Consider the following 110228-nt stretch of genomic DNA (forward strand, 5'->3'; position numbering starts at 1 on the left):
TGTCTGTGTGTTCTTGCGCGGGGGGTGGGGCGGCCTGTTTTTTGCTTTCGGCACTCCTGCGGGGGGGGTTGGCCGCCCCACACACCCCCCCCCCCCCCACCGCCCCACCCCGGAAATGCGACCGACCCCTCGACGGTCGCTGGAAAATGGTCATTGGATTGCGATGCGTTGTATTTCGCCGCGCAGGTCGGCAAGAAATGCGCGGGCATCGCTGTCGGATAAAGCCATTCGGGTCAGCGCCGCCCAGTGGCGGCGATGCACCTCGACGAGTTCGGGACCGCGGGTCACCATGCTGCCCGGAATGGGCTCACTGGAGGCGATCGCGTGGTCCTCGTTCTCATAGATGACGAAACCGTGCGGGATCGTCGCGGTGGCCTCCACATCCTGTGGAATCACCGCGACGCTCACCGTATCGAGGGTCTCGACCGAGATGATGCGGTCCAGCTGCGCGAGCAGCACCCGATGCGGTCCGGGCCGAAACCGCAGGGCCGCTTCGGTTACCAGGAATTCGAAACGCTTGGCGGGGTCGTACAGCACGCGCTGGCGCTCCAGGCGCGCGGAGAGCGCTGCCGTCAGAGCATCCGGCGGGTACGGCGGATCGAAGGTGCAGAACACCCGGCGGGCGTAGTCGGCGGTCTGGAGTAGTCCGGGCACCAGCGCGGGCTGGAAATTGCGCACCAGGTGGGCATCGTCCTCGAACGCCCGCACATCGTCCTGCAAATGCGGACGCTCGGCGAGCGAAGCCGCCCAGTCGCCGACCTCGGGTGCGTGCGCCGCCTCGGTGAGGCCGCGCAGCGACTGCTGGCAATCGGCATCCGCCCCAACCGCTCTGGCCCACTCGAGCACCTGCGGCAGCGGCGGCACCACCTGCCCTGATTCGATCCGGGACAGCGTCGACTGACTGATACCGACCTGTTTCGCCAATTCGCGCCCGCTGATTCCGGACAGATCCCGCAATCGCCGCAGCTCGATCGCCAATTGCTGGCGCGGCTGCGGCTGGCGCACAACGGAATTCGCGGCGTCACTCGCCGCGTCCTGCGCGCCCTCTGCGGGTCGATTCATTGGAACCATGATGATTCAGATCGAATCATCTTGATTCACCGCCGTCAAGCCGAAGCGGGTCACAACCTGAATCAAGCCCGGAATCTCCTGTCTGCCAACGGGAAGCCGCGAGTTTGCCCACTGCGTTCGACGTCACCGGGACCAGCGCTGATGACACCGCCGAGGTGAAAGCTGCTGCCCTGGGCCACAAGTGGCGACCGTCACAGTAAATTCGCCGCCCGATGATCAGGTGCGCAGGTACACCGCGATGTAGGGACCGACCATCGGTGCGGCGACGATGTCGAGTTGACCGGTGCCGCGTAGGTCGATGAGTTCGGTGGATTCGAGGGTGAACGGGGACGGGTACCACGCGCTCCGCGCAAATCCGCCATGCCCGTCACCGCGCCAGAGGGTCACATGCCCGGTGACGGAATCCGCGGTGACCAAATCCGCTGTGCCGTCGCCGTCGAGGTCGGCGAGCGCCAATCCCGCCGTGCCGGGACTGGCATAGGAATACCGCGACGCCAGCAGCGCGCCGTGCCCGTCGTTCAACCACACATTCAGCCCACCGAGGCTGGTCACCCCCACTACGTCCGGATGCCCGTCCCCGTTCACGTCCGCGCTGCGAATGGCTTCCTGCACCAGATCCGGCCCCAGCAGCGTCTGATTCCGCCCGAACCCGCCGCGACCGTCTCCGTACAGCGCGTTCAAGACGACCGGCACCCCCGATGCCACCACCAGATCCAGATTGCCGTCGCCATCGAGGTCAGCGGTTTCCAGCCCCACCGACGCGAACCCGGCTCCCACACTGTGCCCGGTGAATCCGCGCTCCCCGTCGGCGAGAAACACCGTCGACGGTGTCGCCGCGACCGCGAAATCCATCCGCCCGTCATGGTCGAAATCACCGGCCCGAATCGCCCCGGGAGCCAACCCCTGCGAGAGATACCTGCGCTGATCGGGAAAGCTCCCGCTTCCATCGCCATACAGAATCACGATGTCGCCCAGGGCATTCGACACGATCAGATCGAGTTTCCCGTCGGCATCGAGGTCGACCGCGCTCACCGCGTCGGGCGCGACACCGGTGGGAAGGTAGCGCGGGTCGTCGAATGCACCGTCCCCGTGCCCGCGCAGCAGCTGGATCCCGAACCCGCACTCGTCGGTGACCACGAGATCGACGCGACCGTCACCGTCGAAATCCCCGTGGGCGATCGCCTCCGCGGTCGGCGACACTCCGCACAGCGTCACCGGAATCAATCGTGCGGGCGCGAAGCCGGTTCCCGAGTTCGTCGCGGACCCCGTCTCCGGATCGGCCCGGGAGATGCCTGGCAGCAGTGAAAGCAGCAGTGCGACAGCGACTGTCACTGTTCGGAGCGAAGCTAACGTCACCTTCGGACTGTAAGGGCTGGTCAGCGGCCGACCGATTGCTCTGAGCTGCCATGTCATTGGCCGATCGCGACATGGCGTACCGGACGGGTCCGCCGACCGAGGTGGCGGCCGCGTCAGTTCCGCGCGTAGGTCTCCGATGCGAGGACCTGTAGTGCCGCCGAGGTCGCGGTGGCGGGGTCCGGGCTGAAGGTGACCAGTCTCTGCCTCAGGTCGCCGGGTAATTCGAGGTTTTCGTAGTTCAGCGTCAGTATTCCGATCGCGGGGTGGCGGAAACTCTTCGAGCCGTGGGTTCGGACCGCTACCTCGCCCGTCTGCCATAGCTCATCGAATTCCACACTGCCGGTGCTCAATTCGTTGATCAGGACGGTGAGGTCGCGGTCGTGGGGATGCGTCGCGGCAGTCACCCGTAGCGCCGCCACCGTCGCGGCCGCGACCTCGTCCCACTCCACGTAGAACTCTCGGGCGGCCGGGTCGAGAAACAGGGTGCGGGCGAGATTCCCATTGCCCTGTGCGACCTTCGAGATCGGATCGAAGAGGCGCTCGGCGAGCACGTTCGCGGCGAGAACGTCGAAACTGTCGGTGATCACCAGTGCGGGCACCCGGTCCACCAGTTCGAGCATATGCCGCAATTGTGGGCGCACTTCAGTGGATACATTCTGCGCCAGCCGATTTCGGGGCGGATCAGCCAGCCGGAGCAGGTAGGCGCGCTCGGTATCGTCGAGCCGGAGCACTTCGGCGAGCGAGTCCAGTACCTCCCGGGACGGACGGTTGGCCCGCCCCTGCTCGAGTCGCTGGTAGTACTCGACGCTGATGCCCGCCAGTTGCGCCAATTCCTCCCGCCGCAGTCCGGCGACCCGCCGCCGCGTCCGCCCGGACGCACCCGCACGCAATCCCGCTTGTTCGGGACTGATTCTGGCCCGCCGGGTTTGCAGGAATTCCCCGAGTGGATTGCGTACCGCCATCCGGCCAGTGTGCCCGAATTCCGCCAACCTGGCCCTCGCAGTACCCGGAACAACGGAGCTCTGGGCCGACGCGCGCGAGCCGGGCAATCTGATTCCCATGACCGACCGCTACGCACTGGGCCTGGCCCGCCTGGCCGAACTCGGCGGACCCACCCCGGCCCGCCATCGCGTCTACGACGCGCTCGCCGATATCGCCCCCGACCTGACCCGCTACGCCGTCGAATTCGCGTACGGCGATATCAATTCCCGTCCCGGCCTGGATGCCGGCCGCCGTGAGCTGGTCATCCTCGGCGTACTCATCGGGCTGGGCGCAACCGATCCGCAACTCGAGGCTCATCTGACCACCGCGCTGAACGTCGGCGTCTCCCCTCAGGAATTGGTGGAGGCCGTCATCCAGGCTCTGCCCTATGCGGGCTTTCCGCGCGTATTGGCCGCCATGACCATCGCCCGCCAAGTATTCGATACCCGAAACATCCTTCCCCTCAACTAATCTCGAAGGAGAACACCATGACTTCGCACCAGGATCGCGCCGACGTGATCGACGCCGCCACCACCATGATGTGGCATATCGACACCCGCAATTGGGTCGATTTCCCGACCGTCTTCGCCGACTCCGTCCGCCTCGACTACACCGCGATCTGGGGCGGCGACCCAGCCCACACCACGCCCGCCCACATCCAAGCCGACTGGTCCCGCCTGCTCGGCGCTTTCGACGCCACCCAGCACCTCCTCGGCAACCATCTGGTCGAGGTCGACGGCGACACCGCCGTCCTGACCGCGGTCTTCCAGGCAACCCACCTGCTGGCCAACCCGTTCGGCTCGCCCCGCTGGACCTTGGGCGGCACCTACCGCATCGGCCTGGAACGCGGGGAAACCGGTTGGCGTATCAACGAACTGGTCATGACACCGACCTGGGCAGACGGCAACAAGGAAATCCTCACCCTCGCCTCCGGAGGCGTCCGCCCCGAGGCGGCCTGACAGTCAGACAGCGCCTCATCCCGAGAGGTTCGCGAAATAGGTAAGGCAACTTGATCAGCCTGCTGATGAAATCCGATAGCGGGCGTTAGGTTGTACGACATGGGTAAGCGCGCGTCCAGCGACCCGGATCGAGTTGGCGTCGAGTTGCGGCTGCTCGTAGGCCAGCTCTTCCGGGAGTTGCGCAATGATATGACCGTCAGCGGCCTCAGCGTTCCGGAGTTGTCGGTGCTGGGGCGGCTGGATCGTGAGGGTTCGGTCACCGCGGTGGAATTGGCCGCCGCCGAACAGGTTACGCCGCAGGCGATAGCCCTGACGGTCGCGAGCCTGTTCGAGCGCGGACTGATCTCCAAGACGAAGGATCAGCGCGATAAGCGCAGACTGCTGCTCGAGCCGACGCCCGCCGGCCGAACCGCGATGAACGCCATGCGCACCGGGGGAGCGGATCGGGTGGTGAAGGCACTCGAGATGGAGTTCACCGCCGCCGAGGTGGATAAGATCGCCGATGTGCTGCCACTGCTCGGACGTCTGCGGGATCGGTTGTAGGGCAAACTGTTTCGATCCAGATTCGGATCAGCGCTGCGCCGACACCGATTTGCCATCGACCAGCGGGTGCTCGCGCAGGAATGGCGTCTTCCCGGTACTCGGAGTGCTCATGACAATCCGCCTCGGTCGTTTTCGCGTGAGATCGCCTCGGATACTCGGGATCCGTTCCGCCGCAGTGCGGTTCGCAGCACCGATGACAGGGGAGTCGTATCGCGGCCGATGAGCCGGTGTAGATCACCAGTGCGCATTTCGAACCATCCCGCGGCGATGCCGATTTCATTGTCTGCCGCCTCCGCGGCCACGCTGCGTGGCAGTCCCGATTCGACCAATGCCTCCGCGTACGCATCGGGTTCGAGCATGCGATAGGCGACCGGCCGCTGTGCCGCGGCCGCGATGGATTCGGCGATCTGGTGGCCGGACAATGCGTAGTCGCCGCCGAGTTCATAGATCACTCCGGCGTGACCGTCCGTGGTGAGCGCCGTCGCCGCGGCGGCCGCGTAATCGGCGATTGCCGCGCCGGATACCCGCCCCGTACCCGCCGCGCCTAGCAACTCTCCATGCGTGATCACCGCATCGAGACCGGCGGTGTAGTTCTCCCAATACCAATCGTGCCGCAGCATGGTCCACGGTATGGGTGAGGCGCGCAGCATGCCTTCGGTGCTGCGATGCGCTTCGGCAAGCATCGTCGGATTGCCCTGCGCGCGAACAATACTGGTGTATGCAATGGACAAGACGCCGTTGCGCACCGCGGCATCGATCACATTGCGATGGTGGCGGACTCGCCGCTGCCGATCGCTGCTCGAGATCAGTAAAAGCCGATCCACCCCCGCCAGCGCGCCGGTCAGGGTGTCCCGCCAGTCGTAATCGCCGTATTCGACCCGAATCCCTCGGTCCGACAGTTCGGTCAATTCGTGCGGATTTCGCGCGATTGCGACGATCTGATCCGCTCGAACGCCCCGCGAAAGCAAATCCTCGATAGTGGCCCTGCCCAGGCGTCCGCTGGCTCCTGTGACACCGATGATCATAGTGCGCCTCCTGCATCCCCGACCGGTTGACGAAACCCGAAAATGATCAAGTAGACTTAATCAAGCTAACTTGATGAATATGGTGCGTCAAGAGATGCCGCATGATGGTTGCTCAGGCATGCGCCCGCCGGTATTTCGACAACTGTCACGGCGCATAGCTACAGGGTGGCGAGATGCCGCTTGGGTTCGCCCGCCGTCGGTTTCGGCTGTTGATCTCCGGTGATAGCCTGTCGGCGGTCACCGGATTCGGGGGCTGTGGAGTGTCCGACTGATAGCTGTGAATGTTCCTGTTCGCCGATACGGCCGAACATGCCGGCCGCGGACGACATGACGCTAGGCGGTTGGGCATGGGTGGTACGCGATCGGGTGAGCGGCTGGGCCGGGTGATCCCGTTTCCCGTATCGGCGGAGCGGTCGATGGCGACGAATCGACTGGTCCGGGAAGCGAAGCTGGCCAAACTCCCGATCGCCTACGTGGGGCGGCGCATGGCCGGGCGCGGGCGGCGAATACTGGGTGGCTCGCCCGGCGACATCGAACGAGACATTCAATTGCGCACTGCCGAGCACGTTTTCGAGGTTCTCGGTGATCTGAAGGGCTGTGCGGCCAAGGTCGGTCAGATGACGGCGGTCTATCGTTCGCTGCTGCCGTTCGACGCGGCCGGACCCGAATGGGCGGAACTGGCCGAGGCCGTGGGGGAGGCGATGGGCCGACTACAGGATTCGGTGCCGCCGATGCTCCCCGCACTGGTGCACCAGGTGATGGCGGCAAACTTCGGACCCGAATGGCGAAGCCGATTCCGTGTATTCGAGGATCGCCCGGCCGCGGCCGCCTCCCTCGGACAGGTGCATCGCGGCGTCTGGCGCGACGGCCGCGAGGTGGCGGTCAAGGTCATGTATCCGGGAGCGCGGATAGCGGTCGAGTCCGACCTGAACATGCTGCGCGGGGTGACGGGCATCATCGGAGCGGTCATGCCCGGTGCGGACGTGCGGGCCATCGTGAACATGGTGTGCGCCATCGTGGGTGACGAGCTGGACTATCGGCGCGAAGCCGCCCATCAGCAGGTCTTTGCGGACGTCTATGCCGGGAACGAGAGATTCTCGGTGCCGAATGTTGTCGAATGCGCCGATGAAGTGCTGATCAGCGAGTGGATCGAGGGCGTTCCGCTCGGTCACCTGATCGCCTCCGGAACTCCGGACGACCGCAGCCGCGCGGGACTCGCGATTCTCGAATTCGTCGAATCCGGTAAGGAGCGCTGCGGATTGCTCTACAGCGATATCCATCCCGGCAACTTCCTGCTGCTTCAGGATGGCCGAATGGGCGTCGTCGACTTCGGCGCGTGTGCCCGAGTTCCAGAGAACTTCCGGCGGATCGTCTTCGAGATCGGCGACGCCCTCTACAACGGTTCCCACGAGGACCTCGAAATGGCGCTTCGCACACACGGTTTCGTACGTCCGGGCCAGGAATTCGACGTCCGGGAACTAGCCGAGATCGTGTCCCCGTTCCTTGATGTGCTGTTGCGCAAGGACTTCCGGCTCTCCCCGGAATGGATGCGCGAACAAGTCGCGGCGATCGCGAAAATCCGTCTCTCCAACGTCTTTCGGCAGATGACATTGCCGCCCGAACTCACCGTGGTGAGTCGCGCCGCCCTGACCTGCATGGGCGTGCTGTGCCAACTGCGCACTGAGGGGCCGATCCGCGAGGAATTCCTGAACTGGTGGCCCGAGCTCGCCGAGGTGATCCGCCGCTACGAGGCGCGCGATACGGCCCCGGGTGTCAGGCGGATTCCGCCGATGCGCGCGGGTGGCGGTCGGCCGGGGCAATGAGACCGGTGAACTTCTCGATAACCCGCTGGTGATAGAGCGCGAGCATATCGCCCACGAGCGCGTATTCGGCCTCGTGTGGCGGCTCGGGTCGATCGAGCGCGTTCACCAGGGCACGCCAAATCAGCACATGCGCCGACGGGTCCGACGCGTAGTACGCATCGACCGCCTGGGGGACCTGGAGAATCACCCCGGACAGCGAATTGAGCAGGGCCACGGTGGCGGATTGGCCGATCGTGAGCGCTATTTCGCGTAGGAGGCCGAACTCGGCCAGGAGAAATCCGGTGTGGTTTATCTGAGGTCGCCGAGCGGATACCTCCATTGCGTCCACGAGCGCGGTCAGCTTTCCGTGTGCGGGGCGCGGGGAGAGCTGGAAATAGTCGCCGAGCAGATCGATGATCAGATCCCGGCCCAGATTCACGATATCGGTGAAGATGGCGACGGCGTGCGGTGGATCGGCCATCGACAGGCGGAATACGGTGCCGTACACATCGAATCCGCCGCACCGCCGCACATCCTGAACGACGAATCCGCGTCCGCGTTCGGCGATCACGAAGCGCGAGGCCTCGAGTCGGCTGAGCGCCACCTGGGCGGTGGATTTGCTGATCCCGAACTCGTCGGCGAGCTTGCGTACCGACGGCAGCAGCGTGCCCGGCCGATAGTGCCCCGTGACGACGCGGGTGCCCAACTCGTCGGTCACCTCGGACGCTCCGGTTTGGCTGCCCACCGCTGTCCCCTCTTGGCAATGCTGGCCTCAACTGTCTAGGACAGCGTACTGTACCTGGTGTGCAGCGTTGCGTGATGAGGGCTCGATCGTGAGCTCGCACAACGAGACTCGATGGTCGCGGAAACTCGGTTTCACCCGCGCCGAACTGCCCGGGGCTCGCAATATGCAGTTGGCCGCGCTGCCCGCCGCGTTCGCCGGGCGGCATACCGCGGGGGTGGGTAAACGCCTGCTCGGCACACCCAAACAAACGGTGCGGGACGAGATTCGCGAACGCACCGCCCAGCATGTCTTCGAGGTGCTGGGGAGCCTGCGCGGATGTGCGGCCAAACTCGGGCAGATTCTGGCCCTGTATCCCGGTGGAGTGCCGGAGGAGATCGCCGGTCCGTACCGCGAGGCGTTGGCGCGCTTGCAATATGCCGCGCCGCCAATGCTTCCCGCCGCGGTGGACGCCGCGCTGACCGAATACCTGGGCCCGGACTGGCGGGCGGACTTTCGGGAATTCGACGACCGCCACGCCACGGCGGCCTCGATCGGCCAGGTGCATCGCGCGATCTGGCGAGATGGAACCCCGGTGGCGGTGAAGATCAGATACCCCGGGGTGACCGAATCGATCGAGTCCGATTTGCGGCAGCTGCGCCGGGTTGCCCACCTCGTCGCGGTGCTGTTGCCCGGCATGGATATCGAGGCGCTGGCCGATGAGGTCTGCGCGGGGATCCGGTGCGAACTGGACTACCGCTGCGAGGCGGACAATCAACGCGCCTTCGCCGAAAATTATCGGGACGACCCTGAATTCGTGATTCCGCGGGTGATCGATCAGCACGCGGGTGTGCTCATCACCGAATGGCTCGAGGGTGAACCGCTCACGACGCTGCTCGGTCGTGGTGAGCCTTCGGCGTCGCGAGATCGCCTGGGAACAGCGATTATTCGGTTCTGCGTTGGCAGTGTTCAGCGTGTGGGCCTTATCTATTGCGATCCGCATCCCGGAAACTTCTTGGTGCTGGCTAACGGGCGAGTGGGCGTGGTCGACTTCGGCGCCTGCCCGCCACCCCCGAGCGGGATCGACGACCTACTCGCCGCCATGCTCGACGCCGGCCTCAGCGGTGACCCAGCCGGTCTCGACGCGATGCTGCGCCGGTATGAATTCCTGCGGGGGGATGGGGAATTCGACGCCGCCGAGTTCCTCCGGGTCCTGGAGCCATTCCGTCGCATCGCGGTGGACCCCACGACCACGTTCACCTCGACCTGGCTGCGGGCCCGGATGAGCGAGGGCTTGAATCTGCGCCTGACCAATGTGCACCGCCGCCTGGCCATGCCGCCCGAGCTATCGGGATACTGCCGAATGTTGCTGACTTTGGTGGCGGTACTGGCGCAGCTGGAGGCGACGGTCGCGGTCGGCGATATCGTCGCCGACCATCTGCCCGAGTTCGCCGCGATCCGCACCGCCCTGCACCCAATGACTGTCCGGGACAATTAGGACTCGACTCGCTGACACGCGCGGCGGCGAATTCCTATGCGTTGCGTACGGACTCGGGCAACTGGTCCCAGCGCTCGGTGATCGAGGCCCGAATGGAGTCCGCCAGCCGCGCCGCCCCGTGCCCGATCACCGGGGCCAGGGTGGGCGCGAGTCGGCCCATCCACCACAGCACGCGGCCGTAGCCGGGCTGAATAACTATGGCGCGGTTGCGCTGCACGGCACGCAATACCTTGCGGCCATGCACCACCGGATCTTGCAGAATGAAATCCGGTAGATAGTGCCCGAGGTAGCCGAAACGGCGGTAAAGCGCTGCGAGATAACCGAGTTCGGGCGCATTGCCATCGAGTCCGGCATTGGCTCCGGCGACGATATCGGTGTGCACCGCGATCGGGCAGACTGCGGTGACATGGATGCCGTGCGCAGCCGCCTCGCCGCGCAACGACAGCGTCATCCCCACGACCGCGAACTTCGCGGTGTTATACGGCCCGAGATAGGAGAACGGCGTGAACCCCGCCATCGACGCGGTATTGACGATGCCGCCGAAACCCTGGTCCACCATGATCTTGTAGGCGGCGTCCACCCCGTACGCGACACCGGCGATCATCACGTCGATTGCCTTGCGCCAGTGCGTGACCGTGAGTTCCTCCACCGGCCCGCCGATGAACAACCCGGCATTGTTGAACATCAGATCCAGACGGCCGAACCGGTCCTTGACCCCGTGCACCGCCGCGGCCACCGCATTCGGGTCGGTGACATCGAGCAGCGCCGCCTCGGCCCGGCCCGGACCGCGAACGGTCAATCGCTCGGCGACCTGCTTCGCGCCGACCTCGTTGATATCGGTGACGAGCACGAAGTAACCCTGCTCGACAAGTGCTGTGGCATAACCCATTCCGATGCCTGATGCGGCACCGGTGACAATCGCCGTCTTCATTTCGATCCCGCTCCGGCCAGATCGGCCTCGACTGTGGTGCCCGCGAGCACGGTGGAAGGTAATGCGTGGAATGTGAAGTCCCGCGTGCGCAGGAACCGCGCCGCGCGCCACTGGCTCAGTACCGTGGTGGGCCGAATCGCCAGTTCGTTCTGATAGTTCACGTAGTAGGTGTTCGAACCCGCGCACGGCGCGGCCATCCACATCGAACCCTCGGCGCGTTCGACGCACATGCGCGCGAAGTCGTCGAACGGCTGCTGTTTGACCTCGACCCGGGTGGCCCCGCGACGGCGAGCCGCGGCTATCGCGCGACTGGTCAGGATGGCGTTGTTCTCGGCCGTGGTCAGAATCGAGGACGGCACAATGGTATTGGGGCCGCAGCAGACCAGGAACAGATTGGGCCAGCCGGGCACCGTCACCCCTTCGTACGCGTGGTAGTGGTTCTCATGCCAGTAGTCCCCGAGTTCGCGGTCGCCCATCCCGTGTATCGGCATGCCGGGCGCGAAGCCGCGCTCGCAGACCCGGAATCCGGTGGCGCACACCAGTACGTCCAGTTCATGCGAGGTGCCGTCCGCTGTGATCACCGCGCTATCGGTGATCTCGGACATCTTCTCGGTGACGAGTGCGACCCGGTCTTTACGCTTGAAGGTCCGGAAGTACTCGTTGGACATCGACGGTCGTTTGCAGCCGGGCGCGTAGCTGGGGACGAGCTTGTCCGCTAATTCCTTGTCGCGCAGCCATATCCGCGTCGCACCCTGCGCCGCCCGGGTGACATACGGGATGGCGGCGGGAGTCGCGCCGAGGGCGCGCACGCCGACGACCAGTGCCGCGTCGAGTGCTGTCGCGATGGTGTACCGGACGGCTTTGCGCAGCACCGCGCCCTTCAGCGCCCGGTCCAAACCCCAGTCGATGCGGATATCGGGTTTGGGGGCGAGCCAGATCGGGGTGCGCTGGAAAACCGTGAGATGGCTTGCGATCTTCGCCATTTCGGGAATGATCTGCAAGCCGCTGGCCCCGGTGCCGATCACCCCGATGCGCTTGCCCGTGTAGTCGTAGTCATGATCCCACTGCGACGAGTGCACGATCTTGCCCGCGAACTTCTCGATGCCGGGAATCTCGGGCAACTTGGCCTGTTCCAGAATGCCCAGTGCGGGAACGAGATACCGGCAGGTGAGCTGCGATCCGTCGGCGAAATCCAGGTGCCACAGATGGGTGTTCTCATCCCATCGCGCGCCGGTGAAGGTGACGCCGAGGCGGATGCGGTCGCGCAGGCCGTACTTGTCGACGATGTGTTCGGCGTACGCCTGCACCTCGTGGCCGGGTGGGAACAGTCTGCTCGACCGGAACGGCTCGTAGGAGAAGCTGTAGTAGATGGCCGGAATATCCACCGCGATCCCCGGATAGGTGTTGGCCCACCAGGTTCCGCCGATGCCATGGTGTTTCTCCAGCAGTACGAAGTCCTCGATACCCTGCCGGCGCAGCTCCACTCCGGTGGCGATTCCGCCGAAGCCCGCTCCGATGACGACTACCTCATGGTCTGGGGCTGACATCGCCACCCCTTTCTTGTTGGTGCCACTGCGTTTTCGGTCCTGCGACCGTTCGCCAAGCCTGTTCCGACTGTCTAGGACAGTTGGTGCCAATGTCAAGGGTCTTCGGCATTTGCCCAGATAACATTCCCATATTGTCTGAGACAATCTATGATTCAAGGCGTCGCGCCGACGATCGGCAGGCTGTCTCCAACGAGGAAGGCATCTGATGCTTCGGGGTATTCGAGATCCGCGCCTGGTGTTCATCACCGGTGCGGGCAGTGGAATCGGACGCGCCACCGCGCTGCGCTTCGCAGGTATGGGAGCGGCGGTGATCGCCACCGATATCGACCCGGCCACCGCGGCCGCCACCGCCGAGCTGATCATGAACTCCGGTGGTAAGGCTGGTGCGCACCAGCTCGACGTCGCGGACGAGGCGGCATGGTTCCGGGTGGCCGATCTGGTCTTCGAGCGGTACGGCGTCCCGGACGTGCTGGTCAACAATGCCGGATACGGTCTGATCGCACCGTTCCTGGAACAGACCCGGACGATGTGGGACCGTCAGCTCGCGGTGAATCTCGGTGGGGTGGTGCACGGTTGCCGCGCCATCGCGCCGCTCATGGTCGCCGAAGGCCGTGGCCATATCGTGAATGTCGCATCGGTGGCGTCCTGGATGCCCGCGCCTTTCTGGCCGTCGTACGCCACCTCGAAGGTGGCGGTGCGCATGTTCTCCGAGAGCCTGCGCGGTGAGCTCGCGGCGCACCGGGTCGGGGTCAGCTGCGTCTGCCCGGGTGCGGTCGCCACCAATATCGTGGCCAATACCGAGGTCGTGATCAGCGCGTTCGGTGATGACACCGAACGCAAAGATGCTGCGACGCAATCGATTCAGACGTTGGTACACACCCTCGGGCCGAGACTGGGTTTCGGTCCCGATGTCATCGCGCGCGGCATCGTGCGGGCCACGCGCTACAACATCGGTGTCCTGCCGGTGCGACCCGAGGCCTTGCTGATCGAAACCTGCTACCGGCTCTCGCCCGCCCTGACCGGACGCGTGCTGGCCCAGGCGACCCCTGCCCGGCTGAACCGGCTGGCCGCGACCATTGCCCCGCTGCTGTCCCGCGAGAGCCGTACCGATGTGGCGAGCTTATGAAAGCGGCTGTGCCTCAACCGACTCTGGTAGTGGTCACCGGCGCGGGCAGCGGCATCGGCCGGTCCACCGCGCGGCTGTTCGCCGAGGGTGGTGCGCACGTCATCGCCACCGACATCGATCCGGACAGCGCGCGGGAGACCGCGGAGCTGATCACCGACTCGGGCGGTCGCGCCACGGACTACCGCCTCGACGTCACCGCCGATGCGGACTGGGTGCGGTTGCTCACCGATGTGCAAGCCGCCCAAGGGATTCCGGATGTACTGATCAACAACGCGGGAATCGGCCTGGCCGGCGGATTCCTGGAGCAACCCGAACCGGCCTGGGATAAACAGCTGGCGGTGAATATCGACGGCGTGGTCACCGGCTGCCGTCATGTCGCGCCGCTCATGGTGGCGGCGCGGCGTGGGCACATCGTCAATATCTCCTCCGGTATGGCATTCGCGCCTGTTCCGCTGACCGCCGGGTACAACACCTCGAAAGCCGCGGTGCTCATGTTCTCCCAATGCCTGCGCGGCGAACTGGCTCCGCACGGGGTGGGAGTGTCGGCGGTATGCCCGGGCGTGGCGGCCACCCATCTCATCGATGGCGAGCTGACCACCGATATCGGTATGGACGCGGACACCTTCACCAGGATTCAGCGCCTGATCACCGCGTTCGTCATCGAGCACGGTCCGAGACTGGGATTCGGCCCGGAAGTCATCGCCGCTGGCGTCGTGCGGGCGGTACGCGGCAATCGGGCGGTACTGCCGGTGCGACCGGAATCCTGGCTGGCGTATGGGCTCTCGCGGCTGGCACCCGGCACCGTGCGCTGGATCACCGGGCAGATACGTCCGGATCGGCTGGTGGCCGCCTCGCGGATCGCCGCCCGGCTCATCCCCGAGCGGACCGCACGCGCCCTCGAGCATGCGCTGACCTCCGAACCGCCCACAATCGCCGCTGCGGCAACCGAATTCGGCCGTGCGATGCGCGCCCGGACCATCTGACCGGCTCGGGAGAACAACCATGACGATTGCCGCGTCGAGCGTGACGGTCGAGCTCGCCAATGACGCCGACTGGCGCACCAGGCTCGTGTACAACGCGGGCCGTCGCAGCGCCCATCCGCTGCTCGGCGCACTGGGCAGGCTGGGGATCAATGTCGTTCGCACCAAACAGGTTTTCGCCATCACCAGCTATACCGATGCACCCGCCGCCGTGCTGGTGCCGCCGCACGGCACTCGCCGCCGGTCGGTCGCGTTCGAGCAGTTCGGCGCGGAATGGCTGTGGGACAGAAGCGTTCCCGACCCGATCGCGCAGCAGCGCGGTGCCATCCTGTACTTCCACGGTGGCGGCTTCATCGTATGCCGGTTACGCACCCATCGGCGACTGGTGGCCCGCATCGCCAAGGGGAGTGGGCTGCCCGCCCTCAGTGTCGACTTCCGGCAACTGCCGAGGGCGAGCTACACCGACATCATCGATGACGCGGTGGAGTCCTACCGCTATCTGCTCGGCCTCGGATTCCCAGCGCACAAAATCATCCTGGCGGGCGATTCCGCCGGTGGGGGAGTCGCTTTCCGGCTCGCCATCGCCACCAGGGAACGCGGCCTGCCGACCCCCGGAGCCATCGCCGCGATCGCCCCGTGGGCGGACTTGGACTGGACCTATCGCAACGCCCACCCCAACGGTCCCTTCGATCCGCTTATCCCGCCGATCGGATACGAGGCGGTAGCCCGAATGGGCTTCGCGCGCAACGGAATCGTGGACCCGGCGCTATCCGCGGTGAACCACGATTTCACCGGAATGCCGCCGGCCCTGATTCAGACCGGCTCCAAGGAATGCGTCCTGGCCGATGCCGAGCAACTGGCGCGCCGATACGCCGACGCGAATATCCCACTGACCCTGCAACTTTGGGACCGCGCCATCCACATTCACCAGGCGGGCGCCGACCTGTTGCCCGATGCCCGCCGCGCCATCGCCGATATCGCGGCATTCAATCGCCGCGTCATCGACGCTCGATGAGGAGAAATCACATGGCCAAACCACAGTTCCGGCAGCGCATCACCGCATGGATGAATCGCAGGCCACTTCCGATTCCGCAGGTGTGGCGGGTGGTCGACGGGCTGCACCACACCGCCGACGGGGCGCTGACGATGGTCGAGAAGCTGCATTTCGGCGTACGCGACCGCCTCGTGCTGCCGACCGCATCCGGTCTCGGTGTTCCCGAATCGACCATCGAAACCTTCCGTGACCGCCACACCCGGGTATTCGGCACGCTCTACCGCGGTCTGCGCAGCGCGCACTGGTACGTCTGAGTCTTGCGAGCTCGATGGCGAGTCCACCACCGGTGCCGGAAATACTGGCCGGAATTGTCGGCTCGGTGTCCGCCGCGGTCGTGGAACCGGCACCCGCTGTCGCGCAGACTTCACTGCGAGGCGCGGCGGTGCCGCGAGACCTTTGTTCACTGGAGAGCGGAGAACTCGAATGTCACGCACCTGCACAACCGAAACTCTCGCGGCGCGATTGCGTTGTGGAGTAAGCGTTTTGGGGACCGGGTTACTGGCGGCGGTGCTGCCCTTCGCGGTCCCGGCGATCCAAGCCACAGCCGAGACGCCCGGATGCGCTTTCGCCTCCACCACGACCTTGATGTCATGGTCCGCCCCGGGGAGGGATTGGGTGGAGAACATCGGTTACGATCGATGGGGAAACCTTTGGGTCACACATCTTTTCACGGGCAATGTCGAGCGTTACTCCCCATCGGGCGAATTGACCGCCACGGTATGGATTCCATTCCCCGCCGGAATCCGCCAGGGGCCGGACGGCCTGCTCTACATCAACTACGGTGACGCCCCCACCAGCCCCATCCCCGGATGGGGGTTCAGCGGCGTCGCGCGCCTGGACCCCGCGGCCGCATCCCCCGCGCCGGAGTTGTTCGCCACCGGTGCGAGCATGTCCAACGGATCCGTATTCGACAGCAGCGGCAACCTCTACATCACCGACACCCTCGCGGGCATCACCCGCATCCGCCCCGACGGCGTCATCGACCGCGACTGGTCGGACCGAGCACGCCTATTCGGAGCGAACGGCCTATCCATCATCGGCGACACCCTGTACGTCAGCGCCACAATGAGTTTGGGTGGCCAACTCTGGCGGATGAGCGTCGCCGATCCGGCCCGGCGGAGCATCGTCACTCAATTGAATCCCGATCAGCTGCCCGCCCTGCCGGACGGTCTCGAAGCCGCCCCGGACGGAATGCTCTACGCCGCAACAGCACTCGGCCGCCTCGTGCAGGTGAACCCGACCACCGGTGCTACCTGCGATGCTTACCACGGCGAGCCCCTGACGTCGGTGACGGTCGCCCCCGACGGCAGACTCGTACTGGGCACCGACATGGGCAACGTACTGCGCCTGAATCCGGAGCTATAGGCCGTCGATAATTCGCCGGGGGTTCGGCCGGAAGTTCTCCTCGTCGAACAGGACCCACTCGGTCACCGCGATCTCGTACAGCCTTGACGCGGCGTCCGGCATCGCCTGCAGGACACCCGACGCGTTCGGCCATCGCGCGGCGAAATCTCTTGCCAGCTCGTCTATTCCGGCGCCAGGAAGTTCGCGAGCCACTCCGGTGAAGGACACTCCCCGAGCGACCTGGCCGAGCTCGACGATCGGGATATCGATGATCGCACCGGCGACCGCAGGATTGCGGCTGATGTTCCGGGAGTGCTCTCGGTCCGTGCGTGAGATGAAATGCAATCTGTCGGGACCGAATCGCGGCAGGTACCAGACACTGCACACCCGAGGTGAGCCGTCCTCGGCAATCGTCGACAGCTGCATCAGCTTGCCGCCGGAGACGTAGTCCTCCAAGAGCCCGCGTTCATCCATGGTTTTCCCTTCGCGACGCCCGAATGACACCGATGAGTTCAGCGCTGGGTCAGCGGACTGAGGTTCTCGTAATACGCTGCCATACCGGGAAAATAGTCGGCGAAGTCGGGCGGGGGTGTACCCAGTCGCGCCGCGCCGAGCATGTCGAGGTAGTACTCCCAACCGGGGCCGACGTGGCTGACCTGGGCGATTTCGGCCTCGGTGAGCAGATGGTGGACGAAGCGCAGTTCGGTGCCGCCGTCGATCTCGATGAGTTCGAGTTCCAGTCGCCATGCGCCCGAGTCGTCAACCGCGGAAATGCCGAGTAGGCGGGGCGGGTCGCAGGTGTCGATGGTCATGTCCATCCACGGCTGCTCGTCCTCGAAAGCCATCTGTACCTGGATGATTCGGCCGGGACCGGGTTCGCCGGTCCACGGGCCGAACCACCGGGCGGTGCGGTCGGATTCGGTCACGCTGGCCCACACGTCATCGGCGGGGGCGCGGTAGGTGCGGGTCAGGACCAGGTCGCGGCCCTGCTCGGCGGCCAATAGGCGGCCGGTGGGTGTCGGGGTCATGCGGTGTCCTCTCGATGTGTGTCGTCGGCGGTGGCGCGACGCTCACGGCGGGTGCGATACACCTCGGTTTCCAGTGCATCGAGCCGCTGCGCCCAGGCGGGCTGGGTCGCGAAACTCGTTATCCAGTCGGAGATTTGCGCGAGCGGTTCGGTGTCGAGCAGGTAGTAGCGCTGTCTGCCGATCAACTCGTCGTGGACCAGGCCGCTTTCCCGCAGCACTCGCAAATGCCGGCTGACGGCGGGACGGCTGATATCGAACTGTTCCGCGATAGCACCGGCGGTCAACCGGCGATCCCGCAACAGCTCGAGGATTCGCCGCCGTACCGGATCCGCGATCGCGGCTGCCACCTCGTCCACGGCCAAAGCGTAACCGATCAGTTACGCTTTGTCGAGATCAACGCTCAGTGCCTCCACACACCATGCGGCGCTTACTCAGATCATTTGGCGGTAGTGGGGATGTCGGTCATGCGGGCGTCGTAGCCGGTCTCCGGGTTGACGACTCGGCCTGCGGCCCACCAGTTCTCGCGCGCTGTTTCGACGACCATGATCGCGATGTCCTCCTCCGGGACGTCGGCAAGCTCCCGCAGGTTTGTGACGATCTCGCGGAAGAGTTCGTTCTTCTGCTCCGCGGTGCGGTGGTTGAAGGCCAGGTGGATGAACATCGTTCGGTCGGTGCGCGGTAGTCCGAATACGACTTTCTGCATATGGAAGTTGTCGGGGGTGACCTCCACGAAGACATGGAATTGATCGTCCTCGGGGATTTTCAAGACGTTGACCATGGCCTTGTGGAGCGCAGTGGAGACCTTGCGGCGATATTCGGGCGAGGTTCCCTGGCGGAGATAAATGGTGATCAGCGGCATGAGTCTCACGGTAGGCAGCACCCCTACATTCGGAAAGCGAATGGTTGGCATACTGGATATGCTGATTGCTCATGGACGTCACGATGGTCGGGCTGCGGGTACTGCGCGAGGTGGCCGAGCGCGGCACGTTCACGGCCGCGGCGCAGGCGCTCGGATATACGCAATCGGCGGTCTCACGGCAGGTGGCGGCACTCGAACAGGCCACCGGGGTGCGACTGTTCGATCGCTATCCCGGTGGTGTGCGGTTGACCGCCGCGGGTCTGGCTTTGCTGCGCCACGCCGTGACCGCGCTGGACGCTTTGGATGCGGCCGACCGCGAGCTGCACGGTACCGACGTCGACACCGGTTCGGTGCGGCTCGGCTACATCCCGGCCGCCGGAGCGGTGCTGGTGGCTCACGCCCTCGCGGTGCTGCGTGGACAGCGGCCCGGCGTCAAGGTCGCCACGCGCGAGGGCACCACCCCATCGCTGGTGCGGGCACTGCGCGCCGGTCGTCTCGACCTCGCCGTCCTGTCCTCGCGTCCACCGCATCGCTCACCCGACACCGACAAACCGGCCCTGCATGTCGAGCCGCTACTGGAAGATGCTCTGGCCGTTGCGGTTTCGTCGACCGGTCGGTTCGCTGATCGCGCCGGCCTCACCACCGAGGATCTCCTCGACGAAACATGGATCGCCACTCCTACCACCGCCGACGAACCGCTACTCGGCGTCTGGCCGGGTCTGCCCGGCCGTCCGCGCATTCATCACACCGCCCGCGACTGGCTCACCAAATTGCACCTCGTCGCCGCCGGAGCCGGAATCACCACCGTGCCAACGACACTGGCGTCCGCCATCCCGCCCGGCATTCGACTGCTCGGCATCGACGACCTCCCCGAGGAACGTCGGCGCATCAGCGTGGTCCGCCTCCCGGGCCCCACCGCGGAGCCGGTCAGGACACTCGTCCAAGCCCTGCATCACCACGCCGCCGAGATCGCCGGATAACCTCGCTGTCGACGGCGAACTCACACCCGCATCGGGAGGTCGCGCATGACCGAGATCAGCACATCGAAGGAAGCCGCCGGTCAGCCCACCGCGCGGGGCGACAGGATCGCCGTCGTTATCGGCAGCACCCGGCCCACGCGGATCTGCCCGGATATCGCGTCCTGGATTCGCGAGGTCGCCCAAGCGGGCAGTCCGCTGACCTACGAACTGCTCGACCTGGCCGAAATCGGATTGCCACTGCTGGACGAACCCCTCAAAGCGGCGCTGCAGCAGTACCACCGCGAGCACACCCGCCGCTGGAGCCGCATCATCGAGTCCTACGACGGATTCATTTTCGTTTTCCCGCAATACAACTGGGGCTACCCGGCAGCCCTGAAGAACGCCCTCGACTACCTCTACTACGAATGGCGCGACAAACCGGCCACGGTCGCCACCTACGGCACCCGCGGCGGCGGCAAGGCCGCCACCCAACTACTCACCGTCCTGCAGGGCCTGCACATGCGCGCCCTCGACAACCACCTCGAACTCGCCATCGGCGACAACGACGTCGACGACACCTGGCAGATCATCGACGTCGAAGCCACCCTGCACGCGTACCGAGAACAAGTCCGCGCCATCGATGAACAGTTGATCGAAGCCCTGAAAGACGACCAGCAGTAGAGCGCTAGTCGAGGCTGCTGGGTGCAATGCGCAAGCCCATTGCAGAGGTGTCGGGCTCCTCCCTACGATAGTTACTCTGCGCTTTCAGCGAAAGATGTTGTGGCGCAGCGATTCCGAGGACGTCGCGAAGCGCCGATACCGTCGCCTGGGCGACCTCCCGAATTTGCGCTTCGGTCGCATGCGGATCCATCAGCATCTCCCAGTTGGCGTTGTCGTATCCCCAATAGCTCTTGCTGGGCATGCGCCATCCCAGTCGTGTCAGTTCTGCCTTGTGCTGATCCGATAGCGGCTGGCCGTTGTCCAGGATGTCACCGGCGAGGATCTCGCACAGCAATTCATCGTCACCGTCAGTACAGAATTGGGCACCGTTACCTGAGGCGGTGCTCACCACCATCCATTCGCTCTCGCGCAGCCTGGGCAGGGTCACCACCAAGCGGTCGGCGAAACTCTCCCAATTCGTCACCGCTGCATTGCCATCGGGCACGAGCTCGCGCGCGGGCCGACCGTGGAGCCGAGGGTATTCGATACAGCCTCGGTAGACTGTAATTCGGTTCTTCCACTCCGATTCATCGGCAAACCGCATGCGGCCCAAGCAGATCGAACCATCGGCGTCCGCAGTCGATGAGTCCGCCTTCTCGGCCAGCCAGCAGAACAGCGGCCAGAGCTGTTCGATCTCGGAAGCGTCCGGCTCCTGCCACGCCGTCAACAGCCAGCCCCCGTCTTCGTGTGGGGACAGCTCAACAGCCAGATCGGGGTCGTCGCGGCGAAACCCGGGCCCCTGCTCGAAGAGGTTCACACCATCGGTGACCTGAAGCGGACCGTGGAGTCGGGGCCCCAGACCCAAATGCCAACGCAGCTCATCGATCTCGTTCCGAGTCAACTCGGCGGAAAGCCTGATCGAGAGCTGCATGTGGTAGTACGCGTTCGTCACGATGGCTACCGTAGCGACCGGCACCGACGCCCCGCCCTGCTGTGGCGTGCGATGTGAACGGTGTTCTCCACCCGGGTACAGGCTTACCGTGGATGTATGACGATGAATGTTGGCCCCGGCGGATGGGTGCCGGATTCGTGCACTCTTCCGACCGCAGCCCAGCCGGTGCGGGTCGCGGAGTTCGATCGGTTCTTCATCGATGCGGTACGGCGTGTCGACCGGCCCGGCCACACCCGCCTGGATCTGTTCATCGACGGCGACTCCGAACACCTCGGCAGGGATCTGGCCGCGCGGGAAACGAGTTGTTGTTCGTTCTTCACCTTCACTTTCGAACCGGCGGACGATGGCGTGGCCATGCACATCGACGTTCCCGTCGCACACGCGGCGGTGCTCGATGCCCTGCAGATCCGCGCCGAAGGGGCCGCACGGTGAGGATCGGATCGCCCTCGTCCTGACAGGACCAACGGGCGAGCCTCTTTCGCCTTGGCAGGCCGTTTCGTGTCCCCGGCGCGGTAACCAGGATTGGCGGTGTCGAAATTTCCGGCGGCCGGCCGGTCGCGCCGATCCGAGGGACTTGATATGGCTACTGCGGTAGGAATCGATCTGGGAACCACGAACTCTGTCATCGCGAGCTGGCAGGGCGGCGAACCGGTCAGATGAGCGGCCTGACGGATTCGGGTCGCCAGGTCGCCATGATCGGAGGGCCGGGAGACGGAGGTGTGGAGGTCGCGCATCCTCAGAGAGTAGGGAGCGGCACACGCGGCCGGATACCCACCGCCGGTTCATCTTTCGAAATGTGATGACTGCCTGAGCCCTCACGCGTACCGGTCGACGTGCCCGACGGTGGCGAATCCGAGGCGTTCGTAGATTCGTTCTCCGACGGGCGAAGCGGTGAGTACGACACGATCTGTGCCGGAATCGAGGGCCAGTTCGAGGGCTCGCCTGGTGAGGGCGGTGCCGATCCCTCGCCCGCGGTGCTCGGTCCGCGTGACGATGTGCTCGATCGATGCGCCCGCGGGGCTGGTTACGACGGCGGCGCAGCCGAGAACTTCGCCGTGATCACGCCACAGCAGGTAGTGAGTCGTCGCGAGATCCAGGCCCTGGCGCAGGCCCGCCACCAACGCATCCGTATCGGTGGTATCGGACCAGAGGGCCGCCCACTGCGCCAGGCCGAGGTCGTCGGTGACTTGCTCGATTCGCGCGAGCTCGTGTTGCCCGAGGTCGTGATGTGCTGATTCGCTCGCACCCGTGAACAGCATGAGCGGCTCGGTTTCGAACAGCGCGAGACCGGATTGCGTTAGCAGCGAAGGGATTTCGGGTGAGTCGATGTCTCGCCAGAAATGCCAGGACGCAGGAATGCCGTCGAACAGGTCCCGCAATCGTTCGATCTCGGTGGGAAGATCACCGCCCAGTCGCAATACCGCGTTCAGTTCGTCGCTGGGAGCGCCCGTGCGAAACCAGCTGGAGCCCTCGCCGCCACCGGACTCATATGCCCGCACCAAATGAGTTGCGACATAAATGGTTACAGCGTCGACATGGAGTTGTCGGTTGCCCGGTGCGGTCATCGTTGTTCCTTACTTGGCGCGCGATACAGGCAGGCCGACCGACAACCATCCCATGCTCACCGCATCGCTCGAGATCGCCTTCCCTTCCGGCGAAGATCAGGCATACGATTTTCGCAGGTGGCAGTGCATGCCGCCGCCGTCGTCGAAGAACGGAAGATCGACATGGACGTCGTCATCCTGGTGATCTGCATCGTCCTGGCCGCCCTGTCGATCCAGCTGATCTGGATCCCCATCGTGATCCACTTCCGGCGCAAGAACGCTCTGCTGGACAAGGAGCTGACCGCGAGCATGGCCGGGGAATCCATCATTCGGCCCATGGAACGCGGTATCTATCGAGGCTCCACCGTCCCGGGCGTCTCCAACGTCAGCAACAACGGTCAGATCGGTCTCACCGCGCGTCGCTTGGTCTTCCGAACTGCGACCTCCAAACTGATCGAGATCCCCATCCACGCCATCACCGGCGCTCGCGAATCCAAGGTTTTCAAAGGAGCGGTCCGTGGCGGCAGCACTCATCTGGTTGTCTCCACCCAGGCCGGCGACTACGGCTTCATTCTTCCGAATACTTCGGAATGGATAGCGACCATCGATGGTCTGGTTGAGCACTCACACTGAGCTAGTCGTCGGGCGAGGCACGGCGATTACGTTTGGTGATCCCGCGCCGCTTCTTCTCCGCGATGCGGCGTTCCTTGGCTCCGCGTGAGGGTTTCGTGGCGCGTCGCACCGGCGGCGGTGCGGCAGCGGCCTCCCGCAGCAGGGCGGCCAAGCGTTCGCGGGCGGCCTCACGGTTCTGCAACTGTGCACGGTGCTCGGAGGCCGCGATCGTAATCACCCCGTTGACCAGACGGGTGCCCAGGCGCTCGATCATCCTGGCGCGCAACGACTCCGGCACCGAAGGCGAGTTGGCGAGGTTGAACGACAGCTCCACTCGGCTGTCGGTGGTGTTGACGTGCTGCCCGCCCGGCCCGGACGATCGCGAAAACCGTTCGCGCAACTCGGATACCGGTATCACCAGCGCCCGAGTCACCGTCAGGTCCTCCGCCATGATCCGCCGCCGCTCTTTCCGATCCGCCTAGCGCGTGGGGTTCCAGGCTTTGTGCACGAACTCTAAGCGGTTGCCATCGAAGTCGGCGACATTGGCCGCGTAATAACCCGCGGAGAAATACATCCGATCCGCAGGCGCACCTTCATCGATGCCACCCGCATTGATCGCCGCCCGGTAGGCCTCGTCAACAGCGTCGTTGCTATCGCAGACGATGCCGATGTACAGGCCGGTCTCGCCGTGCTGCCGCTGCCGCAGCCAGATACTCGAGCCGACCCCGGTCCCCGAGACGTAGATATCATCGCCGAGCCCGAACAGATCCGGAACATTGTCCGGCCCGGACGCCGAGTCGTACTTCCCGAATTCGCGCCACCCGAGGGGTTTCAACGCCTCGAGGTAAAAGGCCAGCGACTTCTGAATGTCCGTGACCGAGATGTAGACATGATCGATCATTGCGACGCGTCCTTCCCGACTGCATCGTTCCAACGGCGACTTCGTCGAACGTGGGTCACGGTACCCGGTGGTCCGCTCCGCACTGTGTGTCGGTGTGGCGCGGTAGCGTGCGCCCCGTCAGTTGGAGAGTTTGGGGAGTTCGCGATGGGGTTTACGTCGAATTGGTTGTTGTTCCGCGGGGTTGCGCCGGAGGCGGTGTATCACGCGCTCAACGTGCAGCCGAGTGGGATTCGCTCGGATTGGCCGCAGGAGCCGCTGGCCGGAGCCGCGTTCGCGGACGGTTCGTTTCTCGTGGTCGAGGGCTCGTCCGAGGAAAGCCCCGAGGGCACTTGGGATTTGGCGAGGCTGTCGACCGATTGCGAGATCATCGCCGCCGGAGAGATCGACGGGGCCGGGCACAGCGAGGTGGCGATGTGGCGGCACGGCCGGAAGATCTGGGGCGTGACGTCGCCGTATGACGAAGGCTTTCCGGAGCTGGTCGGCGAGGTGCCCGCGGATGTCGTCGCGGGATTGGAATACGTTCGCACGCAGGCGATGTCGGATGAGGACTGGGACGCAGACGAGGGCATCGACTACTTCAACCCGATCCTGAATCTGGCCGAGCATCTGACGGGCTACGTCTGCGGAAACGGCGCGCAGATTACGGGATTGGCGCACTTCGAGGTCCTCGAATCGACCGGTGAGGCACACATCGCGGCGGCATTCCCGGTCGCGGTGACGAAAGCACTGGCCGACAGAGGTTTTCGGCTGGAACATCCGGCGCAGGACCGCAACACGGGCTACGTCGTTGATGTCTATACCGCGGAAAGCTCGCTCGCCGGGCTGACAACCTCCGTGGAGATCACCCTGAAGCGTGGCCGATACGGTGGCATCGTAGTCGGTGGTTCGGTGTCGATCCGGTCGAGATCGGCGGCCGAGTTCAACGCGGGACTGCCGCAGGAGGCCCTCGCAACGGGCTGGGACTCGGCCGACCGCGGTGAGATCGAAACCTCACCCTTCGACAGGTCCCCACACCCCGCCTATTGGGACACCTACTGCATGCGAGATGCCGACGATATCGAACGCGGAGTGCAGTGGGTTCTGAAGTACCTGAACGGCCCGATGGCAGCCTGGTTCGCCCAGCGCGACAGCATCGAGAAACTCACCATCCTTGCGAGGCAACCGCATTGGGCAAGCAAACGCCTCCACCCGGTGGGGTTCCGCGCCAGCGCCGCCTTCCTCGCGGCGCACGGTCACCACGAGCACGCGGCCGAACTCGTCGCGTGGTACCTGACACGCGACGAGTACAACTCCGATTCCTTCGAGCGCGCAACGGCTTTCGATGCGGCGCTGCGCGCCCGCTTCCCCGAGTACGCGTCGGCGCGGACAGACTAGCCGCTCCGCAACGCCGAGTGCGTAATCGGCAGTGGTGCAGAAGTATTCCCTGTCAGGCGCCGATATCCGCGGTGTCGATCGCCTGGTCGGGGGAGTCGGAGCGCAGTTGGTGCACGGATCGCCAATCGATGTCCCGAGGGGCTGATTGCAACACCGTTGAGAGCAGGCCCAGGCGTGCGGCGCGGAGGGCGGGGTCGTCGCTCATGACCAGGATGTCGTCGAAGAACTGTCGCAACGCTTCGGTCAACGGGGCGGCGGAGGACACCCAGTCCGCGAGGGGTTGGTCCCGCGCGTCGGTGAGGGCGGTGGCGACGTTCACGAGGTGCTGCTCGGCGGTTTCGGTGAGCAGCGTGGAGTCGTAATCGGCTGGGGTGTCCGGCGGCAGGATTCGCATGATGCGCTGAAGTCCCTCGACCAGCTCGGCGAATTGCTGCCCGTGTGCGATGCGGGCCTGATCGATCTCGCGCCGCAGGTGGTCCGCGCGCCACGGACGGGACGCGACGGCGCGGGTCGCCTCGATGAGGGCGATGGGGGTGCCCTCGTCCCGGAGTCGCTGTTCGTAGCGGGTGTGGAGCAATTCCACTGCGGTGTCGAGGATTTCGTCGTCGACGGTGATGCCTTGCGCGCGCAACGTGCGCGCGGCGGCGTCGAGGCCGACGCGATAGTCGATGAGCTCGAGGCCGGGTTGGGCGCGCAGGATTCGGACTATGCCGAGAGCCGCTCGGCGCAGGCCGTAGGGATCGGAGGTGCCGGTGAGCTTCGCGCCGACCGCGAGCATCGCGACCAGCAGATCGAAACGGTCAGCCAGAGCGAGCAGTGCGCCGGGCACGGTCGCCGGGAGACGGTCGTTGTGGTGGCGGGGAAGCTCGGTTTCGAACAGCGCTTCCGCGACCCCCTCGGGTTCGCCGGCCTTGCGGGCGTATTCGCGCGCGATGGTGCCCGCGAGCGAGGTCATCTCGACGACCATCTGAGTCGCGAGGTCGAACTTTGCCAGCGCTCCGGCACGCGCCAGGGTCTCGGAGCCGTTGGGGGACAAGCCGATAGCGGTACCCAGTTCGTGGGCCACGGCAGCGATGCGGTCCGCGCGATCGGCCACCGAGCCGAGCCGATGTTCGAAGGTCAATCCCGAGAGCCGGGCGCGGAATTCCTCGGGTGCGGTGTGCAGGTCGGTATTCCAGAAGAACGCGGCGTCCTCGAAACGCGCGCGCAGCACCTTCTCATTGCCCGCACGCACCACATCGAGATCACACGCACCGTTCGCGAGGGTGACGAACAGCGGCAGCAATTCGCCACCGGCGGCGCGAACGGGCAAGTAGCGCTGATGTTTACGCATGACGGTGGTCAGGATCTGCTCGGGCAGTTCGAGATACCGCGACTCGAAATGGCCCAGTACGCCGACGGGCGTCTCGACCAGGTTGGTGATCTCATCGATCAGATCGGATTCGCCATCGGTATCGATCGTGCCCCCGTGCGCGACGGCAAGTGCTTCCGCCGCCCCCACGACGGCGCTGCGGCGTTCGCTGTAATCGATGAGAATGCCATCGGCGCGCAGCACCGCGGCGTACTCTGCCGCCGCGCCGACGCTGATTTCGGGATGATCGGCATTGCGATGCACGCGGGTAATGCGATCGGCGCGCAGCGCGCCCGAAATAACCGGCAGCACAGCGTCATTCAGTAGTGCCAACAGCCAGCGTATCGGCCTGCTGAAACTCAGCACGGGATCGTTCCAGCGCATGTTCTTATCGGCCCGCAACTCCGCCACCAGCTCCGAAAGCACGGTGGTCAGCACCTGAGCGGCGGTGCGTCCGGAGCGCAAACTCTCGACCGCGACGTGTTCCACACCGTTGACCTCGACGCGAGTCAGCTCGTCCACGCCGACCCGCTGCGAACTCAGGAACCCTTGCAGCGCACGGGTGGGCTCACCGTCGCCGGAATACGCGGCGGCGACCTTCGGCCCGCGCCGAACCTGCACGCTATCGGGCTCACGATCGGCGATCGCCTCGATCCGCAGGATGATTCGTCGCGGCGTGGCATCCACCCGGATCGCGCCGTGGTCGAGCGCGGTCTCGGCCAACCGGCGGCCCACCTCGTCACGGACCGCGATCGCGGTGGCGTCGACCACGTGCGGCGGCAGCTCCTCGGTACCGATCTCGAATACCAAAAGCCCGCCATGCGAAGGCAATTCGGTCTCCGGTGCGGCGGCGATCGGCAGCGGATCGGTCACCCCGCGCGGATGACCCGCCTCGGCACGCAGCTCGGTCCACAGCTCGGCGACCGCCCGCGATTGCGTGCGCATGGTCTGAAACCATTTGGCCCGCTCGGTCGTGGAGATCGCCCCGCGCGCATCGAGCACATTGAACGCGTGCGAACTCTTGAGCACGAAACTGTGCGCGGGAATGGGCAGCCGCCGCTCGATGAGCCGCCCGGCTTCGCGCGAGTAGATATCGAGCAGCGCCCGCGTGGCGGCGATATCGGCGTCATCGAGGTAGTAGCGCGACATCTCGTACTCGGACTGCCCGAGGAACTCCCCGTAGGTGACCCCGGGCGCGTACAGCAGATCCTTGAAATGATCGACCTTCTGCACCGCCATGAGAATGCGTTCGAGCCCGTAGGTGATCTCCACCGGAATCGGATCGAGCGTATGTCCGCCCACCTGCTGGAAGTAGGTGAACTGGGTGATCTCCATACCGTCGAGCCACACCTCCCACCCCAAACCCCAAGCGCCGATGGCGGGTTGAGCCCAGTTGTCCTCGACGAACCGCACATCGTGCGCGTGCAGATCGATGCCCAGCGCACTCAGCGATCCGAGATACAGCTCCTGCGGATTCCCGGGTTCGGGCTTGAGGATGACCTGGAATTGGGTATGGGTCTGCAACCGGTTGGGGTTCTCGCCGTAGCGACTGTCATCGGGTCGCACCGACGGTTCCACATACGCGACCCGCCACGGCTCGGGTCCGAGCACGCTGAGCAGCGTCGCCGGATTCATCGTTCCCGCACCGACTTCGGTATTGAACGGCTGCGCGATCAGGCAACCGTGACCGGACCAGTAGTCCTGAAGACGAAGGATCGCTTCTTGCATGGACAGGGTCGCCTGCGACCCCGCGCGGAAGGATTCGTCTGCCATCGCGCGATCCTACCCAGCCGTCCCATCAGCTCCGCGAGGTGGTGAACCTGATCGGCGACGGGAGTTCACGTCCGGGCACGGCGGGCAGCAGACTCATCGCCCGTTCGGCCATGGCCGCGATGGTGAGGCTCGGATTCACACCGACATTCGCCGGGATCGCCGCCCCATCGCACACCAGCAGATTCCGGTATCCGAACACTCGATGTCGTGCATCGACCACACCGGTGGCGGCGGACTCGCCGATCACCGCGCCGCCGAGAATGTGTGCGGTGGTGGGTATCGAGGCGATGGCCTCGGGCACCGCCGCCCGAACCACCCCGCCGATCTTGTCCGCGATGGCTGCCGCGGCCGCGTAGGCGGCCGGAATGAACCGGGGGATAGGGTGATTCGGATCCTGTTCGGTGGTGAGCACCGGATATCCGGTGGGCAGCCGGAAGCGCACCCGCAGCGAGATCGAATTGTCCACCGACTCCATGGTGGTCAGCAGGACGGTGCGTCGGGAGGCATGCCGAATGCGTGAGGCGCGCGCGAACCGCATCGGATGGCGCAGCACCGTGCCCGCGTAGTACAGCGGCCGAGTGCGCCGGGTGCCGCGAGAAGTGGCGAGCGTGGTCAGCAGCGACATGAAATCGCCTCCCGCACCGTAGGTTACGGGCTGAATGTGCGTGCTCGAGCTCGGATACACCCCCGAGGTCAGGGCTAATCCACGTGCGAAATCATTACTGTCATCGGGTGCGGTGACCGCGAGAATCGATTCACTGTTGGTGCGCACCAGCGTCCCGAGCCGATCCGACAATCCCGGCAGCGATCCGGATAGCTTGCAGCGCAACAGCAATCGATTCGTTCCGAGCGCGCCACCCGCCACCACGACACCGCGCGCGGTATGCACCCGCCGGTCACGACGGAACCACTGTCCGGTCGCCACCGTGGTCACCGCGTATCCGTCAGCGCCGTCGGCCGCGCCGAGTGGGCGGATATCGATCACGGTGCGCTGCGGCAGAATCGTCGCACCGCGCTGTTCGGCGAACCACAGGTAGTTCTTGTCCAGGGTGTTCTTGGCATTGTGCCGGCACCCCAGCAGGCAGCTGCCGCAGCGCACACAGCCCGTGCGATCGGGGCCGTCGCCGTCGAAATACGGGTCCGGCACGGTCTTTCCCGGCTCACCCAGGAACACCCCGACCCGGCTGCGCGCATAGGTGTCACCGAATCCATGCTCGCTCGCGTACTCGCGCAGCAGGGTATCGGCGGGTCCATCGACGTCATAGTCGACGACGCCGAGCATGTGTTCGGCCACCTCGTAATGCGGCGCGAGTTCGTTCGCCCAGTCGCCCAGCCGTGACCACTGCGGATTGGCGGCGAACTCGGGCCGACTGCGGTACAGCGTATTCGCGTAGGTCAGCGATCCGCCGCCCACTCCCGCACCGGTCACCACGAACACGTCCTTGAACAGCGTCGGCCGGAAAATCCCGCGCATCTTCAACCCGGGCAGGAAGTAGTACCGCCCGACCTGCGAAGCACGTTCGGCGAAATCGTCATCGGCGAACCGCCTTCCGGCTTCCAGGACCCCGACCCGATAGCCCTTCTCGCTGAGCCGCAGCGCCGACACACTGCCCCCGAAGCCGGAACCGATGACCAGCCAGTCGAAATCGTGATGCATCGCGAAACCGTCATTTCCGTGGGAGCGGCCGACGACCGCAGTGCCGTCACCCCTGCGACGCTGCCAAACTCGCCCCGGCCCCGGCAATGACGACAGCCGACCAACGGTTGACCTGTTCGGCCACGAATCGGGCAGCCATGTGATTTGGGCGGATTCGACCGGGTATGCGGCGTATGCAGCCCCCTCGATCAGCGCGAAGAAGGAATCATGCCTGACACCAATTCCGCCCAGGCCCCCTCCACCCGCTCACCGTCGGCGTCCTCGGACAACTCGTCGTCCACCCTGGGCCGGATTGCCCAGAACAGCGTCTTCGAGCGATTCGCCCGCACGGGTTTTGTCATGAGCGGCATCGTGCACCTGCTCATCGGCTACATCGCCATCCGCATCGCGTTCGGCGGGGCGGGCGGCGCCGCCGACCAATCCGGCGCGATGGCCGAGTTGGCGGCCAAACCCGGTGGCACCATCGCTCTTTGGATAGCCGCGGTCGGGTTTTTCGTGATGGCGCTGTGGCGGGTCGCCGAAGCCGCACTGGGCAGCGCGTCCAAACCCGAGGCCGACAGCACGATGTCCAAGGCCGTCGATCGTTTCAAGGCGTTCGCCGTCGCCGTGGTCTACTTCGCATTCGCCTTCTCCGCGTTGGGATTCGCGCGCGGACACGGCAAATCCAGCGGCGGTGAGAACGCCGGGCTCACCGCGCGCGTCATGCAGCACACCGCGGGCACGGTTGCCCTGGTCATCGCCGGGCTGATCATCATCGGAGTCGGTGGCTACCACGTCTACAAGGGCGCGACCAAGAACTTCCTGGAGGATCTCGAAGGTTCCACCGGTGCGTTCGTGCGCAGGCTCGGCATGATCGGATACATCGCGAAGGGCCTGGCCATCGGGGCAGCCGGAGCGCTGGTCATCCTCGCCGCTGTCCAATCGAAACCCGATAAGGCGACTGGGCTCGATGGCGCGTTCAAAACCCTTGGGGCGCAGCCTTACGGCATGGTTCTGCTTGTCGTGGCAGGGCTGGGCATCATCACCTACGGGCTGTACAGCTTCGTCATGGCGCGATACGTGAAGATGTAGCGGTCACGAGTCTCACTGTGCGAGCGGTGAATCGGTTCGGAAGTGCGGCGAGAACGAAGCGAACGTGGCCGCCGCCGACGCGGCGGCGCACAGCACTACCGCCCACAGCAGCGACCGCGTCGATGCTGTCCCGCCGAATGCGAGGAGCACACCGGTGGTGAGCGCGATACAGAAGGTTGCCGAAAGACGCTGTGTCAGTTGCAGAAATGACGCGCCGACCCCGTGCAGCGATGGCGGCGAAAATGCCAGGGTGACCACGCGCAGCGGCGGTTCCACCACGCCACCGGATAACCCGGAGCCGATCTGGATGGTCGAAAGGATAAGGAACAGCGCCCATCCGTCACAGCTCAGTGCCGCTGCCGCGCTGGCCGCCAAACAGGCGGTCTGAACCACCAGTCCGTAGGTGACCAGTGCCGGGCCGTGGGTCACGAAAAGCCGTTGCCCCCAGCGTGCCGCCACCATCCGCGCGAGAGCCGTCGGGATGAGCGCCAGCGCGATGGCGAGTGCGGGAATATCGCACACCTGTAGGAAGTAGACGGTCTTGATCGTGCCGAACGCCAGTACCGACCCGAACCACAGCGCCGCCACCACATTTCCGGTCACATAACCGCGCGACCGCATCAGCGCGGGTGCGAACAGTGACAGCTTGCCCCGGCGTGCGTACCGTCGCTCCCACCACACCAGAGCGGTGAGCAGCAGTGCGCACCCGGCGATCACCCCCGCGATGGTGTGTGCGGGAAGACCGGGGTCGATGACCGGGATCGTCACCAGGACCACCAATAGGCCCAGCGCGGCGATACCGGGCACATCGAGATCGATCGTGCGTCGCACCCGAGGGGAGCGGGGTAGCCCCCGGAAGCCGAACACGATGGTCGCGATCGTGAATGGCACGGGTAGTAGAAGTATTATCCGCCAGGCGAATTCGGGCGGAATGAGCCATAGCGCCAGCCCGGCGGCCATCGGTCCGACGATGGCGGCGGCCGCTCCAGCGGCCGTGTATCCGGCCAGTGCGCGTAGCCGGGCCGGACCGGTGAAGGTGTCCTGGATGACCGCGAGCACCTGGGCGCTGATGACCCCGGCGCCGAACCCCTGTACGAGCCGCCCGCCGATCACCGACCAGGCACCAGTGGCGGTCGCGGAGGCGATGCCACCGACCAGGAACAGCGCGAGCCCCGCGATGAACAATCCGCGTCGTCCGTAGGCGTCGCCCAGCCGCCCGGCGGGTGCGAGCCCGAGTCCGAACATCAGCGAGAACGAGGCCAGGAACCACTGGATATCGGAATCCGCCAGCGCGAGTGAGGATTGCACCGCGGGGGCGGTGAACGCGGCCACGGCGCTGTCGAGCAGTGTCGCGAAACCGGCACCGAGACAAGACCACAACGCCGAACGTTCATCCCAGCGGGTAGCCGAGTCGGCCGGTTCCGCGATATCCGCGTACCCGCCCGGGGTCGTCGCCGTCGTTTCGGTCATCGCGGCATGGTCCCGGCCGACTGCGCACAATTCATCCGATGATGTTGTACCCGATCATGTATTCACAACAGGTTTACGCTCGGGCTGATCGCTGCACCGGGTACCGCGTTCGGCGAATCACCGCGTCCGCCGATAGCCGTTGTGTGGCAACGGCTATTGGCGTCCGCCGGTCAGTAGTAGACCGGCCCGGGAACCCCGCCGCCCGCCGCGATGGCATCGCCGGTGATCGCGACACTGCGCGGCGACGCCAGAAACGTCACCACGGCAGCGACTTCCGAGGCATCGATCACCCGGCGCAGCGAATTGCGCGCCGCCGCCTGCTCGAGTTCGGCGATCGGGGTGCCATTCTCCTGCGATTCCGCGGTGAGCCGCGTGGTCAGTCGCTCGGTCCGGGTCAGCCCCGGATGCACCACGGTCACATTGATCCCGTGCGGCCCGAGCTCATCGGCGAGGTTCTTCGTCAACGCCGACACCCCGACATTGCGAATGGTCTGCGCGATCGAATTGGCTTGGCGCGCACCGAGTCCGCTGATATTGATGATGCGCCCCCAGCCCTGCTCGACCAGGTGCGGCGCGACCGCCCGCGCGGTGCGCAGATAGCCGAGCACCTTGATCTCCACCTCGCGGCGCACCACCTCATCCGAGGTCGCGGCGAGATCGGCCCCCGCGCCCGCGCTCCACGGTGTCGCCGCCGAATTCACCAGAATGTCGACCCCGCCCAATTCCCGCACGGTGCGCTCGACCAAGCGCCGCACCTGCTCATCGTCGCCGGTGTCGGTCGGCACCGCGATCACGCGCGTGCCGGTCGCCTCCGACACCGCACGCGCGGCAGCCTCGAGCGCTTCGGGCTCGCGGGCCGCGATCACCACATCAACGCCCTCTTCCGCGAGTGCCCGCACCACGGCCAACCCGATACCGCGGCTGCCGCCGGTGACAATCGCGCGCTTACCAACCAGTTCCAGATCCATCCGGCGAACGCTAACAACACATTCGACCCCGGTGACCGGTCCTGCTCGTCCTGATCCGAACCCGCGGGGCGGCGCGCATCGAACCCGATCATGGGACGAGCCGTTCTACCGGATATGGCTCTCACGTTTCCCGCCCGCTTCAACGGGCCGCCCGACAGTGCCAACGGCGGTTACGCATCCGGTGCGCTGGCTCAGCTCGCGCCGGGTGACACCGTGGAGGTGACGCTGCGCCGTCCGCCACCGTTGAATGTGCTGCTGCGGGTCGAATCCGAGGACACTCGGTACACGCTCACCGATCAGCAAGGCCAGACCGTCGCAGTCGCCGAGCCGGTCATCGAGAAGTTCGACGATCTCGAGCCCGCCGTGGCCGGTTTCGAATTCGACGCCCCGCCCGTCTTCACCGACCGCGAGCACCCGTTCCGAACCTGCTTCACCTGCGGACCCGATCGCGCGCCGGGGGACGGCCTGCGAATCTTCAGCCGGCGGGTGCCCGGTCGCGAGGTGCTCGCCGATCGCTGGACCCCGGACGCATCACTGACCGGCATCGACGGTCTCGTACACCCCGAATTCGTCTGGGCCGCACTCGATTGCCCGAGTGGCTGGGCGGCATACGACCGCCTCACGCCCGGTGAGATCGCCGTCCTCGGCCGCATGACCGCGACCATCCATCGGCGACCGGCCGCGCAGGAGCCCTGCCAGATCGTCAGCTGGGCTCGCGAACGCGACGGCCGCAAGGTCAAAGCCGGTGCCGCGCTGTACACCTCCGACGGCGAGCTCATGGCCGCCGCGCGCACCGTCTGGATTTCGCTGTGACCGCCCGCCGCCTCGGTGTCGCACTCACACCGATGGAGACCCGTCGCGAGATCATCGTCGCGACGGCATTGCGCGCCGAGGAACTCGGCTACGAAGTGTTCTCGCTCGCCGAAGGATGGGCCCACGACGCCACCTTGCTACTGACCGAGATCGCCACGCGCACCTCACGCATCTCCCTGGTCGCGGGCGTGCTGTCGGTATGGAGCCGCACCCCCGCCGCGCTCGCGATGAGCGCCGCCACCCTGAACGAAATCAGCGGCGGCAGAGCAATTCTCGGTCTCGGAGCCAGTAGCCGAGCCCTGACCGAGGGCCTGCACGACATCGCGTTCGATCGACCGGCACACCAGCTGCGCGAGGTGGCGAGCGAAGTGCGAAGCATCCTCGCGGGCAACCGCGTCGGCATCGATCCCACCAGACAGGCGCGCGCCCTGCGCCTGGGACTGGCCCCCGCGCCGGACCTGCCGATCTGGATCGCGGCCACCGGTGACCTCACCACCCGGATCGTCGCCGACTATGCCGACGGGTGGTACCCCCTGTTCCTCACCCTCGAGCGCATGCGCGAACGAGCTGACGAACTGCGCCGACTACGTTCGGGCCGCCCACCGCTCACCATCACCGCCGGAGCCTTCGCGGCAGCCGCCGCCGACCGCCGCTCGGCCCGCGATATCGTCGCCAGCTGCCTGGCCTGGTACATCTGCGCAATGGGCGACGGCTACGCCGACCTCATCGCGAACCAGGGGTACAAGGATGCCGTGGAAGCCATCCGAGCCGCCAACCCACGCCCCACCCCGACCAGCTCGGTCGTACCGCCGGAAGCGGACCCCGCACTGGACGCCCTCACCGCCTATGGCACACCCGCGGAACTCCGCGCGAAACTGGATATCTGGGCATCCGGGGCCGACATCCAGATGGTGGTCCTCCCTCCCGGAATAGCCTGGGAGACAATCGAAACAACCCTGGAGGCCGCCGCCGGGAAGTGAGAGGCGTCGATCAGACGATCTTCAACGCGTAGTGGGCGTGCACCCAGAAGCCGCCCGGCTGGTATTCGTCGCCGAAGGATAGGACGTGGTCGCCGGGCGGGAGATCGTCGATGCCGCACCATAGGCCCCAGGGCTGACATATCTCCCATTTCCAGCACCGGTTCGCCGAACACTCGGAGACACCTGCTCGAAGATCATCGACACTGGAGAGGTGCGCTACGTTTGCCGGGTTCCCGGCCCGCCGCTCGATGAGTACATCGACGATATCTACTGTCTGTCGGGGGTGCCGCGCCATCGTCGCGTGCTGGTACCGCCGATGCCCTCGGCGCACCTGTTCATCAATCTCGGCGGCCCCGTCCGGATGTGGGACGGCGATGGTTCGGCGGAGCCGGCGACGCTGGTCGACGGGTGGTTCATGGGTTTATGGACCAAACGCTTCCTGCTGGAGTATCCGGCTCGGGTGCGACTGGTCGGAGTGCATTTCAAGCCCTGGGGGCTCTCGGCGTTCACCGACATTCCGGCATCGGAGCTACGAGATCGATGCGTGCCCGTCGACGCGGTCTGGCAGCGCGCGCTGGACCGTCTGCGTAATCAGCTCGGTGAGGTCACCACCTCGGCTGACGCGCTCGGATTCGTGGAGCGCGAGCTACGAGCTCGCCTCGCCGAAACACCCTCGCGCACTCTTGATTTGGTGAGTTTCGCCGGTGCGCGGCTGGAGCGGTCGAATGGCGCGGTCCCGGTCACCGCACTGGCCGATGACGCCGGGGTGGGCGGCAATCACCTTGCCGCACAGTTCAAATCGCATGTCGGTCTCACGCCCAAGCGGGTGGCGCGAATCTACCGCTTCGCCCGCCTGATCCTGTCCGTCGATGCGCGCGGACCCGTCGACTGGTCCGAATTCGCGCACTCCGCGGGCTATTTCGACCAGGCGCACGCCAGCCGCGAATTCAAGGACTTCACCGGCCACACCCCCACCGAATACCTCCGGCTGCGGCGCAGATTTCCCGCCGCGGCCGGATTCCCGCCGGACGCCGGACCGATGCCCGCCGAGTGATTTTTTACAAGCCAGGACACCCCGCGGTGGAACAGAATCGCACAGGCCATTGCAGGAGCGACCCGAGGAGAACCAATGAGTACGGTGATCATGCACAACGTGATGTCGGTGGACGGCTTCATCGCCGATAAGAACGACGATGTCGGCCCACTTCACGAGTGGTACTTCAGCGGTGACACCCCGATCGCCGAGCCTGCGCGCGAAGAAGGCTTCGACCACTCCAGCACCGGCAGCGGATTCCGCGTCTCGCGCGCCTCGGCGGCCTACGTCCGGGACACGTGGGCGTCGATCGGGACGATTGTCATGGGCCGCACCCTGTTCGACCTGGTGAACGGCTGGGAGGGAGAGCCGCCCGCCGGTGACCACGTGGTCGTGGTCTCGCACCGTCCCAAACCGGAGGGCTGGCACCCCGAGGCGTCCTATCACTTCGTCAGCGACATCACGGCCGCGATAGCCAAGGCGCGCGAGCTCGCCGGTGACCGCAACGTCGCGGTGAACGCCGGACAGGTCGGCAGCCAGATCCTCGCGGCCGGTCTGATCGATGAGGTCGCGATAGACGTGGTCCCGGTGATCTTCGGATCCGGCAAACGCTACTTCGGCGACATCGATGGCCAGCACCTCCTGGAAGATCCCCACGTCGTCATCCAAGGCGAGCGGGTACTGCACCTGAAATACAAGGTCAGGCGCTGAGAGTATGTCGGTGGGCCGGCCTACGCTCGCAGCGTGCATCTGGAGCTCATCGCGATCATCGTCGAGGAGTATGACCCCGCCATCGAATTCTTCGTCGGCGCCCTCGGTTTCGATCTCGTCGAAGACTCGCCCGCACGGACCAACGATGGTCGACCCAAGCGATGGGTTGTGGTTCGCCCACCCGGTGCGACCACCGCAATCCTGCTCGCGCGAGCGGATGGGGACAGGCAACACCGTGCGATCGGGGAGCAGGCCGCCGGGAGAGTCGGCTTCTTTCTCCGGGTCACCGACTTCGCCGAGGCATATCGCAGCATGCGCGATGCCGGCGTGAAGTTCGTGACCGATCCGCGGACCGAGCCCTACGGACAGGTGGCAGTCTTCCTCGACATCTCAGGGAACCGGTGGGATCTACTCGGGCCACCGGCCCCTGAAATACTCTAGCCCGCAACCGCTTTCACGCCGATCAGTCGCAGCGCATAATGCCCACCGACCCGTCGAGACTGGTGTGGAAAAGCACGCACACCAGATGGTTCAGCGTCTGATACGCGGACCCACTGCGCGGCCCGAGAATCCCCGACTGCGACGAGGCCGACCCCGAGAGCAACCCCCCATCGACCGACTGCACCCCGTCAACGGGTGCCGCCTGCGCGGTCCCCGCCAAGGGCGCACAAAGCGCCGCCGCCACGGCAAAAGCCCCAACAATCTTCTTCGAATTCATAACTACCCCAAAACGTCTCGAACCTGGCGCGAGCCAGTATTCAACCCCCACCCCACCCCCCAACAGCCCCGACACTCGATGCCCCTGATCTTCGGGGGCTCTTGCGCCAGGCATGTCGTAGTCGACGAGTAGATTTCTCTCGGTATGGATGCGAAGGGGTGCAATGAAATTCGACGATGCCCGACACGCGTGGGCGGCGGTAGCTCGGTGTATAGCACCAACCCGCACCGTTGTGGCCCAAGCGATCCTGAGCGGCGGGGACGATCCGTACGACGACCTGCGATCAAGTTTGAACGACACCGGCCTGAGCACCTACGTAGATTGGCGGTCGGACCCCGATGACATTCGTAGCGATCTCAGCGAATTGCGCGCCTTCCCCACCGCGTTCAGCTGGGGCTGGTACGCCGATTTCGTCGGCGACACCACTCTGGACTGGGACGCCACCAACGATACGATGTCGCTGCTCGAAGAGATCGGCGAGCACTGCCTCGAAATCGGCTTCGCCCTAATATCTTTGGAGCTCGACGCTGATGGTTACGACCTGACCGTGATCGACTGCGCTCGGCTCGAAGAGCTGCTGGATCTGACGGCGCAAGCCGGCAGACCGTTCCGGGTACTGCGCAGACAGGCTTCGGCGAAGAGCGCGCCGAAGCCAACCCCGCAGGCCAGGGCGACCGGTGCCGCGCGATTGCTGGACCTGGTGCGCGACAGTCTGACCGAGGCCATGTCGCAGGCGGGTTATTCGGTGTCAACGCCTTTGAACGGGCAGCCGGTCGAATCGTTCAAGGGCCGACAGCTCCGATCCCGCAGATTGTGGTTCGCGGCCCCGGAAGGGGAGGTCGTCGGAATGACCCCGGTCATCGAGGCTTGGATCCATCGCGGAAGCGGACAGTTGGCTATCCGAGGAACGGCGTGGCTGGCGTCGTCCGCGGCGGGTGAAATGGCGCGATCGGTTTCCCAGCAAGGCCTGCTGGGCGATGACGAGGTCGAGTCGGTCCCGTTCGGATATTTTGACAATCGGAGCGATCCCAGCCGAGCGATCTACCTCAGCACTGAGACCGACTTGGACTGGTGTGTCGGCAATTTCATGAACTACGTCCGCGGCCCGGTAGCCCTATGGCAGGACGCGCGGGATTCGATGGACAAACTCTTCGCCCTCGCGCCAACCGGAAATCCGCTAATCGCCCGCGACCCGGTGAATCCGGATTGGACGCGCCTGCGTGCGGTCGCGGTCCTGGGCATCGAGAACGGTCGCCCACAGGCCAGCGCTGAACTGCTGCAATGGTATTCGAAGCGCCCCAAGTTCGCCCCGCCGGATTCGGCCGAATTGGTGGCCGTATTCGATGCCGCATTGGCGCGACGCTATCCGGACTACGCCCGGCACCGGTAAGCGGGCGAAGGTCTCACGAGGACCGAGCCTGCCGGAACCAATACTTCGCCTCGCCGCGTTCGCCGCGTTCCTTGCGCAGGCGGCCGAGGGCATTCATGGCACCGGTATTGCCGCGAGCCGCGGCCTCGCGGAACCAGGACTCGGCCTCGCTCAGCTCACCCCGCTTGTACAGCAGGACACCGAGATTGTGCATTGCGTCGTCCCGGTTGCAGGCTGCGGCCTTGCGGAACCAAGGCTCTGCCTCGTTCAGTTCCTCCCGGCCTGCCAACAGCACCCCGAGGTTGTACATTGCCGCGGGGTTGTCATGGGCCGCGGCCTTGCGGGTCCAGGACTCGGCCTCGTCGGGCTCGCCTCGCTGAAGCAGCAGTCCCGCGAGGGCGTTCATCGCCTCGGGGTGCTCGAGTTCGGCTGCGCGGCGGAGCCATGATTGCGCTTCATTCACCTCGCCGCGGTCGAATAGCAGACCCCCGAGGCTGCGCATCGAATCGGCGTTGCCGCGTGCGGCGGCCTTGTCGAGCCACGACTTTCCTTCGCTTACTTCACCGTTCTCGTAGAGCAGGCACCCGAGGTTGTACATCGCACCGGTGTGGTCGCGCCCTGCGGCTTTGCGGAACCAGGACTCGGCCTCGCGTAACCGACCTCGTCGAGCCAGCGAGTCCCCGAGCTCGTTCATCGCTTCGGTATCCCCGTGCGCCGCCGCGCGGTCTTGCGCCCCAGCCTCTTTCGGTTCCTCGGACAGGCGCTCGAGATTGCGTTTCGAGCCGGGGCTACCGCGTTCGGCCGCAGCGCGGAACCACGACATGGCCTCGCGGGCATCACCCTGCTGCAGTAGCAGCACCCCGAGATTGTGCATGGCATACATGTCATTCAGGGCCGCGGCCTCGCGGAACCACGATTCGGCCTCGCTCACCGCGCCCCGTCCATTCAACAGGTTCGCGAGGCTGGTCATGGCATCCCTGTTCGCGAGGTCAGCGGCCCGCCGAAGCCACGACTCCGCCTCATCGGCCGCGCCTTGCGCTTGCAGCACGCTCGCGAGTCGAGCCATTGCATCGGTGTCACCGCGGCCCGCGGCCCGTTTGATTCGCCAAATCTGGCCTATACCAACGATATACGGCACCTGGACCCCCTCCTCCGGCCGCATGCGCCCCGCCCGAAGCCGCACACCCGGGCTCGGGCTCATGCACCGCATATCGAATATATGGTGTTCGCCGGGTGTCGGTGGGTAGTTTGTTCGGGTATGGAGCATGAGGGACCCAGTCGGACGGCGCTCACGACCGCCTACGCCCGTGCCTATCATCAAATCGCCGACCGGCCAACGATTCTCACCGATCCGCTCGCGGCGCGGTTGCTGGGCATCACCGTCGATGAGTTGATCGAAGTGGGTAAGCCCGGACCCGATCGGCCCGGTGGTGATGCGGGTCTGGGGGTCCTGCGAATAGGGGTCAGTGATCGGTCACGCCGCCTGTTCTTCGCCGCGCGTAGCCGGTTCGCCGAAGATCGGGTCGCCGATGCGGTTGCCGCGGGTGTGCGGCAGGCCGTGATACTGGGCGCGGGCCTGGATACCTTCGCATATCGCAACCCGCATCCCGGCCTGCGGGTATTCGAGGTCGACCATCCCGCGACCCAGACCTGGAAGCGGCAACGCCTCGCCAGATCGAGTATCGACATACCCGAGCGATTGACATTCGTGCCGGTCGATTTCGAAACCGATTCGCTGGCAACCCAATTGGAGACCGCCGGATTCAGCCGGTCGGCTCCGGCGGTATTCCTGTGGCTCGGCGTCGTGTTCTATTTGACCCCGGAGGCTGCCCGCTCCACCCTCGAATACATCGCCGGTCAACCCGCACCGGCCGAGGTGATCTTCGACTACCTGCGGTCGGCGGACACCGATGAGGATCGCGCGCGGCTACAGGAGCGCTCGGATCGGGCAAGGGCTGTCGGTGAACCCTGGTTCAGCTATTTCACACAGGAGGGCATCGCCGCCGAGTTGCGCGCGCTCGGCTTCACCGATACCGACGACCGCGCCGCAACGGATCTCATCGCGGGGTATCTCGATGGCTCCACAGAATTCAGCGGTAAACCACCCCAGGCCCTGCGCCCGGTTCGCATACTGCGCGCGAGCCGCTGAAGACGGCGCTAAGGGGCCCTCTTCAACTCGACGATCTTATTCGCATACTCCGAGGCATTGAGCCCGCGCGTCTGTTGCAGCTGTACCTCGAGGTCCAGACTCTGACCGGCCGCGAAGAACGCGGGATCGGACTGGTTCTTCGAATCCCCTCCGAGGAACCGAATATCGTTGCTGGGCACCACCGCGGCAATCGTATGGGGTTGCGAATCGCACTCGGTATCACCCTCGAACGAACCCCCGACATTGCCGCGCTGATACACCCAGATCCGATTGAATTCCCGGTCCCGATCGCACGAGTAGGTGATCGATACCGTCGCCTCGGAGTTGTGGTCATCCGCTGCGACAATGGCATCGCCGATGCTGATCGAAGCCGCCGCATGGCCGATGCCGGTAACCGGCAGCATTGCCAGGATGATTCCGATGGCGAAGAGGGCGACGCGGCGGGCGAATGCGGTGCGATGCAATGCAAACCTCCGTGTTCCATCCGATACGACGGGCACACTCCGGAATCGTGGAACCACCGTATCCGCACCACCCGTCGATCAGCCGATATCCGCTATGACGACACGTGCCAATTTCCGCTGGTCATGAGGTCGGCAGGTTGTCATCGGGGCCGGGTTGCACCAGCCGGAAGTGTGAGTTCGCCCGTTCCATGACGCGGCTGCGGTACAGCCCTTCGATGCTGTGGTTGTCGATGGTGCCGGTTAGGACCAGGGTGTCGCCGTCTAATCGGTATCGAATGTTGGTCGGTGTGTCGGAGAGCCGCTGACGGATGGCCAGCGTGCCGTCGCTGATTTCCAGCGCCCACAGGGTGGTCGCGCCCTGGGGAGTCTGGCTGACGAAACTCGTGTAGTCGGTGCGATCGGTGATCGCCACATTCGCCCAGGGGCCCGGCTCCTGACCCGTCAGTGCCGCGGGCACACCGTCGACGGTGAACGATATCGCCTCCCATTGACCGTCCAGGGGTGAGCGAGGGGAGTGCATATCGATGATTGCCGGGACGGCGATAGCTGCTATGAGCGCCGTATGTGCCAGCACGACAAAGTATCCGAGCGATGCCGCCCCGATGCGAACCGATCTGGTGCCCGGCGCGGGCCACAGTCGCCGCGGGGGTAGAGGCGTCATGTTCGTGAGAACTCTTGCCACGTTCGGCCAGTGGGGGAGTGTGAGGGCGATCGCGGTCGCCAGCAGCGTTCCCGAAACGATTTTGACCGGCACGTCATAGCAAAGGTTGAGCAGAAAGACCTGCGCCATGGCCACAATGGCCAGCAGGCCGCCCGCGAGCCACGTTCGCCTCCACAGCAGCAGCATTCCCGCCGTGATCTCGGCCAGCCCCGTGGCGATCGAATACGCATCCGATGCCCCCATGAAGGTCCACAACGTGTCCTTCAATCCCAGATCACCAACCAGCGGAAGTTGATGCGCGGGCTGGGTCATATAACCCATTTGGATGGGAATCGCCTTCGCCAGCCCATAGGCGATCAACTCGACCACGAGACCGATACGGGCGACCTCGAACAGCGCTCGCGCCGCGCTCCGGTAGTTGTCGCGCCTGCGATCGAGCGCACTCCACAGGATCGCCGCCGCTATCCCGGCGAGCAGACATCCGGCCAGCGCACACCAATCCCCAAGCGTGTCACCGCTGTTCGAGGTATCCACGACGACGCGATTCCCGCGCACGAGCACACTGCCGACCTGTGCCAGCGCCGATTTGAGCGGCATGATCAGCAAATTCAGGCCGATGACATTGCCGTACGCGAATACGACGAGTGCGGACCCGCCGACGGCGAACAGCAACCTGAATGCCATTCTCCCCAATGGGGTCCACGCGTGCTCGGTCGGAACATCCGGTCGCACAGCAGAATTCGAGTCGAGCGCCGAAGGGGGCATAGGCCGAACGCTAACAGTGCCGAATGCGCTCCCGATATCGCTCGCAGTGCTCATTTCGCGTCATTCCTGCGGCGTATTGCTCCGGCGGAGGACTAGGCCCGAGGGCTCGCGTCGGTACGGGTTCTCCCTGGCTATAGATATCAATACTGAAATATGCGCATCTATTTATGAAAAGTCGACATGGGGTCGTCCGCCCACTGCGGCAAAAGAACAGCCAGGACAGGGGGGCCTGCCTACGGCGGTGGTGGTTGCCCGAATGCGGAACCGCATAGGGTCGATCCAGGCGACACTATGACTTGTTCAACCCATGCTCGAAGCCCGTACCTGCGCAGTTCCGTTCAGAGGATGCCCGATGCAGTTTCCGCTCACCGTCAATGACTTCCTCGATCGCGCGCACACCGTGTATCCGGACCGGGTGGCGATCGTCGACGAACCCGATCAACCGGCGACCTCCTGGGGCGAGATCACCTACGCCCAGCTGCGGGACCGCGCGTTGTCGCAGGCCGCCGCGCTGGACCGGCTCGGCGTCGGAGTCGGTGCGCGCGTGGCGGTGGTGTCGCAGAATTCGGCGCGGTTGCTCAGCAGCTTCTTCGGGGTGAGCGGGTGGGGGAGGGTGTTGGTGCCCATCAACTTCCGGCTGACCACCGACGAAATCGCCTATATCGTCGAGCATTCCGGGGCCGAGGTGCTCATGGTCGACCCGGCGTTGAAGTCGGTGGTGGATCAGGTCGATTGCCGGGTGAAGTTCATCTTCGGCCAGGATGACGACAAGATCTGGTCCGAGTCACGCGAACCCGCTGCCTGGCAGGAGATTTCGGAGTCCGCGACCGCGACGATCAACTACACCTCGGGTACCACCGCACGTCCCAAGGGCGTCCAGTTGACCCATCGCAATCTGTGGCTCAATGCGACGGTGTTCGGCTGGCACACCGGGGTCAGCGATCGCGATGTTTACCTGCATACGCTGCCGATGTTCCACGCCAACGGCTGGGGCCAGCCCTTCGCGGCGACGGCGATGGGCGTGAAACAGGTCGTGATCCGCCAGATCGACGGCGCGGAGATCCTGCGCCGGATCGATGAGCACGGCGTCACCTACCTGTGCGCGGCTCCCGCGGTGATCAGCGCGGTCCTGGATGCCGCGCGGACGTGGGAGGGCCCGATTCCCGGACGTGATCGGGTGCGGGCGATCGTGGCCGGTGCGCCGCCGCCCACCCGGGTGATCGAGCAGGTGCGTGCTGATCTGGGCTGGGAGTTCATTCAGATCTACGGCCTCACCGAAACCTCACCGCTGCTGACGATTTCGCGTATGCGCGCCGAATGGGACGAGCTCCCCGCACCGCAACAGGCTCGCCTGCTGGGCCGCGCGGGCGCACCGGCGCTGGGTGTGCGCGTCGACGTCGACGCGACCGGTGAGGTGCTGGCGCAGTCCAACCACAACCTGCTGGGTTACTGGAACAACCCGCAAGCCACCGAAGAGGCCTTGGCGGGCAACTGGTTTCACACCGGCGACGGCGGCACGATCGCCGACGGCTACCTCACCATCACCGACCGCAAGAAGGATGTGATCATCACCGGCGGTGAGAACGTCTCCTCGATCGAAGTCGAGGATGTGCTGCTGCTGCACGAGGCGGTCCGGGAAGCGGCGGTTATCGGTATCCCCGACGAGAAATGGGGCGAACTCGTCACCGCCCTGGTCGTGACCTCACGCGAGGTGACCGCAGAGGAGCTGATCGCGCACTGCCGCACTCATTTGGCGGGTTATAAGTCCCCCAAACGCATCGAATTCCGCACCGAACTGGCTCGCACCGCGACCGGCAAGTTGCAGAAATTCAAACTGCGCCAACAGTTCTCGGAGGATGAGCAGCTGCTCTGAGCTGTGGCCTAAGGAGTGCTGGCCGGTGGGGCATGCAGGACGCGGATGAGGTTGTACCCGGGCTGCGGTCCCGTCCGGTTAGCCCTTGATGTGCTGGTGGCAGAATTCGGTGCGGGTAATGCAACCGCATCGAAGGGATTCACCGATATGTCGACCGAGCCGGTCATCGAACGCTCCGCCGCCGCGGCGATCACGAGGTTCGGGCTGGGTACGGCCGCGGTCGGGCGGCCCGGTTACATCACCCTCGGGCGCGATCTGGACCTGCCCACCGATCGCAGCGTAGATGCGCTGCGTGCCCGGACGCACGCGCTGCTCGATGCGGCGTGGGCGGCGGGCGTTCGATACTTCGACACGGCGCGCTCGTACGGGCGGGCGGAGGAATTCGTCGGCGCGTGGTTGGCGGAGCGGCCCGAGGTCGCGGGTGCTGTCGTCGTGGGCAGCAAATGGGGTTACACCTACACCGCGGACTGGCAGACCTCCGGGGTTCCGGTGCACGAGGTGAAAAAGCACGCGGTCGAGGTGTTCGATCGGCAGATCCGGGAGACTCGCACGGCACTGGGCCGCAATCCCGATGTGTACCTGGTGCATTCGGTCACCCCGGACAGCCCGGCATTGACCGATCCGACCCTGCTGGCCCGATTGGCCGCGCTGGCGGCGGAGGGCGTGCGGGTCGGGTTGTCGACCAGCGGACCAGCGCAGGCCCAGGTCGTTCGTGCGGCGCTCGAGGTGACGGCGGCTGGGCGTCCGGTATTCGCCGCAGTCCAGTCCACCTGGAATCTGCTCGAGCCCTCGGCGGGTCCGGCTCTGGCCGAAGCACATTCGGCCGGATGGCTGGTGGTGGTGAAGGAGGCGATGGCCAACGGCCGCCTCGCCGCCCGCAACGCTCTCGGCCCCGCCTTGTCCACACTCCGCACCGAGTCCGCCACCCTCGGCGTACCCGAAGACGCCCTCGCCCTGGCCGCAGCCGCCGCCCAACCCTGGGCCGACATCGTCCTCTCGGGCGCGGCAACCCTGGATCAACTCTCCTCCAACCTCCGCGCCACCGAATTCCCCCTCACCCCAGACACATTGGCCACCTTGGCAGTTCTCGCCGAACCCGCCGAAGCTTACTGGCAGGTCCGCGCGGAACTGCCTTGGGAGTGAACGGCTTTCGCGCCGAACCGGGATCCCGTCTCGCGCTCAACGCTGAGGATTGACGCGGGTCAAACCCAGAATCTGCCCCGTCCGGGCGAGGTTGTCATCGACACGATCCTGGTGTGCGGCTACGGGTGTCGTGATGGCGGGCATCATCGTGCGCAGGAGAGGCTCCCATCCGGGTGTTTCGTCCGGGAAGCATCTGCTGAGTAGGTCGACCATGATTGCCGGGGCGGTCGACGCGCCCGGAGATGCGCCCAAGAGTCCGGCGATGGTGCCGTCCGCCGCTGTCACCAATTCGGTGCCGAAGGTGAGTGCACCGATGGTGCGTGGGTGCGGTTTGAGCAGTTGCGCGCGTTGCCCGGCCGGAACCGGGTACCAGTCGGCGGGGTCGGCAGTGGGGTAGAAGCGTTGCAGCTGTGCGAATTTGCGGCGTCGCGTGGAAAGCAATTGTCCGATCAGGTAGCCGACCAAGGCAAGGTTCTGAACGGCGACGGCCAGCAGAACTGCGATATTGCGCATGCGTACCGTGGTGAACAGGTCGGTTAGTCGCCCATGTCTGAGCAGTCGCGTGCTGAAGGTGGCGTATGGCCCGAACAGTAGCGATTCCTGGCCGTTGACGATGCGTTTGTCCAGGTGTGGCACGGACATTGGTGGCGCACCCAGTGCGGCTTGGCTGTAGACCTTCGCGTCGTGGCGAGCGACGATCTCGGGATTGTCGGTTCGCAGGAACTGCGCGCCGAATGGAAAGACGCCGTAGCCATTGACTTCGGTGACGCGGGCCCGCTGGAGCAGCTTGAGTGCGTAACCGCCCGCCCCCACGAACACGAATCGGGCCCGAGTGGTGAACCGTTGCTTGGTGTTTCGGTCGCGGCCGGTGATCGTCCACATCCCGTCCGGTCCGCGGCGCAGTCCGGTGACCTCGTGACGTGTTCGTACTCGCGCCCCGTGTGCGGTCATCACCTGGACCAGTGACGTGGTCAGTGCGCCGAAATCGATGTCGGTACCATCCCGATATCGGGTGGCGGCGATCGGTTCGGTTCGGTCGCGCCCCTCCATCAATAGTGGTGCCCAGTCGGCGATTACCGCGGGATCCTCGGTGTATTCCATCGCCGAGAACACTGGCAATTCCCGCAGTGTGACGTACCGGTGCCGCAGGTAGGCGACGTCGTGGTCACCGAAGACGATGTTCACATGCGGGGTGGGGTTGATGAACGCCGCGGGCTCGGCGATATCGCCGTCGGCGACCAGCGCTGCCCAGAACTGGCGCGAGAGATGAAACAGTGCGCCGATCTGTTCGGCCTTGGCAGGGTCGTCCGGGTCGGGCATGTAATTCAACTCGCACATCCCCGAATGGCCTGTCCCGGCGTTGTTCCACGCATTCGAGCTTTCGGCCGAGAGTTCATCGAGGCGTTCGAACAGCACGGTGGACCAGGCCGGTTGAAGCTTGGCGATCATCGCGCCCAATGTCGCGGACATGATGCCGCCGCCGATCAACGCGATATCGGTAATCTCTTCGGGGACAGCCGGTTTCGCGTTTGCGGTGTGCGCTGGACTCATCGTGCTCCTCCCGGATCGTGGTACGCGCATCATCGTCTCCTGCGCTCAATTCATCCGTCTATAGCCAAGATCGAGTGATTATCATCCGAATATGGATGAGTTTCCTTCGGCTCGGCTCGAAGAGTTGGTGCCACTGTTGGCAGCGTTCGACACCACAGCGCACACGGGTCACATCACGCGGGCATCGCAGGAGCTCGGAGTTCCGCAGTCGTCACTGAGCCGTCGGCTCAAGGCGGTGGAGAAGGCGATCGGGGTGCAGCTGTTCCATCAGGTTGGGCGGGGTATCGCGCTCACCCCCGCCGGGCGCGAGTTGTTCGAGCGCACCAATGGACTGGTTCGTGCACTCGACGATGCCATCAGCACGGTTCGGGGCAATTCCGACCCAGAGACGGGCCTGGTTCGGTTCGGGTTTCCGCTGACTCTCGGACCGGTGAGCATTCCGTCGTTGCTGGCTCAATTCCATTCCAGTGCACCGCGTGTGCGCCTGCACCTGGTGCAGGCGCACGGTGAGGCGCTGGCAGCGATGATCGGCGACGGGCAGCTCGATCTCGCTGTCATGATTCCCTCGCCCACCGACCTTGCGGCACAGGTGTTGGGGCAGCAGCGAATTCACCTGTATGTGCCGCACGGACATCGGCTGGCTGCCGCCGACTCCGTCGACCTCGCGGATCTTCGCGAGGAAGTCTTCATTGCCAACCCCTCGACCTATCACCTGCGCCGACTGCTCGACTCTTGGTGTACCGCAGTCGGATTCACTCCGAACGTCGTATTCGAGATCACCGAATTCGAGACCTTGCGCTCGCTCGTCGCGCACGGGCTGGGTGTCGCTCTTCTTCCCGAGCCGGAGACGCCGCATCCCGGCCTGCATCGCGTCTGGCTCTCCGGTGCGCGCGAGCGAACGATCGGGCTGGTGTCGGGCAACCATCGACCCACCCCGGTCGTCACGCGCCTGCATGACTACATCGCCCGGCACGCGATGACCCATATCGGCGCGGGCCGACCGTGACTATCTAACGCCGTATTGATTTGGGGCTTAACGGCTTTCGCGCCGCACGCGGCTTCGATGGATAGATGTGGGCGGGTGCGCGGATCAGTTTCTGATGTGAACTGCGATCACACCACCCGCGCGCTCTTCGATGCGGATTTGGGTCAGGTCGTGCACGTGGGCGGTGGGGGTGAAGGCGGCGGCGCGGGGGCCGACGCCGATGACTCGCATTCCGGCGGCTTTACCGGCGGCGATGCCCGCTTCGGAGTCTTCGAAGACGAGGCAGTCGTCGGCGGGTAGGCCGAGTTCGGCTGCGGCTTTGAGGAATCCTTCGGGGTCGGGTTTGCTGACGTTCACCGATTCGGCGGTGATTCGGATCGCGGGGATTGGCAGTCCGGCCGCGCCCATGCGTGCGGTGGTGAGTGCGCTGTTGGCGGAGGTGACCAGTGCGTGGGGGAGTTGGGCCAGGGCTGTCATGAATGCCGGTGCCCCCGGGATCGGGATCACGCCCTCGACGATGCGGGTTTCCTCGGCGAGCATGCGGGCGTTGTCGGCCAGGTTCAGTGCCACGTCCCGGTCGGGAAGCAGTTCGGCCATCGTCGCCCAGCCTTGGCGTCCGTGGGCCACCGCGAGCACATCCTCGATCGGCAGGCCGTGCGTGGCGGCCCACCCGCGCCACAGGTGTTCCACCACGGCTTCGGAGTTCACCAGGGTGCTGTCCATGTCCAGTAGCAGGCCGCGAGCAGTGAGCGTGGTGTCAACCGTCATGCACTGGTTATAACCGGTATATGCCCGGTGCCGCAATGGTCACCGCCGCGGCGGCGGCGACCGGCTGGCCGATCCACGGCGGCTCGTGAGTCGAAATCAGCGGGTGGCGTCGGGAACCCACATCAATCCGGTGGCCCCGGTGTTGACGCAGATGACCGGTTTGCCGGTGTACACATCCCACGTCGGATGCATCAACTCGCTGTGGGGGCACCAGGTGTGCGCGACCGGTGTCGCCGACGCGGACGCGGTTCCGGCCAGCGCGATACTCGCCGCCGCGAGCACGCCGCCGATGACCGCTGCGCCCTGAATGACCTTCATTGTGTTCTCCCCTCGTTGTGTGACAAGACCACATTCCAGTGCGGGCGTTAACGAAACCTTGCGGTTGGCTTGTGGACTGTTCGCCCGAGAAGCGTGCGTGATCGGAGGGGTCAGCTCGCGCGGTGGACCTCGTCGTAGCTGAGGCGGGCGTCGTGCACCCGATCCATATGGGTTTCGGCCCAGCCCTTGATAGCTCGCATGACCGGCAGCAGCGAATAGCCCAGTTCGGTCAACTCGTAATCCACCCGCGCCGGCACCGAAGTGGTTACGGTGCGCGCGACCAATCCGTCGCGTTCGAGATTGCGCAGCGTCTGGGTGAGCATCTTCTGGCTGACGCTGGCCAGGCGGCGCTGCAGATCGCTGTGCCGTTGGGGCCCGTCCGCGAGCGCGTTGATCGACAGGCTTACCCATTTGTCGGCGATGCGGTCCAGTAGTTGGCGCGCGGGGCATTCCGCCAGATAGGCGTCATACCCCGCGCCGGCCTCGGCGCGGCGCTGAGCGGCGGTGCGGGTCGGCAATGGGGCTCCTTCGGGTGCGGTAGGCACTCACGAGTGCCTGCTTCCTGTCCAAGGCCAACTCGACTTTATTGATCGGTATGCCCACCACAGACACGATGCGCGCGGTGATAGCCCGCGGCTACGGCGGTCCCGAAGTCCTTGAACTGGTGCGGGTTCCCATCCCCGTCCCGGGGCCGGGCCAAATCCTGATCCGGGTGCAGGCCGCGACCGTCAACCCCGTCGACCTGCTCACCCGATCCGGCGCACTGGCCGACGCGGGCCTGATGACCCCGCGCGCTACCACCGGCATCGGCTGGGATGTCGCGGGCGTAGTGCATGCCATAGGTCCCGGTGCGACATCATTCGCGTTGGGGCAGAACGTGATCGGCTTGCGCGATCTGCTGGATCGCGCGCTCGGCACCTACGCCGAGTATGTGGTCCTCGATGCCTGCGCGGTGGCCCCGGCCGCCGGGCTCACCGCACTCGAAGCCGCCACCCTCCCACTCAATGGCCTCACCGCCCTGCAATCACTCGACCTGCTCGCGCTCGCCCCCGGCGACACCGGCCTGATTACCGGATCCGCCGGCGCGGTAGGAGGATTCGCGGTCGAACTGGCAACCCGCCGCGGCTTGCGCGTCCTGGCCCACGCACACCCCGCCGATGAACCATTCCTGCGTGCCGCGGGAGCCGAGTGGATCATTCCCCGCGACACACCCGATCTGGCGGCGGCGATCCGCGAGCTGGTCCCCGGCGGGGCCCACGGTGCACTTGATACCGCAGGCCTGGGTATGGCAGCGGTAGCGGCCGTGCGCACCCGTGGTGTCTACGTCACCGTAGCCGGTGGGATCGTGCCAACCCCATTGCGGGGCATAAGAATTCACCAACAATGGATCAGCGCCGACGGCCCCGCACTGGCAGATCTGGCCACGATTGGCCTCGCCCCGAGAATCGCCGCCACCCTTCCCCTGCACCAAGCCGCCGAAGCGCACCGTCGAATGGACCGCGGCGGCCTGCGCGGGCGAGTGGTTCTGATCCCGTGAGCCGTGCTGGACCGGGGATCGGTTGACGAGCGAGCGGGTTTTCGGCCCTGTGCACTGCCGAACGCCACTGCGGTTGTGAAAACTGCACTGACCAGCACATTCGTCACTGTTGATGCCGTCACATCCGCTCGCTTTATTGCCGCTGCGCCAACTACCTTCTGCGCGGGGATCACTGAACTCGGGTCCTGTGTACGTGAACCGGAGCGCTCGCGAATAGCGCTTCACCATCGAAAGGACCTGAGCAACATGGAGATTTCCGGCTCCGCCGCCATCGTCACCGGAGGTGCTTCCGGCCTCGGTGCGGCCACCGCCAAGCGCCTCGCCGACGCCGGCGCCACTGTGTTCGGCCTGGACCTGGCCCAGTCGATCGAGCGCGCGGGCGAGGCCGTCCCGGCCGGTGTCACCCTGATCCCGACCGACGTCACCAGCGGTGACGAGGTGGCCGCCGCAGTCGCCAAGGTCGTGGAATCCGGTGTGCCGCTGCGCATCGTCGTCAACTGCGCCGGTGTGGGCTGGGCCGGACGCATCGTCTCCAAGCATGGTCCGCACGATCTGGAACTGTTCCGCACGGTCATCACCGTGAACCTGCTCGGCACTTTCAATGTCATGCGCCTGGCCGCCGACGCCATCGCCACGACCGAGCCGGTCGACGAGTACGGCTCGCGCGGGGTGGTCATCAACACCGCCTCGGTCGCGGCGTTCGAAGGCCAGATCGGCCAGATCGCCTACTCCGCCTCCAAGGGCGGCGTCGCGGCCATGACCATTCCGGCCGCACGCGACCTGGCGCAGTTCGGTATTCGCGTGAACACCATCGCCCCCGGCACCATCGACACCCCGATGCTCGCGGGCCTGAGCCAGGAATACCGCACCAGCCTGGAAGCCGGAATCCCCTTCCCGTCGCGCCTGGGCCGCCCCGACGAGTACGCGCAACTGGCGCAGTACATCATCGAACACGACTACCTCAACGGCGAATCCATCCGCATGGACGGTGCCTTGCGCATGGCCCCGCGCTGATGTCGTTGCGCACCAGGTGATTCCGGCACGTCAGGCGCGCAGGATCAACCGGCGGCCAGCACCGCAGCCAGGCCCTGTCGTAGATCGCTGACGAAGAATTCCGGAACCTCCAGCGACGGGAAATGGCCTCCGGCCTCAGGCGATCGCCAGCGCACGATCTGCCGATACCGCTGCTGTGCCCAGGGCCGCGGGTATTTCTCGATATCGCGGGGATAGATGGTGATCGCGGACGGGACATCGACCCGCAGTTCGGGGTCGAGGGAATTGTGGCTCTCGTAGTAGATGCGGGCCGCGGACGCCCCGGTGCGCGTGAGCCAGTAGAGGGTGACGTCGTCGAGAATTCGATCCCGGGACATCGTCTCGAACGGGCTGTCCCGGGTATCGGACCACTCGGCGAACTTGTCCAGGATCCAGGCCAGCAGCCCGACCGGTGAGTCGACCAGCGAATAGCCGATCGTCTGGGGTCGGGTGGCCTGCTGTTTCGCATAGGCCGCGCGGTGATGCCAGAAATCGTGGGTTTCCTGTGTCCACGCGCGCTCGGTCGCCGTCAGCCCCTCGGTCGTCAATCCGGGCGGAGCCTCGGCGAAGGTGGTGTGGATGCCCAGCACGTGCTCGGGGAATCTACCCGCGAGCACCGTGGTGATGTTGCCTCCCCAGTCGCCACCGTGGGCGGCGAACCTGTCGTAGCCGAGTCGCCCCATCAGTTGCACCCATGCGGCGGCGATCTTTTCGGTTCCCCACCCGGTGGTCTCGGGCTTGTCGCTGAATCCGAAGCCCGGAAGGGAGGGAACCACGACGTGGAACGCCGGGGCGTCCGCATCCTGTGGATTCGCCAAATCCTCTATCACGTCGACGAATTCGGCGATGCTGCCCGGCCACCCGTGCGTCAGGATCAACGCGGTGGCGTCCGCGCGGTCCGAGCGGCGGTGCAGGAAGTGGATTCCCAGATCGTCAATGATCGTGCGGTACTGGCCGATTCGGTTCAGGCGTGCTTCGAACGACCGCCAGTCGTATTCGGTGCGCCAGTAGTTCACGATATCGACCAGGTCGGCCAGTGGAACGCCTTGATCCCATCGGTCGGGACCGGTTGCGGCGTGGACCGTTTCGGCTTCGGGCAGCCGTGCGGCCGCCAATCGGGTGCGCAGATCCTCGAGATCGGCGTCGGGGATGTGGGTGTGGAATGCGTGCACGTCGCTGGTCGGACGGGGCATGAGTCCTCCTGATCGTCGCGTCGCCGGCTACGGCCCGAGATGAACCGGCTTAGACGGTTCTAACATGCGTTCCGACCGGTCCGCAACCAGCTAAGGTGGTTCCATGAGTGCTGGGTTTCCCGATTTCCGCCTCGGTACCGTGCTTGCGACCAGCTTCACAGGGACGCTGTCGGAGCGTTATGGCACAGCCGTGGAACGCATTCCGACACCGCAGCGACTCATCGACTGGCTGGCGGTGAGCGGACTCGCCGTAAACTCGTGCACCACAGAGCAATTCGAGCGTGCCCGGGAACTGCGAGAAGCGATTCACCGCACCGCGACAGCGGCCGCATCCGAGCACGCGCTGCCCGCCGCCGCGGTGCGGATCATCAATGACCGCAGCCGCGAGGGCCGAGCCGCCGCCACCCTGACTCTCGACCGCACCCGGCACTGGAGACTCGGCGCGGACTCGGGCCTCGACGATGCCCTCGGCGTGATCGCCGCCGACGCAATCAGCATCATCTCGGGCGAGCGAGACGGAAAACTGGCGCTGTGCGCCTCACCGACCTGCCGCGCCGCCTTCTTCGACACCAGTCAAAGCCGAACCCGCCGATGGTGTGACATGAACACGTGCGGAAATCGGCAGAAGAAGGCACGTTTGCACCAGCGCACCCACCCCGCACCGGGGGACTGATCGCCTGAACTCGCCGCCGAATTCAGGCGGTGCCGCGGCGGTGTTCGAGGCCGTCGAGCATGACGGCGATCTTGTCGTCGAGCCAGCCGCGCCCGCGCCACACCGAATCGTCGTCGAGGGCTTGGGTCAGGAGTTCGCCCTCGGTGAGGGTGGTGCGGTAGGCGTCGCGGACGGTGCGCCCGTCGAAGGGGGTGTCCAGGTTGCTCATCATGGTGAAGGTGGTCAGGGTCAGATCGGACAGGAAGTCCAGGGCCAGGACCGCGTCGCGGACGGTGAAACCCTGCGCGACCAGGCCGCGCGCCAGGCGTTCGAGCAGATGAACCCCGCCCGGCGGGGTGCCGGGGATGGATAGGACAGCGGTGGCGAAACCCGGGTGGCGTTCGAACACCTGCCACATGCGGTCGGCCAGGGCGGTGAGCATCTCGCGCCACGGTTCGGTGCCGTGCGGCCAGTCGATATCGGCGATGGCCTGGGCCATGGCGGCGCGGACCAGGCTGTCGCGGTCGGGGAAGTAGCGGTAGAGCGCGGAATGCGCGACGCCCAACCGACGCGCCACCGAGGGCATGCTCAGGGTGTTGAGGTCTTCGGCCAGGGCGGCCGCGATGATGTCGCTCTCGGACAGCGACCGCGGCCGGCCTGTGCGTTTACCGGGGCGGGCTGAAGACATTGGCCCCAGGTTACCGGCCCGCGGCGAGCCTCCATCCGGCGGCACGCTCGCGTTCGGTCCAGAAATCGCGGTAGCGGCCGTCGCGCGCGAGAAGCTCTGTGTGGGTTCCGGTTTCGGCGACGTGCCCCTGCGCGTCGAGGACGATGATGCGGTCGGCGCTGGTGACAGTGGAGAGCTGGTGCGCGATCACCAGCAGGGTCGACCGCGAGCGCAGGGCCCCGAGCGCGGCACGCACATAGGTTTCGTTCTCCGGGTCGAGCGCCGCGGTCGCCTCGTCCAGCAGCACCACCTGTGCGTCCTTGAGCAGGGCGCGCGCGATCGACACGCGTTGGCGTTCACCGCCGGACAGCGCGGAACCGGCTTCGCCCACCCGGGTATTCCAGCCGTCGGGCAGGCGGCGCACGATCTCCTCGACCCCGGCCATGCGCGCCGCGGCATGCAGTTGCTCATCGGTGGCGTCCTCGCGCCCGACGCGGATATTGGCTTCGAGGGTGTCATCGAACAGGTACACATCCTGGAACACCAGGGCGAGCTGGCCCATCAGCTCCGCGGTGCTCTGATCGCGCACATCCACACCGCCGACCCGGACCACACCGGAGTCCACATCGTAGAAGCGCGCGATGAGCCGGGTGACGGTGGTTTTACCCGAGCCGGACGGGCCGACCAGCGCGGTCAATGTGCCGGGCGCGAGCTGGAATGAAATATCCTGTAGCACAGGGGTTTCCGACGTATACCCGAAGCGCACGTGATCGAATTCGACCGTTCCCGGTGTCACCGCGGCTGTGGCCGAGTCCGGTTCGGGCAGTGGGGATTCCGCGAGCACCGCGGCCATACGGCCCAGTTCGGCGCGCGCCATGCGGACCGCGCCGCCGAGTTCACCGACTTCGCTCAGTGGCTGCACGAAACGCGCGGTGACACCCAGCAGTGCGATCAGCTCGATCGCCCCGAGATCACCGCGCAACGCCAGCACGGTCCCGGCCACGATCAACGCGGTGAAGGTGAGCTGTAGCGCCACCCCGGTGGCGACGGCGCCGACCACCGCGGCCCACATGGTCGCTCGGCCCGCGCTGCGCTGGGCTTCGATGGCGTCGTCGAGGGGTTCGTACGGCCGGGAGGTGCGCCCGAACGCACGCAGCACCGGCTGGCAGCGCGCGTATTCGAGCACCCGGTTACCCGCGCGCACCGCCGCGTGATGGGCGATCTCGTCGGCATCGGCGAGCAGGCGCGCGGACCAGCGCGCCGCCAGCCAGATCAGCGGCGCGCACACCAGCAGTACCGCGCCCAGGCGCCAGTCCAGCACCAGCAGGCACAGCACGATCGTGGCGGGTGTGGCGACCCCGGTCACCACCGGGGTGAGCAGATGCGCCGCCGCACCGGATACCGAAAGTGTTCCCTTGGAGGCGATTTGGGCGGCGCGACCGACGGTGTCGGGTCCGAACCAGCCCAGCGGCAGCTTGACCAGATGATCACCCACCCGCAGGTGCATGGTGCGCAGCAGCGTCAGCGCGACCTCGAATCCGGCCATGGCCTGGCGATAGTGCGCCAGGCAGCACAGTGCCGCGCACGCGGCCGCACCGGCCAGCCAGCGCCAGGCGGTGCCGTAGTCACCGCTGTGCAGCGCGCGGGCGATCGGCAGCAGGAACACCACCGAGAGTCCTTGCAGCACACCGTATCCGATGGCCCAGGACAGGAAGGTTCGTAGTTTGCCGCGATGGGGGCGGCCCAGGATGGCGGCGAGATCGGCGATCACAGGTGGTCTCCTCCGAGGTGATGGTGGCGCCACATGCGGGCGTACAGCCCTGCGGCGGCGAGCAATTGGTCATGGGTGCCCTGTTCGGCGATGCGACCGCGATCGAGTACCACGATCTGGTCCGCGCCCACGATGGTGTCCAGGCGATGCGCGATCACCAGCAGCGTGCGCCCGACCGCGAGCGCGGACAGCGCCTGCTGGATATCGGCCTCGGATTCGGGGTCCGCGTGCGCGGTCGCCTCATCGAGCACCAGGATCGGGGTATCGGCCAGCAGGGCGCGTGCGATCGACACCCGTTGCGCCTCACCGCCGGACAGCAGCGCGTCCACGCCCACGACCGAGTCGTAGCCGCGCGGCAACCCCTGCACTCGCTCGTCCACGCAGGCCGCGCGGGCCGCGGCGCGTACCTGTTCCAGGCTCGCCTCGGGTCGTGCGAGCCGAATATTGTCCAGCACCGACACACTCAGCAGTTGGACTTCCTGAAGAACGAAACCCACCTGCCGGTACAGGGTTTCGGGTGCGATCTCGCGCACGTCGACCCCGCCGATGCGCACGGCTCCCGCATCGGGGTCGTGAAAGCGCGGCAGCAATGTCGCCAGTGTCGATTTGCCCGAGCCCGAGGCACCCACCAGCGCGGTGATGGTGCCCGGGCGCAGCGTCAGTTCGATCTCGCTCAGCGCCGGGGTGCGCTCGTCGTAGGCGAAGGACACGGAGTCGAAAACCACTTCGTGCCCAACGGGTTCCAGGGCTCGGTCCGGGGTGGGCAGGGGCGGAGTGTTCAGTAGTGCCGAGAGCCGTCCCGCCGCCGCGGCGGCCTCGCGGCGCGCCTGCATCCCGAACCCGAGGGTGATCACCGTGGCGGGCAATGCCATCGCCACCAGCGTCGCGGTGAGGGCGTCGATCACCGACACCCAGCCCGCCTGCACCATGGCGATACCGCCGATCAGGTTCACCACCAGCACCACCGGTGCGCTGAGCACCATCGACCCGATCGCCTCGGTGCGCAGCATCGGGCGCACCCATCCGGCATAGAATTCACCGAAATCGATTGCCGCGTCCCGGAATCGCGAATGCGCCTGCCCGGTGCGCCCGTAGGCTTTGACCACCGAGATCCCGTTGACGAACTCCACGATGGTGGCGCTGATGCGGGCGATGCCGGTGTTCATCTCGCGCATCTTCTCCGCCATGCCGCGGGTCATGAACCCGTACAGCACCGCGTAGATCGGCAGCGCCAGCACCGCCAACAGCGCCAGCCGCCAGTCGATCCAGATGACATAGCCCAGTGCGAATAGCGGAGTCGCCACTGCCGCAAGGGTTTCCACATCCCGGTGTGCGACCAGATAGTGCAGATCGTCGATATCGTTCTGGGCGGCCTTGCGCACCAGCCCCGAGGAATTGCGGCTGAACCATCCCAGCGGCAGGGTGCCCAGCACCGCCACGATCCGCCGCCGCAGCAGCGCCTGTAGCCGTACGTCGGCGAAGTGCGTGATCATCAGCGCCGCTCCGCCGAATCCCGCGCGCACCCCGAGCGCGATCACGGTGCACCACACCACGATCCAGGCGCGATGCTCATCGACGGCCGCATCGGTCAGCAGTGTCTTGCCGAGTTCGGCGATGGCCACATAGGGCGCGATCGTCGCCGCCGACGCCACCACCTGTAACCCCATGGCCAGCCGGGTACGTCCACGCACCGGTGCCACCAACTCGGCGAGGGCCTGTTTGTCCGCCGCGGCCGCATCCCGCGCACCTTCGGGCTCGACATCGATCTCGGGCAACAACTCTGACGGTTCCAACGTCTTGGTCACGAAGGAAGGCTAACCTAACAGAGACAGGCTGTCACTAACTACGTGCGGCGATCGAACAGCCCGCTCGATGCTCTCGCCGCCCGCGATTCCGCCCGCCCGGCAGGTCCACTCCATGGGATGGACCAGCCCCGCCTTTCGCTATCCCATCTGTTTTCGCTATATTCGCCTCCGCAGCTGGTTCGCCGGAGGTGGAGTCGAGGAGCCCCTGACCCCAACCCGACGGCGTCGAAGCCCGCAGGTGCGTTCGCGCGCCGACGGGTGAGAGGGAACCCGGTGAGAATCCGGGACTGTCCCGCAGCGGTGAGTGGGAACGACAGCCGTCATTCGCACTGGGCGCCGGAAGTATGCCTGGGAAGCGACGGTCAGTAGGACCAGCCCCGGGCCACGAGCGCCGGGGCCGACCCCATCGGGGTCGATGCCCACGAGTCCGAAGACCTGCCCGCTGTGCCGGATACGCCGTATCCGGCGGTCGTCGCCTCGTGGATTGGGCGTTGCGCCGAGTGGACCCGGGCACGGGAACGATGCTGCTATGGGCTCCATTGGTGTGCGTTCGGTATGGGCGGCGGTCACTGGCTGCTGAACCATGGAGTTCATTCGATGTCGAACCCTGAAAACACCTTCACCGCAACAGTGCTGGGGCTGCCGCGTATCGGTCCGAACCGGGAGCTCAAGAAGGCGATCGAAGCGTACTGGGCCGGGCGCACCGACGCCGCGACCCTGCACGAGGTCGCCCGCGAACTGCGCACCGCCGCGCTCACCTCCGCCCGTGACGCCGGGCTGGATTCGGTTCCGGTGGGCACGTTCTCGTACTACGACCAGGTGCTCGATACCGCGGTCCTGCTGGGCGCGCTGCCCGAGCGGGTCTCCGGTATCGCCGACGAGCTGGATCGGTACTTCGCCGCCGCGCGCGGCAATGCCGAGGTCGCGCCGCTGGAAATGACCAAGTGGTTCGACACCAACTACCACTACCTGGTGCCCGAGCTGTCAGCGAGCACGCAGTTCTCGCTGCATCCGGACAAGCCCCTGGCCGAGCTGAAAGAGGCACTGGCGCTGGATATTCCGGCCCGGCCGGTGGTGGTCGGACCGATCACCTTCCTGAAGCTGGCCAAGTCGGTCGACGGCAGCGATCTGCTCGACCTGCTGCCGAGCCTGCTGCCGCTGTACGAGCGTCTGCTCGAGCTGCTGGCAGAGGCGGGTGCGAGCTGGGTGCAGATCGATGAGCCGAGCCTGGTCACCGATCTGTCCGAGGCCGAACTGAGCGCGGTGCGCAGCACCTACCAGCGGCTTTCCGAGGTGAGCGCGCGCCCGCAGCTGTTGGTGGCCACCTACTTCGGTCGCCTCGGTGCGGCGCTGCCCGCACTCGCCGACACCGGCATCGAGGCCATCGCGCTCGACCTGGTCGCCGGTGGGGACGCCGATGTGGCTGCGGCACAGTCGATCACGGACAAGCTGATCGTGGCGGGCGTGGTGGACGGCCACAACATCTGGCGGATCGATCCCGATCACGCGCTGCCCCGGTTGACCGGCCTGCGCGCGGCGGGTGTGCGGGTGGCGGTGTCGAGTTCGTGCTCGCTGCTGCATGTTCCGTACAGCCTGGCTCCCGAAACCGACCTCGATGAGCGGCTGCGTGGCTGGCTGGCGTTCGGCGCGGAGAAGATCGCCGAAATCCGGGTGCTGGCAACCGCTCTCACCGACGGTGAGGCCGCGGTCGCCGCTGAACTCGACATCGCGCGCGCCGCGGTGGCGGACCGTAAAGCCGATCCCCGCCTACGGGTCGAGTCGGTGCGCGAGCGTCTGGCCGGTCTGGACACCGGCGCGAGCAGCCGCACCCCGGCCGATGAGCGGCGCGTGCTGCAGCAGGAGCGGTTGAACCTGCCGCTGCTGCCGACCACCACCATCGGCTCCTACCCGCAGACCTCTCGCATCCGGATCGCACGCGCCGAACTGCGCAAGGGCGAGATCGACCAGGCCGAGTACGACGAGCGCATGCGCGCCGAGATCGCCGAAGTCATTGCGCTGCAAGAGGAAATCGGACTCGACGTGCTGGTGCACGGCGAACCCGAGCGCAACGACATGGTGCAGTACTTCGCCGAACAGCTCGACGGTTTCGCCGCGACGATCAACGGCTGGGTGCAGTCCTACGGAACGCGTTGCGTGCGCCCGCCGATCGTGTACGGCGACGTGGTGCGGCCGCAGGTGATGACCGTGCAGTGGATCACCTACGCGCAGTCGCTGACCAGCAAGCCCGTCAAGGGCATGCTGACCGGACCGGTCACCATCCTGGCCTGGTCGTTCATTCGCGATGACCAGCCGCTGGCCGACACCGCCCGCCAGATCGCCCTGGCGATCCGGGACGAGACCGTCGATCTGGAGACCGCCGGCATCGGCATCATCCAGGTGGACGAGCCCGCCCTGCGCGAGCTGCTGCCGCTGCGCAAGGCCGATCAGGCCGCGTACCTGGACTGGGCGGTGGACGCGTTCCGGCTCTCGACCGCGGGCGTGGCCGACGCCACCCAAATCCACACGCACCTGTGCTATTCGGAGTTCGGTGAGGTTATCGGAGCCATCGCGGGCCTCGATGCCGACGTCACCTCGATCGAGGCCGCTCGTTCGCACATGGAGGTCCTCGATGACCTCAATGCCGCGGGCTTCGACCTGGGCGTGGGACCGGGTGTCTACGACATCCACTCCCCGCGCGTGCCCGGCACCGAGGAAATCGAGAAGTCGCTCGCCCTGGCACTCAAAGCCGTTCCCGCCGAACGGCTCTGGGTCAACCCGGACTGCGGCCTCAAAACCCGCCGCACCGACGAGGTGACCGCCTCGCTGCGCAACCTGGTCGCGGCGGCGCAGTCGCTGCGCTGATCGTTCGAGCGCGGCACTGACGAACGGCCGGGGTGTTCTTTCCGCGCGGAACATCCCGGCCGTTCCGGGTCGTGAATGGTGCCGAGGAACTATGTAATGGATTCGCACGACGATAGCCACTTGTCTGTGCCCGATGCCGCTATCGCTCCATGCCCCCGGAGTTATTCACCGAGTTCTCGCCGATAGAGCTGCCGAAATCAGCCGCGAGTATCGCGGTGAATACGGTAATTCTGGTACCGATATGCTGCCCATCGTGATGAGGATTCGACATGTGTTTCTGACCGCTGCCGTGGCGGCGAGTGTGACCGCCTGCGGCGGGTCGGGGCCGGATTCGGCGCACACGACCTCGACTCCCGCGGCGCGCACCACCTGTGATGCTGCCGCCGCCAACGGATCGGTCATCACCAGCGAACCGCGCGCCGGAGTGCCCTTCACGCTGCGACTTCCGGACCTGCGAGGCTGGGAGGTAACCCCGCCGGTCCGAGCCGATTCGATACTGCGTCTCGCCGACCGGCACGTCGGCCGCGCCGGCAACCCGAGTGTCACCTTCACGGTGTCCGCTCCACGCAGCGCCAACATGTCCATGGCATATGGCATGCAAGGTAATTGGAAACAGTGGCGAACCGAGGAAATTCAACTGTGCCGCCTCGGCGGCAATCGGGCGAGCGGAATTCTCGTCGCATCCGGTCCCGATCAGGTCGACCGCTATCGCGAGTTCCTCGATCTCGATTACCGCGCAGGCGATTTGCTGTACCCGATTCGAATGATGGTCGACACCCCCGCCGCCGATCGAGACCTATATCAACCCGATATCGACACCTTCGTCGACGGATTGCAGATCATCCCAACCTAGCCGGATCGCCGCGGATGCCCGGCACCGTCGGGCGGTATCCGCTGGCGTTCGATCGCGGCGAAGCCCATGATGCGTGCATGGGACTTGATCTTTCCGCGGTCATCGCACACTGGGATCGGCTGGCCGAAGCCGTGAACCGGGATGCGATGGAGGCGATCTGGGATCTGATCTACCCCGACGCAGAGGAATATGTGCCGCACAAGCCGCGTGACGATGAATCCCGGTTCCGTTGGGCGCCTTCGGAAGTGGCGCCTTGGTACGGCGATTACAAGTTTCGCGGAGTGGCGTGCAGCGGATCGATCAAACCCCACTGGGGTCTGGGGAAATTGTGGGAGGACATTCGCGAACGACCAGAGACGCCTGCGGATCTGGTCGATCCATTCAACCGGTTCCTCGGCCGACTGCTGGGGGACAACCACGATGAAACGTACGGCCCGAATACGTTCGGCGGCTTGCCGATCGACAAAATCTCCCAAGGTTCGATGACGGCGTTCTCCCCGGCCGAGGTCACCACCTTGGCGCGGGCGTGGCGTGGATGCGCCGATCGACTCGAAGAGCTTCGCCCCGCGATGACCGCGGAGATCAGCGAGTATGTCTCCCCGTTCGACAATTTCGACGAATGCGCAGAGCTGCTGCGGGATTGGGCCGCGGTCGTCGACGAGGCCGAGCGACGACACTGGGGATTGTTCTACGTGGCCGATTGAACCGGCGTGCGAATCAGCATCGTCTCGTCCGGCGTGGCTGACGAGCAGGTCCTCACGTGTTCGGCGTGAAATGTGTGGCGAGCCGTTCGCACAGCGCAGCCAACACGGATTCATCGACATGCCGCCCATCACTCCAGGAGGCGAACCAGTCCACCGTGTCCGGAGTGCCCGCGGGCCGGACGAACACATGCTGATGAAAGTGCGCGACACTGCGTCCTGTAATCGCCGAGAACACATATTCCGGAGACAGCTCGGCGCGCAACGCATATGCCGCCCGGCGCACCGCCCACCCGACCGCGGCACCCTCATCATCGCTCAGATCCGCCAATGTCGGTGTGTGACGCACGGTTTCGACGAACAAATACCCGGGCATCGGCACACCCTCCGACAGCGGCCGATGCGTCACCACCACCAATTCGTCGGCGTAGATCACCGGACCGACCAAACGGCCCCTGCCACGATGTTTTTCACAGATCAGACACTCATTCCCCACCATGTGACAGTACCGACCGACGCACTGTTCCGCCGCGCGAAGCGCTGAGACATCCACTGGCCATGGCGACTCGCACCGACACCCTCCCCCCGCTCCACCGATACCCGCACACCGGTGTCGCCCGCTCTCGAGACTTTAGACTCACCGGTATCGCAATCACGGACGAGAGTTGTAGTGCCAGTGGATCTTCCCGCCTTCTTCTTCCATCAGGACCGCACGATGTGGCTCGAGTAAGCACCCGACGGAACCATCGTCGGGTTCGTACTGGACCGAGAGACGGGCCAATTCGTCATCGCCACAACAGAGTTGATTGACGAAGTACGCGCCGAGCCGAAACCGGCGATGACGTTCGCGCTCGATTTCGAGAATTTCGTTCTGGGCACCGAACGCGTCCGCGAACTCGGCTCGGTGGCGGACCCCACGATCGACGCTCTGTACCAAGTGATCGGCGGAATCCGAAAGCTCGCCAGGGATACCGATCGATCTCTCACCGCCGAAGAGGCACTGTTCATCGGCAACCTGAGCTCCCGCACATTCATGCTCTGGGAGGAGATGCAGGAGGACCGCCCCAAGGCGTTCTGGTATCGCGCTCCCGCGCAGCCACCTGCCCGCCGCCGCTGGTTCCGTCGACGCTGAGCTGCTCCCGGCAGTAGAACAGAACGCACTCATCGTTTGACGAGTGATGTCGGCCTGCGTGGGTAGCGTCGCATCATTGCACGGGCCAGGAGGTAAATGTGGGACTCGACGAGGCTGGCGAGCACGCGCGGGAGGAGGTCGAATCCGCGGTCGAAGCTGTATGGGATTGGTACAGCCAAGCCTTGGCATGGACGTTGTTCACACTCCCGGATCGCAGCGAGATGGCGCTCTCGACGGACTGCGGATACGTCCAGTTCCGGCGCTATTCGTCAGAGGTGGAGTACGAGGTGTCGTCCAACAAGATGCTCGGTGTGCAACGCATCTCCGCCGAAGGCGAGGCACTGCTCATCTCGCGGGACTGGGAACCGCCAACGGACAACTCTCTTACGTTCCATGGCAATTGGCTTCGGCGGATCCGCTGCCCGGCGCAGTACGCGGTCTACGAGAAGGCCGCCGACGAGCTCGTCTGGGCGCTGCGCGATGTGCTGGAGTTGCCCCTTCCGTTCGAATTGGAGCCCGAGACATACGATTTCGGGATTCGAGGCATGGCACTCCTGGCTAGACCACACGGGTATTCGACCGAACAGCTCCGGACCGCCGATGCGTCCCAACTCCGCCGGTTCGCGCAAGAAGGCTCGATCGCATTGGCCGAAGACCGAAACCCGACAAATCATGGTCCCGGCTGGCAGGGGAGGGAAGGTGGTGCGGACGTCCGTATTTCGACATGACCGGATCCCCTCGAATCCGCGATCCTGGCAGGCCGCATGTCGCGCTGACCGGTCAGGCAATCTCGCCGAGCCGTGACCGACTGCGGGCGCTCGGCGCGATCGAGTCATAATCGACCGGGTGTCACAGCCATTCACCGCCAAACCCACCCTGCGGAGCAGGACAGTCGAGCTCCGCAGCTTCTCTGACTGTGATCTCCCGGCCATCGTCGAGGCGTTGAGCGACCCGGACGTGCGACGGCTCACCGGCAGCGTGCACGATGCGCCCGCGGCCCACGCTCCGATTCAGCCGGCGCACTACGAACAGCTTTGTCAGTGGTATCTGACGCGGGCCGAGCAGCCTGATCGAATGGACCTCGCGATCGTCGAACGAGCCACCGGACAGTGCGTAGGCGAGGCAGTGCTGAACCAATACGATCCGGGCAACCGCAGTTGCAACTTCCGGATTCTGCTGGGCCCGCCCGGGCAGGGGCGTGGGCTGGGCACCGAGGCCACCCGGTTGCTGGTCGGGTACGGCTTCGAAGAGCTTCGGCTGCATCGTATTTCGCTGGAGGTTTACGACTTCAATCCTCGGGCGCGCCGCGCCTACGAGAAGGTGGGCTTCCGCGCGGAGGGCACCCTGCGGGAGTCGCTGCGTTACGAGAACCGCTGGATCGACGCCACGGTGATGTCGATCCTTGCCCATGAGTGGGCCGTACATCACGGTCAGCCAGACGGCGGTCCGGCACCGTCGTCGACCGAGACGCCGTCGAACATGCTCCGCCGGACCAACCCAACTTGACCAACGAGGACACCGCCGCAAATTTCGGTCAGTGATCAACGCACGTAATGCCGCGTCCCCGCGCTGTTCGGAACGGCCGGGTGCCGGATCTCGGGAAGACCAACGGGCCGAGGTCATCTGGGATCGATCGAGCGCACGCTATTGCCGATGGCCGGGCCGCTGCGGCCGACGAGCCGGTCGGAAATCCAGCTGCGTATGTTGATCTTTGGGGGACCACCCGACCATCGAGGGATCGGCCCGGCATCTCGCAGCGGAGGCGGGTTGCCGTGCGTCGTGATCGCCGAGCGCGAATGCGGCGGCTCCTGAAGGCATTTCGCGTCGCGCAGAGCATGTCGCTGTAAAACCCCTCCGAGCGCTCACGGAGTCGATGTCTGTCGGGCCGGTATGGCAGGGTCTCCTGCGTAAGTGAAGCGAATCGGGGAGTTCGGAATGACGGTGGGTTGGGACGCGACACGTGTGGTCGATCTTGCGCGGCAACTACGGGGTGCGGAAACCGGTGGCTGGCGGACGGCGGCGCTGCGGCGACTGGTGGCGGGGCTCGGATGGCAGTGGCAGGAGACCGCCGACGGGGTGCGGCTGATCGGGGGTGTGGGGCCGGACGACCTGCCGCAGTGGGCACCTCGGCTGCGGCGAGTGGACCGGTTCGAGAAGGACTATGTGCACGAGGGTGAGGACTACGTGGGGTTGTACGTGCCCATCGCGGTCCCCGAAGGTGGCGCGGCGGGAAAGGCTGCCGCGTTCCGTGCGGCGGGTGAGGCGCTGACCCGAGAGTTCGGCCCGGCCCCCATCATGGGGGTGTACGGCGACCTCGGTCCGTTCTACGACTCGCCTCCGCGGTGGGGCAGTCCCTTCCGCCGCTGGCGTCAGCAGGTGGACACCCTCGAATTGCGCGCCGGCGAGCACGGTCCCGAACTGCTGCTGCAGCCGACCGCTCCGGCGGAGAACTGGTTCTGGAGGCAGGGCCACGGCGAGAACTACGCCATCGGTGGCTTTTTCGGCTCCAACCGGGATCCCGCCAATGCGGGCCTGGGCTTCCCCGGAGGGTGGCACACCGACGAATGGGACGTCTTCCGCCACGCCCTCACCGATTTCCTCTGGAACCTGCCCGCTGAAACCCATGCGCTCGGAATAGAATTGGACCTGGGCTTTCATGCCCGGGTGCCCGGTACCGGGGGGCCCGTCGTATTCCACATCGCATGCGGCGAGCGCCTCGAGGTCGCGTACGACACGGAAGGACTCGGCGCGAGTATCGCCGACCCCGCCTCCCTCGGATGGATTCCGAAATCCACGCGGCCCGCCGCGCTCGAGCACTGGATCGAATCCCACTATCACTCGGGCGATTTCGGTATCGGCGAGGTCGACGGTCCCGGTCTGGCTCGTATGATGGTCGACACCCTGCGCGGCCTGGGCGTCGCGTCCCCGCGGAACCTGAGCCTGAGCGACCACGCGCAATCGGTGGCCGGCTATCGCGTCGACTACTACGGTCTCACCCTCGAAGAGAACCCTTGACCAATTGCTGAACATCCCGGTCGACACTTTCCGATGGACCCATGTGCTCACACTTGACGGTTGGTGGGTGGAGCCGAACGGCGTCTGACCGAATTGAGGACGGTCGCTCATCCATTGATGGTCGGGGTGACGCGTCGACACGACGAGGGTGTGCCTGGCCTAGCCCTCTCGGTCCAGTCGATGACCGCTCGCTCGATACAGTGCTCGAATGCCCATTTCCGCTGACGTGATCGATGTCCTGGATCCGATGTCGGGTCTCGCTCATGCCGGGGAGGTGGGCGGGCGGGCGAGGTTCGCGTTGTGGCGTGAGGGTGCAGCACGTCTGCTCGATGACAGACTCGACGAGAACTCGAAGCGAGAGCTCTCGGTGGAAGATGAAGTCCGCGTCCTGGCAGCATCGGGCCTCGATCTGCTCGTCATCGCCGCCGCCGACGGGCTCGTCATCGCCGGAGCCGAGGTGATCACGATGCCAGGAATGCACGCCGATGCGGTTGCACTCCTGGGTGATTCGCTCGTGGTCGCTGTTCCGGACGGTGAGAGACACCGGCTGCTCCTGCTCGATTCCACGACCGGGACAGTCCTGGACGATCAGGCGATCGACGCCGCCGACGCTCGCGCGTTCCTGCATCCCCATCCTGATCAGGACACGGCGATTCTCGAGCTCGCCATGGGGCAGGACGGAGTGCTCGCCTTCCGCGTCGATGCCGAGGGACCGCGCTTACACCTGACCGAAATCCTCGCAGGAGAAGATCCCGTGATCGCGGGCTTCAGTCCCTCGGGCAACAGGCTGCTCGTGACCCCGTATCCCAGCGATCCGCACACCGTACGGATGCTGTCATGGCCGGATCTGACAGAGATTTCACGACTCGACGCGAGCGAGGTCGACGCCGAATACGGATTCGGTCTAGCTGGATGCTGGTTCAACGATGACCGAGTCGCGGTGTACGCGACCGAGGAAGCATTGATCGTCACCAACGAGAACCTCGCCTCGCCAGAACGCATCGCACTGCCGATCGACTTCCGTGACGAGGGCGAGATCGAGAGCCTCACGCCTTTGGGTTCGGGGACCGTCGCCATCGGCGCGTGGACGCCAGCCGGTCGACTCACCCTCCTCGTGCGCCTCATCGAAGAATAGGACAATCACTGGCGCACCTGTGTGGCCACGCTGACCAATCCCGCCGCCGACCGTCGGTGAACTTTTGCCGTCAGCTGGCCGGGGCTGAGATCCGTTGGTATGGGCGAAATCTGACGCCATCAATGAGCGCGCCTTACAGGTTGGGCGACTCCAGTGAACGCACCATAATGCCGATTCCAGCGCATCGATGACTCATTGTTCCCGAGGTGGCCAGATCACGAATTGGGCGTCTTCGACGCGGTATGTGATTTGTCGACCCGCCTGCTGCGGAGTCCATCCGTTGTGAAGGGCTTTGCGAACGATCTCGGCGACCACACCGGGCGTGATGACTGTGCCGTGGTCGACCCAGGTGACCATGCGTTGTCCTTGGCCTTCGGCGATCTCGACGACGATGCCGAGACCGGGCTCGTCGTCAGGTGCGACGACCCATCTGAAGATCTCGCCGTCAACGTCGAGAATTCGAGTTCCCTTGCGCGCTAGCCCCATCGCTCCACTCAACATGATGAAGACCCGGAACTCGACTATCCGCTCATACCGCGACCCGGGCGTTCAGTCGACCGTCCAAACAGGTTGGCTGACAGTGTTTCCCGGTGCGCGCTGACACCGATGACCGCGCGGGGCGCCGGTGGCGTCGAACGTCGAGCGGGCCGCGCCCCCATCCTCAGCTATCGCACGCGTTTGTACTGCTCGCCGGGCCCCTCGAGATACATCAGTTCGAGTGTGTTCGGATTGTCGAAATCGACTGAATAGAAGTACACGCCGGAGGGCCCCGACGGGTTCGGAACGTCCATGTCGACCAATCTGAGTACCAGATCCGTGACCGGAGGCCCTCCGATCGCGCTCGCCGGTGTGACCCAGGCCCATCGTGTCCGGGTGATGACGGTGTACGGAGTGGTGCCTGCTTGCTCGATGGCAGTGCCGTCAGCGTCGAAGGTCCGTACGTCGGTTGGATCTCTCACCGAACGCCAAACTCCGATCAGCTGATTGCCCTTTGGTGGTGACGCGATCGTGGTCTGCGCGGGCAATGTGCGCTGCGGGCTCTGAATCGTAGTGTCCGGCACGAGCGGTTGGGTCCGGGCTGCGGTTCCAGGTGCCGACACGGCGAGAGTGTCGCCTCCGCCGGCGTCGGACGTACACGCCGGTATCGCCATCGCGGAGCAGATCAGGGCGGCCGCGGTCGTCTGACGTGCCACGCGGAGCGTACGGGCGAGACGATCGGATTCGGTCAGCCCGAGGCCGCTGGATTGCCTTCGCAAGTCGCCCTTCACGACGTCGCCAGCGTCGATGGCCCGAGAACACCGTGCCGATCAAATCTCACGTCCAGCGTTCGATGGTCAGGTCGCATACGGGCAACTCTACGGTTCCCAGTGCTTCACGCAGTTCATTAGCGCGCGGCCTCGAAAGATCAACGGGCAGAAATCATCTGAGGTCGACCAAACGCACCGAACTGTCGAATGGAGTGCATTCGCCGAACCGTTGCGCGGCGAAGTCTTGATTATGTTGTGAGGTAGAGATTCGTGGTCATCACTGCGGCCCGGTTCTCGATCTCCACGCCTTCGCTGTCGAAGTCGAACTCCGCGTGCAGTGTCGCCTGGATCTGTCCGTCTCGGCTGTGCCCGAAGTCGATTCGTGTGACGTCGACAAGACAGTGACCGCCACCGAGGTAGATGGTGGTGTCGATGAAATTGCCTTCGGGATTGACCGGGAAGGTGAAGGTGCGACCGCTGAGCTCGTCCAGTTGCGTGGCCGGGACCTCGATCCAGTCGAGTCGCAATGCTGTCTTGATGATCTCCGGACCGGCGGTGCCTACGCGGAACGTGTTCGGGTCGTAGATGTCGGTGGCGGAGAACGGGGCAAGGGGCACCGTGATACTCCACGATTCGGCTGTCGGATCGTTCAAGTTCTCGGGCAGGTATCGGATTGTGCCGAGACGCGGCACCAAGAACTCATCGGAGAAGACGAACATGAGCTGTCAGATTGCCACAGTTCTGGGTGGTTCGCCGTGGTCCGTCCGCTTTTGCCGCGACCCGCGCGTTTCGGCAGGGCGGGTTCGACGGAACGCGCCGGAGCGAATCCGAGGTTCACCACGGCTGATCATCAATGATTGCTGCTCATGAGCGAACTCGGTCCGCACCGGACTCAACCCGAGGTCTGTGACCGATGTCCGCCTATCGTCGGTCCATGACCACTCGACTGAACCCCTACCTCAGCTTCGCGGGTGACGCCGCGGCCGCCCTGGCGTTCTACCAGGACGTGTTCGGCGGCGATCTCACGATCAACCACTTCGGCGACTTCGGCACCGACGACCACGGCATCGGCGACCAGGTCATGCACGGCCGGCTGGAAACAGCGTCCGGCCTCACGCTGATGGCCGCCGACATGCTGCCGGGCCAGACGTTGCGGCCCGGGAACAACCTCGCGGTCAGCCTCGGCGGGGACGACACCGAGGAGCTGCGCGGCTACTGGCAGGCGCTGTCGGACGGAGGGACCGTGACGGTCGAGCTGGCCACCCAGCCGTGGGGCGACGAGTTCGGGATGTGCGTCGACCGGTTCGGGACTGCGTGGCTGGTCAACATCACCGGGGGCCGCTGACCCACCCGCGCTGCGCCCGGTCGGCGATGCCGCGGCCGGCGGCAGTCCCCTTGCGCTCGCCTCGTCACCGGCCGCTCGGCCCAGCGATCGACCACGCCACCCTCGAAGGCCCGGCTCGGCATCGAGCACCCGCACCATCTGCTCGGCGTAGTCGGCCCAGTCGGTGGCCGGTAGTGAGCACTCATGCCGCTGATCGCTCGGACAGAACCGGCCAGCACGACCCAGCGGAAGATCAACTGGCCGTGCCGATCCGAGGCCAGCAGAACGCACCATCATGCCGAATGTAGGACCGCTGCTACCGGTTGTACTTGTATCAAACATTGTTGTGAAGAAGACTCAGTCCGGTGAGCGTTCCAGTTGATGAGCAATATTCGGTCGATATGGCCATCGGTGGCCATGTCCTGCGTCACGTCTATGAAGACGAGACCAGCGCTGAACTGTCAATCACGGTGCAGCACGGGCAGATTGGGTACACGCTCGTCTCGAGTGCGCAGCCGATCAACTTCCCCGATGATGAACTCGTCCAATCGATCTGCGATCTTGTCGGCCTGCATGAACGGTACGGCTCCGGTCCAAGTGGTTCCGGGCTGACCAAGGCCGTCTACCGGTACCACAAGAACCCTGATGGCGGCTGGAGCGCCAACTCTTCCTACTCCTACGAGTAGGAGCCTTCCGGGCCTCTCCGGCCACAGTTCGAAACGCACTCATCTGCCGCGTGGCGCGCTGACCGAACCGGCCAGAGCCGGACGTCAAGCCGAACCCTGACGTCAGATTCCACCGATACGACATCCCGCAGGTCGGGGGTGACGTCAGGATTCACCAATCAACTGCGTCCAGATTCACCTATGTAGCCACCGGGTCGCTGCGACGTGCCTGCCTGTATCTGTCCGGGATGCGGTGTCCGGGTGGATGGGGTGCAGGCAGGCACCTCGACCCGGCGAAAAATGGTGGAACTGCCTGGTATTCGGCACCGGAACATCAGCGGCGCTGACATCGAATGGCTGGCGCTATGACCTGCTGAGCCAAACCGCCCAAACTCCGCCGCGCAAGGGTCAGAAACGCTGCTTGCGCTCGAGTGCAATGCGGTTGATCTCGGCTTGTTCGATCAGTTCGCCTTGAACACGCTTTTGTTCTGAGCCTTCGGGAAGGGTGTTGTAGAGCGCCCACATCCGGTCGAGGTCATCACGGGTCGTACGCCGCTGATGGCTGCGGGTATACACCGCGATGACCACGGCCGCGGTCACGATCAGGAGCGCAACGCTCAGAACGAGCAAGTTCGTCGGCGTCATCTCGTACATGCTGCCACCGCTGGATCGGGATGCATCGTACTGATCGAGGAACGTCTCGAACGCCTTGAGGCGGGCGGCCTCGGAACGCTCACCGTGGCGAGTGCAGGGGATGAGTATCGTTGGTGTTCAATAGGTCTCGATTTGAGTGGAGCGTTAGTTGGCGGATCTCTGGACAGTCCTGGCCACGTCCGGACTGGCAGCTGTCACGGCATTGGCGGGCATATTCGCTGGCGGTCGGGTGAGCCGTCAGAGCCAGGATCGTCACCTGATTCGAGATAGGCAGTCGGTCGCGTACTCCACCTTTCTCCAGGAGTACGGCAAGGTCGAAATCGACCTTCGCGAGGCGTATGCGGCCAATCGTCGCAGTACCGCCGATTGGGAATCGTTCAACGCCTCCCTGGCGGCGCTCAGCCTGGTGGCTCCACCGGATGTCAGTGCAGCCACACTGCCTATCCGTGCCGCGATCGAAGAGTTGCTCATCTTGATCGCTCGCGAGCCAAAGGACGCTGCCGAGTACGAGCAAGTCCATTCGACGCTTACCCAAGCCCAGATCGCGTTCGTGAACGCCGCGCGGCATTCACTCGATGGGACACTGGGGCAGCTTGATTTCGTGGTCGGGGGAACACCCCGCTGGGACTTTGTTGCACATTGGCTTCCCAGCGCTTACCACCGCTTAGATCCACCCAACCCGACTCCCCCTGACCCGACCGAAGAGTAACCGTAACGAGATCCCTTTAGCCAGGGCTCCTCGTGGCCCCCTGCCCGGAACGGGCTCGATCTCACCTGACCACAACGCCGGAAAAGACTTCCGCAGCAACGCGACTCACGCCATTTCCGGGTCGCTGCGACGTGCCTGCCTGGGCTTGTCCGGGATGCGGTGTCCAGGCGGATGGAGTGCAGGCAGGCACATCGACCCCGCGAAAAATGGTGGAGCCGACTGGTATTCGGCACCGGCACATCAGCGACGCTGACATCGAATGAGCGATGTCATGACCTGGTGAGCCAAACCACCCAATCTCCGCGCACCAGGCGGTGGCTGGTTCCGGCCGTGGCGCGGTGCGGGCTGGCACACTCGGCGTGTGCCGACTGATGACGATGAACGCGCAATCGACCAGCCGCGGACCTCGGAGGGGGAGAAAGCGCGCACGATAGGTCGAACGGTGTTGGGGCTGGGCAGCTTCGGAACGTTGTTCGGCCTGTACGTGCCGTTGGTGGACTATCGCGAAGACGTGCATTACTACACGCAGTTCAGATCCGCTGAGGTTCTGGGCACCCCCGGCGTCTGGCTGGTGCTGGTGGGGTCGGCGGCGCTGCTGCTGGTCGCTACTTTGCTGGTCGAAAGAGTCCAGACCCGTGCCAAACTCGGTGCGATGCTCGCTCTCGCGTGCGTCCACGCGCTCGGCTCGCTGGCGGTCTGCATGATCGCGGTCATCCTGATCTGGGCCGACGTCCGCGATCTCGCCCAGTCGAAATTCGGCGACCATATCTTCGTCGAAGCCCACTTCACACTCGCCGCACTGCTACCCCTGATCTCGCCCGGCCTGATACTCGCGGGCGCGGTGTGGTGGTGCCTCAACGCCTCAGCGCGCGCCGGATCTGATCGCGTGGACCGCGTAACCGATCAACGAACGCCGTGAGACGGTTTGCCGTCGGAGGGTTCACCGTGGCGAGTTCAGGGGATGGCGGAGCTTGAGCGCTACCAGCGCCAGCACCCGCCCCACCCGATCGGTGAGGGTGTCGGGATCGGTGCCCGCCTCGTCGAGTAACTGGTGGACCGTGTCCGCATCACGTTGGCTGCACGCCGAGACCAGTTTCAATGCCCACCACTGCGATTCGCTCAGAAATGACCACTGCGCCGACGATGTGTCGGGGACTCGGAGACCGCCCGGCGGCGGCGGTATCAGGGCGAACAGTTCCCCGATCCACACCAGGGCCGCCTCGTGCAGGACCGAGGGCGGCCCGAGCCGCACCATCTCCCCCACATGCACGCGTTCACGCTCGGCATCCTGATCGACCGCGGCCCGCAACGCCTTGCGCGCGTGCGACTCCCACACCGGTTCCCCGTCTGCCATCGACTCTTCCCCTCCCGAACGATCGATAGCCGAACATGCTGCCGCACAACAACCTTCGATGCCACCCGATATCACCCATGCCCCGACCATCTAGGAGACTGCCGCGGGCTCGGTATGCGGAGAACCGTCCCTATTCGGGATCGGCAGGTGCGTGGACGTAGGAGAAGAACCGAGCGTCCACCTGCGGCAATCGGATCTCGCGGCGAATAGCGAAGATGAACTTCTCGAACACTTCCCGGGCAGGCGTTCTCTCCCGTTGCCATCCTGCGACGTCGAAGTGTTGTTCGGCTACGCGGTAGAACAGGCGGGTCATATCGGCATCGAGGGTGGCGGCCACGGCTACCACATCGGGGGAACCGTAGAGCCAGACTGCGGTGTATGCGCTGTCCCAGCCCTGGTAGACGTTTTGGCGGACATCATCTATGCGCGCCGCGTATCCCGCAGTCGACGGGTCGGTCAGCGCCAACGCTCGTAGCACCTCACACACCAGCTGGAACTGCTCAGCAAGGGCACGGTAGCTCGCTGCCCGCTGATCTCTTTGCCATTGCCTTGATTCGGTCCGCATATCCCAGAAACGACCGAACACAATCCCCGCCATCGCAGATGACGCAGCCAAAATCGCTGTCCCCATACTCTCCGACGCTACGACCCTCACGCAAACCGACCACCCCGAAAGCCCTGTAGCATTCGCGCTCTCTGGAGTCGCAGCGCTCACCGCAGCCCATGCGTGCGGCGAATGCACGCTCATGCCGAATTGAGTACGGTCTCCGGTCACCGCTGACCAGAAGCTGCGCACTTACTCGTCGAGCAATGCCGCGACGAGAGCGCCACCGAGAAGCCCGGCGACGGTCACCGTAGACCAGCCCTTGTTCGTAAGCGTCTGCGGCAATTCGCTGTGGTTGCGCACGATTGCGGTGAGCTCGACAACTTCGATCGCAGTGCCGACCACGAACCAGTGGCGAACGGGCTTGCCGGTCGCCAGAGCCCAGAGCGTACCGACGCCGAGAACTGCATCACGTACCGCGAAGGCGGGGCGTAACACTGTTGCGGAACCGGTCTCGGTCGGCCCCACCCATGTCTCTGTCACGGAAGGGCTTGCGAGAGCCCCTATTCCGATTGTGGTTCGGGTTGCCGCATGCGACCAGGCGGTAGCCCGCACTAGTGGCTGCACCCGCCGTCGAAGGCTTCCCATATTGTTCATCGTCACTCCCATCCCGCAACACCTACTACCGACCGTAGTATGTTTCTACGCTCGCCGCGGCGACTCGGCGGAAATGACAACCGCGAACATCCGCTCATGCCGCTTACAAGGGCATTCACGCCGGACGGGCCGCCGCCGGGTGCTGAGGATCAATGCCCATGATCTACCAGGTGGGCCGATATCTTGATGCCGTGAGCGATGATGCTGTTCGGCCCGAGTGGTGTGTGGTCGCGTCGTTGTTGCCTTACCCGTACAGGGAGTCTGGTCCCAACGCTGAACTGCGTAGCCACAAGATCTTCCCGGCTGGTGCGAAGCTTCATGTGATCGGCGGTTTCGCCGGGAAGGGTCATGAGGTGGTGACCGTGGTCGGCACGGCTCACCGCCGCCGGTATGTCACCGCCCATATCCAGGCTCGATACCTCGGCGATTGGCGAGTGGCTTTGATCTATCGGCCCGCGGTGCTGCGGGCGATCCATCAGGCCGAGATCGACGACCGATGGAGTGCTCATCGCTGGAATCAGCAAGGCTTCGAACTGGATTCACCCGAGTACGGCGCGTACCTCCGGCGGATCGCCGAGAGCTTCCAGCGCATTCAGCGTGATGGAACTGCCGACGAGTAGCACGTCTACTCCGTGGCGCGGCCGTCGGAGAGAACGTCCGGAACTGCCGCGTGGCGCGCGGTTCGAAGCGGCCACCCGGCTCACCGGAAGATCAACGGGCAGAGATCAACTCGGCTCCGGTGACGCGCCATAGTGCCGAATCGAGTGCATGTGTGGTTGTCGTATGCGGTTGCCGCGGTGAGCATTTCCGAGATGACGATCATCGCCGTGCCTCCCGTGTCAACGAAACATTGTGGTGTCCGTCATGAAGGGAGCACCCACCGCTCGACCGGGATCCGTTCCTGACACCGGCTTCTTACCAGCCGCAACCCGAGGCCACGTCGTCTGTTCAAGATGTGGGCCGAGACTCAGCGGCCCGGTTCAGCCGTTGGGCGAGTTGGGCTGCGAGATCGCGGAACTCGGCGGGCTCTTCGATAGCGAATTCCGCGCCGATCAATCCGACCTGCAGGATCAGCCAGTGGAACGAATCCACCTGGACGATCAGGCGGCAGCGGTCCGGCCCCTGTGACTCGATCTCGCAGTCCTGGAATTTGAGCACGTCCGCGACGGCGGCGGCGGCGGTCTCGATGGTGACGACCGCGCGGTGGCGGCCGGCGCTCAACCCGGCACGCAGATACTCCGCGCCCGACCGGGCCGGCAGCGGGCGCGGGGTGAAATGGCTTGCGGTAGGCACGATCTCGTCGATGCGATCGAGGCGGAAGGTACGCCAGTCGACCGCCCGTACGTCCCAGGCCAGCAGATACCAACGCAGGTGGAGGTAGATCGTGCGGTACGGCTCGACCCGGCGGTGGGAGGTGTGTCCGTCTCGGTCGAGGTAGGTGAAGGTGAGGTATTCGTGCCAGGCCGCCGCGGTGCCGAGGATGGCCAGCGCCTCCGGTCGCACCGCCGGTGCGTTCTGCGGTGCGGCCTCCACGGTTTCGCGCAGCGCGACCACAGCCGGTCGCAGGCGGTGCGGCAGGAACTGGTCGAGTTTGCCGAAGGCGCGGTCGGCCGCGGGGGCGAATCCGTTGCCGTCTAAGGGTTCTCGCGGCGCCGTGGCACCCAGTAGGGTGAGGCCGACCAGCGTGGCGACCGCCTCGTCGTCGTCGAGTACCAGCGGCGGCAGGGTCTGGCCGGCGGCAAGTCGATAGAAGCCGCTGGGCCCGGGCTGTGTCGACACCGGGTAGCCGTACTCGCGCAGCCGTTCCACATCGCGGCGCAGCGTGCGCGGGCTGGTTTCGAGCCGAGCGGCCAGTTCCTTTCCGCTGAACCGCCTCCCCGTCTGGAGCTGGGCCAGCAATTCGAGCGTACGACGGGTCACATCGGCCATATCTCCATCATGGCGCTAATTGCGGCCAAGATCCGGCCACATCTGTCGATAGCGTCGAATAATGACCACATTCGAGCAACACCGCTTTATCCGTATCGGTGGCGCCCGCACGAACAATCTGCGCCGGATCGACCTCGATGTGCCGCGCAATAACCTCGTCGTCTTCGTCGGCGTCTCCGGATCGGGGAAATCGTCGCTGGTCTTCGACACCATCGCGGCCGAAGCCGGATATCAGGTGAACGAGAACTACCCCCCGTTCGTGCGCAATCGGCTACCACGCTGGACTCGGCCGGAAGTGGATCACATCGAGGGTTTGTCGCCGGTAGTGGTCATCGACCAGCGACGGCTCGGCGCCAATGCCCGCTCCACCGTCGGCACCATCACCGATGCGTACAGCTATCTGCGCCTACTGTTCTCGCGGATCAGCACCCCGTACGTGGGAGAGTCGAACCACTTCTCGTTCAACGATCCGGCCGGAATGTGCCCAGCCTGTTCGGGATTGGGACACACGATGTCCACTGCTGTCGAGCGTGTCCTGGATCTGGACAGATCACTCGAAGAGGGAGCGATCTTGCTGCCGGGCTTCGGCAACGGACAGTACTGGTACCGGCAGTACGCCGACATCGGCTCCTTCGACGCGACCACCCCACTGCGCGAGTGGACCGAGTCCGAACGACAAGCGCTGCTGTACGGAGGAACCGCGGCGACACGGCTGAGCACCCGTCCCCCGAGGGACTACGAGGGGGTCATCGAGCGGTTCGAACGGATCTACCTGCACACCGCGGACAATCTCTCCGAACGTAAGCAGACCGTGCTACGGAAGTTCACCAATACCCGACCCTGCCCGGACTGCGGTGGCGATCGGTTGAACGCCGCCGCCCGCTCGGCCCGGGTGCTGGGCCGCACCATCGTCGAGATGAGCGGCACGGAGATCGCCGAACTCGCCGAATTGGTTGCGGGCGTATCGGATCCGAGTGTCACACCGGTGGTGACGGCCCTGCGCGAGCGACTCATCGCACTCACCGACATCGGACTCGGCTACCTGTCGCTGGCCCGGCCCACCGGTACCCTGTCCGGCGGTGAATCACAGCGCATCAAGACGGTGCGGCATCTCGGCAGCAGCCTCGTCGAAATGCTGTACGTCTTCGACGAGCCCACCATGGGTCTGCATCCGCACGATGTCCGATCACTGACCGGGATGCTGAAACAGTTGCGGGACAAGGGCAATACCGTGCTGGTCGTCGAGCACGATCCCGACATCATGCGTATCGCCGACCGGATCGTGGAAATCGGGCCGGGAGCGGGGACCGCCGGCGGTGAGGTGATATTCGAGGGACCGTTCGACGCGCTGCGCACCGCCGACACCCCGACCGGACGTGGATTGCGAGAACGCCGCACCCGACGCGAACACCGCACTCCCACCGGCAAACTGCGGATCGACAACGCCACGCGAAACAATCTGCGCGGGCTCACCGTCGATATACCCACCGGGGTGTTGACGGTGCTGACCGGGGTCGCCGGATCCGGAAAGTCCAGTCTGGTAGCGGAATTGACCGATCGGCATCGCGCGACCATCGTCGATCAGCGTCCGCTCACTACCAATCGGCGCTCGACGCCGATCACCTATGCCGGTATCGCGCCCGCTATCCGGCGGCTGTTCGCCACCCGCAACGGCGTGAGTCCCGCTCTGTTCAGCGCGAATTCGGCGGGGGCCTGCCCCACCTGTAAAGGGCTCGGTGTCAGCTATACCGATCTGGCCTTCATGGACGGCCAGGAAACGGTGTGCGAGAGCTGCAACGGACGGCGCTTCACCCCGGAGGTACTCCGGTACACGGTGGACGGTCTGACCATCGCAGATATCGACGACCTCACCATCACCGATGCCGCCGCGCGCCTGCGGGAACCGGGTATCGCCGGACCGCTGCGGCGTATCGCGGAAGTCGGCCTGGGCTACCTGCGCCTCGGCCAGTCGCTGACCACGCTCTCCGGCGGCGAATGCCAGCGGCTGAAGATCGGCAAGGAACTGACCCGCACCGCCGACAACACTCTCTACATCCTCGACGAACCGACCACCGGCCTGCACCTCTCCGATATCGACATCCTGCTGGAGCTACTCAGCACGCTCGTCGACAAGGGCAACACCATGGTGGTCATCGAGCACAACCTCGATGTCATCCGCCAGGCAGACCACATCATCGATCTCGGACCCGGGCCTGGACGCCATGGTGGACAACTCGTGTTCGAGGGCACACCCGAGAAGCTCGCCACGTGTCCGGACTCGAAAACCGGTCGCGCTCTGCGGAGTTGACGACATCGGCGGGTTTCAGCGAGACAGGTATCGGGGCGCCGGGCCAGCCGTTCGTTGTCAGCACAGGTCCTGCCCGGAATGGCGATCACGCTGATCATCGAACAGAGGCTCCTAATGACACCGCGAACAGCTGTGGCGCCGTGAGGTCGCGGCGAATCTCGTCAGGATCGCTTTTCCAGTCGATGTAGATGCCACCCAATGTCCGGACCGCATACAAACACTGATGAGATCTGCGGGGGCGTTCGGGGCTTGCCGTATGGCTGATCTCTATCTGTCGCCCATGAAAGGTATTGCCGGTCATGCGTTCTAAGCCCCGACCAGTTCACTGACGTGAAAAATGGTCCCGACGATCAGCTGTCCTTGATCTGTAGTGAGCGATGCTGTCCACGTTCAGTCGGTCACCACCTTCCTGGTTCAGATTGCGCACGACCTCGAAGGCTGATCCGGGTAGCCGCGACTGGGTGAGGCACCGGACTTCAGGGCGCGTCGTCGCCTCGCGCCAGAACGCACTTTCCTGCCGCGACCCGCGCGTTGGTCGGCAGTCAAACTGGTTGGCTGCCAGCGCTTCCCGAAGCACTCTTCTGTCGAGTTGAGTACACAGTCGTCCTTCGTGGAGATCGAGAATCGGCCGCGCGCTGTCGGTGTTGTTAGATGTTCGAATATGACCTCAGAGACCTCCGCAACGGGACCGGGTCCTGCACATGATGCGGCCGCTTCGGTTCGTGCGGTGATCGATCGCGTGATCGCCGATGGACTTCGGCGTGAGTCCATGGTTGGCGCGTCCGATTCGCAGATCGATCGTTGGGCGATGGCACAGCAGGTGTCGGTCGTTCCCGCTGCTGTGCGAGAGGTGTTGCGCTGGATCGGTGTTCGCGGCGGTCGATGGCTGAGCGGAAGTTTGTTCGGGGTGGAAGCCCTGGGCGGTGAATCCAAGCGAGCGGCGCTGGCCACGCAGCATCAGCTCGGCGATTCGATGGGCGATTCCGCGGGGATGCTGGTTCTGGTCGATCACCAGTCCTACGAGTTCTACGCAATCGATGGAGCGGATCTGTTTGACCCTGATCCTCCGGTTTGGATGATCAGTGAGGGCGAGTTCGCGGAACAGGGCTGGCCTTCGGTGACTGCTTGGCTGAAGTCGATCGCACCGGATGTGGCTCGTGATCGTGAGCGACTGACGTTCCAGCGACTGAGCGGCGAGTGGATCGATCCGGCCTGGTCCGAGTACATCGACTTCGATTGACGAACGGCGCCGTGAGCCGGCCCAGCATGTCCGAGGCTGGAGTCCGCTCATGCTGCGACCCGCACGTTGGTCGGACATCCAAACCGGTTGACCGACAGCGGCTTCCCAACGCGTGCTCTCCGACGTGCGGGTCACAGCTTTCGCGGCGGAGCGGCAATTCGTGTCTGCGCCGCACTTGACCGCGGCCGGGAACTGCTCGGGTCGAGGTGCAGACCCACTCGGTCATGATTCGAGCCGCGCTGCCTTCGTGACGAGATAGCGCCGCTCGGACTCGTTCAGTGTCCGGTGTGCTGCCGAACGGTATTGCACGGCAGCCAGTTCCAGATCGCCTGCGAGTTCCGCGAGATGCGCTTCGACTGCGGCGAAACGATGATGCTCGGCGAGGATCGGGTCGGTCCGCAGTTGCTCGAGCAACGTGAGCCCGGTGGGCACGCCACGTGCCATCGCCAGGGCGACAACACGATTCAGCGTCACCATCGGATTGTCTGACATCTGGTCGAGCAAGGTGTAGAGCGCGAGAATCTGTTCCCAGTCGGTCGTGTCCGGTGTCGGAGCCTCGTCGTGGACTGCCGCGATCGCTGCCTGAATCTGGTAGGGACCGGGCTTGTTTCGTGACATCGCGGCAGTTACCAGCGCAGCTCCTTCGGCGATCTGCGCGCGGTCCCACAGCGTCCGGTCCTGCTCGGCCATCGGAATCAGCATGTCTCCCGGCCCGGTCCGCGCGGCGCGGCGGGCGTCGGTCAGCAGCATCAGCGCGAGCAGGCCGGCGACTTCGCCGTCGCCGGGCAGGTTGCGGTGCAGCATCCGGGCGAGTCTGATGGCCTCGGTCGACAATTCGACCCGCGCGAGCACCGGCCCCGAGGTGCTCGTGTAGCCCTCGTTGAAGATCAGGTACAGCACCTGCAGCACGGCGTCGAGGCGTTCGGCGTGCTCGGCCGGCATCGCGAACGGCACGCCGGACCGCTTGATCGTCTTCTTGGCGCGGCTGATCCGCTGTCCCATCGTCGCTTCGGGCGCGAACAGCGCCCGGGCGATCTCTCCCGTGGTGAGGCCGCCGACCGCGCGCAGGGTGAGCGCGATCTGACCGGTGCGCGGCAACGCGGGATGACAGCACATGAACAGCAGGATCAACGAATCATCTTGTGCCGAAACGGGTCCGGACGGTGCAACCGGCACTTCCTCCCGCTCGCGGCGGGCCTGCTCGCTGCGCAGCAGGTCGATCAATTTCCGCGAGGCCACCCGGATCAGCCAGGTGGGTGGTTCGTCCGGCAACGGGGGCCACTGTGTCGTCGCCGTGAGCAAGGCCTCCTGTACCGCGTCCTCGGCAAGGTCGAAGTGCCCGTATCGGCGGACGAGCGCACCGAGGACCTGCGGCGCCAGGTCGCGCAGCAGGTCCTCGATCTCGCGAGTGATCACAGGTCGGCGGGCGGTCCGTCGGGAAGCGGCCGGACCTCGATCGTGTCGCCGATGTTTTCGGCGACCCGTGCGGCGATTGCCATCGCGCGGTCGTGGGAGTCGACGTCGACGACCGAGAAGCTCGCAAGGACCTCCTTCACCTCGGCGTACGGCCCGTCGCTGGCGACCGGACCCGAAGCGGACTTCCGCACGGTCCGGGTCAACGACGGATCGGCGAGCCCCATCGTCGTGACCAGCTCGCCGGACTCGGTCAGCTCGGCACCGAGCTCCTCGTAGAACTTGCACATCGCGGCGAACTCGGGGCTCGAGTAGTCGACCGACGCCCAGTCCGCGGTGTTGGTGTAGGCCAGCAGGATGTACTTCACGGCTCCATCCTCCCGCTATTCAGCGACGCGTGTCATCGTGGCCTCGTAACCGCCACCGGGCCACACCCATGCGCCGGACAGCGTGTTGCCGTCGGCGCTGAACGTGGTCCGGCAGTACGCCGGCGAGCCCTTGCGGCCACCCCAGATCGTCAGCACGTCGCCGTCGAGTTCGTATTCGTAGTCGAGCGTTTCGCCGTCGCTCGAGTAGAAGCGTGAGGTGACCGCCTCACTCGTCTCACCGCCGAACGGCCGTTCGTGGCCGATGACTTCGAGTCCGGAGACGCGATGCCCATCGTGGTCCATGTCCACGCGCTGGGACAGGAAGGCGCGGCCGTCGAGCCACGCGTAGGTCGTGGTGCCGGCGGCGCCGCCGGACACCCGCCAGGTGCCGACGAGACGGTCGAGGTCGGAGATCGAGGTACTCATGACGAGAGTTCCTTTCGGTTGATGGTTCCTTCGCCGGTACCACGGAGCCGGCAGACGGTTTTCGACATTCGGTCGTCGAAAACGTGCGCGGCGGCGCCGCGGATGAGGGAAAGTCCAGAACGCGACCGCGTCCGCGTCAGATGATGCGCATCTTCCACTGCGCTCGAAATACCGTCTGCTCCGAGGCTGTCGCGATCTTCGACAGCGGTGCTGGGTCGAACATGTACCGAGTCGAACCACGGCGCATCACCACGTCCGCGAGGTCACCCACGAGGCGTCGCAGTGCCGAAGGATAATGTCGGTACAGGGCTACACCACCACCCATGGAACTGCTCATGCCGGAGGGCCAATACTCCGGTCTCGCTCCGATGACCAGGAATCTGAAACCGCGCGCCTCAGGCTCACTGCGCGCGTCGGCGAAGGCACTGAATACATTGTGGCCGAACCCCTCCCACTCGCCCCCGCCCGTATCGCTCAGGTGCACAAGATAGTCAAGGCTTCTGCTATGGCAGCTGATCTTCAGCGTCCATGTCTGAGCGTCGCCGTCCGTGGTGCAGACCGGGATTCGCTCGACGCCCTGAACTTCGAAGCTGTCCGCATCCTCACGCGTCATTCCAATCCCCCCGTTTCGGCGCCCTATTCATGCCGCATGATGCGCTGTTCGAAGCGGCCACCCGGCTCACCGGAAGATCAACGGGCAGAGATCAACTCGGATCCAGAGACGCACCATAATGCCGAGTTGAGGACGGTTCAGAGATCGCCCGAGTCCTTCCATCTGCAGTGGTCCGCGCTGGCCAGCGCGTAGGGAGGGTCACCGTTACGCTCCCGATCGTGGTTACCGATGGATTCGCGGAGTTGTCCGGACTCGAGGTTGAACAGATATGGGTGTGGAACGGCTGGTTGCGCCTAGTTTTTGACCTGGCCCCACCTGGTGAGCCCGATACCTACATGGACCTGAACGATTTCCAATTTACCGATACCGAAGGCCGAAACTGGGATGTTCGCACTGAGGACGACCCTCGCACCGCAGGCCCGGTCCTGGGCCTGCTGCGATGCCGACTGGCCACTGCACAGGAGAAGGACCGTGTTTTGACTCTTCTCTTCGACAACGGTGCACGCATCGTTGGTGAGATGCCCTTATAGCGGGTGCCTGATTCAAAGGAATCATTTCTACGGCAGGAACACACGCTCATGCCGCCTACCGCGCTGACCGAACCAGCCAGGGTAGATCAACAGACAGAGGAATTCGCGACCGCCGCCGTGTGCGCCACTACCGAATTCAGGAACTGAGGGACTCCCGGTCAGCATCGAGCAGCCAAGACCGACGCGCAGCAGCGGCACGGCATATCGCTGTCAATTTGTGAGGTCGGGCATTCGATCGAGCGGTGACTAGCCGAACGTCTCGAAGCCTCGATCTTGAACGACAGGAAAGGTCTGCTCGATCGAATCGATCCACGCGTCGATCGACCCCGGTGATCGCCGGGCAGCCTCGACAAGCGCCTCGATAGCCCGGAGCTTGTCCGTACCGACATGCTCCTGGAGATCGCGTTCGGTCACCTCGCAGTAGGACATACGCAGCTGCCAGACAAACCTCATCAGGTAGCGACATTCGTCCGGGTTCCGGTCGTCTGCAAGTCGCTTCTCAATTGCCTGTTGAGTCCGCCGCCGTTGGGCATCATCGCGGAATCGGTCGCTGAGATCAGTAAGGCTCACGGCTGGACGGTAGCAACGCAGACACTCAGAGGACAGGAACCGTCAGAAGCGTGGACTCGATGATCATAAAAGTAGTTCCGCGGGCACCCGTAACTCCTCCAACGCGTAGAGATCGATGATCTCCGCAGTGTCGTCCCGAATACACGCTGCGGCGATTGCGTCGATCAGCTCGTCGTAGTCGGGACCGGTTGCATCGTCATAGGACGCTGTCATGCGCCCCCACTCATCCCAGGGAAGCATCTCGAATTTGTTCAGCGCCGCAAGGTCTTTGACCGCGTTGCCTCGAATCTCCGCTGGTCCCCAGTTCTGCGTTCCGTAGACGCCGAAGGTGGCTGGGTCGATACGACCTTCGCGGTACGCGGCCCAGGCTTCACCGCCACTGAGGAATTCACCGGCACCGAGGTCCTCGGGATTTTCCAGAATGTCTTGACTGATGATCTCGGAGTTGATGCGCACCCAACGATCGTGGGTGTCGTCTCGATACTCGGTGACCCAGTGGTCGACCCCTTGACCGGGCTGGAAGTAAGTGGCGAAGCCACACCGCACCCGGGAAGCGATGCCGCGGTAGCGCAATAGCGCACAGCTGAGCACGGCGAAATGACGGCACGTTCCGATGACGCGGCGCGACGGGTCGCGAGCGAGATCGAACGGGGCTGGGTCCAGCTCCAGCAGCGCGGCGATGAGACGGTTGGCCTGTCGAATCTGGTTCTCGCCGAATCGCTCTGCGGGCAACCCGAGAACCTTCGCATCGTGTGGCTGGATGACAAGCGTCGATGCCCACCGACAAATCTCGAGCACCTCGGTGGGTGTCGAGCTGGATACGGTCGGATCGATACCGTTCAAGTTGGTTAGTGGGCTCGCGGTGGCATAGTCCAACAACTCCGTCATGGTTCGAAAGCCTAAGCAATCCAACCGAAAACGTCGCCAGACCCAGGCCGCAGGAACAGCATCACACTGTTCCCGAACGCACTATTCTGCCGCGACCCGGGCTCTGTTTGGCCGTCCGAACTGGTTGGCCGGCAGATGACCGGCGAAATCCGTTGACAGCGTTGGGTTGTGCTCGCACACTGGGCCGGTCGCCTTGTTGTCGGGGAAGCCGGGTGGTCGTGTATGTCCGATGATCACACGATGGTCGGTCGCGTCGTCGCGATCACCGATGCGGTGGCGGCCGCGTCCGGGCCGATGTCGCTCGCGGAGCTCACTCGCGGTACCGGGTTGCCCAAGGCGACGGTGCGCCGGATCGCCAATGATCTTGTGCGCCATGAGGTTCTGGAACTCGTCCCCGACGGCTACCGGCTCGGCGCGCGGCTGGCCTACTACGGATTCCGGGCGGTGAACGAGGAGGGGCTGTCCGTCGTCGCACCGCCTCATCTGAGGGAACTCTCGCTGCGCGCGCACGGGGAGGTCAGCTGGTGCGGGGAGTTCTTCGACGGTGAAATGGTCTTTCGGCAGCTGGTTTTCGGGCACGAGTACCGCGAGGCGGTCCGGAACCAGAACTGGCCGTCGAATGCCCGCCTCGGGTCCAGCATCGCGCTCACCGCCGCCGGAAGGCTGCAGACGGCGTTCGACGCCGAACTCAGCGAGCGGATAGCGCATACGGGATGTGCTCCGCTGACCAAACATTCGGCGACCTCGCCCCGCGAGCTCGGGCTGCTGCTCGAGCAGGCGCGCGCGACCGGGCTGGCCTACGAACGCGAACAGGTGACCCCGGGCTGGAGTTGTGTGGCGGCCGCCATTCTCGACGCCGATGAACGGCCGCTCGGAGTCATCGGTATCACCGGTCGGAGCTCGGCCGCCGCCCAGCGCTCAACCCAGCGTGCCCTGATCGCCGCCGCCGACGCCATCGGCCGCGACCTGCGTTCGCTCGCCCGCACCGCGCTCGCCCCCGCGCCCCGTATCACTGAGTGATACGGTCGCTCCCGCCGACCTGCGCAAATACTGCGAACAAAACATCGGGGGAACACATCCTGAATTAGGTGAGAGCACGAAAGCTCGTGCCGTACCACCTGATACAGGAGCCTCCATGTTCTCCCAGTTGAAACGAACGCTGTGCGCAGGACTCTTCGTACTCGGCGCCACCGCCGCCCTCACCGTCTCCGGCACGACCAGCGCCCCGGCGCTCCCGCCCGGCACGATCGAGTTGCAGCACGAGTTCGACGTCTACCAGCGCGCGTCTGGCACCAACGACAGTCCTCTCGGATTCCATGTCTCGATAGACGATTCCGCCACCGCGACCAAATTCACCGGATTGGCCAACACCATCAACTCCTACGGCCGAGTCAAGGAGGGAGTGATCAACGGCCGCACGATCACCTTCAGGATCGAATGGAAGTCCGACGGCAAAGTCGGCATCTACCAGGGAACCTACTTCGACGACGGCTACCTGCGCGGCAACAGCTCCCAGGAGGATTCGAACCGCTCCGCCGAATGGTGGAGCCGCTACGCCAACTGGAGCATCTCCTGACCTGCTGACCGAAAACATAAGCCCCGCATCTGCTTTCCCTGATGCGGGGCCACTCGGCACGGGCTGCCGCGGGGGTAGGTGACACTGTCGTCCGATCGTGCAGCGCGACACTGCGGGGCGTGGCGCATCGAATATGGTGCGCTCGTGTTCATTTCGTGCGTGGTGTTTCTATTCCCGGTGCTGTGCTGGGCATTAACGGCCCAGACCCCGACAGGGCGATGGGCAGGGGTCACGGTGCTGACCATCGTGGCCGGTGTTCAGATCCCGCTGCAGAATGACGTCTTCGGTACCGATTTCCAGACCACCGTCGGCGTAGCGCTGGCCGTATTGGTCATAGTGGTGCTGATCGTCGCGCCGATCGTGGAGTTCGTGCCTGACCGAGTGGTGCCGCTCGGCCGGGACGCCAAGGCGCGCATAGGCATTGGTTGGACGCTCGGGGGTTTATACTGCCTGGTCAGTGGGTTGGTCGTGCTGGTAGTCACCGCTACGGGCCTGCTGGGTCTCGGAACCGCGACCATGCCCCCCGTCGACGCGATCGGCTCGCTGCCCGAGGGGCTGTCGATAACCAAAACGGTAGCCCCTGACTGCTCCCACGATTCCGACGGCACCGACTGCGAACGGACTTTCTACATCACAGGAACGAACGGGACACCCGAGCAAGTCGCTGAACAGGTTCGGCAGTACCTGACTGACAGCAAGGGATGGACTTTCACCCAAAAAACTGCCTTCCCTGGCGATTCCAGCACATGGAAAGGCTCTTGCTGGCAACAAGGCTGGATACTCGATTCCTATCAGGCCTGCACGTGGGTAGAAATCAAGAAAGACGGCAAAGTCGCAGTCGTTTTGAGCCACAAGGACAGCGGCTAGATCGACCGAGTCGTCGCCGGCATGATCAGCAGCCCTGAGGTTCGTGTCGAAGGCGAAGATGGTTGGTCGAGGCGGGCCGAACGCACCTAAGTGCCGGGTTGCGGATCAACTGCTCTGCTTCGCTTCGCCACGCGAACTCGGAATCGGTGTGTCGCACTCGAATGTGATCCACCCGCCTCCGGGCCCTTTATGCCCGGCGAGAACCCGCCCTCGGTAGGACTGAGAACCTTCGACAGTGACTGTGATATGTGTCTGCGAGTCCGGGACATTGAGGCATCCGACATAGCGAAGCCTTATGACGGTCGCAGATTCTCTCTCCAACGTGACTGCGACGCAGACGTTTTCAACGACACTCGGCTCGTACTCCTCGTCGCTGACTGTAACGGTCGCGGTGCATTCAGACATGCCCATCAGTCTCCCCGATGTCCACGGAACGAAAGATCGCAGTGCGACTAGGAGGCAGGCAGGCAGCATGGAGATCGTGCCGTTTTCTCGCAACTTGGCCCGCCTCGAGCGCCGGGTCGTCAACCGTCTGGCATTCCGAATGATGCAGTTGGTACCTGCCTGGGCAGTGCTGGTGCATCACGGGCGCAGTACCGGACGCGAATACCGAAGCCCGGTGGCGGTTTTCATCCGTCACGGCAGGTATCGCATCGCCTTGAGCCATGGCCGAGAGTCGGACTGGGTCCGCAACGTGTTGATGGCGGGCAGGTTCGAGCTCGAGTGGAATGGGCGAACCGTCACAATGGTCGAGCCGATCCTCGGATCCGACCCGACCTTCCATTGGGCGCCGTGGTCCGTGCGGTTGTTGTTGCGCGGTACGGGTGCACCGGACTATCTGGAGGCGCGGCCCGTCCGATAGCGACTTCACAGGACGCACTCATGTGCCGCACACCGCGATGGCTGAACCGGCCAGAGGCAAGTCGAAAGTTAACGGGCTGAGTCGGTCTCAGGCCGCCGGAACGCCCGCTTCTACCGCTGGCCGCGCTGATCAGACCGGCCCGCAATGCCTTGTCTAGGCTGCGGGAGTGTGGCCTTTCACTGACGAACAATCGTTCTGGGCCTGGGCGGCCGATCCCGATGCGGTGTTGATGGAGCAGGACGAGGATCTGCTGCTTCACGACCCCGCGGGGCTGCCGCTCTTGCTTGACGCTGCCGGAGACGCCAACTGCCCCAAGCGCAGCTACTGCGCTGCGGTCCTGTGCGACTACTCCCGCCGGGTCGTGGGATGGCGTGTGGCGCAAGAGTATTCAGCATTGCAAGCCGCTGCTACACGCGCTTCGGACAGCCGTGATGGCTGGGTGCGATGGTGGTCAGAATATGTAAGCCGATTGTTCTCCTACGTCACCGATGCTCGACCCGTGAACCGAGCCGAAGCAGAGCGGATGGCGACAGATCTGCTGACCTGTCCCGCCAACAATCTGGTGATACAGATCGCGCCCGGCGAAAAACACTGGCAGTGCGCTGAATCGGGCAACTGCCCGACATACCTATACATCAACCGGCGCACCGGCGACTATCGGATGTCTCGGCAGCACCCGCTATCCAGAGAAGAACTCAGGACTCTGTACGAGCAACGATCCTGACAGCAAACCGCAGATGCTTGCTTGCGATCCTGAACGCACTGTCATGCTGCTGATCGCGCTGACCTAGCTGCTCGACTTGCCGCTGCGGAAGATCAAACACCCGCGCTGGTCAGCCGTTTTCGCGACGATCGGCCGCGAATCGCAGCTCATCGGCGATAAGAGTCAGCGACAATGAGAAGACCTATCGGCCACATGCCGATAGAGAAAGAATCGGATGATCATGCCGACAGACTGGGGCAATGTTTCCGGCGACAACCTGCGTCGCGCAATGAACAATCACGAGGCCAGCCGACGCATCCAGGGCGGTGGTGGTGGTTGTCTGATCTCGCTGGTGACGATGGTAGGAGCCGCAGCGGTCATCACGGTCGCAGCACGGCACCTCCCGGGCCGAGATCTCCGACGCCGCGGTCGATGACGTTGCCAGCCTTGTGGATGTAGAGCGGACCGAGATGCGTTCTGTGACTTCACCGGCCGAACCAGCAAGCACGCCGGGTCAAGCGGTGGTGGGGTTGGTAGGTGACCATCGGTAGGCGATAGGTCCAATGAGCAGCGGCTGGTCCAGCATGTCTGCTTTGAACGTCACTCCGGTGACCTTCGCCGCCAGGGCGAAGGCTCTCGGCTGGGTTGAGCCACTGAAACGGGCCAGGGGATCGGCTCTCGACATATGGGTGATGGTGGCAGACCCCACCGACATTGTCGGACGGACATCCGAGAGCACCGGGAAGCACTAAAATGTCGCACGCTGCGCGGACCGAACCGGCCGACGCGGCGCATTGGAAGATCAACGGGCAGAGCGCCATACGGCCGCAGTCACTGCTCGCACATTCCGATTACACGACGGTCTGTCTGGGCTGAATTCGAGGCCGCGTGCTCGTCAGTTCAGTGTGATTGAGCCTGGTGGCGGGTTTCTCGGGCGAGGCGGTAAGCGGGGAAGGAATCGAGCAGGTGCTGCTCGAATTTGGGTGCGCGGGACTCGCGTTCACCGAAGTGCAGCTTCGCCCGCAGGTGTGCATCCATCACCTGCACGGCGTCCTCGGCCTGATTCAGCGACAACAACAACAGGATCAGGCGCCGGACGAACAGGGGATTGCTGTCATCGGTCACCGATGTCGCTGCGGCGACCAGCGGCTCGACCGCCAATACCGTCGCGGCCCAGTCGTTGACAGGCCCGTCGACCATGTCGACGAATTCGTCGACCGCGGCGTGGACCTCGTCGTCGGTCTCGATCAGGATCTCCTGCGCGGCAGCTCCGATACTGCCTGCGCGCCCGAAGCTCTCGATGGCGAGTTCGGTGGAGTAGGGCCTGCCGCCGGCCAGATCCAGGTTGCTGACCGCTGCATCCGGTAGTGCATCGATCGCGGCGTGCAGAGCGGGAACCGTCATCGAGACCGTGCTGGTCACTCGTAGCTCTCCGTACTTCAGTATGAGATCGGTGAACACTTCCAGCGCGCCCGAGAAGTGCTCACCTGCAACAGATTTGCCGAACACGTAGCCGTCGTCCATCCGGTGCATCGTGAAGCCGCGGTTCGTGCACATCGCTGCCTTCAACTCCCGAGCCAGTTCCGCGCGGGTTGCCCCCGTAACCATCAACCCTCCAACGACCTCGCCCATTGTTGCCCGTGGCCCTGCAAGCCAGCAGCCCATCACCGCTGGACAATACCGATAGTTGGCGTTGGCCCAGTCCGTCCCCAATATCCGCTCATGCCGCTGATCGCTCAGTTCGGGACTGCCACGCATATTGCCCTCCGAGATGTCTGTCCCGGAGGGCGATATGCGTGAGAACTGCCTGCTGTCGTTGCTGGACGGCGATGGCGTATTCCTCTGCTGCACTATGCGATTGACGGCTGTCGCCAGGTTGCGCGCTGTTCCTCTAGGCTACGAACGCCCCAGCACCGGGGACTTCAACATTGGGGAGAAGCGAAGTATGAAACTGCGGGCCCGTGCGCGTTCGACAGTCGGTATCGCCGCGGTTACGGCAATCGGGGTGGCCACCGTCGTTTCGGCCACGGCCGCATCAGCGGACATGACCGTGACACCGTCGCAAGCCTATTGTGTCCGCACCGATTACACGATTACCCTACCGGCCGCTGACGCTGCAGTGTTGGAGACGAACCCGACCTATGACCAAATCATCCTGGTCTCCAGCACCGAAGGCACCAAAGGCTCGATGCCCTGGATCAGCGGCGAGGATTGGGCAATCGATTGGATGCCCCTGTACGCGGGGCAGACGACACTCACTCTGTACCCGTACAGCGTGGCGCTGGGCTTCGGCAGCCCAGCGCTGACATCGGGGCCGATCAACGTTGTGCCCAGCGCCCCGCTCGGTGCGAGTTGCCTCGCATCACCCTCGGCGGCAGGACCGGGAACCGGTAGCGCGAGCCCATTCTGAACTGGATACAGCACGATGGTGGTCGTGATCGCGAATTCTTCTGCCACTGAGTCGGTTCCGGTGTGGTGGAAGATCAGTCAGAGAGTCGTGACCGCACTCGCGGCCGCGTTCTGTATTTACGTGTTTTGGGTGCTCACCGCTCGAATCGATGGCCCGCACCTGCGGTTCTGGTGCGCCGACATCGGGTTGATGGTAGGTGCGCCGTGGGTGTGGCTGTCCGCGTTCGGAGCACTCCGCTATCACCGGTGGTGGCCGAGTGTCGTTCTGCCAGTGATTGTTTCGAGCACGGTAATGTGTCGACCGATACCCCTGCCAAACTCGGGTGGGCGACTTCCCGTGCGGCGATGCAGAAGCTGGCTACCGCCTGCGACGCGCGCGAAGCTCCCACACACGCCGGGTTCTACGAAATCAAGGAGATCGGCTACGGCCTCACATACTGTGCGTTCGACTTGGGTCCAGACCGGCGGTTCATCCGCGCCTACGAAGATGATCCAGGCCTCGACGTTCCCTATTGCGAAAGCCTGGGCGGTGGGTGGTACTACTGCACCGAGCACCCGAAGCTTCACGGAGGGTTCATTTTCGACTGACAACGCCGTCGACTTCGGTCGAGGCCCGACCGACCGATTTCGTGAGGTCTCGCCGAATCCAATCAACTCGCGACCGCGGCCAGCTGGGGAGGCAATTCCAGGAGGGGGACCGTTGCACCGGACTGCATGCGGTGACCGGCAGGCGGCGGTTGCTGTGGGCGCTGGCGGTCGTGGGTGCACGTGTGCAGGTCGTCTTCGGCCTGGTCGCTGTAGTGTGCGGCGTGGTGCTTTTCTCGCTCGAGCAATGGGCGCTCGCCTTGTTCGCGTTCGTTGTGCGCTCCGACGATGACGCGGGAACTTGGACCGCACGAGGTGTGCGGTGACTGAGGACGCGGTGTGGCGGATGCGGAACTGGCCGCGGGGACTGGTCACGGCGGTCGTAGTGGTTCTGGTCGGGCTCGTCGGAATCGGCCTCGTTTCCGCTCCGAGCATCGTGACCTACTACAGCGGAGAGTCCGTTACCGCTCGGGTGCGTGACTGCTGGCTTCGTAACCCGGACCGTCCGCGCTATGGCTATATCTGCGCTGGCACATGGACATTCGGCGACGGCCGCAGCGGGGCGGGACTTCTCGACGGAGTCAAGGGAGACCATCAATCCGGTCAGAGTGTTGCCGTCCGGGTCCGTGGTGACAGAGCGGTCACCTACAGTCCTCGCTGGCCCGCATATCTCGGCCTGGCACTGGCCGCGGTGGCATCGCTGCTTGCGATCGCGTATCGCGCGGCGCGGCGGCGAGCAGGGTCCTGATGGTTCGGCACGTCATCCGAACACAGGCTTATGCCGAGTACAGCATGGTCAGCCGATCCCTAATCCACGCGTCCACCCGAGACTTCCCGGATTCGGCCGACTAACGCGCGAACGAATGCGAGCTCGTTGAACAATTCCTCGTCACCACGATGGCGATGGCTTCTGACCTGAAGGAACAGGCATCCCCGCAGCAGGTCCAAATCATTCGGCAACTCGCCGGTCCCATCCCAGGCCACCCATACTCTCCGCACCGCAGCGGCGAGGCCTTCCGGCCCCTCGCCAAAGGTCACGTATCCGTTGTAGGAGTGGGCAAACTCGATGAACGCCTGTTCATCACCATCGTCGGGCGGCACCGCGTTGCCTGTGGTCCTCATACTCACGGAGCATGCCAGGGGATCAGTCATCAACCGCACCTATGGCCGTGGCGATCCGATGCGGGCGGTCGTAGGTCATCAAGCGGGTCGATGTTTGTCGGTGTACCAGCGTGGTGCCGGTTCGACCGATTGCACCAGGGCCCAATCGATGTAGACGAAGTACGGGCGCTGATCTCCGGTGTCGGGGTCAGCGGCGGTGAAGACTGCCACATCTCCGACCGCGCCGAAGCCGTCGATGTAATCGATGGGGCCCAGGGGTGACCCTTGCAGTTCCTCGGATGTGCACGACCAGGGCGTCAGATCAGCTATGGAGTCGATTCGTGGGGGCGGCATGTCGGGTCTGCGCACCAACCGCCTGAATATGTTGTACCCGCGGTTGACCTCCATGAATTCGAGCTGTAATCCCGGCCAGAACGTGAGATCCCATGCCGCATACCGCACCTCGCGATCGCCATGTTGGTCGGTCCGCTCGTATGCCGGTGCGCCCCAGGCTGTTACGTACTCGTCGATCGACCTGAAGTTGTTGACGGCCTCTCCGTAGAACCACCGCTTCTCGGCGATCGCGGTATCAACCCGGGTAGCGCCGATGCGGTCGAGTAGCTCCGCGGCCTGGGCCGGAGCGCTCTCGTTCATCGGGTGAAGCATCGCCAGTTGATAGTCGTACAGCGTGGTAACAGGCTCGCCGACCATAGTTCCTCCCCATTTGCACCCTGCCCACGAATGTACCGACATGAATGACGCACTGGTACTTCCGATTTCACCGACACGGCATCCCGACGACCCAGATTGCCGTCGTGTGGCAGCTCGTGTGGGCTATTCCTCACGGTAGTCACTTTCTTCGCGCCCGTCTCGGGTTGTGACGGTGACGAGCGGTCGTTCACCTCTCTGCGCGCGGACCAACTCCAATACCAGACCGCCGTCACCGATCCCGGGATAGCGGGATTCGAGCGTGGTCAATACGCGCACCGAAATCGCATCCAATGCCGCAGTCCCGACGACCGCGTACCACACGAACTCTCCGTCGAGACTGGACCGGATATCACCCGACTGTTGCGCCAACGGCATCATGGGAGAGTTGGTTTCCAGTCGGTCCGGATTTGGAAGAACGCCACTGAAGACCAGACCCGGTTCGAGCCAGCAGTCGCCCTCGCGGAGAACAACGATGACGTAGCGCCGGTGGTCGGTGTGAACGACGACCGCCACCGCACCGTCTTCCTCCCGAATGACAGAGCCCATCACCCGGGCTCGTCCATCGTTCGCTGATATGCCCGAGAGCACGACGGCGATCGCCGGATGCATCTGACGGTCGCTTTCAGCCATGGGATAAGTGTCGCAAGCGGATATGCGGGGGAGGTGCCGAACGCAGGCGGAGAAAGTCGAGTGGCCCGATACTCAGGCCCGCCGCGGCACCGCGCGCCATGATGTGAAGGGTCGGGGACATCATCGGTCGATCCAAGGAGGACGCCATGTCATTCCGGCTCATCTGCCACGGAGGTTCGGGGTTGTCCGCGCCGTTCGCCGGGCGCATCTTCGGGATCGAACCCGACGGCCATCTGCGCTACTACCGATACCTCGGCGACGGAACCGCCGACCACTCGGGGAGCACCGGCTGGGATACCAACTCCGGCAATACAATCGGGCATGGCTGGACCGACTTCCAGCATATTCTCGGCATGGGCGACGGCGTGCTCATGGGTATCCAGAACAATGGTGACCTGCGCTGGTACCGCTACACCGGCGACGGCACCCAGGACCCCTCGGGCGCGCTGGGCGCGGACGCCAACAATGGCAACACCATCGGCAACGGCTGGCAGAACTTCCTGCACGTATTCGTACGGGCCGCGTTCGTCAGACCGCTCGGATTCGCACCCGAGCGAGTGATCTACGCGGTCGATCAGGACGGATTCCTGCACTGGTACCGGTATCTGGGCTCAGGCGAGCACGATCCGTCGGGTGCGACCGGTTGGCATCCCAACTCAGGCAACATCATTGGCAACGGCTGGTTCGGTTTCAAATTCATCGTCGGAGTCGGGCCGGAGATCTACGGTGTACGCGACGACGGCGCCCTGCATTGGTACCGGTACACCGGCGACGGTGAAAATGATCCGTCCGGAGCCACCGGTGCACATGCGAACAACGGCAATCAGATCGGCCGAGGCTGGGACGGATTCCGATCTCTGTTCGCCGGACCCAGTTCCATCGCCAGCGCCGATGCCATCGACGTCGGCTATGACACGTTGTGGGGCGTCGAGGAAAACGGGGACCTGCGCTGGTACGGCTACGGCGGCGACGGTGCGCAGGACCCCTCCGGTAGCACCGGTTGGCATCCCAACTCGCGCAACATCATTGGGAACGGATGGTGACCGGCGTGGTGGTAGATCGGTCATACCGATCATCGATATGGAGCCGTGCGTCCATGCGTGCCAGGTGAGTCGGAGTGAACCCGAACATGCGGTGGAAAACGTCGGTGTAGTGCGATGGTGTTGAGAACCCCGCGTCGATCGCACACCTGGTGGCGTCGTGGCCCGATAGATAACCGTGAGCGGCACGGAGCATGCGCGCCCACTGCACGTAGCGACGGAAGCTGGTGCCGGTTTGCTCGGCGAACAGCCGCAGGAAGTAAGCCTGTGACAAACCGACCTCGGCAGCAAGTTGTGCCGCACGGTATCGGCTTGCCGGATCGGCCCGAATGATGTTGGCCGCCAGAGCGATTCTCTGGTCGCGAACAGTAATGCCGGGAACACTCGCCAACTCCAGTACGCGGTCGACGTCCAAGCGCGGGTGATTGCAGAGCTCGATGAGTTCGGCTTCTCTGTGGTGATCGATTCCGAACCCGAATACGTTGCGCCGCATGCCCCCGAGGCTGCGGGTCATTCGCGCCGAGGTCGGGTCGAAGTAACAGAACAGCAAGCGACCCGCGCTCCGAACCACCTTGTGTCGCTCGCGGGCTCGAAAAAGGAAGCTGCGCGCAGTGATATCCGGATATCCGTCTGGCCGAACGGTGAACGGCTCGTCCACCCCGACGCCCAGACACGCCAGCGCGCTGGAATGGGTGTCCAGTTCCATCGACGCTCCCACGCTCACCACATGCCCCAGCCGCAACCACACCATGAGCGGCTGAGCTGGATGGCACGTTTCTGACAGCGCGGCGGAGGCCATGTCGGCAACGATACGGACCAGTGTCGACCGAAGGGTCCGGCAATTACGTAGGGGAGCAACAGATTATGTCGAACAACACGCTCGTATCTGTCGAGACGTTCGTGAAGCGATTCGCGGACGCCTGGGCGGACCCGACTTCCGAACGCCTCATCGCGCTGGTCCACACCGACGCGGAACTGATTCAACCCTTCAGTCGAAACGTCGTCGGCCACAAGAAGATTGGTCACTGGTTGAATCGCACCTTCACGATCATCCCGGACCTGCGTGGCGAGGTGATCAGCTGGGCGTACCGCGGCGATGTCCTCTTCATCGAACTGCGTTTGTACGGCACGATCGGTCGTCGGCCCGTGGAATGGATCTCCGTCGACCGCATCACGCTCGATGGTGACAAAGTGCGCCGAAGGCACGCGAACTTCGACCCGACCCCGCTCATCCCGCCGATCGCGATGAGCCCACGAACTCTGGCCCGTGTGCTTCACCGGCAGCTCTGGTGAGTCTGGCAGTGCCGTAGCTTCGAAAAGCTATGCCCGGCTCTGACTATGGCAGCGGTACCCACCGTTACGCCGATCAGCCCTGACAGCCCACACCAATGCAGCGCAGAAACCGCCGATACCTATGCCGCCAGCCAGCAAGATTCCCACGCCGACAATGACGGTAGCGAGCACAGGAGTGCCGAAACCGAAGTACATGGCGAACGGACTCGACAGCAGTACGCCGACGAAGCCCCCGACCAGGGCCGCGAGGAGGACAGGCCGGTCTTTCATGACTCAACTCTAGTCTTCTAGCAGTCATCAGCTCTGTCCAAGACACCAGCATCACAGACATCCGCACACGCCGCGCCGACCGAGTTCGCCAGTGCGGCGCGGTGGAACGTCAACTGGCCGTGGCGATCCGAGGCCGCGGAACGCACACTCATGTCGATGCGCGCGAATCCGGACACCGACACCGGTCTCGAATCGCGAAGTCAGAATCCCGCCAGCGTGGCGAACCGGTCGCTGTGAGAATCGAGAGAATGTCAGTTGATGTGATGGCTACTCTGCGCGCCTTCTACGCGGCCGAGGCCGCGTACCTCACCGAGGGCGCCGAGTTCGAGGGGATGGCCGCGCACTTGGCCGCGGACGTCGTTATGTACCAGGCGTCGAGCCTGCCCTACGGCGGCGAATGGCGTGGGCACGAGGGTTTCCGGAAGTTCATTGCCGCTATGGGCGAGAACTGGGACGGTCTGTGGTTCGACGAACAGCAGTTCCTCAGCGACCAGAATCGGGTCGTGGTCTACAGCCGCGGCCGACTGCGCGCACGACGCACCGGCCGAACATTGAATACGTCACTACTGCAATGGATCAGCTTTCGAGACGGCCTGATCACCGAATTTCGCCCGTACTACTACGACACCTCTGCGGTGCTGGCCACGCTGACCGAGTGATCGAATCCTGGATTCTGCACGATATCCGCCACTGCCGCTTACGGAGCTGACTGAACCGGTTATCGGGCACCAGGGACGTCGAGTTGCGTCCAACACCACGCTGCTGCCTCGACCGCAGACGCGTTCGCTGTCAGCAGGGGCGTAACCCCGGTCCAAGGGGGTAGTAGTCGAGTGCCACGCACCGGACTGGTGGCGCGGCATACTCCGAATGCCGAGTGTTCGCGGACTTGTCAGACGTCGTGCCATGGGCGGCCCCATGATCCGTCATGGACCACCTCCGCGGCACCCCGTCGCCGGTGCGCCAAGCGTGCCGGGGGTTGTTCGTCGGCTCGATAGCCCACAGTGATCGCACCGATCGGGTCGTACTCGTGCGGCACCCCGAACTCGTCCCGGAACGCGTCGAGGTGGTGGGGCATGATCGCCAGCAAACACGCCCCGAGTCCTTCGTCCACCGCGGTCAGCAGCATCGCGAACGCGGCCATGCCCGTATCGATGTGCCAGTACGGCGCCGGCCAGCGTGCTTGGTCTCGGTCGGTCCATCCCTTGTCCGCCTGGGCGTATCGATCGAGGTAGGCGTTCTTGTGCGACATCGCGATCACGATGAGTGGGGCGTTCTGGATCTCTGGGTTCGCGCGGTGCGCATGGGGTGCGTAGTTCCAGAATCGTTCGCGGTCGGCCTCGCCGGTGAGCACCAGGAACGCCCATCCCTGGGAGTATCCGGCTGAGGGGGCGCGTAGTGCCGCGCTCACCACCCGGTCGATGACTTCTCGTTCCAGTGGCTGGGTGGTGTAGCGGCGAACCATTCGTCGTTGCCGCATGACTTCGGAGAATTCCACTGCCGCAGCGTATTCCCCGTCGGGTAGTGGTTCGGCATCCCGGTTGGCGGGGAGTTGAATATGGTCGAAAACCTTATCCTCGGCTGCGATTTCGACATACCAGTTGTCGTCGCCCGCATCGAGAACGGCAGCGGTGACATCGCGGCAATGCGAACACCGCTGATGCACTGTCCTGCAGTGCGCCAGGCTGCAGCGACAGGTAGTTCCGGATTGCGACTGCGAAATCTCCGGGTGCGGGATCGTCATCGAGTTTCACGAGCATGCTGTGGCTTCCGTCTAACAGGGGCACGGCGACGGGATCGCCTATGTAGCAACCTAATCGGCTGGCATAGCGCAATGTGCCGACACCAGGGATCTCCATACTGGCGGACGCTAACAGGCCGATCGGACAGTTGGGTGTTCGCTTCTGCCGCGACCCGCGCGATTCAGGGCGTCCGAAGTGCATACTGGCGAGCGTGTTTTGGGAGAACTGCCGAATGTCACTCGATCGGATACCTAGAAGCGTTGCCTTCTGCTCATTGGGCAACGGTGAGTGTGCAACAGACTGAATGTGAGTGCGCGGAGGGGTGATTCGGGGCCTAGCCCGGTCGAGATCGAGCAAGCCCGACACGACCTTCCCCATTGGACTGCGGAATGTACGGCCCGAGCGGGAAGTATGTCGGCGGCGCTGGGAGCCGACGAGCACGACTACACCACCGACCCGCTTTCCGCGTTCCCGGTGTGGCAGAACTATCTGGATCGCCTGCCGTTCGAGGAGTTCGAGCACAGCGACTGGATCACATTGAAGACCGACGTGATCGCGTATCTGTTCACCGTTCTGTCTTGTCGCTTCGGCTGTGAGTGGCAAGTCTTCGCGGACGAGACCGCGCCAAGTGGCTACCGCTATCTTGTCGTGGCAGGGGAAGAGCTCGACGGAATCCGCTTGGATTTGTTCAGGTTGGTCGTCCACGAGTTGGACCGTGGTGAAACCCAGCTACTCCCGATACTGTCCCAAGCTCTTTCGCAGCTAGGGATTCCCGCGATCCTCCGGGTCCAGACCGCACCTGCCGCCGACTACGGCTCAACCGGCGAATAGGCCTCTCACGAACGCACTCAACTGCCGCGTGGCGTGCGGTTCGAAACGGCCACACCGCAGGACCGAAGATCAACGCGCCGAAGCAATCTCAGCCAAGCCGAACGATGCAGACCGGTACGGCCCGGACCAAATTCCTCTGCCGCCGGGCGGGTGTCCGGAACCGCCGCTGCGTGAATTGATACCCGCGGACGTCGCGTGGTGCGCGCACGAACCCGGTGCCGGGGTGATCGCCGATAGCAGCGAATCCGGGACCGGGGCCGTACGCGTGAATCGGTGTCCGCACAGTCACTCACGGACGTAGTAGTGGCCCATTGTGTCGTCGTAACGACCCGCGGGACGGCAGCACCGGCGGAAACCGGCGGCCGGAGCCACAGGGGCAGGGGTCCTTGCCTCCGAGCTTTTCGATGAGCTCGGTGTCGTCGCCCACTATGCGGGCGCCTCGCTTGACGTTGGACTCGCTAGAGGGAACCCCTTGCGGCGCTTGCTGGTTCGTTCAAAACGAAGTCTGGAACTCGTCGTGGTACATGATGACCTCCTCGGTCGATCGGGTGAACCGGGCGACGGTAACACCCAGCTCATCTCATCGGCACCCCAATTTCGCGCCGCGCCGAAATGCAGAGGCGTACGCGCGGTAATGGCTGCGGGCTCATCGAACCGGCCAGCGCGATGCGGTGAAAGGCCAACTGGCCGTGGCGATCCGAGGCTGTGGAACGCACGCTACTGCCGATGAGCGGTTCATCGGCACCGGCTAGCCCGAGGGTGCGACTCAGCGCTTGCCGACGGCGGTGGGCCGGACAACGAAGATGACACGATCGGGCGCATCCTTCGGGTGCTCCGGGCCGAACGGGCCGTTGTATCGCTGGTTCAGCTCTCGGAAGAACGCGCCCGTAGGGTCCGGGTCGATGCGCTCGACAATACCGCGCACCTCGAGGTACCGGTAAGGGTTCTCGGGGTCGATGATTGAGATCGCCACGGCCGGGGTCGCCTTGATGTTGCGATACTTGCGACGAAAGCTGGTGTGTGTGAAGCGAATGAATTCACCGTCCCACGAGAACCACATCGGGTTGACCTGCGGGCCGCCATCCTCGCGCACGGTCGCGAGGTTGGCGAACAAGGGTCGTTGCAACAGATCCCGAAGCTCCTCGGGGATGATCTCGGCCGCGGTCGTCATCTGACCTCCTGTCGGGTTGTCCAGTCGATCTCTTCCAACCAGGCGGTACGAACTGTATTCCCCATCCCGCGTCGTGGGACGCGGGCAGCCGCTCGATCACCTTGGTCATACATGTGGCGCAGCCCCTCGGGGACACTGGCCCAGCGGTGATTCAGCAAGTGAACGGTTGCAGTACGCGACATACTCACATGCCGCTTCCCGCGGGGTCCACGGCGGCCAGTACGTTGCGGCTGAAGATCTACGGTGCCTAGGCATTTCGGAGCCGTCGCAGTATCCGCACATGCCTATGGGCGAGTCCTTCAGCGGCGCGTTGCCCTGGCTCGGCGGGCCAGGCTACTAGCGGCGCAGGATGGTCTCCCGCGCCACGCGGGACAGCTTCTCCGGGTTGCGTACGGAGTAGAGGCCGGCGATGAGCCCGTTGTTGACGTGGACGGCGATCACGGTGTCGATCTCGCCGTCGAGCCGCAGGACCAGGGCAGGGTAGCCGTTGATGGCGGCGGGCTCGGCCGACATTTCGCGGCCGAGCCGGGGGAGGGAGGCCGCCAGTAGGGCGGCGACCGCATCCGAACCCGTGATCGGTTGCAGTGCAGCTTGTTTGATGCCGCCGCCGTCTCCGAGGAAGACGACGTCCGGGGCGAGCCTGTCGAGAAGGCTTTGGACGTCGCCGGTTTCGATGGCGCGGTGGAATGCCTCCACGGCGTCGCGTGCATCGGTGGGGGATACGCTGCCGCGGGGGCGGCGGGCGGTGACGTGTCCTCTTGCGCGGTGGGCGATTTGACGGACCGCGGCCGGGGATTTGCCTACGGCGTCGGCGATTTCGTCGTAGTCGAGGTCGAAGACCTCGCGGAGGACGAAGACAGCTCGTTCGGTCGGGGCAAGGGTTTCCAGAACCAACAGCATGGCCATCGACACGCTGTCGGCGAGCTCCACATCCTCGGCCACGTCGGGTGCGGTGAGCAGCGGTTCGGGTAGCCAAGGACCGACGTAGGATTCCCTGCGGCGGCCCAGGGTGCGCAGCCGCATGAGGGACTGGCGGGTGGTGATGCGGACCAGATATGCGCGGTGCTCCCGCACGGTGGACAGGTCGACGCCGATCCACTTCAACCAGGTCTCCTGCAACACATCCTCGGCGTCGGCTGCCGAGGCGAGCATCTCGTAGGCGATGGTGAACAGCAGATTCCGGTGTGCCACAAACGTTTCTGTGGCGGTGTTGCCAGGCTCGCTCATCAGTACTTCCCGTCCGTTCGATCGTTCCTCTCGCGGACATGAGATGCCGGCCCCGGCCGCTTTGTGACAGTCCGGCGCAGTGGGATGGCTCACAGCGTAGCCCTGTCACGCGGCTGGCACGGTCGGCATCTCATGGTCGTCAAGCACAACGACACGACCCGAAGGACGATGTCATGGAACCCCGTTTCAACCTTTTCACCAACGACCTCGGCGCCAAGTTCGCGAAGCGATTCGGCAATGCCAGCATGGTGATCGTGCAGTCCGAACTGCCTAGGGCCACACAGGATCTGGTGATGCTGCGCGTCAGTCAGATCAACGGCTGCGCCTACTGCACCGATGTGCACAGCAAGGATCTCGCACATGCCGGTGAACCCGCGGTGCGCCTCAATCTGCTCGCCACCTGGCGCGAGGCGACGGTCTACACCGACGCCGAGCGGGCCGCACTCGCACTGGCCGAGGAAGGCACCCGCATTGCCGACGCCCACCCCGGCGTCTCCGACGAGACCTGGGCTCAAGTTCGCAAGCACTACGACGGCGACCAAACGGCGGCCCTGGTCGCCCTGGTCGCGCAAATCAATGCCGCCAACCGACTCGGCGTTATTGTCCGTCAGCAGGGCGGCTCCTACAAGCCCGCTGACTGATCACACAGGAGTGCCTCGAGCCCGCTGGACCGAACCGCGCGACCGAGCGGAGCCGAACGCACTGCTATGCCGTCCACCACTGACCGAACCGGCCAGTGGTGGACGCGATTTGCGGGCATCGAGCCTGTTGGCTCATGCTACGAGCTGTGCCAGGATCGGATGTGCGATGACGAGGTTGATCCTCAGTGCGCTGGGGGTGCTGGTGATTGCGCAGGCAACGGTGGGCTGCGCCAGTGAACCCAGCGGCGACAATTCGGCAGTGAGGACATCGCAAGTCGTGCAGAATGATTCAGTGAATGGTGTGCTGCCTGAAGATGAATCACTTTTTGTGCGAACAGATTTCACTGATGACGCTGCGTGGCGCGCGATAGTGGAGGCGGTGAATAAGTCGTATCAGCCCGAGGGGCTCGAGCTGATGTATGGGCTCACCGTGGTTGACGATCCCGCGTTCGCCAATGTCACGATCGACGGCTTCGAGAAGCTGCTGACGTCGCAATCCTATGTCTACATCGTTGACGAGCAGGCCATCCGGCATCCGGAGCATCCGATCCTCGTCGTTGATCACACTGGCTTGGGTGAGCCCGGCCCGGGCTTGCCGACGTTTCGAATTCTGCCGCGCGAAGTAGGCCTGGTGGAAGTCAATCTCACGTTGGCGAACATGGACTTCGAAGACTTCGCGTATTCCGTTGACGCTGACGGAGTATTCCGCGGCTTCGGAGACTGAGCACCGCTGCCGAATATCGCGTCGACTACGAACGCGGTCGGAGGCGCGGAACCATGCCGACTTCGCGGAGGTACTTATACCAGGGATCTGTGCGCCACCATCGCGTGCTCCAGGTTTTGCGTGGACCGTGGATGTCGGGGTAGCGCGCGCCCAACGCGACGGTGTCGATGAACTCGGGGATGCTGTCGCAGCTGATGACGAAGCCGCTGTCCATGTTGTGGCGGAAATACAGGTAGTCATAGATCGACGCGCTGCCGGTGTCGAGATCGAGCAGGATGTACTCGGCTCCGGCCCGGCCGATCTCGATGAAGTCGCCGGGGCGGGCGATTTCTCCGAAGGCATCGATCGGCTGGCGGGGGCGAAAGTTGTTGGCGGGGTGGAAGTCCAGGTCACCGAAGGTTGGGCAATCGGAGATTTCGTAGAGGGCGCGAAGTCCGTCCGGGTAGTGCTCGGGTAGGGAGATGCCCGGTCTCAGACCGAGGCGGCGGCCGGACTGCTCTGCGATACGGCGAGTCGTGAGCCGGTCCAGCACGTCGACCGCGCCGCGTTCGCGGAGGAGCGCGATCTTCGCGTGCATCGCCTGTAGATGGTCGGCGTCGAAAGCTGGGCTGGACACGCTCGCGAATTCCCTTGAGGCACATGGTGAGCGATCTGCTCGCCGACAATATTGCCTCGCAGCGTATCTCGGCGAGACGGAGATCTCCGAGCGGGTCGGTCAACATTCCATCAGGGCATCGAGTCGACCGACAATCGCGCGGAGCTCACGGGCCCCGCGTGGTGACATTGCCGCGATCACGACGTCGAGGAGTTGTCGGGCTTCTACTGGACTGCCACAACAGAAGTCGTGCACATCGCCGTACTCGTAGTAGAGCCACAGTTCGCGCGCTGGAAGGCGAACGTGGTTCTTCCATAGGCGCACGGCCCGTCCGACGTCCCCCGGCTGTAGGTAGTTCCGGGTGCGTTCCAGGCGGCTGATTTCGGCTAGCGCTGACGGAGACAATCCGTCGATGACCGGCGTGTCGCTATGGGATCTGGGTCGCAACGCAACGCGGGCGCGGATCGCGCGTGGGCGGTTACGCGGCATGGGCCTTTCGGCTGGAGTTCATGTCAAACATGGTGCCATCATACGGACCCAGCGAACGCACGCTATCGATGCGTGGAGCGCGGTCATCAGCCGCGCCGCCGATCCACCATCTGCCGTGCGGGAGCGCACGACATCGCCAGCATCGTGGGAATTGTGCTGAACCACCGCTGATAGTCCGTCCATTCGCTCTCCGGAATATCATTGCGCGGCAAAGAAAGTGGCTCATGAATACCGGTGATGACCAAACCATGCGCGGTCAGTTTCTCGGCGTACCACGACAACGGGCGATGGTAGTGACGGTGCCCACCGAAGGACTCGATCCAGCGCGTTTCCTGCTCCAGATAACCGGTGACCTTGCGATAGCGTTCCCTGCCGGAGTCGTCGTCGATGACCTTGTGGTTGAAGAAAGCCGGATGCAAAATCGAGAACACGAACACACCTGTGTCCGGCAACGCCGCGGCGATATCGGCGAACAGGCGGTCCAGAACCGGAATGTCCATCAAGACCATATGCGCGACGATTCTGTCGTATCGGCGAGCCGGATCAGGTAGTCCAAGGGTGAGATCGTACTGATGGAAGTCGATCTCGGGATAGTCCGATCGGGCAGTGGTCAGCAGCGACTGGCTGCCGTCGATGCCTGTGACACGCGCTCCTGCCTGTCGTATCTGTTCGGCCAGCCACCCGTGCCCGCACCCCAGGTCCAAAATGTCGAGATCGTCGACGGAACCCAGTCGGGACCACAAGAACCCGTGCATCCGCCGATAGAAGCTATCCCCGGGTCCGGACACCGTTTCGGTGTAGGCGGTGGCGGCGGTGTTCCACAAACGCAGATCATCGGAACTGTTCGTCACCGCCAAAGCTTGCCCCGCACGACCGCATCGATCAACGTGTTTGCGGCAGTCCTGGCCGCTGGAGTGCCGAATGTGTGAAGCCAGGTGGTCCAGGCGTCGGTGAACTGTCGGAAGAACGGCAGCGACTGTGCGTTTCGGCTTCCGTGGGATGACAGCTGTCTAGGTTCCTGGCGGATCGAGTCCGATGTCGTCGGTCCATGGACGTGTCATGCCCGACCCAACACGGAACGCACTGTTGGATCGATTGTCGACAAGTCGCAGCTATCGCCTGCGCTTGCGGATGCGGGGGAGCTCGAGGACGAACGGAATCTCTGGCGCACGTCCACGAACATTCGTGAACCGCTCGACTTCCTGACGAAACCTCGCACGCCCGCCCGACAGCCGACGGCAATCCCAGTACTGGCCGAGTATCGCCAACGCGTCCTCATGAGAGAGCACGAACGGTGGACGGTCGCGGTAGTACCGACCCGTCAGTGTCACGTCCGTCTCGGTGATCACCGCGAACCATCCATTGCCGGATTGCTCGTACATCTCCGCGGCGTCGACGTGATCCCTGCGGGTGAGCCGGGTCAGCAGATCCACCAATTCCACAATCCCACGCGCTGTTTGGACGTCGTCGATCAACCACAGGGCTCCCGCCACCGCGGCCGTCATCTTGCCCGCGTGTTCTTCCGACAGCTCTGTGTAGCCACCCCGAACGTCGAAGAGCTTCTCCGGCACCATGATCCGATTCTGGCAGTGTGGAAGTTCGAACCACGGGTGAGCCATTGATGTGTCCACTCCTGTCGCGCTGACCGAACCGGCAGAGGAATGCTGTCAGACATCGCTGTTACGTTGACACGAGGATTTCGCTTCAAACCCTTGGAGAGGGTGCATGTACGACGCACGGCTTGCTGAGTTCTCCCGCGAGCGGCTGGACGGTCGGCCAATCCCAGACGATCTGCGGGTGCTGCTGGTGGCTCAGTGGGAAGGCCGGACTGAGTTCTCTGATCTGCTCGACCTCGACTTCTTCGAGGCGGGGGAGGTTCACCCGCTCCTGGACACCAGCTACATGAGCGAAGCGTCGCTCGCGGATCCGGAGACGCAGGCCGAGAACGCCGGAGCCGCGGAGTTGGCCAGGTATCTCAAGCTCGTGGCCAAGGGTGGAAAGGGTTGGGTCGGTTACTGGTTGCATCCGGACGAGCCTTCCGAACGCGCTTGGCGCCCCATAGTTTTGGACACCGAGTTCACCTTCTGGGGATTGCCCGGCCTCAGCCTCGCCGAGGGAGTGGCTGCCGAGCAGGCGGGTTACCAGAACGAGCCCGACGAGCGAATCGCGTTCGCGCGCTTGGCCACCGAACTCGCCGGGCTCGGCCTGTCACTGAGCACTCAGGACTTTGACGCCCTCGACGACTCCGGGCTCACGGTGGACCCGGAGGAGTTCCTGGAGGAACTGGTCGAAGCAGAACGTGAGAAACGCGGACTTCCCTGACCTGATATCTCGGGGCCCCGCCGGCCGCCACGGGCCTGGCCGGGACGCACATGATCGCGACCCGGCCCGCAAACACCAGACACATCGCGTTGTCCCGCAACGGGGTTACCGGTTGCTGCTTCGACGTACTGACCAGGTGATCGTGAGCGCACAGGTCAGGGGAACCCGAGTTGATCATGTAGATTTCGGTGTTCGCATTAACTGTTTGGAGCGTGGCATGGGGATTGTCGACGGGTGGCGGGGTCAGCGGAGTATGGCGCGCGGCGCGGAGGAGATGTGGCCGAGTGTGGCCGCAGAGTCGTGGGAGTGGTTTGCCGAGGAATTGACGTGGTTGCTGTTTTCGCTGCCGTCTTCCGGGCGAGTGGCGTTGGACGGCAACGGGATTCGATACGCGCAGTTCGGCTGGGGTGATGACGGATTGCGATGTGAACTCGTCGGCGGCTCGCGTCAATTTTCTCCGCAAGGGTGCGACTTCCTCCGGGCGAACGGATGGACGCCCCCGGCGGCCGGTCATCCGGAGGCTTGGGTCCAGGTCCTGTCGTGGCCGATCCGGCACGACGCATACAGCGGCCTGGTGAACGCGGTGGCCGCGGTGCTCCGCGGCGAATTCGGGTTGGGGCTCGCCGTCGAAACCGCCGCCGTGGGCTGGATCGACGGCACTGATGAGGAGTTCGATACCGGCGGACTGGCGGGCTTACTCAGTCGCGACGATCTGAGCGCGCAAGGGCCGCAGCCGATCAGCGAATTTCTCCAGGGGCGTCGTGAAGACATCGCCGCCAAAGTCGCGTTCGCGAGGCAGACGCACGAAGCGCGTATGGACGCGGCCCTGCGCTACTGCACCCACAACGGGTACCAGGTGCTGTCCGGCGGTGACAAGACATGGCCGGTGCGCGACCGGACCGCCGATATCATCGCTCTCGCCGAACCCGATTTGCTGGTGGTGATCGATGTCTACCTCGATATCGAGTCGATGGCGGACTATCCCTCGTTGCAGGTCGATTCCGCCGAGATGGAATACGACCAACTGTTCGCTATAGTCGAGGCCGATCCTGATCTTGCCGCACGACGGCCCGACGTGCCGAAAGGTGTTGCGGCGGGCCGAATTCAGGTGCAGTACGTGCGCATGATTATCGATGAAGACTGGGACTGTCAGGTCGCGACATATCCGCCTGCCTCCGCCACCGCCTCCGGACCGGAGACGCCGGGCGGGCCGTGGTACCCGCTGCTGAAGCCCGCCGACTAGGAACACCGTCACCGGATTACCCACTGGGCCACCACGTCTGGCATCGTGCCGATCATCGTGCTTGCCGTCAATACCGACTCCGGTTACCAGGTAGAGGGTTTCGGCGACGACGTCGACAGCGATGCGCTGCTGGCCGAGGCGATGGCGAATCTCGCTGACCTGGAATACGACTGGGACGTCTCGGAACTCCACGGCCTCCCGATCGCCACGTCCTCCGGCGAGGATTTCTCGGCTGAGAAGGTGCTCGACCCGCAGCACATGCTCCGTGCCCATCGGGCTTTGGGTACGGACAAACTCTTGGTCGCCCTCCCGCGTCGAACCTGCCTGATGGCAGTACCTTTCGACCTCGATCCGCAACAGGCCATGCTCTTCCAGCGCCTGGTCCGGACCACCTACGAGGACGATTCCTACGGCCACGCGCCAATCACGAGTGGCGCGTACATCGTCGAAAACGGTCGCGCGAGGAATTTCCTCGCAGACCTGTAAGGCCGCACCCCGCGTGACTGAAGGTGGCCAGCACGCTGAAGATCAACGGCCCCGGGGCATCTCGGGGCCGTCAGCGGTCGGATGAGCGGTACCGCATGATTGCCAACACGAACCAGGCAACGAGTGCGACCAGAGCCAGGGCCCATCCGATGGTGGCGCTGGGTCCTGCGGTGATCAGCATGGGCAACAGAACGCCGAGAATGACAACGACCAGGCATACGCCGCTGACCAGCCGGAAAGCTTGTCGGGAAATCACTCGGAACTCCTCCTCGTTTCGCCCGCCGAATCCGCCACACCTGTCTTGATTTTGCCTGATCAGGGGCCCTGCGCCGGGCACGCGGCAACGGCGTGCCCGGCAGAGAATTCGCGGATCTCATCGTCGTGCGTGGCACCGCGGAAAGTCAGCTGGAAGGCGCGAACCTCTGCTATTGCCGATTTCGGAGTCCGATTTGGCTAGTCTGTTGATCGGTCGGAACGTTGGATAGGACGGGATGAGTTCAC

At 64.7% G+C, this 110228-nt stretch carries 123 protein-coding genes and 1 riboswitch (1 of these 124 cut by a window edge); of the genes, 64 read left to right on the top strand and 59 right to left on the bottom strand.

Annotated features, from left to right (window positions below; genetic code table 11):
* Positions 1-150: 150 nt before the first annotated feature.
* The 3 genes from ACFVUS_RS30730 to ACFVUS_RS30740 form a co-directional block, all read right to left on the bottom strand.
* Entirely contained in the window at positions 151-1062 is a 912-nt protein-coding gene (locus tag ACFVUS_RS30730; protein WP_387774251.1) for a helix-turn-helix domain-containing protein, read from the bottom strand.
* A 225-nt stretch (positions 1063-1287) separates the two neighbouring features.
* Positions 1288-2403, bottom strand: a complete 1116-nt coding sequence (locus ACFVUS_RS30735) for an FG-GAP repeat domain-containing protein (RefSeq protein ID WP_387774254.1) — start codon at positions 2401-2403, stop codon at positions 1288-1290.
* Between the two features lie 137 nt (positions 2404-2540).
* Positions 2541-3389 carry a helix-turn-helix transcriptional regulator gene (locus ACFVUS_RS30740; protein WP_387774257.1) on the bottom strand — a complete coding sequence of 283 codons (849 nt, stop codon included), beginning with the start codon at positions 3387-3389 and terminating at the stop codon, positions 2541-2543.
* Between the two features lie 97 nt (positions 3390-3486).
* Here ACFVUS_RS30740 and ACFVUS_RS30745 point away from each other — a divergent pair, with 97 nt between their 5' ends.
* The 3 genes from ACFVUS_RS30745 (at position 3487) to ACFVUS_RS30755 (ending at position 4910) form a co-directional block, all read left to right on the top strand.
* A complete protein-coding gene (locus ACFVUS_RS30745) occupies positions 3487-3879 on the top strand; it encodes a carboxymuconolactone decarboxylase family protein (RefSeq protein WP_387774260.1) in 393 nt (130 codons plus the stop codon).
* Between the two features lie 17 nt (positions 3880-3896).
* A complete protein-coding gene (locus ACFVUS_RS30750) occupies positions 3897-4367 on the top strand; it encodes a nuclear transport factor 2 family protein (protein ID WP_387774263.1) in 471 nt (156 codons plus the stop codon).
* Between the two features lie 99 nt (positions 4368-4466).
* A complete protein-coding gene (locus ACFVUS_RS30755) occupies positions 4467-4910 on the top strand; it encodes a MarR family winged helix-turn-helix transcriptional regulator (RefSeq protein ID WP_387774266.1) in 444 nt (147 codons plus the stop codon).
* A gap of 107 nt (positions 4911-5017) precedes the next feature.
* Here the strand turns inward: ACFVUS_RS30755 and ACFVUS_RS30760 are convergent, their stop codons facing one another.
* Entirely contained in the window at positions 5018-5935 is a 918-nt protein-coding gene (locus ACFVUS_RS30760) for an SDR family oxidoreductase (RefSeq protein ID WP_387774269.1), read from the bottom strand.
* 416 nt (positions 5936-6351) lie between these two features.
* Here ACFVUS_RS30760 and ACFVUS_RS30765 point away from each other — a divergent pair, with 416 nt between their 5' ends.
* On the top strand, positions 6352-7758 hold the full coding sequence (locus ACFVUS_RS30765) for an ABC1 kinase family protein (protein ID WP_387774272.1): 1407 nt from the start codon (positions 6352-6354) through the stop codon (positions 7756-7758).
* Here ACFVUS_RS30765 and ACFVUS_RS30770 read toward each other — a convergent pair.
* Positions 7709-8455, bottom strand: a complete 747-nt coding sequence (locus ACFVUS_RS30770; protein ID WP_387774275.1) for a winged helix-turn-helix domain-containing protein — start codon at positions 8453-8455, stop codon at positions 7709-7711. The genes ACFVUS_RS30765 and ACFVUS_RS30770 overlap by 50 nt on opposite strands.
* Positions 8456-8570: 115 nt before the next feature.
* Between ACFVUS_RS30770 and ACFVUS_RS30775 the strand changes: the two genes are divergently transcribed.
* Entirely contained in the window at positions 8571-9956 is a 1386-nt protein-coding gene (locus ACFVUS_RS30775; RefSeq protein WP_387774278.1) for an ABC1 kinase family protein, read from the top strand.
* A 34-nt stretch (positions 9957-9990) separates the two neighbouring features.
* On the opposite strand, the gene ACFVUS_RS30780 is transcribed toward ACFVUS_RS30775, so the two are convergent.
* Positions 9991-10887, bottom strand: a complete 897-nt coding sequence (locus ACFVUS_RS30780) for an SDR family NAD(P)-dependent oxidoreductase (protein ID WP_387774281.1) — start codon at positions 10885-10887, stop codon at positions 9991-9993.
* Positions 10884-12434, bottom strand: a complete 1551-nt coding sequence (locus tag ACFVUS_RS30785) for a flavin-containing monooxygenase (RefSeq protein ID WP_387774284.1) — start codon at positions 12432-12434, stop codon at positions 10884-10886. The genes ACFVUS_RS30780 and ACFVUS_RS30785 overlap by 4 nt, the downstream gene beginning before the upstream one ends.
* A gap of 205 nt (positions 12435-12639) precedes the next feature.
* On the opposite strand from ACFVUS_RS30785, the gene ACFVUS_RS30790 reads away from it, so the two are divergent.
* From ACFVUS_RS30790 to ACFVUS_RS30810, 5 genes are all read left to right on the top strand, one after another.
* Positions 12640-13560: an SDR family NAD(P)-dependent oxidoreductase gene (locus ACFVUS_RS30790; protein WP_387774287.1), complete on the top strand. Its 921-nt coding sequence runs from the start codon at positions 12640-12642 to the stop codon at positions 13558-13560.
* An 8-nt stretch (positions 13561-13568) separates the two neighbouring features.
* The gene (locus tag ACFVUS_RS30795; protein WP_387774290.1) at positions 13569-14543 is read left to right on the top strand and encodes an SDR family NAD(P)-dependent oxidoreductase; all 975 of its coding nucleotides are present in this window, start codon (positions 13569-13571) and stop codon (positions 14541-14543) included.
* Between the two features lie 19 nt (positions 14544-14562).
* Positions 14563-15555: an alpha/beta hydrolase fold domain-containing protein gene (locus tag ACFVUS_RS30800; RefSeq protein ID WP_387774293.1), complete on the top strand. Its 993-nt coding sequence runs from the start codon at positions 14563-14565 to the stop codon at positions 15553-15555.
* A gap of 11 nt (positions 15556-15566) precedes the next feature.
* Complete coding sequence (locus tag ACFVUS_RS30805) at positions 15567-15848, top strand: hypothetical protein (protein WP_387774296.1); 282 nt, start codon at positions 15567-15569, stop codon at positions 15846-15848.
* A 451-nt stretch (positions 15849-16299) separates the two neighbouring features.
* Positions 16300-16959 (top strand): hypothetical protein, encoded by a 660-nt coding sequence (locus ACFVUS_RS30810; protein ID WP_387774299.1) that lies wholly within the window; start codon positions 16300-16302, stop codon positions 16957-16959.
* On the opposite strand, the gene ACFVUS_RS30815 is transcribed toward ACFVUS_RS30810, so the two are convergent.
* The 4 genes from ACFVUS_RS30815 to ACFVUS_RS30830 all read right to left on the bottom strand — a co-directional run bounded on the left by ACFVUS_RS30815 (position 16954) and on the right by ACFVUS_RS30830 (position 18825).
* The gene (locus ACFVUS_RS30815; protein WP_387774302.1) at positions 16954-17412 is read right to left on the bottom strand and encodes a pyridoxamine 5'-phosphate oxidase family protein; all 459 of its coding nucleotides are present in this window, start codon (positions 17410-17412) and stop codon (positions 16954-16956) included. The two genes, ACFVUS_RS30810 and ACFVUS_RS30815, sit on opposite strands and share 6 nt — an antisense overlap.
* Before the next feature lie 38 nt (positions 17413-17450).
* Positions 17451-17966 (bottom strand): SRPBCC family protein, encoded by a 516-nt coding sequence (locus ACFVUS_RS30820; protein ID WP_387774304.1) that lies wholly within the window; start codon positions 17964-17966, stop codon positions 17451-17453.
* On the bottom strand, positions 17963-18322 hold the full coding sequence (locus tag ACFVUS_RS30825) for a metalloregulator ArsR/SmtB family transcription factor (RefSeq protein ID WP_387774307.1): 360 nt from the start codon (positions 18320-18322) through the stop codon (positions 17963-17965). The genes ACFVUS_RS30820 and ACFVUS_RS30825 overlap by 4 nt, the downstream gene beginning before the upstream one ends.
* 80 nt (positions 18323-18402) lie before the next feature.
* Positions 18403-18825 (bottom strand): tautomerase family protein, encoded by a 423-nt coding sequence (locus ACFVUS_RS30830; RefSeq protein ID WP_387774310.1) that lies wholly within the window; start codon positions 18823-18825, stop codon positions 18403-18405.
* A gap of 71 nt (positions 18826-18896) precedes the next feature.
* On the opposite strand from ACFVUS_RS30830, the gene ACFVUS_RS30835 reads away from it, so the two are divergent.
* Entirely contained in the window at positions 18897-19805 is a 909-nt protein-coding gene (locus tag ACFVUS_RS30835; RefSeq protein ID WP_387774312.1) for a LysR family transcriptional regulator, read from the top strand.
* Between the two features lie 45 nt (positions 19806-19850).
* Positions 19851-20465, top strand: a complete 615-nt coding sequence (locus ACFVUS_RS30840) for an NADPH-dependent FMN reductase (RefSeq protein WP_387774315.1) — start codon at positions 19851-19853, stop codon at positions 20463-20465.
* Positions 20466-20469: 4 nt separating this feature from the next.
* Here ACFVUS_RS30840 and ACFVUS_RS30845 read toward each other — a convergent pair whose 3' ends face one another.
* Entirely contained in the window at positions 20470-21396 is a 927-nt protein-coding gene (locus tag ACFVUS_RS30845) for a hypothetical protein (RefSeq protein ID WP_387774318.1), read from the bottom strand.
* A gap of 96 nt (positions 21397-21492) precedes the next feature.
* Here ACFVUS_RS30845 and ACFVUS_RS30850 point away from each other — a divergent pair, with 96 nt between their 5' ends.
* On the top strand, positions 21493-21828 hold the full coding sequence (locus ACFVUS_RS30850; RefSeq protein WP_387774321.1) for a hypothetical protein: 336 nt from the start codon (positions 21493-21495) through the stop codon (positions 21826-21828).
* A 383-nt stretch (positions 21829-22211) separates the two neighbouring features.
* On the opposite strand, the gene ACFVUS_RS30855 is transcribed toward ACFVUS_RS30850, so the two are convergent.
* Positions 22212-22961 (bottom strand): GNAT family N-acetyltransferase, encoded by a 750-nt coding sequence (locus ACFVUS_RS30855; protein WP_387774324.1) that lies wholly within the window; start codon positions 22959-22961, stop codon positions 22212-22214.
* 117 nt (positions 22962-23078) lie between these two features.
* On the opposite strand from ACFVUS_RS30855, the gene ACFVUS_RS30860 reads away from it, so the two are divergent.
* On the top strand, positions 23079-23573 hold the full coding sequence (locus ACFVUS_RS30860; RefSeq protein ID WP_387774327.1) for a hypothetical protein: 495 nt from the start codon (positions 23079-23081) through the stop codon (positions 23571-23573).
* A gap of 1 nt (position 23574) precedes the next feature.
* On the opposite strand, the gene arfB is transcribed toward ACFVUS_RS30860, so the two are convergent.
* Together arfB and ACFVUS_RS30870 are read right to left on the bottom strand one after the other, a co-directional pair.
* Entirely contained in the window at positions 23575-24003 is a 429-nt protein-coding gene (gene arfB / locus ACFVUS_RS30865) for an alternative ribosome rescue aminoacyl-tRNA hydrolase ArfB (RefSeq protein ID WP_387774330.1), read from the bottom strand.
* Positions 24004-24030: 27 nt separating this feature from the next.
* Positions 24031-24453 (bottom strand): VOC family protein, encoded by a 423-nt coding sequence (locus tag ACFVUS_RS30870; RefSeq protein ID WP_387774333.1) that lies wholly within the window; start codon positions 24451-24453, stop codon positions 24031-24033.
* A gap of 291 nt (positions 24454-24744) precedes the next feature.
* Between ACFVUS_RS30870 and ACFVUS_RS30875 the strand changes: the two genes are divergently transcribed.
* The gene (locus tag ACFVUS_RS30875) at positions 24745-25827 is read left to right on the top strand and encodes a hypothetical protein (protein ID WP_387774336.1); all 1083 of its coding nucleotides are present in this window, start codon (positions 24745-24747) and stop codon (positions 25825-25827) included.
* Between the two features lie 52 nt (positions 25828-25879).
* Here ACFVUS_RS30875 and ACFVUS_RS30880 read toward each other — a convergent pair whose 3' ends face one another.
* Positions 25880-28951, bottom strand: coding sequence for a glycine--tRNA ligase (locus ACFVUS_RS30880; protein ID WP_387774339.1), 3072 nt, complete (start codon positions 28949-28951; stop codon positions 25880-25882).
* Positions 28952-28976: 25 nt separating this feature from the next.
* Complete coding sequence (locus ACFVUS_RS30885; protein WP_387774342.1) at positions 28977-30608, bottom strand: GMC oxidoreductase; 1632 nt, start codon at positions 30606-30608, stop codon at positions 28977-28979.
* A gap of 207 nt (positions 30609-30815) precedes the next feature.
* On the opposite strand from ACFVUS_RS30885, the gene ACFVUS_RS30890 reads away from it, so the two are divergent.
* Positions 30816-31679 (top strand): DUF1206 domain-containing protein, encoded by an 864-nt coding sequence (locus tag ACFVUS_RS30890; RefSeq protein WP_387774345.1) that lies wholly within the window; start codon positions 30816-30818, stop codon positions 31677-31679.
* A 12-nt stretch (positions 31680-31691) separates the two neighbouring features.
* Here ACFVUS_RS30890 and ACFVUS_RS30895 read toward each other — a convergent pair whose 3' ends face one another.
* Both ACFVUS_RS30895 and ACFVUS_RS30900 read right to left on the bottom strand, forming a co-directional pair.
* A complete protein-coding gene (locus ACFVUS_RS30895) occupies positions 31692-33149 on the bottom strand; it encodes an MFS transporter (RefSeq protein WP_387774348.1) in 1458 nt (485 codons plus the stop codon).
* A 170-nt stretch (positions 33150-33319) separates the two neighbouring features.
* Complete coding sequence (locus tag ACFVUS_RS30900) at positions 33320-34117, bottom strand: SDR family NAD(P)-dependent oxidoreductase (RefSeq protein ID WP_387774351.1); 798 nt, start codon at positions 34115-34117, stop codon at positions 33320-33322.
* A 90-nt stretch (positions 34118-34207) separates the two neighbouring features.
* Between ACFVUS_RS30900 and ACFVUS_RS30905 the strand changes: the two genes are divergently transcribed.
* The 5 genes from ACFVUS_RS30905 (at position 34208) to ACFVUS_RS30925 (ending at position 38095) form a co-directional block, all read left to right on the top strand.
* Entirely contained in the window at positions 34208-34930 is a 723-nt protein-coding gene (locus tag ACFVUS_RS30905; RefSeq protein ID WP_387774354.1) for a PaaI family thioesterase, read from the top strand.
* Positions 34927-35910, top strand: coding sequence for an LLM class flavin-dependent oxidoreductase (locus ACFVUS_RS30910; RefSeq protein ID WP_387774357.1), 984 nt, complete (start codon positions 34927-34929; stop codon positions 35908-35910). The genes ACFVUS_RS30905 and ACFVUS_RS30910 overlap by 4 nt, the downstream gene beginning before the upstream one ends.
* Before the next feature lie 211 nt (positions 35911-36121).
* On the top strand, positions 36122-36964 hold the full coding sequence (locus tag ACFVUS_RS30915) for a DUF6597 domain-containing transcriptional factor (protein ID WP_387774360.1): 843 nt from the start codon (positions 36122-36124) through the stop codon (positions 36962-36964).
* Between the two features lie 75 nt (positions 36965-37039).
* Entirely contained in the window at positions 37040-37654 is a 615-nt protein-coding gene (locus ACFVUS_RS30920; protein WP_387774363.1) for a dihydrofolate reductase family protein, read from the top strand.
* Positions 37655-37687: 33 nt separating this feature from the next.
* Complete coding sequence (locus ACFVUS_RS30925; RefSeq protein WP_387774366.1) at positions 37688-38095, top strand: VOC family protein; 408 nt, start codon at positions 37688-37690, stop codon at positions 38093-38095.
* 22 nt (positions 38096-38117) lie between these two features.
* Here the strand turns inward: ACFVUS_RS30925 and ACFVUS_RS30930 are convergent, their stop codons facing one another.
* On the bottom strand, positions 38118-38372 hold the full coding sequence (locus ACFVUS_RS30930; protein WP_387774369.1) for a hypothetical protein: 255 nt from the start codon (positions 38370-38372) through the stop codon (positions 38118-38120).
* Positions 38373-38604: 232 nt separating this feature from the next.
* Here ACFVUS_RS30930 and ACFVUS_RS30935 point away from each other — a divergent pair, with 232 nt between their 5' ends.
* Entirely contained in the window at positions 38605-39762 is a 1158-nt protein-coding gene (locus ACFVUS_RS30935; RefSeq protein WP_387774372.1) for a hypothetical protein, read from the top strand.
* Positions 39763-39775: 13 nt separating this feature from the next.
* On the opposite strand, the gene ACFVUS_RS30940 is transcribed toward ACFVUS_RS30935, so the two are convergent.
* Complete coding sequence (locus ACFVUS_RS30940; protein WP_387774375.1) at positions 39776-40903, bottom strand: tetratricopeptide repeat protein; 1128 nt, start codon at positions 40901-40903, stop codon at positions 39776-39778.
* 96 nt (positions 40904-40999) lie between these two features.
* On the opposite strand from ACFVUS_RS30940, the gene ACFVUS_RS30945 reads away from it, so the two are divergent.
* Positions 41000-41890 carry a class I SAM-dependent methyltransferase gene (locus ACFVUS_RS30945; protein ID WP_387774378.1) on the top strand — a complete coding sequence of 297 codons (891 nt, stop codon included), beginning with the start codon at positions 41000-41002 and terminating at the stop codon, positions 41888-41890.
* An 8-nt stretch (positions 41891-41898) separates the two neighbouring features.
* Here ACFVUS_RS30945 and ACFVUS_RS30950 read toward each other — a convergent pair whose 3' ends face one another.
* Together ACFVUS_RS30950 and ACFVUS_RS30955 are read right to left on the bottom strand one after the other, a co-directional pair.
* Positions 41899-42354, bottom strand: coding sequence for a hypothetical protein (locus tag ACFVUS_RS30950; RefSeq protein WP_387774381.1), 456 nt, complete (start codon positions 42352-42354; stop codon positions 41899-41901).
* A 121-nt stretch (positions 42355-42475) separates the two neighbouring features.
* On the bottom strand, positions 42476-43699 hold the full coding sequence (locus ACFVUS_RS30955; RefSeq protein WP_387774384.1) for a hypothetical protein: 1224 nt from the start codon (positions 43697-43699) through the stop codon (positions 42476-42478).
* A gap of 433 nt (positions 43700-44132) precedes the next feature.
* On the opposite strand from ACFVUS_RS30955, the gene ACFVUS_RS30960 reads away from it, so the two are divergent.
* Positions 44133-45653 (top strand): AMP-binding protein, encoded by a 1521-nt coding sequence (locus tag ACFVUS_RS30960; RefSeq protein WP_387774387.1) that lies wholly within the window; start codon positions 44133-44135, stop codon positions 45651-45653.
* Positions 45654-45800: 147 nt separating this feature from the next.
* Positions 45801-46796, top strand: a complete 996-nt coding sequence (locus tag ACFVUS_RS30965) for an aldo/keto reductase (protein ID WP_387774390.1) — start codon at positions 45801-45803, stop codon at positions 46794-46796.
* Between the two features lie 36 nt (positions 46797-46832).
* On the opposite strand, the gene mqo is transcribed toward ACFVUS_RS30965, so the two are convergent.
* Positions 46833-48347, bottom strand: coding sequence for a malate dehydrogenase (quinone) (gene mqo, locus ACFVUS_RS30970; RefSeq protein ID WP_387774393.1), 1515 nt, complete (start codon positions 48345-48347; stop codon positions 46833-46835).
* A 91-nt stretch (positions 48348-48438) separates the two neighbouring features.
* Here mqo and ACFVUS_RS30975 point away from each other — a divergent pair, with 91 nt between their 5' ends.
* Positions 48439-49353: a LysR family transcriptional regulator gene (locus ACFVUS_RS30975; protein WP_387774396.1), complete on the top strand. Its 915-nt coding sequence runs from the start codon at positions 48439-48441 to the stop codon at positions 49351-49353.
* Positions 49354-49437: 84 nt separating this feature from the next.
* On the opposite strand, the gene ACFVUS_RS30980 is transcribed toward ACFVUS_RS30975, so the two are convergent.
* From ACFVUS_RS30980 to ACFVUS_RS30990, 3 genes are all read right to left on the bottom strand, one after another.
* Complete coding sequence (locus tag ACFVUS_RS30980; protein WP_387774399.1) at positions 49438-50100, bottom strand: HAD-IA family hydrolase; 663 nt, start codon at positions 50098-50100, stop codon at positions 49438-49440.
* A 96-nt stretch (positions 50101-50196) separates the two neighbouring features.
* Positions 50197-50418 carry a hypothetical protein gene (locus ACFVUS_RS30985; RefSeq protein WP_387774402.1) on the bottom strand — a complete coding sequence of 74 codons (222 nt, stop codon included), beginning with the start codon at positions 50416-50418 and terminating at the stop codon, positions 50197-50199.
* Positions 50419-50528: 110 nt separating this feature from the next.
* Complete coding sequence (locus tag ACFVUS_RS30990) at positions 50529-50936, bottom strand: winged helix-turn-helix transcriptional regulator (protein WP_387774405.1); 408 nt, start codon at positions 50934-50936, stop codon at positions 50529-50531.
* A gap of 77 nt (positions 50937-51013) precedes the next feature.
* Here ACFVUS_RS30990 and ACFVUS_RS30995 point away from each other — a divergent pair, with 77 nt between their 5' ends.
* Positions 51014-51955 (top strand): NADP-dependent oxidoreductase, encoded by a 942-nt coding sequence (locus ACFVUS_RS30995; RefSeq protein ID WP_387774408.1) that lies wholly within the window; start codon positions 51014-51016, stop codon positions 51953-51955.
* Positions 51956-52201: 246 nt separating this feature from the next.
* Positions 52202-52969: an SDR family NAD(P)-dependent oxidoreductase gene (locus ACFVUS_RS31000; protein WP_387774411.1), complete on the top strand. Its 768-nt coding sequence runs from the start codon at positions 52202-52204 to the stop codon at positions 52967-52969.
* A gap of 44 nt (positions 52970-53013) precedes the next feature.
* Here the strand turns inward: ACFVUS_RS31000 and ACFVUS_RS31005 are convergent, their stop codons facing one another.
* A complete protein-coding gene (locus ACFVUS_RS31005) occupies positions 53014-54180 on the bottom strand; it encodes an epoxide hydrolase family protein (RefSeq protein ID WP_387774414.1) in 1167 nt (388 codons plus the stop codon).
* 103 nt (positions 54181-54283) lie between these two features.
* On the opposite strand from ACFVUS_RS31005, the gene ACFVUS_RS31010 reads away from it, so the two are divergent.
* Positions 54284-54853 carry a CGNR zinc finger domain-containing protein gene (locus ACFVUS_RS31010; protein ID WP_387774417.1) on the top strand — a complete coding sequence of 190 codons (570 nt, stop codon included), beginning with the start codon at positions 54284-54286 and terminating at the stop codon, positions 54851-54853.
* Positions 54854-54875: 22 nt separating this feature from the next.
* Here ACFVUS_RS31010 and ACFVUS_RS31015 read toward each other — a convergent pair whose 3' ends face one another.
* Genes ACFVUS_RS31015 through ACFVUS_RS31025 form a run of 3 tightly spaced genes read right to left on the bottom strand, consistent with a single transcriptional unit; the run spans position 54876 to position 59075 of the window.
* Positions 54876-55520, bottom strand: a complete 645-nt coding sequence (locus ACFVUS_RS31015; protein ID WP_387774420.1) for a TetR/AcrR family transcriptional regulator — start codon at positions 55518-55520, stop codon at positions 54876-54878.
* A gap of 10 nt (positions 55521-55530) precedes the next feature.
* A complete protein-coding gene (locus ACFVUS_RS31020) occupies positions 55531-57270 on the bottom strand; it encodes an ABC transporter ATP-binding protein (protein WP_387774423.1) in 1740 nt (579 codons plus the stop codon).
* On the bottom strand, positions 57267-59075 hold the full coding sequence (locus tag ACFVUS_RS31025; RefSeq protein ID WP_387774426.1) for an ABC transporter ATP-binding protein: 1809 nt from the start codon (positions 59073-59075) through the stop codon (positions 57267-57269). The genes ACFVUS_RS31020 and ACFVUS_RS31025 overlap by 4 nt, the downstream gene beginning before the upstream one ends.
* A gap of 219 nt (positions 59076-59294) precedes the next feature.
* Positions 59295-59533, top strand: a riboswitch (cobalamin riboswitch).
* Between the two features lie 139 nt (positions 59534-59672).
* Between ACFVUS_RS31025 and metE the strand changes: the two genes are divergently transcribed.
* The 3 genes from metE to ACFVUS_RS31040 all read left to right on the top strand — a co-directional run bounded on the left by metE (position 59673) and on the right by ACFVUS_RS31040 (position 63494).
* Positions 59673-61937, top strand: coding sequence for a 5-methyltetrahydropteroyltriglutamate--homocysteine S-methyltransferase (gene metE / locus ACFVUS_RS31030; RefSeq protein ID WP_387774429.1), 2265 nt, complete (start codon positions 59673-59675; stop codon positions 61935-61937).
* A gap of 271 nt (positions 61938-62208) precedes the next feature.
* On the top strand, positions 62209-62790 hold the full coding sequence (locus tag ACFVUS_RS31035) for a hypothetical protein (RefSeq protein ID WP_387774432.1): 582 nt from the start codon (positions 62209-62211) through the stop codon (positions 62788-62790).
* 14 nt (positions 62791-62804) lie between these two features.
* Positions 62805-63494, top strand: a complete 690-nt coding sequence (locus ACFVUS_RS31040; RefSeq protein WP_387774435.1) for a hypothetical protein — start codon at positions 62805-62807, stop codon at positions 63492-63494.
* A 52-nt stretch (positions 63495-63546) separates the two neighbouring features.
* Here the strand turns inward: ACFVUS_RS31040 and ACFVUS_RS31045 are convergent, their stop codons facing one another.
* Positions 63547-63990 carry an HIT family protein gene (locus ACFVUS_RS31045; protein ID WP_387774438.1) on the bottom strand — a complete coding sequence of 148 codons (444 nt, stop codon included), beginning with the start codon at positions 63988-63990 and terminating at the stop codon, positions 63547-63549.
* 339 nt (positions 63991-64329) lie between these two features.
* Between ACFVUS_RS31045 and ACFVUS_RS31050 the strand changes: the two genes are divergently transcribed.
* From ACFVUS_RS31050 to ACFVUS_RS31070, 5 genes are all read left to right on the top strand, one after another.
* Positions 64330-64623: a hypothetical protein gene (locus ACFVUS_RS31050; RefSeq protein WP_387774441.1), complete on the top strand. Its 294-nt coding sequence runs from the start codon at positions 64330-64332 to the stop codon at positions 64621-64623.
* A 98-nt stretch (positions 64624-64721) separates the two neighbouring features.
* Positions 64722-65351 carry a hypothetical protein gene (locus ACFVUS_RS31055; protein WP_387774444.1) on the top strand — a complete coding sequence of 210 codons (630 nt, stop codon included), beginning with the start codon at positions 64722-64724 and terminating at the stop codon, positions 65349-65351.
* A gap of 118 nt (positions 65352-65469) precedes the next feature.
* On the top strand, positions 65470-66129 hold the full coding sequence (locus ACFVUS_RS31060; RefSeq protein WP_387774447.1) for a GNAT family N-acetyltransferase: 660 nt from the start codon (positions 65470-65472) through the stop codon (positions 66127-66129).
* Positions 66130-66558: 429 nt separating this feature from the next.
* Complete coding sequence (locus ACFVUS_RS31065) at positions 66559-67638, top strand: hypothetical protein (protein WP_387774450.1); 1080 nt, start codon at positions 66559-66561, stop codon at positions 67636-67638.
* Between the two features lie 274 nt (positions 67639-67912).
* A complete protein-coding gene (locus ACFVUS_RS31070; RefSeq protein ID WP_387774453.1) occupies positions 67913-68773 on the top strand; it encodes a hypothetical protein in 861 nt (286 codons plus the stop codon).
* A gap of 192 nt (positions 68774-68965) precedes the next feature.
* Here ACFVUS_RS31070 and ACFVUS_RS31075 read toward each other — a convergent pair whose 3' ends face one another.
* From ACFVUS_RS31075 to ACFVUS_RS31085, 3 genes are all read right to left on the bottom strand, one after another.
* Positions 68966-69259: a hypothetical protein gene (locus ACFVUS_RS31075; protein WP_387774456.1), complete on the bottom strand. Its 294-nt coding sequence runs from the start codon at positions 69257-69259 to the stop codon at positions 68966-68968.
* A 179-nt stretch (positions 69260-69438) separates the two neighbouring features.
* Positions 69439-69873: a hypothetical protein gene (locus ACFVUS_RS31080; RefSeq protein WP_387774459.1), complete on the bottom strand. Its 435-nt coding sequence runs from the start codon at positions 69871-69873 to the stop codon at positions 69439-69441.
* A gap of 395 nt (positions 69874-70268) precedes the next feature.
* Positions 70269-70739, bottom strand: coding sequence for a hypothetical protein (locus ACFVUS_RS31085; protein ID WP_387774462.1), 471 nt, complete (start codon positions 70737-70739; stop codon positions 70269-70271).
* A 215-nt stretch (positions 70740-70954) separates the two neighbouring features.
* Here ACFVUS_RS31085 and ACFVUS_RS31090 point away from each other — a divergent pair, with 215 nt between their 5' ends.
* Positions 70955-71365, top strand: a complete 411-nt coding sequence (locus ACFVUS_RS31090; RefSeq protein WP_387774465.1) for a VOC family protein — start codon at positions 70955-70957, stop codon at positions 71363-71365.
* A gap of 344 nt (positions 71366-71709) precedes the next feature.
* The gene (locus tag ACFVUS_RS31095; protein ID WP_387774468.1) at positions 71710-72030 is read left to right on the top strand and encodes a hypothetical protein; all 321 of its coding nucleotides are present in this window, start codon (positions 71710-71712) and stop codon (positions 72028-72030) included.
* A gap of 387 nt (positions 72031-72417) precedes the next feature.
* Here ACFVUS_RS31095 and ACFVUS_RS31100 read toward each other — a convergent pair whose 3' ends face one another.
* On the bottom strand, positions 72418-72663 hold the full coding sequence (locus ACFVUS_RS31100) for a hypothetical protein (RefSeq protein ID WP_387774471.1): 246 nt from the start codon (positions 72661-72663) through the stop codon (positions 72418-72420).
* 148 nt (positions 72664-72811) lie between these two features.
* Here ACFVUS_RS31100 and ACFVUS_RS31105 point away from each other — a divergent pair, with 148 nt between their 5' ends.
* Together ACFVUS_RS31105 and ACFVUS_RS31110 are read left to right on the top strand one after the other, a co-directional pair.
* A complete protein-coding gene (locus tag ACFVUS_RS31105; protein ID WP_387774474.1) occupies positions 72812-73372 on the top strand; it encodes a hypothetical protein in 561 nt (186 codons plus the stop codon).
* A 442-nt stretch (positions 73373-73814) separates the two neighbouring features.
* Positions 73815-74291: a hypothetical protein gene (locus ACFVUS_RS31110; RefSeq protein ID WP_387774477.1), complete on the top strand. Its 477-nt coding sequence runs from the start codon at positions 73815-73817 to the stop codon at positions 74289-74291.
* Positions 74292-74312: 21 nt separating this feature from the next.
* Here ACFVUS_RS31110 and ACFVUS_RS31115 read toward each other — a convergent pair whose 3' ends face one another.
* The 3 genes from ACFVUS_RS31115 to ACFVUS_RS31125 all read right to left on the bottom strand — a co-directional run bounded on the left by ACFVUS_RS31115 (position 74313) and on the right by ACFVUS_RS31125 (position 75798).
* A complete protein-coding gene (locus tag ACFVUS_RS31115; RefSeq protein ID WP_387774480.1) occupies positions 74313-74726 on the bottom strand; it encodes a hypothetical protein in 414 nt (137 codons plus the stop codon).
* Between the two features lie 130 nt (positions 74727-74856).
* Positions 74857-75357 (bottom strand): hypothetical protein, encoded by a 501-nt coding sequence (locus ACFVUS_RS31120; RefSeq protein ID WP_387774483.1) that lies wholly within the window; start codon positions 75355-75357, stop codon positions 74857-74859.
* Positions 75358-75522: 165 nt separating this feature from the next.
* A complete protein-coding gene (locus tag ACFVUS_RS31125) occupies positions 75523-75798 on the bottom strand; it encodes a hypothetical protein (protein ID WP_387774486.1) in 276 nt (91 codons plus the stop codon).
* A 287-nt stretch (positions 75799-76085) separates the two neighbouring features.
* On the opposite strand from ACFVUS_RS31125, the gene ACFVUS_RS31130 reads away from it, so the two are divergent.
* Positions 76086-76547 carry a hypothetical protein gene (locus tag ACFVUS_RS31130; RefSeq protein WP_387774489.1) on the top strand — a complete coding sequence of 154 codons (462 nt, stop codon included), beginning with the start codon at positions 76086-76088 and terminating at the stop codon, positions 76545-76547.
* A gap of 328 nt (positions 76548-76875) precedes the next feature.
* Here ACFVUS_RS31130 and ACFVUS_RS31135 read toward each other — a convergent pair whose 3' ends face one another.
* Complete coding sequence (locus tag ACFVUS_RS31135) at positions 76876-77856, bottom strand: helix-turn-helix transcriptional regulator (protein WP_387774492.1); 981 nt, start codon at positions 77854-77856, stop codon at positions 76876-76878.
* Positions 77857-77917: 61 nt separating this feature from the next.
* Between ACFVUS_RS31135 and ACFVUS_RS31140 the strand changes: the two genes are divergently transcribed.
* Entirely contained in the window at positions 77918-80164 is a 2247-nt protein-coding gene (locus ACFVUS_RS31140; protein WP_387774495.1) for an excinuclease ABC subunit UvrA, read from the top strand.
* 610 nt (positions 80165-80774) lie between these two features.
* Positions 80775-81404 carry a hypothetical protein gene (locus ACFVUS_RS31145; protein WP_387774498.1) on the top strand — a complete coding sequence of 210 codons (630 nt, stop codon included), beginning with the start codon at positions 80775-80777 and terminating at the stop codon, positions 81402-81404.
* 222 nt (positions 81405-81626) lie between these two features.
* Here ACFVUS_RS31145 and ACFVUS_RS31150 read toward each other — a convergent pair whose 3' ends face one another.
* From ACFVUS_RS31150 to ACFVUS_RS31165, 4 genes are all read right to left on the bottom strand, one after another.
* Positions 81627-82820: an RNA polymerase sigma factor gene (locus ACFVUS_RS31150; protein ID WP_387774501.1), complete on the bottom strand. Its 1194-nt coding sequence runs from the start codon at positions 82818-82820 to the stop codon at positions 81627-81629.
* Entirely contained in the window at positions 82817-83185 is a 369-nt protein-coding gene (locus tag ACFVUS_RS31155; protein WP_387774504.1) for a YciI family protein, read from the bottom strand. The genes ACFVUS_RS31150 and ACFVUS_RS31155 overlap by 4 nt, the downstream gene beginning before the upstream one ends.
* A 15-nt stretch (positions 83186-83200) precedes the next feature.
* Positions 83201-83611: a hypothetical protein gene (locus tag ACFVUS_RS31160; RefSeq protein WP_387774507.1), complete on the bottom strand. Its 411-nt coding sequence runs from the start codon at positions 83609-83611 to the stop codon at positions 83201-83203.
* Positions 83612-83747: 136 nt separating this feature from the next.
* Positions 83748-84224, bottom strand: a complete 477-nt coding sequence (locus ACFVUS_RS31165; RefSeq protein WP_387774510.1) for a hypothetical protein — start codon at positions 84222-84224, stop codon at positions 83748-83750.
* Positions 84225-84442: 218 nt separating this feature from the next.
* Here ACFVUS_RS31165 and ACFVUS_RS31170 point away from each other — a divergent pair, with 218 nt between their 5' ends.
* Positions 84443-84754: a hypothetical protein gene (locus tag ACFVUS_RS31170; RefSeq protein WP_387774513.1), complete on the top strand. Its 312-nt coding sequence runs from the start codon at positions 84443-84445 to the stop codon at positions 84752-84754.
* 246 nt (positions 84755-85000) lie between these two features.
* Here the strand turns inward: ACFVUS_RS31170 and ACFVUS_RS31175 are convergent, their stop codons facing one another.
* Both ACFVUS_RS31175 and ACFVUS_RS31180 read right to left on the bottom strand, forming a co-directional pair.
* Positions 85001-85324: a hypothetical protein gene (locus tag ACFVUS_RS31175; RefSeq protein ID WP_387774516.1), complete on the bottom strand. Its 324-nt coding sequence runs from the start codon at positions 85322-85324 to the stop codon at positions 85001-85003.
* A 63-nt stretch (positions 85325-85387) separates the two neighbouring features.
* Positions 85388-86212 (bottom strand): transglutaminase domain-containing protein, encoded by an 825-nt coding sequence (locus ACFVUS_RS31180; protein ID WP_387774519.1) that lies wholly within the window; start codon positions 86210-86212, stop codon positions 85388-85390.
* 222 nt (positions 86213-86434) lie between these two features.
* Between ACFVUS_RS31180 and ACFVUS_RS31185 the strand changes: the two genes are divergently transcribed.
* From ACFVUS_RS31185 to ACFVUS_RS31205, 5 genes are all read left to right on the top strand, one after another.
* Positions 86435-87232 carry an IclR family transcriptional regulator gene (locus ACFVUS_RS31185; protein WP_387774522.1) on the top strand — a complete coding sequence of 266 codons (798 nt, stop codon included), beginning with the start codon at positions 86435-86437 and terminating at the stop codon, positions 87230-87232.
* 115 nt (positions 87233-87347) lie between these two features.
* Positions 87348-87788 (top strand): hypothetical protein, encoded by a 441-nt coding sequence (locus ACFVUS_RS31190; protein WP_387774525.1) that lies wholly within the window; start codon positions 87348-87350, stop codon positions 87786-87788.
* 144 nt (positions 87789-87932) lie between these two features.
* Positions 87933-88655 (top strand): hypothetical protein, encoded by a 723-nt coding sequence (locus ACFVUS_RS31195; protein ID WP_387774528.1) that lies wholly within the window; start codon positions 87933-87935, stop codon positions 88653-88655.
* A 472-nt stretch (positions 88656-89127) separates the two neighbouring features.
* The gene (locus tag ACFVUS_RS31200) at positions 89128-89517 is read left to right on the top strand and encodes a nitroreductase/quinone reductase family protein (protein WP_387774531.1); all 390 of its coding nucleotides are present in this window, start codon (positions 89128-89130) and stop codon (positions 89515-89517) included.
* A gap of 166 nt (positions 89518-89683) precedes the next feature.
* On the top strand, positions 89684-90241 hold the full coding sequence (locus ACFVUS_RS31205; protein ID WP_387774534.1) for a hypothetical protein: 558 nt from the start codon (positions 89684-89686) through the stop codon (positions 90239-90241).
* 879 nt (positions 90242-91120) lie between these two features.
* Here ACFVUS_RS31205 and ACFVUS_RS31210 read toward each other — a convergent pair.
* The gene (locus tag ACFVUS_RS31210) at positions 91121-91978 is read right to left on the bottom strand and encodes a hypothetical protein (protein ID WP_387774537.1); all 858 of its coding nucleotides are present in this window, start codon (positions 91976-91978) and stop codon (positions 91121-91123) included.
* Between the two features lie 34 nt (positions 91979-92012).
* On the opposite strand from ACFVUS_RS31210, the gene ACFVUS_RS31215 reads away from it, so the two are divergent.
* From ACFVUS_RS31215 to ACFVUS_RS31230, 4 genes are all read left to right on the top strand, one after another.
* Positions 92013-92630, top strand: a complete 618-nt coding sequence (locus ACFVUS_RS31215; protein WP_387774540.1) for a hypothetical protein — start codon at positions 92013-92015, stop codon at positions 92628-92630.
* Positions 92631-92974: 344 nt separating this feature from the next.
* Positions 92975-93217: a hypothetical protein gene (locus ACFVUS_RS31220; RefSeq protein ID WP_387774543.1), complete on the top strand. Its 243-nt coding sequence runs from the start codon at positions 92975-92977 to the stop codon at positions 93215-93217.
* Between the two features lie 131 nt (positions 93218-93348).
* Positions 93349-93540, top strand: a complete 192-nt coding sequence (locus ACFVUS_RS31225; protein ID WP_387774546.1) for a hypothetical protein — start codon at positions 93349-93351, stop codon at positions 93538-93540.
* Positions 93537-93962: a hypothetical protein gene (locus tag ACFVUS_RS31230; RefSeq protein ID WP_387774549.1), complete on the top strand. Its 426-nt coding sequence runs from the start codon at positions 93537-93539 to the stop codon at positions 93960-93962. The genes ACFVUS_RS31225 and ACFVUS_RS31230 overlap by 4 nt, the downstream gene beginning before the upstream one ends.
* A 59-nt stretch (positions 93963-94021) precedes the next feature.
* Here the strand turns inward: ACFVUS_RS31230 and ACFVUS_RS31235 are convergent, their stop codons facing one another.
* The 3 genes from ACFVUS_RS31235 to ACFVUS_RS31245 all read right to left on the bottom strand — a co-directional run bounded on the left by ACFVUS_RS31235 (position 94022) and on the right by ACFVUS_RS31245 (position 95656).
* Positions 94022-94366, bottom strand: coding sequence for a hypothetical protein (locus ACFVUS_RS31235; RefSeq protein WP_387774552.1), 345 nt, complete (start codon positions 94364-94366; stop codon positions 94022-94024).
* 48 nt (positions 94367-94414) lie between these two features.
* A complete protein-coding gene (locus tag ACFVUS_RS31240) occupies positions 94415-95026 on the bottom strand; it encodes a hypothetical protein (protein WP_387774555.1) in 612 nt (203 codons plus the stop codon).
* 123 nt (positions 95027-95149) lie between these two features.
* A complete protein-coding gene (locus ACFVUS_RS31245; protein WP_387774558.1) occupies positions 95150-95656 on the bottom strand; it encodes a hypothetical protein in 507 nt (168 codons plus the stop codon).
* A gap of 146 nt (positions 95657-95802) precedes the next feature.
* Here ACFVUS_RS31245 and ACFVUS_RS31250 point away from each other — a divergent pair, with 146 nt between their 5' ends.
* Positions 95803-96699 carry a tachylectin-related carbohydrate-binding protein gene (locus tag ACFVUS_RS31250; protein ID WP_387774561.1) on the top strand — a complete coding sequence of 299 codons (897 nt, stop codon included), beginning with the start codon at positions 95803-95805 and terminating at the stop codon, positions 96697-96699.
* On the opposite strand, the gene ACFVUS_RS31255 is transcribed toward ACFVUS_RS31250, so the two are convergent.
* Positions 96680-97495 (bottom strand): helix-turn-helix domain-containing protein, encoded by an 816-nt coding sequence (locus ACFVUS_RS31255; RefSeq protein WP_387774564.1) that lies wholly within the window; start codon positions 97493-97495, stop codon positions 96680-96682. The two genes, ACFVUS_RS31250 and ACFVUS_RS31255, sit on opposite strands and share 20 nt — an antisense overlap.
* Positions 97496-97560: 65 nt before the next feature.
* Between ACFVUS_RS31255 and ACFVUS_RS31260 the strand changes: the two genes are divergently transcribed.
* Both ACFVUS_RS31260 and ACFVUS_RS31265 read left to right on the top strand, forming a co-directional pair.
* Positions 97561-97989, top strand: coding sequence for a nuclear transport factor 2 family protein (locus ACFVUS_RS31260; RefSeq protein WP_387774567.1), 429 nt, complete (start codon positions 97561-97563; stop codon positions 97987-97989).
* A 518-nt stretch (positions 97990-98507) separates the two neighbouring features.
* Positions 98508-98918, top strand: coding sequence for a nuclear transport factor 2 family protein (locus ACFVUS_RS31265; RefSeq protein WP_387774570.1), 411 nt, complete (start codon positions 98508-98510; stop codon positions 98916-98918).
* Between the two features lie 230 nt (positions 98919-99148).
* Here the strand turns inward: ACFVUS_RS31265 and ACFVUS_RS31270 are convergent, their stop codons facing one another.
* Positions 99149-99754: a nitroreductase family protein gene (locus tag ACFVUS_RS31270; protein ID WP_387774573.1), complete on the bottom strand. Its 606-nt coding sequence runs from the start codon at positions 99752-99754 to the stop codon at positions 99149-99151.
* Between the two features lie 655 nt (positions 99755-100409).
* Between ACFVUS_RS31270 and ACFVUS_RS31275 the strand changes: the two genes are divergently transcribed.
* Positions 100410-100829: a hypothetical protein gene (locus tag ACFVUS_RS31275; protein WP_387774576.1), complete on the top strand. Its 420-nt coding sequence runs from the start codon at positions 100410-100412 to the stop codon at positions 100827-100829.
* A gap of 289 nt (positions 100830-101118) precedes the next feature.
* On the opposite strand, the gene ACFVUS_RS31280 is transcribed toward ACFVUS_RS31275, so the two are convergent.
* The 3 genes from ACFVUS_RS31280 to ACFVUS_RS31290 all read right to left on the bottom strand — a co-directional run bounded on the left by ACFVUS_RS31280 (position 101119) and on the right by ACFVUS_RS31290 (position 103227).
* The gene (locus ACFVUS_RS31280) at positions 101119-101256 is read right to left on the bottom strand and encodes an SEC-C metal-binding domain-containing protein (protein WP_387772873.1); all 138 of its coding nucleotides are present in this window, start codon (positions 101254-101256) and stop codon (positions 101119-101121) included.
* Between the two features lie 339 nt (positions 101257-101595).
* Positions 101596-102000: a PPOX class F420-dependent oxidoreductase gene (locus ACFVUS_RS31285; RefSeq protein WP_387774579.1), complete on the bottom strand. Its 405-nt coding sequence runs from the start codon at positions 101998-102000 to the stop codon at positions 101596-101598.
* 336 nt (positions 102001-102336) lie between these two features.
* Positions 102337-103227 (bottom strand): RNA polymerase sigma-70 factor, encoded by an 891-nt coding sequence (locus ACFVUS_RS31290; protein ID WP_387774582.1) that lies wholly within the window; start codon positions 103225-103227, stop codon positions 102337-102339.
* A gap of 173 nt (positions 103228-103400) precedes the next feature.
* Between ACFVUS_RS31290 and ACFVUS_RS31295 the strand changes: the two genes are divergently transcribed.
* Together ACFVUS_RS31295 and ACFVUS_RS31300 are read left to right on the top strand one after the other, a co-directional pair.
* Entirely contained in the window at positions 103401-103868 is a 468-nt protein-coding gene (locus tag ACFVUS_RS31295) for a carboxymuconolactone decarboxylase family protein (RefSeq protein WP_387774585.1), read from the top strand.
* Positions 103869-104034: 166 nt separating this feature from the next.
* Positions 104035-104592, top strand: coding sequence for a DUF6924 domain-containing protein (locus tag ACFVUS_RS31300; protein ID WP_387774588.1), 558 nt, complete (start codon positions 104035-104037; stop codon positions 104590-104592).
* Positions 104593-104617: 25 nt separating this feature from the next.
* On the opposite strand, the gene ACFVUS_RS31305 is transcribed toward ACFVUS_RS31300, so the two are convergent.
* The 3 genes from ACFVUS_RS31305 to ACFVUS_RS31315 all read right to left on the bottom strand — a co-directional run bounded on the left by ACFVUS_RS31305 (position 104618) and on the right by ACFVUS_RS31315 (position 107250).
* Positions 104618-105169 (bottom strand): hypothetical protein, encoded by a 552-nt coding sequence (locus ACFVUS_RS31305; RefSeq protein WP_387774591.1) that lies wholly within the window; start codon positions 105167-105169, stop codon positions 104618-104620.
* Positions 105170-105762: 593 nt separating this feature from the next.
* Positions 105763-106527, bottom strand: a complete 765-nt coding sequence (locus tag ACFVUS_RS31310) for a class I SAM-dependent DNA methyltransferase (protein WP_387774594.1) — start codon at positions 106525-106527, stop codon at positions 105763-105765.
* Positions 106528-106788: 261 nt separating this feature from the next.
* Positions 106789-107250 (bottom strand): hypothetical protein, encoded by a 462-nt coding sequence (locus ACFVUS_RS31315; RefSeq protein WP_387774597.1) that lies wholly within the window; start codon positions 107248-107250, stop codon positions 106789-106791.
* 151 nt (positions 107251-107401) lie between these two features.
* On the opposite strand from ACFVUS_RS31315, the gene ACFVUS_RS31320 reads away from it, so the two are divergent.
* The 3 genes from ACFVUS_RS31320 (at position 107402) to ACFVUS_RS31330 (ending at position 109727) form a co-directional block, all read left to right on the top strand.
* Complete coding sequence (locus ACFVUS_RS31320; protein WP_387774600.1) at positions 107402-107998, top strand: hypothetical protein; 597 nt, start codon at positions 107402-107404, stop codon at positions 107996-107998.
* 286 nt (positions 107999-108284) lie between these two features.
* Positions 108285-109241 carry a hypothetical protein gene (locus ACFVUS_RS31325; protein ID WP_387774603.1) on the top strand — a complete coding sequence of 319 codons (957 nt, stop codon included), beginning with the start codon at positions 108285-108287 and terminating at the stop codon, positions 109239-109241.
* 45 nt (positions 109242-109286) lie between these two features.
* Entirely contained in the window at positions 109287-109727 is a 441-nt protein-coding gene (locus tag ACFVUS_RS31330) for a hypothetical protein (RefSeq protein WP_387774606.1), read from the top strand.
* Positions 109728-109797: 70 nt separating this feature from the next.
* On the opposite strand, the gene ACFVUS_RS31335 is transcribed toward ACFVUS_RS31330, so the two are convergent.
* Positions 109798-109983: a hypothetical protein gene (locus ACFVUS_RS31335; protein WP_387774609.1), complete on the bottom strand. Its 186-nt coding sequence runs from the start codon at positions 109981-109983 to the stop codon at positions 109798-109800.
* A gap of 235 nt (positions 109984-110218) precedes the next feature.
* Between ACFVUS_RS31335 and ACFVUS_RS31340 the strand changes: the two genes are divergently transcribed.
* Positions 110219-110228 carry the beginning of a hypothetical protein gene (locus ACFVUS_RS31340; protein ID WP_387774612.1) on the top strand. It continues 527 nt past the right edge of the window, so 10 of the gene's 537 nt are visible here — the first part of the coding sequence; its start codon is at positions 110219-110221; its stop codon lies beyond the right edge, outside the window.

The sequence above is a fragment of the Nocardia sp. NPDC058058 genome (assembly GCF_042885355.1).
In the GTDB taxonomy this organism is placed as follows: domain Bacteria; phylum Actinomycetota; class Actinomycetes; order Mycobacteriales; family Mycobacteriaceae; genus Nocardia.

Excerpts from the sequence above, each read along its gene's own strand:
- ACFVUS_RS30730 (WP_387774251.1), bottom strand. The coding sequence starts at position 1,062 with ATGAATCGACCCGCAGAGGGCGCGCAGGACGCGGCGAGTGACGCCGCG.
- ACFVUS_RS30740 (WP_387774257.1), bottom strand. The coding sequence starts at position 3,389 with ATGGCGGTACGCAATCCACTCGGGGAATTCCTGCAAACCCGGCGGGCC.
- ACFVUS_RS30745 (WP_387774260.1), top strand. The coding sequence starts at position 3,487 with ATGACCGACCGCTACGCACTGGGCCTGGCCCGCCTGGCCGAACTCGGC.
- ACFVUS_RS30750 (WP_387774263.1), top strand. The coding sequence starts at position 3,897 with ATGACTTCGCACCAGGATCGCGCCGACGTGATCGACGCCGCCACCACC.
- ACFVUS_RS30755 (WP_387774266.1), top strand. The coding sequence starts at position 4,467 with ATGGGTAAGCGCGCGTCCAGCGACCCGGATCGAGTTGGCGTCGAGTTG.
- ACFVUS_RS30760 (WP_387774269.1), bottom strand. The coding sequence starts at position 5,935 with ATGATCATCGGTGTCACAGGAGCCAGCGGACGCCTGGGCAGGGCCACT.
- ACFVUS_RS30765 (WP_387774272.1), top strand. The coding sequence starts at position 6,352 with ATGGCGACGAATCGACTGGTCCGGGAAGCGAAGCTGGCCAAACTCCCG.
- ACFVUS_RS30780 (WP_387774281.1), bottom strand. The coding sequence starts at position 10,887 with ATGAAGACGGCGATTGTCACCGGTGCCGCATCAGGCATCGGAATGGGT.
- ACFVUS_RS30785 (WP_387774284.1), bottom strand. The coding sequence starts at position 12,434 with ATGTCAGCCCCAGACCATGAGGTAGTCGTCATCGGAGCGGGCTTCGGC.
- ACFVUS_RS30790 (WP_387774287.1), top strand. The coding sequence starts at position 12,640 with ATGCTTCGGGGTATTCGAGATCCGCGCCTGGTGTTCATCACCGGTGCG.
- ACFVUS_RS30800 (WP_387774293.1), top strand. The coding sequence starts at position 14,563 with ATGACGATTGCCGCGTCGAGCGTGACGGTCGAGCTCGCCAATGACGCC.
- ACFVUS_RS30805 (WP_387774296.1), top strand. The coding sequence starts at position 15,567 with ATGGCCAAACCACAGTTCCGGCAGCGCATCACCGCATGGATGAATCGC.
- ACFVUS_RS30815 (WP_387774302.1), bottom strand. The coding sequence starts at position 17,412 with ATGGATGAACGCGGGCTCTTGGAGGACTACGTCTCCGGCGGCAAGCTG.
- ACFVUS_RS30820 (WP_387774304.1), bottom strand. The coding sequence starts at position 17,966 with ATGACCCCGACACCCACCGGCCGCCTATTGGCCGCCGAGCAGGGCCGC.
- ACFVUS_RS30830 (WP_387774310.1), bottom strand. The coding sequence starts at position 18,825 with ATGCCGCTGATCACCATTTATCTCCGCCAGGGAACCTCGCCCGAATAT.
- ACFVUS_RS30835 (WP_387774312.1), top strand. The coding sequence starts at position 18,897 with ATGGACGTCACGATGGTCGGGCTGCGGGTACTGCGCGAGGTGGCCGAG.
- ACFVUS_RS30840 (WP_387774315.1), top strand. The coding sequence starts at position 19,851 with ATGACCGAGATCAGCACATCGAAGGAAGCCGCCGGTCAGCCCACCGCG.
- ACFVUS_RS30850 (WP_387774321.1), top strand. The coding sequence starts at position 21,493 with ATGACGATGAATGTTGGCCCCGGCGGATGGGTGCCGGATTCGTGCACT.
- ACFVUS_RS30855 (WP_387774324.1), bottom strand. The coding sequence starts at position 22,961 with ATGACCGCACCGGGCAACCGACAACTCCATGTCGACGCTGTAACCATT.
- arfB (WP_387774330.1), bottom strand. The coding sequence starts at position 24,003 with ATGGCGGAGGACCTGACGGTGACTCGGGCGCTGGTGATACCGGTATCC.
- ACFVUS_RS30870 (WP_387774333.1), bottom strand. The coding sequence starts at position 24,453 with ATGATCGATCATGTCTACATCTCGGTCACGGACATTCAGAAGTCGCTG.
- ACFVUS_RS30880 (WP_387774339.1), bottom strand. The coding sequence starts at position 28,951 with ATGGCAGACGAATCCTTCCGCGCGGGGTCGCAGGCGACCCTGTCCATG.
- ACFVUS_RS30885 (WP_387774342.1), bottom strand. The coding sequence starts at position 30,608 with ATGCATCACGATTTCGACTGGCTGGTCATCGGTTCCGGCTTCGGGGGC.
- ACFVUS_RS30890 (WP_387774345.1), top strand. The coding sequence starts at position 30,816 with ATGCCTGACACCAATTCCGCCCAGGCCCCCTCCACCCGCTCACCGTCG.
- ACFVUS_RS30895 (WP_387774348.1), bottom strand. The coding sequence starts at position 33,149 with ATGACCGAAACGACGGCGACGACCCCGGGCGGGTACGCGGATATCGCG.
- ACFVUS_RS30900 (WP_387774351.1), bottom strand. The coding sequence starts at position 34,117 with ATGGATCTGGAACTGGTTGGTAAGCGCGCGATTGTCACCGGCGGCAGC.
- ACFVUS_RS30905 (WP_387774354.1), top strand. The coding sequence starts at position 34,208 with ATGGGACGAGCCGTTCTACCGGATATGGCTCTCACGTTTCCCGCCCGC.
- ACFVUS_RS30920 (WP_387774363.1), top strand. The coding sequence starts at position 37,040 with ATGAGTACGGTGATCATGCACAACGTGATGTCGGTGGACGGCTTCATC.
- ACFVUS_RS30930 (WP_387774369.1), bottom strand. The coding sequence starts at position 38,372 with ATGAATTCGAAGAAGATTGTTGGGGCTTTTGCCGTGGCGGCGGCGCTT.
- ACFVUS_RS30940 (WP_387774375.1), bottom strand. The coding sequence starts at position 40,903 with ATGCGGCCGGAGGAGGGGGTCCAGGTGCCGTATATCGTTGGTATAGGC.
- ACFVUS_RS30945 (WP_387774378.1), top strand. The coding sequence starts at position 41,000 with ATGGAGCATGAGGGACCCAGTCGGACGGCGCTCACGACCGCCTACGCC.
- ACFVUS_RS30955 (WP_387774384.1), bottom strand. The coding sequence starts at position 43,699 with ATGGCATTCAGGTTGCTGTTCGCCGTCGGCGGGTCCGCACTCGTCGTA.
- ACFVUS_RS30960 (WP_387774387.1), top strand. The coding sequence starts at position 44,133 with ATGCAGTTTCCGCTCACCGTCAATGACTTCCTCGATCGCGCGCACACC.
- ACFVUS_RS30965 (WP_387774390.1), top strand. The coding sequence starts at position 45,801 with ATGTCGACCGAGCCGGTCATCGAACGCTCCGCCGCCGCGGCGATCACG.
- mqo (WP_387774393.1), bottom strand. The coding sequence starts at position 48,347 with ATGAGTCCAGCGCACACCGCAAACGCGAAACCGGCTGTCCCCGAAGAG.
- ACFVUS_RS30975 (WP_387774396.1), top strand. The coding sequence starts at position 48,439 with ATGGATGAGTTTCCTTCGGCTCGGCTCGAAGAGTTGGTGCCACTGTTG.
- ACFVUS_RS30980 (WP_387774399.1), bottom strand. The coding sequence starts at position 50,100 with ATGACGGTTGACACCACGCTCACTGCTCGCGGCCTGCTACTGGACATG.
- ACFVUS_RS30985 (WP_387774402.1), bottom strand. The coding sequence starts at position 50,418 with ATGAAGGTCATTCAGGGCGCAGCGGTCATCGGCGGCGTGCTCGCGGCG.
- ACFVUS_RS30995 (WP_387774408.1), top strand. The coding sequence starts at position 51,014 with ATGCCCACCACAGACACGATGCGCGCGGTGATAGCCCGCGGCTACGGC.
- ACFVUS_RS31000 (WP_387774411.1), top strand. The coding sequence starts at position 52,202 with ATGGAGATTTCCGGCTCCGCCGCCATCGTCACCGGAGGTGCTTCCGGC.
- ACFVUS_RS31005 (WP_387774414.1), bottom strand. The coding sequence starts at position 54,180 with ATGCCCCGTCCGACCAGCGACGTGCACGCATTCCACACCCACATCCCC.
- ACFVUS_RS31010 (WP_387774417.1), top strand. The coding sequence starts at position 54,284 with ATGAGTGCTGGGTTTCCCGATTTCCGCCTCGGTACCGTGCTTGCGACC.
- ACFVUS_RS31015 (WP_387774420.1), bottom strand. The coding sequence starts at position 55,520 with ATGTCTTCAGCCCGCCCCGGTAAACGCACAGGCCGGCCGCGGTCGCTG.
- metE (WP_387774429.1), top strand. The coding sequence starts at position 59,673 with ATGTCGAACCCTGAAAACACCTTCACCGCAACAGTGCTGGGGCTGCCG.
- ACFVUS_RS31040 (WP_387774435.1), top strand. The coding sequence starts at position 62,805 with ATGCCCGGCACCGTCGGGCGGTATCCGCTGGCGTTCGATCGCGGCGAA.
- ACFVUS_RS31045 (WP_387774438.1), bottom strand. The coding sequence starts at position 63,990 with ATGGTGGGGAATGAGTGTCTGATCTGTGAAAAACATCGTGGCAGGGGC.
- ACFVUS_RS31050 (WP_387774441.1), top strand. The coding sequence starts at position 64,330 with ATGACGTTCGCGCTCGATTTCGAGAATTTCGTTCTGGGCACCGAACGC.
- ACFVUS_RS31065 (WP_387774450.1), top strand. The coding sequence starts at position 66,559 with ATGACGGTGGGTTGGGACGCGACACGTGTGGTCGATCTTGCGCGGCAA.
- ACFVUS_RS31075 (WP_387774456.1), bottom strand. The coding sequence starts at position 69,259 with ATGGGGCTAGCGCGCAAGGGAACTCGAATTCTCGACGTTGACGGCGAG.
- ACFVUS_RS31085 (WP_387774462.1), bottom strand. The coding sequence starts at position 70,739 with ATGTTCGTCTTCTCCGATGAGTTCTTGGTGCCGCGTCTCGGCACAATC.
- ACFVUS_RS31090 (WP_387774465.1), top strand. The coding sequence starts at position 70,955 with ATGACCACTCGACTGAACCCCTACCTCAGCTTCGCGGGTGACGCCGCG.
- ACFVUS_RS31100 (WP_387774471.1), bottom strand. The coding sequence starts at position 72,663 with ATGTACGAGATGACGCCGACGAACTTGCTCGTTCTGAGCGTTGCGCTC.
- ACFVUS_RS31115 (WP_387774480.1), bottom strand. The coding sequence starts at position 74,726 with ATGGCAGACGGGGAACCGGTGTGGGAGTCGCACGCGCGCAAGGCGTTG.
- ACFVUS_RS31120 (WP_387774483.1), bottom strand. The coding sequence starts at position 75,357 with ATGGGGACAGCGATTTTGGCTGCGTCATCTGCGATGGCGGGGATTGTG.
- ACFVUS_RS31130 (WP_387774489.1), top strand. The coding sequence starts at position 76,086 with ATGATCTACCAGGTGGGCCGATATCTTGATGCCGTGAGCGATGATGCT.
- ACFVUS_RS31135 (WP_387774492.1), bottom strand. The coding sequence starts at position 77,856 with ATGGCCGATGTGACCCGTCGTACGCTCGAATTGCTGGCCCAGCTCCAG.
- ACFVUS_RS31140 (WP_387774495.1), top strand. The coding sequence starts at position 77,918 with ATGACCACATTCGAGCAACACCGCTTTATCCGTATCGGTGGCGCCCGC.
- ACFVUS_RS31160 (WP_387774507.1), bottom strand. The coding sequence starts at position 83,611 with ATGAGTACCTCGATCTCCGACCTCGACCGTCTCGTCGGCACCTGGCGG.
- ACFVUS_RS31165 (WP_387774510.1), bottom strand. The coding sequence starts at position 84,224 with ATGACGCGTGAGGATGCGGACAGCTTCGAAGTTCAGGGCGTCGAGCGA.
- ACFVUS_RS31180 (WP_387774519.1), bottom strand. The coding sequence starts at position 86,212 with ATGACGGAGTTGTTGGACTATGCCACCGCGAGCCCACTAACCAACTTG.
- ACFVUS_RS31185 (WP_387774522.1), top strand. The coding sequence starts at position 86,435 with ATGTCCGATGATCACACGATGGTCGGTCGCGTCGTCGCGATCACCGAT.
- ACFVUS_RS31190 (WP_387774525.1), top strand. The coding sequence starts at position 87,348 with ATGTTCTCCCAGTTGAAACGAACGCTGTGCGCAGGACTCTTCGTACTC.
- ACFVUS_RS31200 (WP_387774531.1), top strand. The coding sequence starts at position 89,128 with ATGGAGATCGTGCCGTTTTCTCGCAACTTGGCCCGCCTCGAGCGCCGG.
- ACFVUS_RS31210 (WP_387774537.1), bottom strand. The coding sequence starts at position 91,978 with ATGCGTGGCAGTCCCGAACTGAGCGATCAGCGGCATGAGCGGATATTG.
- ACFVUS_RS31215 (WP_387774540.1), top strand. The coding sequence starts at position 92,013 with ATGCGTGAGAACTGCCTGCTGTCGTTGCTGGACGGCGATGGCGTATTC.
- ACFVUS_RS31220 (WP_387774543.1), top strand. The coding sequence starts at position 92,975 with ATGCAGAAGCTGGCTACCGCCTGCGACGCGCGCGAAGCTCCCACACAC.
- ACFVUS_RS31235 (WP_387774552.1), bottom strand. The coding sequence starts at position 94,366 with ATGACTGATCCCCTGGCATGCTCCGTGAGTATGAGGACCACAGGCAAC.
- ACFVUS_RS31240 (WP_387774555.1), bottom strand. The coding sequence starts at position 95,026 with ATGGTCGGCGAGCCTGTTACCACGCTGTACGACTATCAACTGGCGATG.
- ACFVUS_RS31245 (WP_387774558.1), bottom strand. The coding sequence starts at position 95,656 with ATGGCTGAAAGCGACCGTCAGATGCATCCGGCGATCGCCGTCGTGCTC.
- ACFVUS_RS31250 (WP_387774561.1), top strand. The coding sequence starts at position 95,803 with ATGTCATTCCGGCTCATCTGCCACGGAGGTTCGGGGTTGTCCGCGCCG.
- ACFVUS_RS31255 (WP_387774564.1), bottom strand. The coding sequence starts at position 97,495 with ATGGCCTCCGCCGCGCTGTCAGAAACGTGCCATCCAGCTCAGCCGCTC.
- ACFVUS_RS31260 (WP_387774567.1), top strand. The coding sequence starts at position 97,561 with ATGTCGAACAACACGCTCGTATCTGTCGAGACGTTCGTGAAGCGATTC.
- ACFVUS_RS31265 (WP_387774570.1), top strand. The coding sequence starts at position 98,508 with ATGTCAGTTGATGTGATGGCTACTCTGCGCGCCTTCTACGCGGCCGAG.
- ACFVUS_RS31275 (WP_387774576.1), top strand. The coding sequence starts at position 100,410 with ATGTCGGCGGCGCTGGGAGCCGACGAGCACGACTACACCACCGACCCG.
- ACFVUS_RS31285 (WP_387774579.1), bottom strand. The coding sequence starts at position 102,000 with ATGACGACCGCGGCCGAGATCATCCCCGAGGAGCTTCGGGATCTGTTG.
- ACFVUS_RS31290 (WP_387774582.1), bottom strand. The coding sequence starts at position 103,227 with ATGAGCGAGCCTGGCAACACCGCCACAGAAACGTTTGTGGCACACCGG.
- ACFVUS_RS31295 (WP_387774585.1), top strand. The coding sequence starts at position 103,401 with ATGGAACCCCGTTTCAACCTTTTCACCAACGACCTCGGCGCCAAGTTC.
- ACFVUS_RS31300 (WP_387774588.1), top strand. The coding sequence starts at position 104,035 with ATGACGAGGTTGATCCTCAGTGCGCTGGGGGTGCTGGTGATTGCGCAG.
- ACFVUS_RS31305 (WP_387774591.1), bottom strand. The coding sequence starts at position 105,169 with ATGCACGCGAAGATCGCGCTCCTCCGCGAACGCGGCGCGGTCGACGTG.
- ACFVUS_RS31315 (WP_387774597.1), bottom strand. The coding sequence starts at position 107,250 with ATGGTGCCGGAGAAGCTCTTCGACGTTCGGGGTGGCTACACAGAGCTG.
- ACFVUS_RS31320 (WP_387774600.1), top strand. The coding sequence starts at position 107,402 with ATGTACGACGCACGGCTTGCTGAGTTCTCCCGCGAGCGGCTGGACGGT.